The sequence below is a fragment of the Mucilaginibacter boryungensis genome (assembly GCF_015221995.1).
Taxonomy (GTDB): domain Bacteria; phylum Bacteroidota; class Bacteroidia; order Sphingobacteriales; family Sphingobacteriaceae; genus Mucilaginibacter; species Mucilaginibacter boryungensis.
In genome coordinates, this window is sequence record NZ_JADFFM010000001.1 from 2652889 (window position 1) to 2768231 (window position 115343).

Here is a 115343-nt window from a genome sequence, read left to right on the forward strand (position 1 = left end):
GTGTCTCCAGCGGGTCGATGATCCCATCAACCCAAAGCCTTGCGGCAGCATAATATGGCGTGGTTTGGCTGTTATAACGCTCGGTAGTTTGCTGTAACAGTTCATCTTCTTTCTGCTGGTCTATAGCTTCACCTTTGGCTTTTAACCCTGCCGATTGCATTTGCACCAAAACCTTAGCTGCCTGCGCGCCGCCCATCACTGCTATTTTAGCCGATGGCCAGGCGTAGATCAGCCGTGGGTCGTAAGCTTTACCGCACATGGCATAGTTGCCCGCACCATATGAATTGCCTACCACTATAGTAAATTTAGGCACTACCGAGTTGGCTACGGCATTCACCATTTTAGCGCCGTCCTTTATAATGCCGCCCTGTTCGCTACGGCTGCCCACCATAAAACCGGTGACATCCTGCAAAAACACCAGCGGGATTTTTTTCTGGTTACAATTCATAATAAAGCGCGTAGCCTTATCAGCCGAGTCAGAATAGATGACCCCGCCAAACTGCATCTCACCTTTTTTAGACTTCAGCACTTTCCGCTGATTGGCCACTATCCCCACAGCCCAGCCATCAACACGGCCTAAACCGCAAATAATTGACTGGCCGTAACCAGCCTTATATTCCTCAAATTCGGAATTATCAACCAGGCGGTCAATAATTTCCATCATGTCATATTGCTTCTCTCGGTTATCGGGCAGTATCCCGTAAATGTCCTGCGGGTTCTTTTTAGGATCGGCAGGCTTAATGCGGTCGAAACCGGCTTTGGTGTAGTCGCCGGTCATGCTCATAATATTGCGAATGGAATCCAGGCAGGCCTGGTCGTTTGGTTGTTTGTAATCTGTTACTCCTGATATTTCGCAATGGGTAGTAGCGCCGCCCAGGGTTTCATTATCCACATCCTCCCCAATGGCCGATTTCACCAGATATGAACCGGCAAGGAAAACCGAACCTGTACCTTCAACTATCATGGCTTCATCGCTCATGATGGGTAAATAGGCGCCACCAGCCACACACGAGCCCATAATAGCCGAGATCTGGATGATGCCCATGCTGCTCATTTGCGCGTTATTGCGAAAGATGCGGCCAAAGTGTTCTTTATCGGGGAATATCTCATCCTGCAGGGGCAGGTATACACCCGCTGAATCAACAAGGTAAATAATAGGCAAACGGTTTTCTATGGCTATTTCCTGGGCACGCAGGTTCTTTTTAGCCGTAATAGGGAACCAGGCACCGGCCTTCACAGTAGCATCGTTAGCCACAATAACACATTGCCTACCCGATACATACCCAATGCCGCAAACCACCCCACCCGAAGGACAGCCGCCATGTTCGGCATACATGCCATCGGCAACAAACGCTCCTACTTCCAGCCAGGGCTTACCTTTATCAATAAGGTAGGCAATGCGCTCGCGGGCCAGCATTTTGCCTTTCTCTTTTTGCTTAGCCGCTGCTTTGTCGCCACCGCCTTTATATATCTGTTTAAGGCGCGTGGTTACATCAAACGCAAGGTGCTTATTAAAGTCTTCGTTCTTGTTAAATTCAATATCCATAATTGGTTTTTGGAGTAATGCAATGTTAATCAAAATAAGGCAAATAACAGTAGCTAACTGGCTTATAAGGTATCTTAAACACCGGAAAACATGGTTTACATGGTTTACAAAATTCGGTTACTTTTATCAATTAACTAACTTATAATAAGTAAGTTATGATTTCAAAACACAAAAATGTGTAAACCATAAAAACGGTACCCGCGCCTGTTTAAACACACCTGAATATTGCTTATTGTTTTCTTTGATCAGATATAAAATAAATTTGATAATTGTATAAAACTTGTTACATTTGTATATCTCCTGCCTGATAACAGTAATCAAATTTTTATTGAATAATTAACGAATGGCAACTTAAACCATTTGCTAATAACTATTTAAAATTATTTGCGTACAAAGAACTAATTGATTAAACTTTAAACGAAGAATGCGATGATTATTATGACGGTGATATATTTGTGCAAGCGTTTTAACCTACTAAGGTTCTTCAAGAAAAACCCTGTTGTCGCAGGTGCTTAGTATTAAGTTAGAAGTAATAAGTCAAAAGTAGTATCTCATACGCTCTTCTGACTTAAGACTTCAAACTCAAGACTTTAAACTCAAATTTAAGTCAAATTCCTGTCCCTGAACCAAACCTCATCGGGTTTGACGGTAAAATTACTCATTAGCGTTACTAGCTCTATCGGGTCGGCTGAGGTGATCACCAGCTCACGGTTTGTCGGTTTCAGGAACCGCTGTTCTACCATTACATCCATTTGCTTTAGCAGGAAATCGTAAAAACCATTTACATTTAATATCCCTACCGGGTGATGGTGCAAGCCTAATTGCAGCCAGGTCAGTACCTCAAAAAATTCTTCCAGCGTACCAAAGCCACCGGGCAGCATAATAATGCCATCGCACAGGTCGTTCATCATTTGCTTGCGCTGATGCATGTTCTCTACAATGTGTAGTTCGGTTAAACCAGTATGGCCAACTTCCTTATCCATTAAAAACTGCGGGATAACGCCAATAGTTTTACCGCCGTTAGCTATCATAGCATCGGCCATCAGGCCCATTACCCCTACCTTGCCGCCGCCAAATACCAGCGAGATATTGCGCATAGCCATTACCTGTGCCAGTTGTTCAACCGCTTGTTTTAGTATAGGGTCGCCATTAAAATTGGCACCGCAGAAAACGCAGATGGATTTCATATCAATTATTTTAGCAAGTATAACCAAACGGTATTTATTATTGGGTAATAGTTGTAGATTTAAGAAAACAACCCACACCAATCTTAAACATGAAAAAAATATTAATATGTGCTTTCTGCGTAACTGTTGGTTATGCATCCCACGCCCAAAGCAAAGGTTCTTCAAAGCCTGAAAAAACAATAATCAAAGAGGTTACTTTAACATCTCCGCCGCAAACTGATGACATGATAAAAGATGGCAGTGCTATGGCCGGCATGATGAATAATTTCGGGCCAATGATGGGTAACATGGTAAAATCAATGATGGATGCGCAACTCGACTATTTTAAGCAACCGGGAAAAATGGAAGAAATAGCAAGTTGCAAAAGCAATACTTTGATGCATTGATAAAGGAAGGTTTTAATACAGACCAGGCGTTAAAAATAATTACCTCGGATAGTATCCTACCTAAAAGCAACGGTAAATAACAAGTGTCCGTGCTTAAAACAGAATAGCAATGGGCAAAAAAAGCGAAGGGGTAAATCCTTCGCTTTTTTACAAATCTCTAATTAACCAATCACTAACGCGTGTAATTCGGCGCTTCTTTAGTAATGGTAATATCATGCGGGTGGCTTTCGCGGATACCTGATGCGGTAATGCGTACAAACTGCGCCTGTTGCAAGGCTTCAATATCCTTAGCGCCGCAATAACCCATACTGGCACGCAAACCGCCAACATACTGGTATATTACCTCGGTAAGGGTACCTTTATACGGTACGCGGCCTACAATACCTTCAGGGACCAGTTTTTTAATATCATCCTCTACATCCTGGAAATAGCGGTCTTTTGAACCTTGCTCCATCGCCTCTATCGAACCCATACCGCGGTACGATTTAAACCGGCGGCCTTCATATATAATGCTTTCGCCCGGTGATTCTTCAACACCTGCAAATAGCGAACCTGCCATAATAGTACTGGCGCCGGCAGCAATTGCTTTGGCAATGTCGCCGGTATGTTTAATACCACCATCCGCAATTACGGGGATGCCGGTACCTTTCAGCGCTTGCGCACATTCATAAACGGCATATAACTGCGGCACCCCTACACCGGCAATAATACGGGTAGTACAGATAGAGCCGGGGCCTATGCCCACTTTAACCGCGTCGGCGCCGGCCTGGGCCAGCGCACGGGCAGCTTCGCCGGTAGCTATATTACCTGCAATTACCTGCAAGTTTGGATATTTCGCTTTTACTTCTTTTAGTTTATCTATTACCCCTTTAGAGTGCCCGTGGGCGGTATCAATAGCAATTACATCCACACCGGCCTTTACCAAAGCATCCACCCTGTCTATCGTATCGGCTGTAACACCTACAGCAGCACCAACGCGCAGGCGGCCGTGTTCATCTTTACAGGCAGCAGGATAATTTTTTAGTTTTTGAATATCGCGGTAAGTGATCAGCCCAATCAGTTTGCCTGCATCATCCACAACCGGTAATTTTTCAATTTTGTGGCTTTGCAATATTTCCTGCGCCTGGGCCAAAGTTGTGCCTTTGGGGGCTGTGATCAGGTTGGTTTTGGTCATCACCTCGGTAACCGCTATGCTCATGTCTTTTTGAAAACGCAGGTCGCGGTTGGTGATAATGCCTTTCAGTATACCGCCGACGTCTACCACCGGGATACCGCCTATGCCATTATCCTTCATAATTTTGGCGGCCTCGCCTACCAATGCCCCTTCGTGCAGGGTAACCGGATCCTGTATCATGCCACTTTCAGACCGCTTTACCTTCCTCACCTCATCGGCCTGGGCGGCAATGCTCATGTTTTTATGCAGCATACCTAAGCCACCCATCTGGGCAATAGCAATAGCCATTTGCGCCTCGGTAACGGTATCCATTGCGGCAGATACGATGGGGATATTAAGTTTTATCTTTTTGGTGATGTAGCTTTGCGTATTTACCTCGCGTGGTAAAACTTCAGAATAGGCCGGTACAAGCAATACGTCGTCGTACGTTAAACCTTCGGCAATAAATTTTGAGGAATCTGGTGGGTGCATAGCAAATAATTTGTGAATGATTACTTGCCGGGCAAAGGTACGTTTTAATGTGTAGATGTGCAAATATGCAGATATGCAAATTGAATAATATACAAAAATGAAGTTTCCATTACAAACGGATAAACACAATCAAATCATGTGCACATCTGCATATTTGCACATCCGCACATCCCTTAATATTTCCCTGCCACTACTTTGTAAAAGTTATCATAATCAAGGTACTGGTTGGCCAGCTGCAATATCTTTTCGCTGGTGATGGATTTTATAGTCTCGATATAATAATCGTAGTAATCATACCCCAAGCCCGAGAAATAAATATTCTTGAACTTATCCGCATGCGACATTACATTTTCAAGACTGCCTAATAATGAACCTAACATAAAGTTTTTCACCAGCGCCAGTTCTTCTTCGGGTACCAACTCTGTTTTCAGCAGGTTCACTTCTTTTTCAATTTCTGTCAGCGCGGCACGGCAAACATCAGCTCCAACTTCGGTAGCTATGAAGATAGAGCCCGACTGTTTTAACGATGTCATAGCCGAACCGATACCATAAGTATAACCCTTATCTTCACGAATATTAGCCATCAACCGCGACCCGAAATAACCACCTAATACGGTATTTAATACCTGCACAGCCGGAAAATCGGGGTGGGTACGGTTAATGGTAGGCCTGCCCATGCGTATAGCCGATTGAAGCGCGTCTGCCTTTTCCACAAAATAAAACTTTTCGGTAGCCGGTTGTAATGGCGGTTGTGTGGTATCGGCTTTTGACTGGTTGTTTTTCCAATTAGCCTCAAACGTATCGCCCATCAGGTTAAGCATAGCAGCATCAACCCTGCCGGCTACCATAATGGTACAATTTGATGGCTGATACATTTGCTTAAAGTGCGCCTGCATATTAAGCTGGTTCAGTTTTTTATAATCCGCCAGCTCTGCGCCATAGCCATAAATCGTATCGCCATATAAGGCTTTGTTAAACTTGCGGCGTGCCTGTACATCGTTTTTTTGCAAGCCTATTTGCAGCTTTTGCTGCTGCGTCATTTTAAAGGTCTCTATTTCCTTTTCAGGGAATACGGAGTTGTTTAAAATATCGTGCAGCACAGGCAAGGTTTTATCCAGGTGCTTGTTTAGGCTGTATAGCGTAACCGTACTATTATCATAACCATAATCCACCTGCAAAAAAGCGCCGTAATAATCAATCCTGTCGGCAATTTCGGCAGCTGATAACGTTTCGGTGCCTTCCGTCAGCATGGCGTTTACCGCTATATTCAGTAGCGGGTTCGCAGGATCGAACCGCAAGTTGCCAAATATCCATTCAATCCGCACCAGTTCCTGGTCGCCCGAGTTGAAATGGAATAAATTGCAGCCATTATTAAATTGGATATGACCGGGTTTTATCAAACTGATACCTTCAACCTGTTTGAAACCCGGCGCTATAGTTCTGTTTAGCATGTTTTGTATGTCTTATTTATGCTGTCATTTCGAACGAGGAACGAGGAGAAATCTTCTACGATAAGCTTATCGCTCATATAAGGTTTCTTCCTTTCGGTCAAGAGAATAGTTCTCCCTGCTTCGAAATGACATAATTTTTAGTGTTGTAATTCTGCAACTTCTTTCTCCGCCAAATAAACCATGGTCGATGAATTCTCTTTTCTGAACAGCTTGTTGGCTTGTTGCTGCACCTGTTCAACCGTAACCTGCAAATATTTGTCGGGTTCGTGGTTCATCATAGCCGCATCCCCCAGTAATTCAAAGTAAGCCAGGTTCATAGCTTTATCCAGCAAACTCATTTCGCTGAATAGCAGGGTCGACTCCGTTTTATTCTTCACCTTGGTTAGTTCGTCAACAGGCACGGGAACGGTTTTTATCAGTTCCAGTTGCTGCCATATCGCAGCTTCAGCCTGCTCAATGCTCACCCCCTCGTTAGGCTTCCCTTCTACCACAAACATAGCTTTATCAATACTGCCTGATGAATACGCGTTAATATCGCTGAACAGCTGCTGGTCTTTAATCAGCGTACGGTGCAGCCTTGATGAGTTGCCCCGCGACAGGATATCCGATAGCAGGTCGGTTACGTAATAACTATCTGATGTACGTTCATCTGCCTGGAAAGCAATGTAAACCGAATTTTGCGGCACCTTACCGCTTACGGTGGCGCGGCGCGCCTCGGTTTGTTCAGGTTCCTGGGGCAGGTTGCGGTGATATTTTTCGCCGGCGGGTATCGGGCCAAACCATTTTTCGGCCAGCTGCATAGCTTGTTCGGTTTTAATATTGCCACCAACTACCATAATGGCGTTTTGCGGGTTATAATGTTTTTTAAAGAAGGCTTTAACGGCATCGATCTGCGCATGCTCTATATGTTCCAGCTTTTCGCCAATAGTAGCCCAGCGATACGGATGGGTTTTGTATACCAGCGGGCGCAGCTTCAGCCAAACATCGCCGTAAGGCTGGTTCAGGTAGCGTTGCTTAAATTCTTCCATCACCACATTACGCTGCACCTCCAAACTTTTCTCGCTAAAGGCAAGGCTTAGCATGCGGTCACTTTCCAGCCAGAAGGCGGTCTCCAGGTTTTCGGCAGGTAGTGTAATATAATAATTGGTGATATCGTTGCTGGTAAAGGCATTGTTTTCGCCGCCTACACGCTGCAGCGGCTCATCGTAATTAGGGATATTTACCGACCCGCCAAACATCAGGTGCTCAAATAAATGCGCGAAACCGGTTTGTTCGGGGTTTTCATCACGGGCGCCTACATCATACAATATATTCAGCACAGCCATTGGGGTGGTATCATCTTCGTGTACCAATACACGCAGGCCGTTAGCCAAAGTAAAACGGTTGAATTTAACCATGTATATTTATTAATTTAATGAGCAAATGTATAAGAAAGTACGGAAGTCCGAAAGGTTATGTGGCCGAAAGATTTCTGTGGCTATTGACTATATCATCAAAAGAATAAGGCGCTTGTTAAATTACCTGAACCCCAATGGTTACATAGCTAATTAACAAACGCCTTACATGGGCCTGCCCCACCTATTTTATTTTATGCAGATGGCCGGTCTGACCCGTGCAGGTTTTTACTTACCTGAAAATGATGCAGCTTAGCGTGTATGGCTGAATCGCTATCGTCGGCATAGGTACCATAAGCGTTAACCAACGCGCCCTTCAAATTATATTTAGATGATGATATAGCGTATAATATCGACATATCAGAAGGGTTGCTTGGCCCTTCAAAACGGTAAAATTCATCTATCTCAAAATCATCGGGGCCCATATGTATATCAGCAGATTTATCGTCGATGGTATTTCCTTCAAGGCTTAAGTTGGCGGTATATCCTCTTTTATTAAGGTCGTTCAGCGCGTCGACCATTGTTTCGTAGTTTTTCATGGTTTTTAGGTTTGATATGTATGATCACTGTTTATTAAACCATATAAATGCCTATGTTGTTTTAATAATTAGTCATTAGTCGGAATTTCAATTCCGGGGATGTTGTTTTAATTATTTATAATACTAATGACCAATGACTACTCGGAACGCAAACTTTTAACCGGGTTAGCAATAGCCGCTTTTACCGATTGGAAGCTGATGGTTACAAAAGCAATTATCAACGCTATTACACCTGCCATGGCAAATATCCACCAGCTTAAACTGATGCGAAAGGCAAAATCCAGCAACCATTTATTCATTGAATACCAGGCTATTGGCAAAGCAATTACGGCAGCTATTAATACCAGCATCAAAAAGTCTTTAGATAATTCAATTACTATTCGCGGCACACTGGCGCCCAATACCTTGCGCACGCCTATCTCCTTAACCCGTTGCGAAATTGTGAATGCTGATAAGCCAAACAGGCCCAGGCAGGCTATAAATATGGCAATGCACGAGAAGATGGTCACCAACCGGCCCTGCAATTGTTCGCTGCTGTATAAGCGTTCGAACTTTTTATCCAGGAACGTATAAGCAAAAGGCGATTCGGGCAGGTAATGACGCCACACGCTCTCCATAGTAGTTATGGCCGATTGCGCGTTGCGGCCATCAACTTTTACCGAAATATAGTTGTACTGATTGTTTTTTACCGGGGGCATAGCAAACAGTAGCGGAATGATCTTTTGGTGCAGCGATTCAAAATGAAAATCGTTAACTACGCCTATTACCTTCCCTTTTACATTTCCGTACATCATGTCCTTTCCAATGGCGTTTTGCGCGTTTTTCCATTGCAGCATTTGTACCGCGGCTTCGTTAATTATAAAGTTGGTGGTGTCGTTTACATAAGCACGCGAAAAGTTACGCCCCGCATCCAGTTTAATACCATAGGTGGGAATGAAACCATAGTCGGTGGTCACATATTTCAGATCGAGCTTAATAGGCTTCAGCGAATCGCCCTGCATTACCGACGCGTTCTGATCATCCAGCAAGCGCCCTGATGGTACGCGTGACGAACGGCCTACCTCCTTAATAGCCGGGTTCTTCAAAAGCTCCTCGCGGAATGAATCGAAAGTATTGTTCAGGTTTCCGTTGTAGAACATGTTCACCACATAATCTTTATTAAAACCCAACGACTTATTCTGTATAAAGCTTAGTTGCCTGAAAACTACCGTAGTGGCTACTATCAGGATAATAGAAATAGAGAACTGCAAAACTACCAGCACCTTGCGGAACGATATGCCGCCCGCGCCCGATTTTACCAGCCCTTTTAAAACCCGCACCGGTTTAAACGACGACATAAAGATAGCCGGGTAAATACCGCTGATAAGGCCAACAATAAATGGCAGCAGTACAATTAAAATTATCACCTTCCAGCTAAGCAAACTGGAAAGCGACAGCGTTAGCCCCGATACACTGTTTACATAAGGCAGTACCAAAGCGCTTATACCGATAGCCAATACTAAGGCTACCCAGGTAATCAGCACCGATTCACTTAAAAACTGACGGATAATTTCCTGCCGCTGCGCCCCTATTACCTTGCGGATACCGATCTCCTTAGCCCGCAAAGCTGAGCGGGCGGTAGAAAGGTTCATATAGTTGATACAGGCAATTAGTAATATAAACAGTGCGATAATTGAAAATATGTACACCCGGGTAATATTGCCATTGTTCTCTATCTCATCATCCAGGTGCGAACGCAGGTGGATGTCGGTCAATTTTTGTAAGGTAAGTTTAGTTACCTTGGATGTTTTCAATCCCGCAGGCATGCCTTTAAATTGAACGTATTTATCAAGGAAGGGGCTTAACTGCCCATTTATCCTTTCCGCATTGTAGCCTTTGGGCAATAACAGGTAAGTGTAGAATGAGTTATTACCATAATTGGTACGCAGTTGCTTTTCGCCGTACACGGTACTGTCTTTAAGTGTATTAAACGACATCAGCAATTCTGCGTGCATGTGCGAATTGTTTGGCAGCGGTTTAAATATCCCGGTAACTTTAAACCCATGCTTAAGGTTATCCAGCAAAACCACCTGGTTAATGGGGTCCTGGTCGCCAAAGTATTTACGGGCCATGGCTTCCGTCATCATTACGTTATAAGGTTCAGTCAGGCCGGTTTTGGGGTCGCCCCTGGTAACATCTAACTTAAAAATGTCCTGGAAGTTCTCATCAGCAAAAAAGGAGTTGGTTTCATTGAACATCTTCTCGTTATACCGTACGGCAATTGTCCCGTTCGGCAGCAGCCTCGATACTTTTTCAATATCAGGGAACGCTGTTTTAAGCAAAGGCCCAAAAGGCGGAGCAACCGCGCTTAAATGCAGGCTTTCTGTACCATCTTGGGTATAAAATGTGCGTGTAACACGGTAGGTACGGTCGGCATTGGGGTTAAACTTATCATAGCTTAATTCATTAAAAACATAGGTTAGGATAAGCAGGCAGCAAGTAATGCCCACCGTTAAACCAAATATGTTAACGAACGATATAAACTTGTGCCTTGCAATATTGCGCCAGGCGCTGCGGAGATAGTTTTTTATCATGGCTTTTCTTTTTAAGTCCGGTAGTCCGGTAGTAATTTATTTAAAAGTCTTTAGTCTAAAGTCGTAAGTCGGTATACTTTGATCTTAAGACTTTAGACTAATCACTTATCATTCGCTCCTTAAACTTTTAACAGGGTTGGCTAACGCCGCTTTTACCGATTGGAAACTGATGGTTGCAAAAGCGATCAGCGCGGTTAACAGGCCTGCAAGTACAAATACCCATGCACCGATATCAACCTTGTAGGCAAAGTTTTGCAGCCATTTATTCATGCAGTAATAGCCCAGGGGCATGGCAATAAGTGTGGCTATTAATACCGGCTTTAACAGGTCTTTTGATAACAACAGCAGGATATTTTGCACCGACGACCCCAATACCTTGCGCACGCCAATTTCTTTAGTGCGTTTACTGGCCGTAAAGGATGCCAGGCCGAATAAGCCCAAACAGGCAATAAATATGGCCAGACTTGAAAATATGGTGATAATGGTTTGCTGCCTGATATCGTTTTTATAAGTGGTATCAAACTTTTTATCAAGGAAAGTATATTCAAACGGGTAAACGGGTGCTACGTTACGATAGATATTCCGTACCGCATCAACCGAAGCCGTAAGGTTGCCTGGTTTTAGTTTAATTACCACTACCCTGCGATCGTCGCTTGGTGATATTACCAACGCGTCCATCTTTTCTTTCAGCGACAGGAAATTGAAGTCCTCAACTACCCCCACTATCCGGCGGCGTACACTATCACGAAACGAGTTTTTTATCCATTTACCCAATGACCCGTTTGGTGTAAAACCCAATTTAGCGGCGGCCGTGCGGTTAATTAAAACTGCTTGTGCGGTATCGGTAGCGTACTGGCCCGAAAAATCGCGGCCGGCAATAACTTTTAAGCCCAGGGTTTTCACATAGTCAAAATCGGCAAACTCGCTACGCGGCTTAAACATTTCCCGTTGACCTTCAACTTCAAACCCCTGGATATCGAAGAACCCACCTGGTTCGCCCGACATTAAGGATACCGAAGCCACGTTGCTGTTTTGCAGCAGCTGGTTTTTAAAGGCTATACGATGATTGTAGATATCGTTATTATCGATAGGTATCACTAAGGTTTGGGCGTTATCATACCCCAGTTGTTTACTTTTCACATAATTCATCTGGTTCATAATAACTATGGTGCCAATAATCAGCAGCACCGAGATACTAAACTGCACTACCACTAGCACTTGCCTGAAAAACGAACCGCCCTTGCCCAATTTCAGTTTGCCTTTAAGCGCTTCGACAGGTGAGAATGTTGAAAGGAAGAACGCGGGATAACTGCCTGCCAAAAAGCCAACAACCAGTATCACGCCTAACAGGAAAAGATATATAGGCGGTGTATTCCACGATACGGTTAAGTTATAGCCAAGTATGTGGTTATAAGAAGGCATTAGGAGTAATAGCAGGCCAATGGAAAGCACACACGAGATGAGTGTGAGTAAAATTGATTCGCCGATAAATTGCAGCACCAAATGATCGCGCAGGGCGCCCATAACTTTACGTAGGCCCACTTCTTTGGAACGCTCTACCGCCCTGATGGTAGCCAGGTTAGTAAAGTTGATGCAGGCAATAAGCATAATAAGCACCGCAATAGATATAAAGATGTAGACTACCGTTTTATCGCCATGTTTCACATTATCAAACGCCGAAGCCGGTTTGAAGTAAATATCTTTCATTGGGGTAAGCGATAATCCAAATTTAAAGCCGTACTTTTTCATGGCATCCCCCATATACTTCTGCATAAAGCCGTCAAATTTACTTTCCAGGCGGGCTTTGTCTGTATGCTCGTTCAATAGCGCGTATACAAATAGGCTGTTATTTATCCAGTTTTTAAAGCCATCGCCATTTGTATAGTTGGTTATTGGCACTACCATGTCAAAATCCAGGTGCGAATTTGAGGGGATATTTTTAGCAACGCCCGTAACTTTTAGCCGCAGGTTTTTATCAATTTGTACTACTTTACCCATCGCCGCATTTGCACTGCCAAAATATTTTTTAGCTGTTTTTTCCGTCAACACTATACTGTTGGGGTTTTTCAATACGTCTGCCGCATTACCTTTTAGCAGCGGAAAAGAAAACAATGTAAAAAAGCCGGGGTCAACGTCGTAGACATTCCGCTCAGAAAAGGCTTTGTCATCAAACGATACAAGGTAATTGGTGGGGCGCACCCGCACCGCCATTTTAATATCGCTGGGGAAATCGTTCAGCAAAGCCGGTGCATACGGGCCCGACAGGTAAGGAACATCCTGTTTTGTTTTATCAAACTTGCGCATTACCCTGTAAATATTCGCTTCGTTTTTATGGAAACTATCCACACTAAACTCGTTCATAATAAACAGGAAGATCATCAGGCAAACGGTAATGCCTATAGTTAATCCTAAAATGTGGATCAGCGAAAACACTTTACGTTTGTAAATATTGCGCCAGGCTATCTTAATATAATTCCTTATCATATTTCTATTTTTTTAGTCCGGAAGTCGGAAAGACCGAAAGTCCGGAAGATGATTACTAAATATATTTTTTCGGACTCCCGACTTTCGGACTAATTCTATTCGCTCCGTAAACTTTTAACCGGGTTAGCCAATGCTGCTTTAACTGATTGAAAACTAATTGTAATAAGCGCTATAACCATAGCCGATAACCCAGCCAATAGAAACAGCCACCATTGTATTTTTGCGTGGTAAGCAAAATCCTGCAGCCACTTATTCATGCCATACCAGGCCAGAGGCACAGCTATACCCACTGATAGTAATACTAACAATAAAAAATCCCATGATAGCATGCGGGTAATGCTGCCTACGCTGGCGCCCAGCACTTTGCGTATGCCTATTTCCTTTGTTTTTACCTGTGCCGTGTAAGTTGCTAAACCAAACAAGCCCAGACACGATACAATAATGGCTACCGCGGCAAAAACATTGAACAACGCCCCGGTACGCTGCTCTATTTTATACAGGCGACCAAAACTCTCATCTAAAAAAATGGAATTGAACGGCGTTTCCCGGTCAAATTGTTTCCAGACGCGCTCGGTAGCCTCCAATGCTGCGTGTGTGTTGGCTGCGGTGGTTTTTATATAGATCCGTCCGGCGATATTGGGATTATAGGCCAGTATTGCGGGCTCTATTTTTTTGTGCAGACTGTTAAAATGAAAATCCTTCACTATGCCAATAATTGTCCCTTTTACCTGGCCCATCCTGAACTTTTTGCCTACCGGGTCTTTTATGCCCATTTGCTCAACAGCGGTTTCGTTCAGGATATAATGCGATGAATCTGCCACCGCACCGGTAAAATTCTGGCCCGATAACAATTTCATTTTAAAGAATGGGATAAATGTTTTATCTACAAATACAGGATGAAAATACAGGTTGCCGTTCACCGGCATGCCTTCCCAATCAGCATCGCCGGTAAAAGAACCCACATCAACAATGTTTGAACTGGAGCGGCTAACCGATGTGATAGATGGGTTTTTCATCAGCTCGGCCTTAAAAGCGTCGTATTGTTTTCCTACGCCGCCCATAAAAAATGTTAGTACATGTTCTTTATCATAACCAAGGTTTTTATTACGGATATAACTAAGCTGCCTGCCAATTATCAATGTACCTATGATCAGGATGATAGAAACTGTAAATTGTACCACAACCAACATTTTACGGAACGTGCCACTGCCCATACCGGCGGATATTTTTCCCTTAAGGGCTTTCAATGGATCGAAAGACGATAAAAGCAACGCAGGATAAATACTGGATGCGGCCAAAGTAACTATAAGCGCTATAACTATAACCGTCCAAACCTGTACGTCGCTTAAACTAAATATCAACTGCTTGCCCGAAAACTGATTGTAAACCGGCATTAATGCGAACATTAACCCAAAAGCCAGTATGGTGGCAATAAGGTACAGCACAACGGTCTCTACAATAAACTGCGCAAATAATTGCGCTTTTGCAGCCCCTATAATCTTACGCATGCTCACCTCCCTTGCACGCAGCATGGAAAGCGCGGTTGACAGGTTGACATAGTTAATACAGGCAATTATCAGTATCAGTATAGCAATAATGGCAAATATCCGTACGGTAGCCATGCCGCCATCTGTACCGTCAGATTTATACAGGTGCATTCGGGTTAATGGCTCCATCAGGTAAGCCACATCGGTATCATCGGCTTTGTTACGGATATGTATATTACGCAGTTTGGTTTGAATTTGCTTAATATTTACCTGTACACCCGGCTTGGTTAGCAGGTATGTTTCATAACCCAGGTTATGCCAATCGGCATCCATAGTAGCAAGCTGCGATGAACCATGGTAGGTAACATTATTTTTAATATAGGCTACCTGATTAAGATAACCCATTGGAAAAAACAAGCCGTAGTTGATACTTGAATTGTGCGGAAAATCTTTTATCACACCAGTTACCCTAAAACTAACTTTGTTGTTATCAACAATTACTTTTCCTATTGGGTCGCTGTTGCCAAAATATTTAAGGGCTGTTTTCTGGGTAATAACAACCGAATTAATATCCGGAAAAGGGTTATGCTGGTCGCCTTTTATCAAAGGGAAATCAAAGATTGAAAATAACGAAGGGTCGGTAAACACCGATATATCGTCGCTGAAAGTTTTTTCGCCATACTTAAATAAACCCGCCAGGTAGTTTGGGGCAATACGAACGGCGTTGGCAATCTCTGGTATTTCTTTTTTTGCAAATGTGGCTATAGGGGCCATGTCTTCGTTAAATATCCGGCGACTTTGCCCCAGCCCTCCTACGGTTTCCAGCCGGTATATATTTGGCGCTTTGGTATTAAAGCGGTCAAAACTCAACTCGTCCTGCACCCAAAGCAAAATAAGCAGCCCTACCGATAAGCCTATGGTTAATCCAATAATATTGATAAGGGTATAAAACTTATTCTTAAGCATACCCCGCCAGGCCGTTTTGATATAGTTTTTGATCATGATATCAATTTTTTGAATTAATTATTCATTATATTTCTATTCGCTTCTTAAACTTTTAACCGGGTTAGCCAATGCTGCTTTAACTGATTGAAAACTTATAGTTATTAATGTTATAGTGACCGTTAGCCCTGCCGCTAATGCAAATACCCACCAGCTTATATTGGTACGATAGGCGTAATCCTGCAGCCATTTATTCATGGCGTACCAGGCTATTGGGAAAGCGATTATCGAGGCTATTAATAGCAGCAAAAGAAAATCTTTTGATAGCATGGCCACTACATTTTGAACAGAAGCCCCCAAAACTTTGCGGATACCTATTTCCTTGGTGCGGCGTTCGGCGGTAAACATGGCCAAACCAAGCAAACCTAAACAAGCCACAATTATTGAAAGCACGGTAAAGGTTGTCAGCACCTTACTTATTGTTTGATCAGAACGGTATAGTAAGTTAAATTCTGCATCCATAAAGCTGTAATCAAACGGTAGTTCGGGCGCAAACTGTTTCCATTTGTTTTGAATGGCGTTAAGTGTTGCATTATAATCTCCGGGCTTGATTCGTACAGTCAGGTAAGAAGACCTGATATTATATGTTTTTGAGGTGGTGTAAAACAGCGCGTATGGCACAATACTGGACCGGAACGAATCGGTATTAAAGTCCTTCACCACCCCTATCACTGTAAATTTTTGATTGTTGTTACCAGGATAAGTAATGGTTTTACCGATGGGATTTTCCCAGCCTATTTGTTTGGCGGCAAGTTCGTTTAATATCACAGACGACGAATCGGCAAAGTTTTTTGAAAAGGCCCTGCCGCTTATCACTTTAAGCTTTAATGTTGGTACAAAAGCCTCATCAACCATAAAAGATGAAAGGTCGATACCTGTTAACTCGGTGATATTAGCCGGATTAGTTTCGGGTACGTAATTGTCGCCAAATGAACTTTCGGCCGGCAGGCCCGATGATATACTGGCATTAATTACCCCGGGCTTCTTCAGTAATTCCTGCCGGAAGGTCTCTTCGCTTGCTCCAAGGTTTGCCGGGTTTGATATAATAACCACATTGTCCTTGTCAAAACCAAGGTCTTTTGTTTGGTTATACATTAATTGCTTGTACACTACAATAGTGCATATCAAAAGGATAGTTGATACGGTAAATTGAAAAACCACCAGGGCGTTGCGGGTAAAAAATGCACCGCCCGAGGCTTTAAACAAACTATTGCCTTTTAATACGCTAACGGGTTTAAACGAGGTAAGGAAAAATGCCGGGTAGCTGCCGGCAAGCAAGCCGGTAATAAGCACTAATGCCACAACCCCTATAAATGTCTTATAGTTAAGAAATACATCGGCCGAAATACTTTTATCGGCCAGTTGGTTAAATGCGGGTAAAACCACTATAGTTAATAGCAGGGCTATTATACCGGCGCAAATACTATACAATAAAGCTTCGACAAGAAATTGCCTGATGAGCTGCTTACGCAAAGAGCCCAAAACTTTCCTGATCCCCACCTCCTTGCTCCTTTTAGCCGATTGCGCGGTAGATAAATTCATGAAATTTACACAAGCCAGCAGCATAATAAAAAAGGCAATGGTCAGGAATATGTAGACATACTTAATATCGCTTTGCTGGAAATAGCGTGTGCCGATGTTTGCCGAATACAGATGTACATCAATTAGTGGCTGCAGTTTAAAAATGCCATACGGCTTACCAAATTGCATATTGCTGGTTAGCTGCGCTATAGTTTTTGGAAATTTCGCTTCTAATTGCGCAACCCTGGCGGGGTTACCGGCTATTTGGGGTTTAAGTTTAACATAGGTGCCCATTTGCAGCCATATCCAGCTCCAATCAAAATTTTTAATTACCCGGGCGCTTGCCGCTGGTCGCAAAACGTCGAATTGTAGTGATGATTGCTTGGGGAGATCTTTTAATACCGCAGTAACTGTATATGGCGTTCCGTTTCCGTTCAATACCAGCGTTTTGCCAAGGGGCGATGCATCACCAAAGTATTTTTTTGCCGCTTGTTGGGTAATAACCAATGAATGTACCCCATTCAGGCATGTTGAGGCATCGCCGGCAACTAATGGGTAGTTAAAGAATTTTACAAAATTGGCATCAACAACAAGCGTTTTTTTCTCGGTCACCGAGTTCTTCCGGCCATTTATTTCGTAATGGATGATCTCATCGCCCGGCATAAATATGCGTGTGTAACTTTCTACCTCGGGAAAGTTCTTTACCAGCGCGTTACCAACCGGCGGCGGCGTATGGCCAACAACATACCGGTCGTTTCCCCGCTTTACATCAATGTTTACGCGGTATATCCGTTTCGCATCTGTAAAAGAACGGTCATAACTTAACTCGTCCTTTATATACATCCCTATCAGTAACAAGCAAGTTAAGCCAATGGCTAACCCGCTTATATTAATAAAACTACTAACCTTATTACGTACAAGGTTGCGCCAGGCTATTTTAATGTAGTTGCGTATCATTTTGCTATCTGTTAAACGCTGTCAATATTTGTTGATAACTGTCATTATTCGTTACGTAAACTTTTAACCGGATTAGCTATCGCCGCTTTAATTGATTGGAAACTAATAGTAACCAGGGCTATAATAATTGCCGCTAAACCGGCCATGCCAAACACCCACCATTGCATATCAATGCGGTAACGATAACTGCTAAGCCAGTTATGCATCATATAATAAGCTACAGGGAAGGCCAGCACACACGATACGATAACGAGCTGTAAAAAATCTTTTGATAATAAGCCGGTTATGCCCGAAACGCTGGCGCCTAATACCTTACGTATGCCTATTTCTTTTGTACGCCGTTCGGCAGTGTAGGCCGCTAAACCAAACAAGCCTAAACACGATATAATGATAGCCAGCGTTGCGAACACACGCGATAGCTTGCTCACCAGCATTTCGCCTGTAAATAATTTATTGAACTCGGTATCTAAAAACCTGTAGTTGAACGGGAATGCGGGATTATCTTTTTTCATAACCGATTGAATAGAGGCGACAACCTTTTCCACATCGCTTCCTGGCTTAAAATGAATGTACATGTAGTTGGCATGATCAAGCGGCAGGCTAAGAAACACTACCGGGTCTGATTTGCCATACATGTTTCCATACACATAATCGTTTACCACACCAACAACGGTTGATGCTGTTTTATTACCTTCATGTCGTATCACTTTGCCTATAGCACTGCCTTTACCCATCAGCTTTTCCAAAGATTGTGTAATTACTATACCCGATTCATTTGTGGTATCGGCTATGGTAAGGTTGCGGCCTTCCAGTAGTTTCATATGCAGTGTTGACATGAATTCGGGGGTAACATACCTGCGCGATATTAAAACTACCGAACCAGCAGGTTTAGCTTCCCACGTATAGCTCGAAGTATTGTTGCCATCATATAGCGTTGGGTGGTCGGCTAAAGCTACGTGATCAACATAGCCTGTATTGAGCATATCCTGCTGTATGCGGGCGAAATCATTGGAAATATTGCCCTGGGCATCCATCTCTATCAGGTTATTCCGGTTAAAGCCCAGCTGCCTGCTTTTAACGTGCTGTATTTGCTGATATACAATTATGGTGCAGATGATAAGGACAATAGAAATGGTAAACTGTGTTACCACTAATCCTTTACGCACAAATGCTGCACTGCCATCTTTCAATTTGATCCCTTTTAATACCGAAACCGGGTTAAATGATGATAAGTAAAGGGAGGGGTAGCTGCCTGCTATCAACCCGCAAACAACCGCAACAAGCAAAACTGCTGTAATATGTAACGGGTTGTTAAACCCTGCGGTCAGTTGTTTTTCAACCAACAGATTGAACGCCGGGAGCAGTAACAGGACAATAAGCACGGCAATAGCGGCAGATAATAGCGCCATAAATAATGCTTCGCCAATAAACTGGGCAATAAGCATTTTTTTGCCCGCGCCTAAAACCTTGCGTACGCCAACCTCACGGGCGCGTTTTTCGCTGCGGGCTGTAGCCAGGTTCATGAAGTTGATACAGGCAATAAGCAATATTATCCAGGCGATGACAGAGAACAGCCGCACGTTTTGGATACGCCCTTCGCCTGTTTGTTTGCCATCTTTAAAAACATCGCGCAAATGCCAGTCTTTCATCCCAAAAAGGAAAACATGACTGATGGCGCCTGGCAATTTTTTAGGTAGAAAATTATACAGCTGTTTATTTACAGTTTCGGGGCTTACACCTGGTTTTAGCTCAACATAAGTATGTAATGAATTATTGCCCCAACCTTGCAGCCACGGACTGGCATCAAAAAAAGGTTGAAATGGCATAACCCATTCAAATTGAAATGTTGAATTAGCCGGGTTATCTTTCACCACTCCTTCTATCACATAATCCTGTTTGTTATCTACTTTAATGGTTTGCCCAACCACGTTTGCCTGGCTACCAAAAAACTTTTTAGCGGCCGACTCGGTAATTACCATCGAATGAGGTTGTGTTAACACCCTGCTGGCATTGCCTTGCACAAAAGGCATGGTAAACATGCTGAATAAAGATGTTTCCGCGTAGATGCCCGTAGCGTAAAATGCTTTATCCCCCTTTGAAAATAAAAAGCTTTGATCTTCAGATGTCCGGCAAACATTAGCTATGCCGGGGACCTCAGCTTTTATAGCCGGACCAAACAAACCGGGGGTTGATGAATGCGTGAAAACATGATCAACATACTGCTGGTTTTCTTTAGCAATAAACAGTCTGTCTTTCTTTTGATGTACCGAATCGAAGCTGACCTCGTTCTCCACCCACAAAAAAATAAAGGCCGCGCAAGCTATGCCTATAGCCAATCCAAAAATGTTCAGAAAACTGTAGGTCTTGTTTTTTAACAAGCTCCTGAACGCGGTTTTGATATAGTTCCTTAACATAATTGTTGATTGGTTGAATTATTGATTCCTTCTAATAACATATCACTCAATGATTAATAACAGCGTAGCCAATACCTATTCGCTCCGTAAACTTTTAACCGGGTTAGCTATGGACGCTTTAATTGATTGAAAACTAATAGTGATCAAAGCAATTACAATTGCCGTTAAACCGGCCATGGCAAACATCCACCATTGTATTTGTATATGATAGGCAAAATTTTGCAGCCATTTATTCATGATCCATAACGATACCGGCGCCGCAATGGCGAAGGCCAATATTTCCATCCAAACAAAATCGACCGAGAGCATCAGCCATAACTGGGTAACTGATGCCCCCAGCACTTTTCTGATGCCTATTTCTTTAGTACGCTGTAACGCTATCAACGATACTAAACCCAACAAACCCAGCGAACTTATGGCAATAGCTATAGAGGCCGAAACACAAATGAGTTTTTGCTGGATACTTTCTTTTTTATACAACTGTGCTATTTGTTCATCAACAAACTGATACGTGAATACCTGATCAGGCAGTACTTTCTGGTATACTTTATGCAGATCGTCCATCGTTGTTTCAATATTGCCTCTCCCCAACTTTACAGCCATTCCCGTTTGCAGGGTACTGTCTTCCTGTATTAGTGACGGCTCGATACGCCCCTGTAAAGAGTTCACATTAAAATCCTTCACCACTCCTACTATAACCCCTTTATTATCGCCTGCCGAGAGTTTTTCGCCTATAACATCTTCCTTATGTTTCGCGCGCAGCATATCCGCCATTGTTTTATTGATCAGGAATTCGTGGATTGGCTGCTGGTTACGGATATTACGGCCAGCTATAATCTGCATACCAAAAGTACGGCAGTATGCCGAATCGCCATAGGCAAAGCGTGCAGCCCAAGGCTCCCAATTATATGTTTTGAGCATTACCGTGCCCCCACGTGCACTGGTGCTGGCTGGTGAATTAAGGCAAAAACTAACAGATTGAACATTGGGAATATGTTTCAGGTATTCGGTTAGCTGATATTTTTGTGAAGCGGTAGTTTGGCCCGTAGGAATAGTGATTACCATTTTACGATCAAAGCCTATGTCTGTGTTTCTAAGAAAATATACCTGGGCAATAATAATGATGGTACAAATTATAAGCCCCTGGGTAATCGTATTTTGAAATACTATCAGCATTTTGCGCCCAATACCTGCCTGCAGATTTAGGAGATTATTTTTAAGTACACGGGCTAAGCTTATCCTGCTTAATAACCATGCCGGATAAATGCTGGTACTAATCCCTATTATTATTAGTAAAATGATAGCATATAGGCCAAGGCCGGTGTATGAAACAATATGGATAGGGGCGTCGGTGAACAACCATAAATTAGCTGTTGGTAAAAGCAATATCACCATTAAGATAGAAGCTATTACGGCTAACACCGATGTTACCAATGATTCGGTAACGAACTGCATAAAAATTTGGCTGACCGAGCCACCAAGCACTTTCCGTGTAGCTATCTCAACCGCACGCCTGGTTTGCTGGGCTAATACAATATTAATATAATTAATAACCGCTATGCTAATGATAAGTAATCCGATAGCTATCAGGTTCCATAGCAGGGCTTTTTGCACAGTACCGCCGTAGCGGGTATCAAAATGGGCTTCTTTCAGGGGTAGTAACTTAAAGTGAAAATACTTATACATATCTGCCCACTTCTGCGTTTTTTCCAACGCTAATAATTGCTTTTCTACCGCATCCTTTTGATTAGGATCATTCAATTTAACAAATGCGGTAAACGGGCTGCTTAAATATCCCCAATCGGTAAAAAAAGCCTTTTCAAATTTGGGCTGCGAAAAAAAAGTACTGAAGGAAAGATAGATATCCGCACGGTAATCCGTAGTGAAAGGGCCATCGGCTATAATACCAGAAACCTTTATTAAATGATCGTTTATAATTAAGGTCTTTCCTATCGGATCCGTATTACCAAAATATTTATTAGCAGTTTTTTGTCGAAGCACAGCATTAAACGGAGCATCAAGGCTGGTAACACTCCCACGCAGCCATTGATGGCTAAATAATTTAAACCAATCTGAGCCGGCAAAAGTGACTGTTTTATCTTCTTTAAAACGCTTGCCCCCCTCAACATTAACAATCATATCCTGGTTTACTATCGCAAATGCCCCCTGATTTACCTGTGGTATGTTTTTTAATGCTGCCTGGTATTCGGCATACGAGGCTCCCTTATCATATTCTATCTTATCAAGATGTAGTTCATAAACCAGCTTGAATATATTATCCGAATTATGATGATACCTGTCAAAGCTTAAATTATAGCTGGTATACAGGTAAATAAAAATGCAGCAGCTACCCGCCAGCGCCAGGCCGCCAATATTAAGCAAGGTATAAAACTTCCGTGCTACGATATTTCTCCAGGCTATTTTGATATAATTTCTAAGCATAGGTATTGCATTTATTCCATCATTTGGCCCCTTCCCACTAAAGAAGGGGCCGCAGAGGGCACATTGATTAACTGATATAAATTTTAGTTGGCAGCAGGTTATATCATAATATTTTCCATTACAGTTTGCCCATCCAGCAAGCGGATAATGCGGTGACTGTAGCGGGCATCATGTTCAGAGTGTGTTACCATAATTATGGTAGTACCCTGTTCGTTCAAATCGGTTAATAGTTCCATTACATCGTTACCGTTGCTGCTGTCCAGGTTACCGGTAGGCTCATCCGCAAGTATTAGTTTTGGGTTGTTCACAACCGCACGGGCTATGGCCACACGCTGCTGCTGACCGCCCGATAACTGCTGCGGGTAGTGGTTGCGGCGGTGCATTATCTGCATTTTATCCAGCACAGCCTCTACCTTGCCTACGCGTTCTGAGGCAGGTACGCCGGTATAGATCAGCGGCAGTTCAACGTTCTCAAAAACGGTCAGCTCATCAATAAGGTTAAAGCTTTGGAACACAAAACCTATGTTATGCTTACGCAGATCGGCACGCTTACGTTCATTAAAATTGGCTACCTCAATATCGTTGAACAGGTAACTGCCGGCATCGGGATCATCCAACAGGCCAAGTATATTCAACAAGGTTGATTTACCGCAGCCCGATGGGCCCATAATGGCCACAAACTCGCCCTTTTTAACTTCCATGGATAGTTTGTTCAAAGCAATTGTTTCTACTTCCTCAGTCCGGTAGAATTTTTCAAGATTTGTAATTTTTATCATTTAGCCTCCCAAAGCCTTAGCGGCTTGTTTATTTTAATTGTGATTATTTATTCGCTTTTATATGCTGCTTAACAATGTTTATTTCTTTATTACCAATTCCTGTATATCCCCGTAATTATCATAACTGCTGGTAATTACTTTATCGCCCGGTTTCAAGCCTTGCAGCACTTCGTAATAGTCGGGGTTTTGGCGGCCCAGTTGTATATCGGTACGATAAGCCGTTTTGCCATCAGGACTTAATTTAAATATCCAGTTACCCCCTGTTTGGTTGAAGAAGCCGCCGCGCGGCACCAGTACCGCCTGGGTTTCATCGCTCAATGCCAGCGTGATCTGCAAGGTTTGTCCGCGGCGGATGCCCTCGGGAACTTTGCCTACAAATTGCATATCAACCTGGAACTTGCCGGCGGTTATCTGCGCGTATACCTTTTTAACGGTTAGCTTATAAGTTTTGTCGCCAAGGATAAATGTTCCGGGGATACCCACGTATACCTGCTGCAGGTAGTGTTCATCAATATCAACCCGCACTTTGTAGCCGCTTATCACATCTATCTGGCCCAGGTTACCGCCTTTAGCCTTGTTTTGACCAATTTCCGCGTCAAGCGAAGTTAGCTGCCCATCCACAGGTGCACGGATAGTTAAATCTTCTACCTTTTTACGCATCAGTTGCAGCGTGTTTTTCATGTGGGCATATTGTTCTTTAGCCTGCTGTTCCTGCTGCCTGTTCATAGTAGTATCCTGCGATAGTATTTGGGTGGTCAGTTTTTTACGGCGCAGCTGATAGTTGTATTCATTCTCGGCTTTTTTAAACTCCTGCAAGCCTATCGCTTTTTGATCGTACATATGTTTATCAACCTTGTATATCCGCTCGGCTTCCTTAAAGGCATTATCCACATCGGCCATCTGGTTAAGTTTGCCAATACTGCTTTGCATAGCCGCGGTGTGCGATATCTGCATTTGGGTCAGTTCGGCAAACACGGCGGTTTCCTGGTTGGCCAGGCTTAGCTCCAGATCGGTGTTTGAAAGTTTTAATATCGGGTCGCCTTTTTTCATCATGGCGCCGTCTTCAACAAATTTCTTTTCTACGCGGCCACCTTCGGCAGCATCAATATAAATGGTAGTTAATGGCTGCACGGTACCATTTTCGGGTATAGTAACCTGGAACGGGCCTTTATGTACATCGCTAATGGTTATACGTTCGGCATCTTCATTCAATTTGCTTTTACCGGTGCCCGACCGTACCGCAAAAATTATTACTATCAATAGCACAACAACCCCGCAAATGGTAAGTATCCGTTTGCTGTTCCATGTCTTTTTTTCAATTTTTCTGTCCACGTATTTATAGATATTTTGGTATAGGCTAATACAAACGCATGCCACAAATTAAAACCTTGTTTTTCAGTATATTATCCAACATACGCCGCGATATGCCGTACGCTTATGTTACATCAGGTGTACGGTTATGATACAGTATATTTTACGCCTGATAAATAAAAATACTGTTTATCAGCACGTTGGCAATATGGGTATTAAATTGGTATGTAAAAGTACCTTAGTCTGCCTCTCGGGGAGAACGGTTATAAAAACCTTCTCTTTAAAGAGGCTTGGATGAGGCTCAGATTTTTTAATTACTTTAACCGTTCCAATCTATCGCATAAAAATGATACTAAAAAAAGCAACCGTTTTAATTGTTGATGATGATACCGATGTGCTTACCGCGGTGAAGCTTTTGCTGAAAACCGAAGCGCAGGAAGTGATCACCGAGAAAAACCCTGAGAACCTGAACTGGCTGATACAACGCAACCAGATTGACCTGATATTGCTGGATATGAACTTTAACAGCGCTATTAACACAGGCAACGAAGGTATTTACTGGCTGCGTAAAATTAAAGAATGGAAACCAAACGTATGCATTATTATGATTACGGCTTATGGCGATATCGATTTGGCCGTACGGTCGTTAAAAGAGGGCGCTAACGATTTTATTGTTAAACCCTGGCATAACGAAAAGCTTATTGAGACCATAAAAGATCTGCTGGACAAACAGGAAGGTACGAAAACCGTAAAGGCGCCGCAAAAAAGCACGGCTGGTTCTACTTCCATCCTGGGCGAATCGGAAGCGATGCAGGATATTTTCCATAAAGTGAATAAGATTGCCCCTACCGATGCTAATATTTTAATTCTTGGCGAAAACGGTACCGGTAAAGATTTGATGGCCAAGGCCATTCACGAACGGTCTATGCGGGCCAATAAGCCGTTTGTAAAAGTGGATGTGGGCGCACTTACCGATACTTTATTTGAAAGTGAATTATTTGGCCATAAAAAAGGGGCATTTACAGATGCCCGCGAAGACCGCCCCGGCCGCTTTGAGGATGCGCATGGCGGCACTTTGTTTTTAGATGAGATTGGCAACATCAGCCTGCAGCAGCAAGCTAAGTTATTAACCGTGCTGCAAAACAGACAGGTTACCCGCCTGGGCACTAATAAACCTATAGATATTGATATCCGGTTGATATGCGCCACCAATATGCCGCTGCAGGAACTGGCCAACGAGAATAAATTCCGTAAAGATTTGATTTACCGCATTAATACGGTTGAGATAACGATGCCGCCGCTGCGTAAGCGCAATAACGATATTGTGCTGCTGGCGCGCCATTTTGCCAAGCTGTATACCGGTAAATATGCCAAGCCTGCCATGGATTTTGAACCCGCAGCCTTAACCAAGCTAAAACAGTATAATTACCCGGGGAACGTACGTGAGTTGCAGTATTCTATAGAACGTGCCGTAATTATGGCCGACGACCATATCCTGAAGACCGACGACCTGATCTTCTCATCGCTGGAAACAGCTATTGAAACGGTGGAAGACGACAGCAATATCCCGCTGAGCGCCATGGAAAAAAACGCCATTTTACGCGTAATTGAAAAACACAACGGTAATATTACCCGCGCCGCAAAAGAATTGGGCCTTACCCGTACCGCACTATACCGCAGATTAAGCAAGTATGATATATAAAAAATATGAGTGGCGTTTTTTAGGCCGGGTGCTGGCGCTGTTTGTTACGCTTACTATAGCCGCGTTTATTGTTGTGCAAAGCGCGTTTATTTACCTGGTGTTTGTTGTGCCGGTAATTGCTTACCAGATGTACGAGTTGATCCGCTTTCAGAAAAAGGCGCAGGATGAAGTGAACCAGTTTGTTGAGTCTATCCACTACCGCGATTTTTCACGCCATTTTGATGAGCGCCGGGCACCTACCGAGCTTAAACCGCTGCGCAAGGGTTTTAACGAGATCAACACCACCTTCAAACTCATCAGCCGCGAACGGGAAACCCAATACCATTACCTGCAAAAAATACTGGAACTGGTGGATACCGGCATTGTATCATTCGATGCCGAAACCGGCGAAACCGGCTGGATAAACGAGGCCTTTAAAAACCTGCTCAGCATTCCTTATCTTAAAACCATCCACTCGCTTGAAAAACGGGAGCCTTCGCTTTACCAGGAGGTGATTGGCCTTAAACCCGGCGATAGCAAAGTAGTATCGCTTACCCGTAACCAGCAATTAATAAAAGTATTGGTTACCGCCAGTGTGTTGCGCAGCGATGACCGCCTTTATAAACTACTGGCGTTTCAGAATGTGAGCGAGGCATTGGATGAAACGGAATCAAAGGCGTGGCAAAAGCTGTTGAACGTTATGACGCACGAGATCATGAACTCGGTAGCGCCTATCTCATCGTTAGCGGATACTTTGAAAAACCGTTTGCAAAGCCCGGAGATTGCTAATAGCCCCGTAAGCAGCCAACTGGAAGATCTGGAACTGGGTATTGATACGATTAAACGACGTAGCGAGGGTTTGCTGAAATTCACGGAGAGCTACCGCAACCTGAACAAAATCACCAAGCTTGACCTTAAAAAGGTACTGGTACGCGACCTGTTCGAGAACCTGAGCAACCTGATGCAGCCCACGCTGGAGAAAAAGCATATTGAGCTGGAGATTATCCTGCGCGACCCTACCCTGGCGATTGAGGCGGACATTAACCTGGTTGAACAAGTGATCATCAATCTGCTGGTAAATGCTATAGAAGCTGTTAAAGACCGTGACGAACCACGCATTATATTATCCGGCGAATTGCAGCCCAATAATAAAACCATTGTAAAAATTGCAGATAATGGCGTTGGCATGCCCCCCGAATTATTGGATAAGATATTTATTCCGTTTTTTAGTACCCGTAAAACCGGTAGCGGTATTGGCTTAAGCCTGTGCAAGCAAATTATGCTGCTGCATAAAGGCAATATCCAGGTACAATCGGCAGAAGGTAAAGGTTCGGCGTTTTTGCTGCAATTTGTGCCTTAAGTTTAACCACTACTGTCATTTCGAACGAGGTACGAGGAGAAATCTTATAAAAGCGGTAAGCGGGTATAGGATTCCTCCTTGGGTTCAGCATGACGCATGATAATTACTATGAACAAAACCATCTTAGCCATATCCGGCAGCTTGCGCGAAGGCTCGTCAAACACGCAGCTACTGACTTTATTAGGTACCTGGGCGCCCGCCGCTATTAATTACCAAATTTATACCGGCATGGGCGGGTTGCCGCATTTTATTCCAATGGCCGAGGGTAAAGCCTACCCTGCTGCTGTGCAAAACCTGCACCAGCAATTAAACGCGGCCGATGCGGTGATCATTTGCACACCCGAATACGCTTTTGGGGTACCCGGCTCGCTCAAAAACCTGCTAGACTGGACGGTGGCTGCCGGGAACTTTGTAGATAAGCCTGTGGCCGTTATTACCGCATCGTCGCAAGGCAACTATGCGCATCCATCCTTATTGACTACGCTTGGGGCTATAAACGCCCATATTATTGAAGGTGCCACGCTGCTTATCCCATTTATCCGCGCCAAAATGGATACAGGCGGCCATGTTATTGATGCCGCTACCGAAAAGGAATTACGTTTGGTGTTTGATAACCTGTTAAAAGCAATTAAAGGTTGATTTCGGAATTAAAATAGCTTTGTGCCTTAGCTTTATTAAATTTACCACATGCCCGAACAACCCAATAACCCGCTGCATGGCAAAACGCTGGAGGCTATCCTCACCCACCTGGTAGCGCATTATGGCTGGCCTGAGTTAGGCTATCGTATCCGCATCAACTGTTTTTTGGATAACCCCAGCATTAAATCCAGTCTGAAGTTTTTAAGAAAGACGGATTGGGCCAGGAAGAAGGTGGAAGAATTGTATTTGGAAAGTATTAAACCAAGGGTTTAGCCAGCTTTTTTTTAATAGTAGATCGTCTGACGATCAGTTCAGTTTTAAGTATCTTTTTTATGTACTTACTACCCGGCCTGGCTATTTGCTTCAAACAAATCTCTGCTGCTGCCGCGCCAATTTCAAAAGCGGGCTGTATAACCGTTGTTAACGGCGGATCGATAACCGTAGCCGTTGGGTCATCATTAAAACCTGCAACCGCGATATCATCAGGTATGTTTATTCCCTTTTGCTTTAAAGTAAGCATTATACCTATAGCAACCGGGTCACAAACCGCAAATATCGCGTCGGGAGAAATACCGTCGGCCAGCATCTTTTCTGTCGATGCTATCGCCTGCGATCTTTCAAAGCCGCATTCATAGATCAGTGCGTCGTCTATCGCAATATCATACTTGCTTAGGGCATCTTTATACCCCTGCAACCTGTTTTGCGATAAAGCGATATTTAATGGACCGGTAAAATGCGCTATTTTTTTACACCCTTGCCGAATAAGGTGTTCAACCATTTTAAAAGCGCCATCATAATCATCTACCGATACCATATTGGTTTTAATGCCCGCAGGTAAACGGTCAAAAAACACCAGGGGGATATTCTTGCTTATAAAAGTGCTAAAATGATCCATATTGATAGTTTCTTTCGAAACCGACACGATCAATCCGTCTACCTTGGCCGATAGCAGTGTTTTTGATACGATCACCTCCCGCTCGTACGATTCATTTGATTGGCATATAATCACCTTATAACCTGCGTTGTAGGCAACTTCTTCTATTCCCGCAATTGCGGTCGAGAAAAAGTAATGAGACAATATCGGAACAATGACACCAATGGTTTTAGTGGATTTTTTAAACAAGCTGGCAGCAATAGCATTTGGCTGGTAATGATATTTTTCGGCAAGCTTACGCACAGCGTCTTTAGTAGCGCCACTAATAGAATGATGATCCTGAAGCGCGCGGGATACTGTGCTTTTGGATACATTCAATTCCTTTGCTATATCAATAAGTGTGATCTCTTTATTTTTATTATAGCTGTCTTCTATGCTCATTGTTTGTTAAGCTTTATTCAAGCATCATAAACATGTTTGAACTGTAATTGCAATATTAAGGCTTTATGATAATAAGCTACTGAATGTCATCTTATTATTACCATACACAATTGTAACCCTTAAAACTGATAATTAAATAAAAAATTTTGTTTTAAATAAAAGTTTAATACATTTACGCAACCGGTTGCGCAACCAATTATTAACCATTTAAAAACTAACTAATGAAAAAGATCAATCTTATTGTGACTATGCTTGCTATGGGCTGCGGGCTTATGTTATCCCAATGCAAAAAAGACGTAAAGAACGTTGATGCAAATGAACCTGTTGAAAGTGCCCCAACACTCAAAACACTATCTGTATTGTTTAATGGCGATGCTTCCCGGGGGTCGGCCAACGTGTGGAAGGATGTAAACATTGAAGGGACGGGCACTTTAACCACCGTAAATGATGAAACAGGGACATTATGCTGGAAATTTTTAAAACCTGTTGACAGCCATCGTACCGAAGGGCATGGGGCTAAAAACTACCAGGCGCTGAACGGCGACGAAATTTATATTGGCTGGACCAGCAAGTTGTATATGCCAACTTCATTAAAAACCGAGGCCGTATTTCAATGGAAATCATACCCAACCGATACAATGGCCAACCATCCTTTAATGCTGCATACCGTAAACGGAAACTTAGAATTGCAAAATTTTGATATTAATCATGTCGCTACGGTTCCGTGGTCTATCCCCCTATCCGTTAGCACGTGGCAATCGTTTGTTTTAAGAATTAAATTATCAACAAGCGCTACCACCGGGTATATCGAATTATGGTATAATGGCACAAAGCAAACATTTACCAACGGCAGCCAAAGGTACTATTGCCGTACTTTCGATAGCTTATCCTGCGATCCGAAATGGGGCGTATATGGCGGTGATGCATCACAAGTTACCAATATTGTGAAAAAGATACGCATTGGCACCAGCTATGCAGATGTAGCACAATAAACCTTTCCAGACAGTTATTGCTGTCATTTAGTAAACAGATATATAAAAAAACCCGGCTAATTAATTAGCCGGGTTTTTTATTACCTTATACCTTTATCTTTTTTCGTCCATCGGTATAAACCTGAATTTACTTTTCTTAAAGTTGATAGGTGTTGCAGGGTCAAAGTAAGTGCGGCCCAGGTAAGTCATCATTCTGCCCGAGCCCATGATCAATGTATCCCCTTTGTGCAGCAGTGCAATGGGGTTGCTGTAAATGGTTTTATACTTACCGCTGGTGAAATTATAATCGGCAAATAGCGTATCGCCCCTAAATTCGCCGGTAATATCCCCTTTGTTAATTTCAACGGTATCGCCGCCCTTCGTAAATCTGATCGTCAAATCGCCGGTGACCCTGCCGCCCGTAGCTATGTTAAGAGTGAGCGCGGCACTATCTTTTTGAAACATGGCGCGGTATAAATGTTTGCCCGGTTTTAACCCGCTTAAATTTACTATGCCATTATTTTTCTTTTGGCTGCAACCGATAAGCAATGCCAAACCGGTAATAACAGAAAGATATTTCAAAGCGCTCATTTCATAAAACTAATATTTTAGTTTGACAATCCAAAATGTTTGTTTTAAAATTTCGGGTAGCGATTAATCCAAACAAGCCGGCCCATTACTCCCACCATTCCTTGTTTTCTTCTTTTTGCGCCCGGGCAGAATTTCTTCCGTTTTGATAAGCATCGTGCACGGTTTGCCAGCCCATGGGCAAATATTTATCTGCCGGAGAAAACTCCCCTGCGCCGGTGTCCAGGTCGCCCGAATTGGGTGCGCGATAATCGCCCCAGTTACAGGTCTTAGTTATTTTACCATCATAACTGGTCCAGGTGCCTACAAAGTTGTTGTTGGTATAACTATCAGAAACCTGTTCTATATCATCGTAATGAATTTTGTTGTCCCTGGTTAAATAAAAGTCGGTTTTAAATGTACCGCGGAAGGTGCCTATCGGTAATTGCGTAAGCTGTTCCACAAAAGTGTAATCGCCCAGCATAGTGTACTCGCCGGTGATACCTTTCCTTTTATACTCTTTATCAAGCCCTTCGCTAATATGTTTATACTTGCGGATATGGGTAATTTTTAGTGTCCCTTTAAAATCGAATAGTTTGTTTTTAACCATCGATTTGCCATATACCCTATAATTGCCCGCGCTATCTTTTGTCACCTTTAAAAATTTTATGCGGATACGCTGGTAATTATCGCCAATAAACCCGTACACAAACTTATTTTCGGTCTTTATCCATAATGGCGAGAAATCGTACCGGGTGAAATTCTTTTTCGCTTCAACGGTGGTAAGCTGCGGGTTCTTTAATTCAGTTGCTTTAAAAACTTTAGCATTAGTTTGGCTAAATACGGTTTGGGAACATAAAATGCAGCATAATAATTGCAATACCCTGTTCATAAGTAATCAATTAATAGAAGTAAACAATACCCGTTAAACATAAAACCAATGTTTAGGTTTGGAAATTGTCCGCTACTCCGTTTTCATCGCCTTCTCGGCCGATTTTTTATACTCATATTCGCCGCCCAGCAGGAAGCCCCAGGGTTTCAGGCTTTCAATCCTGTCGAATACAATTTTAAGGATAGCGATGGTTGGGATGGAAAGGAACATACCGGATAACCCCCAAAGCATTTCGCCCAGGATAATGCCTAAAAAGGTGATCAGGGCGTTTAGCCTCACCTTTGAACCTACCACCATAGGCAGCAGGAAGTTGGAATCGATAATATGGATACCTAATACAGATACCGCCACTATTATGGTATTACCTACATCGCCGGTGGCAAAGGTGATTAAGCTGCTAAGTAACAGCGCGGTAAAGATGCCGATATAAGGGATAATATTGAACAAACCTGTTATAATCCCTAACAAAGCAAAGTATTTAACCCCTAAAAAGTAAAATATAGTGCAGGCAGCAACAGAAACTATCAGCATTTCGAGCAGCAGGCCAATAATATATTTCCTGATAATGCTTTGTACGTTCTCCACAATATCAAACACCACATCCGAATTTTTTTCGCCAAAAACCGATAGCAGAAACCGGAACAATAAACGCCGGTAAAATAAAATGAAAAAGGTAAATATGTTTATAAAAGCATAAAACAGCAGCAACGATGAAACGGCCCCGAAAGTAGTACCAAGTACCGAAGTACCATCGGCTACTATTTTATTAGCGGTATTGTTAACGTAAGCAATTTGTTTATTTGATGATACGTGAAATTTAGCCCTTATCCAATGCCTGATGTCTGTACATGTTTCAATTACCTGTTGTTTTAATTTGGGGTAATCTTCGCTCAATACCGCAATTTGCGAACCTATAAGGTACACAATACTTGTAATAAATAATATCAGCAGCACAATGGACAGGAACGATGCCATGCTGCGCGGCAAACGTAACCTGCGTTCAAAAAAATTGCATACCGGCAGTAATAGTATGGCAAACAAAAACCCAAACATCATAGGGTCAAGCACCTCTTTACCGGCGTTTATAAGGAACCCGAGTGACAGGATACCGATAAGTACCAGCGAAAGGCGTTCGTAAAATGGAGCAAGTAGTTTTCTTGTCATACTTAATTATTTAGGGGTTAACGCTAAGTTAGGCTATTAGTTTTTACATCTTAACTATCCGCTGCAGTATCTGCCCGATAAATTTATCCATCACACCGGATGGGTCTGTACTGAATACATGGTTGGCCCTGTTGGCCAGTATTACATTAAAAGAAAGGGCCTGGTGCCCAAGGCTGTTAGCCAGTCCGTATATGCCTGCTGTCTCCATTTCCAGGTTGGTAATGCGTTGCCCGTTATGGCCAAACTGCTGTATACTATCCATTAAGCTGGGCGTTAACGATTTGGCCCTCACCTGCCTGCCCTGGGGGGCATAGAAACCGGGCGCGGTAATGGTAATGCCCTGTGGCAAATCATGTGCTAAGCTTTGCAATAAGTTCTTACCCGCAGGGGCAAAATACGGGTTAAGTTTGTATCCGGCAGGGAGCGCTTTTTCAAATGCGGAAAGCAGTTGCTGTTCCTCGTTGTTCAATTCCTGGTGGTAGTAATGCATTAAGGCATCCAGCCCAAAAGCCGAAGCTGATACCAACAATTCATCAACCGGGATATCGGCTTGTATCCCACCCGAAGTACCAATGCGGATAATATTAAGACTGCGCAGCTTATCGTTCACCAGGCGGGTTTTAAAATCAATGTTCACCAGGGCATCCAGCTCGTTAAATACAATATCAATATTATCGGTACCTATGCCCGTAGATAGTACCGTGATGCGTTTACCACCCAGGCTGCCGGTATGGGTAATAAACTCGCGTTTGCCTTTTTTAAGTTCAATGGTATCAAAATGTTTGCTTACCTCGCCTACCCGGTCGGGGTCGCCAACGGTGATAACGGTATCAGCTACGTCTTCGGGTAACAGGTTAAGGTGATAGATGCTGCCGTCGGCGTTTAATATCAGGTCGGTTTCAGAAATTCTTTGCATAGTTTTTAATACCAATAAAATCAAATATAGGTTTTTTAAAATCCGTACATTTATTAAAATAAAACTGTTGATGATGCCCTACGGCCCCGATCCGAAAGCGCTGTACCCTATGAAGGATTACCGCAAGCTTATCTTCCTGAAAAACATTATTACCCGTAAAAACATTGAGGTGGGCGATTATACTTATTACGATGATGTGGACGACCCGTTGGCGTTTGAGAATAACGTGCTGTACCACTTTGATATGCTGGGCGATAAGCTGATCATCGGTAAGTTTTGCGCGCTGGCATCGGGGGTCAAGTTTATTATGAATGGCGCTAACCACCAGATAGACCCCATTTCCACCTTCCCCTTTGCCATATTTGAGAACGGGTGGGAAAAGATAAATGAGGGCGTTAACCTGGCGAAGAAGTACCCCCACAAAGGTGACACGATAATTGGCAATGACGTATGGATAGGCTTTGAATCGACCCTGATGCCGGGCATTAAAGTAGGTAATGGCGCGGTAATAGCCAGCAAATCGGTAGTGACTAAGGATGTGCCCGATTATGCTATTGTTGGCGGCAACCCGGCAAAGGTTATCCGCATGCGGTTTGATGAAGCCACCATTGCCCGCCTGCTCCACATTGCCTGGTGGGACTGGCCTGCTGATAAAATAACCGAGCATCTCAGCATTATTAATTCCGTTGATGTGGATGCGCTGGAGAGAGTGGTATAAAGCAAAAAGTCTTCGAGGAGCGTAGCGACGCGGCAATCTCGTAGTATGATTTGCGTACTACGAGATTGCCACGCTATCGCTCGCAATGACAAAATCCCCCAAACAAGAAAGCCGCTTTAAGCGGCTTTCTTGTTTATCTTTTCATTATTATGTTCCTTACTTCACATCAAACGCTACCATAGCATCGCCCCATACAAATGAAACTTTGCCCGATTTAGCTATCGAGAATTTCATCCTTTCGGCAAACTTTGGTGCTTTTTGTGTTTTAACGGTAAAACGGCACAAGTCGGCAGCCACATCATGGTCTGTACCCCAATTGGTGGTGTTTTTGTTGATGATGATCACCCACTCCTTTTCGCCCGGGATCGACCAGATGCTGTATTTACCTGCGGGTACTTTGTTGCCTTCGATAGTAACATCTTTACTGAATGTAATAGCCGTTTGTTCGTTAGCACCGGTACGCCATTCTTTACCATAAGTGGCAATTTCTTTACCCAGGGTACGGCCCTTTATGCCCGGTTGACTGTAGGCAATGGTAATATCCACACCTTTTGAAGTAGTAGCCCTAACAGTATCAGGCGGGCTTGGCCTTTCTTTCTTTTGTGCTGATACATTAAAAGCCGTTAGCATAAAGCCGGTAATTAATGTAAGAAAAAATAGTTTTTTCATTGTTTGTAGTTTTTAATTTTCCACTAAGATATTAAGAATTCTATTTAATTGTGTGTGCAAAAAGCGTCCATTATGTCCATCAGCACAATCGCTTCTTCAATAGAACAGGGATTAGACTGCCCACCATTAAAATATGACACAATATTGGTAATATGCGGCTGTTGTATATGCTGCGGGTGTTCAAATGTAATGGTCTGATTATCGGTATTGTTATACCAGCTAACTGTTTTCCCAAAAAACGGGAAGGTAATTTTTCCTTTGCTGCCTACTATTTCGCAGCTGTCTACAATTTCTTTTTCGGTCACATTAAAACACCACGAGCCATTTACCACAACCTTGTTTTTGAATACAATTTGCCCGCAAACATGGTCGTCGGCTTTGTTCTGCTGAGATTGGTTTAACGCATAGCCATGGTAGGCCTGCGGCTCGCCAAAGTAGTATAGCATCAAATCTAACTGGTGCGGTGCCAGGTCATGAAAGTAACCACCACCCGATAGGTCGGGATCTAAACGCCATTGATGCCTTACATCCGCAATTAACTCAGGCCTGCTGCTTTGCCACATCCTTATCTGCACAGTGCGGATATCCCCTATCACCTGCCTGTTCAGCAAATCTTTCACATATAAAAACATAGGTACCGCCCGGCGATAGTGGGCCACTGTTAATTTGGCCCCGCTTTGTTTTACGGCGTCGGCAATTGCACGCGCTTCGGCGGCAGTACGGGTTACGGGTTTTTCTACATACACATTCAAACCTCGCCGAAGGGCATCAATAGCATATGGGGCATGGCTGGCCGGTGGTGTGGCAATATACACCGCGTTAATCTCCTCATCGTCCATTAATTTACCGGCATCGTTATACCATTTGCCTACTTTGTGGCGTACGGCATAGTCGGCGGCTTTTTCAGCATCACGACGCATTACTGCCACCAGTTTACTGCTCGCTATTTTGTTAAAGGCGGGGCCGCTTTTCAGTTCGGTCACATCGCCGCAGCCTATTATTCCCCAATTAATACCGGCCATTATTATTTCAGTATAGTTTCAATTTCAGTCAATTCATCTGCCCCGAACGCGATATTGTCCAGGCATTTCAGCGAGTCGGCCAGTTGTTCTGGTTTGCTGGCGCCGATCAGCACCGATGTTACCCGTTCATCCTTCAGCAGCCAGGCCAGCGCCATTTGCGCTAAACTTTGACCGCGCTTTTGGGCTATAGCGTTTAGCTTTTTTATCTGGTCTAAACGCTGGTCGGTTAATTGCGATTTTTGCAGGAACCCGGTCGATTTTGCCGCGCGGGAATCATCAGGGATACCATGCAGGTATTTGTCCGTCAGCATGCCCTGGGCCAATGGCGAGAACGGTATACAGCCTACCCCTTCCTGCCCTAACACATCCAGCAAGCCGCCTTCCACCCAACGCTCGAACATGGAATATTTGGGCTGATGAATTAAACATGGCGTACCCAATTCTTTTAAAATGGCAATTGCCTGCGCGGCTTTGTCGGCCGGGTAGTTGGATATGCCCACATATAAAGCCTTCCCCTGGCGAACGATCAGGTCGAGCGCCGACATGGTTTCTTCCAGCGGGGTTTCCGGGTCGGGACGGTGATGGTAAAAGATATCCACGTAATCCAGGCCCATACGCTTCAAGCTTTGGTCGAGACTGGCTACCAGGTATTTTTTAGAACCCCAGTCGCCATAAGGGCCGTCCCACATGGTATAGCCTGCCTTGCTGCTAATGATCAGCTCATCGCGGTAAGCGCTAAGATCTTCTTTAAGTATCTTACCAAAATTAGTTTCGGCCGATCCGGGGGGCGGACCATAATTGTTAGCCAAATCAAAATGGGTAATGCCGCTGTCAAAAGCCAGGTGCAGTATACTGCGGAAGTTCTCTTCCACATCTACGCCCCCAAAGTTGTGCCACAGGCCCAGGGATATAGCCGGAAGCCTAATGCCACTGCGACCGCACCGGCGGTATTGCATGGTTTTGTATCGATCTTTAGAAGGCAGGTAAATCATATATATTTTGTAAGGTTGTGCTATTCAATGGCTAAAATAGGTTTTTAATTTACACTGTCACAAAAACATTAATGATTGATGGGATTGAAATTTTTAGTTATAAATTTACTGGGGCTAAACCTTAGCGCAATATTGATGAGGAAAATACTTACGCTGTTTTTATTTTGCTTTATGGCTACCGGCCTGTTTGGGCAAAGCTTTTATGTAGTCACCTCAAACAGCCAGTTGTATAAAGTTACTGTTAATGGTTCTGTAATTTCTCAGCAAAATATTAGCAGTTGTAGTAGTGCTATAGGGTCAATAGCAGTATATAAAAGTACCCTGTACTATTGCATTGGTTCAAGTGTTTATAAGGCCACCATCAGCGGCAATAGCATTATTAACTGCACATTAGTTGGTACAGCAGTCGGCAGCAGCGCGCTCACTGTTGATGCTAACGGTTTACTTTATTTAGTAAGTGGTTTTGATCTTTACCGCTTAGACCCCAATACAGGAATAGTTACAGATTTAGGCACCATGCCCTATACGTCCAGCGGCGACCTTGTTTTTTATAAAGGCGAGCTATATATGGCTTCGCTGCAAGGCATTGTAAAAATACAGATGAATAACCCATCAGCAAGCACATTGGTAATATCAAGCAGCAGCACCATTTATGGATTAACATCCATTAGTTTAAATAGCACTACCAATAAAGTTTACGCTTTATCCCTTAACGGTAACACCACAAATATTATCGAACTTGACCTGGACAACAACGTAATGGGGCAATCAATAGGCAACCTGCCATACCTGGTTTTTGATGCGGGAAGCCCGGTTGAGGACGGTTCTTTACAGGATGTGAAGATAGATGATGTAAAGATTATTACCGATTGCCCCTTTAACGGAAAAGGGACTATCCAAATCATCAGTAATGATGCTACCAGCGATTTTAAGTATACCCTAAACAATACTACGAACAGCACCGGCATATTTTCAGGGCTATCTCCCGGAACGTATAACCTCTCTGTTACTTTGGGCAACCAAACGGTTCAGTATGCCAATAACCCGGTGGTGATAGCGGCATTTGGTTTAACCAAGCCAACCGTCACCATCACTAAACAAAACCCGGCGTGTTTGGATAAGGGTATAATTACGCTTGGTGCAGGTACCGAGGGCAGTTTATATGATATTAAATACAACAACGTGCTGTATAGCTTCGATCATTCGTTCACCAACCTGGCTGCCGGTACTTACCATTTTGATATTATGAATAAAAATGGCTGCGTGGTAGATAATATGGATATTGTATTACCGCAGGATGCCTGCAACATCAACGTTAACGGTATACAGGTCACTGAAAAATGCACCGACCCCAACAAAGGCTCAATTGCTGTAATTACAAGCCCCGGCACAGATGTTTATACGTATCATTTAGGCAATGCAACCAACACCACCGGCGTATTTAACGATCTCGATCCCGGCAATTACACCATCAATATCACATCGGCAGGCGGCGGGAATATGGATGTACCCGCTACCGTGCCCGATTACAAGGTGATAAACCCTACAGTTACTTATGCCAAACACGATGCCGTTTGTACGGTTAAAGGAAATATTGCATTTGCCTTACCTGTTAACAGCGCTCAGTATACCATAACCTATAATTCAGTTAACTACCCTTTCAGCCATCACTTTACCGAACTGGATGAAGGCACATATGCTTTTACCATTTTAAAACCCGATGGCTGCGTGCTGGATAATATTAGTGTTAACATTGGCAAAGAAGGCTGCGAAATAGTGGCATTCCCCAATACCTTTTCGCCTAATAATGATGGGGTGAACGATATCTTCCGCCCTACCCAAACCAGTAAAGCCGACGATTTTAAATTTAAGATATATAGCCGTTTTGGCGTATTAGTGTTCACTTCCGATAATTCGCACAACGGTTGGGATGGAAATCACAACGGTATGCCTGTGCCTGTCGGCGTTTACTATTGGATGGCAAGTTACATTAATAACGAAGGCAAGCCGTTTACCAAAAGCGGGTATATTACTTTGATAAGGTAATACTGTTCTTCAACGGTCATTATGAATTTGTCTCCGGATCAGGCGTTTTTCAGCTCCTTATCCTTTTTCATTGAGAACAACAGGACTAATACCAGTAGCCCGGCCGTAATTAAAGCAGCAATGCCCCTGCTAAAGTTTAAACCTCCATCGGCTACAGGCTTTGTTAAAAAGTCGCCGAAGGTGGCCCCAAACGGCCGTGTAAACACAAAGGCTATCCAGAAAAGCAGGATATCGTTTAATTTGGTGAAATAATGTAGCAGCATAACAATACCAATAATGCCCGCGGTTATGGCGGCGCCTGCTAAATAACTCAGTCCTATATTATCACTTAAGTAATCGCCGAAAGCGGTACCTAAGCTATTGGAGATCAGTATGGCCGTCCAATAAAAGGCTTCTGTACTTCGCTTGGTCACCGGGTAAACCCTGATACCTTTTTCTTGTTTATGCCATAAAAATAAAGTCAGCATCAAACAGACGAATAACAACAACGAGCCCGCTATATAGCCCAGTCCAAGGGTCCTGTCCATTAGATCGGAAATCTCCATGCCCAGCGTGGTTGTACTTACAATAACCAGCCAAAAAAGCGGCGGATAATACTTAGCGGCTTTTAATTGAAATGCTAGCACAACTAAAAACAACACGACAGTAATTACCAGGCCAATCACATATCCCAGGTTTAAACTCATGGACAAAAAATCGCCTAAAATTTCACCTAATGTGGTAGATAGCACCTTCATTATCCAGAAATACAAGGTGATCCTGGCCACTTTGTTTAACACCGTTGCTTTACTTTCCATTCTGATGCTACAATTTGCGCGTTATTTTGTTCTCAGGCTGTGGTTGGTTTGTCTCCCACAACCCGGGCGGAGCTATTAGGAATTGTTGGTGACAATACATTATCCGGAGATTAAACTAAACGTTCCGATGGAACGTAATAAATACTGGCTTACATTTCTACCAACCAATCGTTCCTAATGGCACGGTTCTTATTTTTCATCCCCTTAGGGATGTTTGGTGGGTAGAAAAAAGAAGAAATTGTAACGTTCCATCGGAACGATTGGTAAATTGACCAATATGCCTTTTTGTGAGCTTACCACCCAGAGGGAATCACACAATCTCACGCCTTCTAATCTTCCGAATGTTTGTTGGTGCCGTTGTTGGAGTTGTCTCCAACAACCTGCGCGGGGGGCTTTAGAAATTGTTGGTGACAACACCAACAATGGCAATAATCTTCCCGTCATCCTGAACTTGTTTCAGGATCTCACTTGCTGAGTGGACATTTGCATTAACAAGCATATGGGATGCCGAAACAAGTTCGGCATGACGTATAATAGATTAAATATTACGCTTTCACCAGTCGTGCTTCATGCCGTTGTTGGAGTTGTCTCCAACAACCTGCGTGACTGCTCTTCCTATCGGGGATAGTTCGCTACCGCTCACTATGACGTGCCGATAGTTATTTCAACAGCCGCGCGGCAAACATGGTATCGGCTTTACGGCCGTAGCCTTTAAGTACGGTTTGCTCTTCTACTTTAAGGCCAAGTTCATTAACTATGTAATCTACCACATCTTCGTTCTCGGCTTTAAAAACCGAGCAGGTAATGTAAATGAGCGGTTTGCCTGGCTTCAGATATTTTACCACGTTGCTTACAATGGCTTTTTGCAGGCCGTTAAAAAAATCGATACGCGGGTGGCTAAACTGACTGATCATTTCGGGGGTACGCCCCCAGGTGCCCGAGCCACTGCAGGGCGCATCCAGGATAATACCGTCAAAGGCATAATCGTGCAGTTCGGGGTCGACGTTTTGGGTAAGGTCAATAATTTTTTTCTGGTACTTATGCAGGCCCGAGCGCTGAAAGCGCTCGTCCAGGTTGGCCAGTACTGATTCACGGATATCGGATACCACCAGCTTCAGGTTAGGTTCCTGTTCGTGCAGCAGCAGTGATTTACCGCCCGATGCCGCGCAGGCATCCCACCAGCTTTCCCACTTAGCAGGCTTAAAAAAATTAGCCGTTTGCTGCGATGAATAGTCCTGCACCTCAAACCAGTGCTGGGCCGGGAAAATGGTTTCCAGGCGTATGCCGTTGGGCATACTGATGCAGTTATTGCCTTCATCTTTAAAATTCACCCCCGCCCTGTTCAACTCGGCTTTTACCTGCGTTTCAAAACCCTTGCGTACGCGGATAAACAGATCAGGCTGGGTAAAATACGATTTCAGGAAAGCTTGCTTATCTATTCCCGGCGATAACCGGTCGGCCCAGGGAAAAACATCTTCCAGTTTAAAGCCGGGGTAAACATCCTTCACCATTTGCAGCTTCTTATCTATCGGCATTTCCGCGCATAAAGCCCATTCGGGCCTAAAATGCTGCAGGAACGAGTTTACCTGCGCATTGCATAAAAACTCGGCAACAACCAAACGCTCATCGGCAGGCAGATCGGCCAGGGCCTTACCCAAACGGAAATAGTTATAAACCAACCTGCCGGCAACCCGCCTGTCGGTTGAACCCATTTGCTTATTTTGCCTGTAGAAGCCCGGCAGGAACTTACCCAGCGGCGTATCGGCCGGATATTCATCCAATATACGCTGAAAAGTTTTAAGCTGGTTCAGAGCTTTCATTCCACAGGTTTTAAATCGAAGTTGGTGTATTTATACAGCGTTACATGGGTGTTTACATAGCCAACGCCCGGCAAAGCCACAAAGTGAAAAGTATTATGTAAGCCTTCAAAATCCTGGTAACCCAAAACCGTATTGGCCGTCATAAAATTAAGGGCCACATCCAGATTATTGCTAAAATATCGTCCCTTAGATAACTTGCTGGCTATATCGCCAAAATACATGGCCTCATCAAAACCCTTTATCGCATATTCTCCCGGTTCGGCGCGGTAGGCTTTGCGGTAGGCCTTTAAAAATTTCATCACCCGCGGCGATTTATAATTCACCTTATCGGCGGCTGTAATGTAGGTATGCAGGCGTTCCAGCAGTTCGAGTTTCAGGTAATCGGCATCTTCCCAGTTAGGGTGCCCAAATATGGTTACCGGGTAATGTTGTTTCTGCAGCAGATCAAGCGAGTGCAGCGTTACCTGTAAAAACTGCTGGTTGGTAGCAGGGATAACGAATACATTATCCCCCGTGGTAGATAACTGGGGCAACAGGGCGCTTAAATTTCCACGCACCACGGTTAGTTCCACCACCTTTATCCGTTTTTTACCAAGACTGTCTATCGCCTTTTTAAACGGGATAATGTATTTATTATCTTCGGTGTACCCGGATTTAAGGATGAACACCTTTTTCGCCTTCAGCTGGTTGTTTATATAAGCCGCCACGTGCCAGCAATGATATTGCAATGGCGGCACCATGGTAACCAAATTGGGGTTTTTATAATCTGTTGGGGTGGATGGCGATAGCGGCGATACGATGATACGCTTTAAACTTGGCGAAGCCAGCGTAAAGCTTTTTACCTCTTCGGGGTAAACCGGGCCTACTATTACATTACTGGTGCGCACTTTGGTATTAAGCGCCAGGTTATGGGCTTGCGCGGCAGCATCGTTAGTATCAAAAACCTGCAGTTTAAAACTTTCGCCCGCGACGGTCAACGAATCGAGCCCGAGTTTAAAACCCTGGTAATATTCCATGGCCAGATTAGCTTTTGCCAGCCCATCACGCGAAGCGCCGCGACTCAAATCAAGTTCGTTTAAGTGGAACGGCAGCAATAACGAAATGACCGGCACAGGCGGCGGTAAGCGTTTAGCTTCCACCGGTTTTTTAACAACAACTGCGGGTGTATCAGCGGGCTTTACAGGTGTAGCCACCGGGCGCACTTTTGGCGAACACGCTGCCAGCAGCACGGTTATGGCTACAAATATTAACCGCTTATTCCCACTCAATGGTTGCAGGCGGTTTTGAACTAATGTCATATACTACCCTGTTTATTCCCTTAACGTTGTTAATGATCTCGTTACTGATCTTGGCCAGCAAATCGTACGGCAGGTGGCACCAGTCGGCGGTCATTCCGTCTAACGATTCCACTGCACGCAGGCAAACTACATTCTCGTAAGTGCGCTCATCGCCCATTACGCCTACGCTTTGTACAGGCAAATAGATAGCGCCTGCCTGCCAAACTTTATCATAAACACCGGCACTACGCAAATTGTTGATATAAATTGCATCTGCCTCCTGTAATATCGCTACTTTCTCGGGGGTGATCTCGCCTAATATCCTGATAGCCAGTCCGGGGCCCGGGAATGGGTGACGGCCTAAAATATTATCATCTATTTGCAGGGCTTTACCTACGCGGCGTACTTCGTCTTTAAACAGGGTGTTCAGCGGCTCAACCACTTTCAGTTTCATAAAATCGGGCAAGCCACCCACGTTATGGTGCGATTTAATGGTAGCCGATGGCCCTTTCACCGAAACAGACTCGATCACATCCGGGTAAATAGTGCCCTGGCCCAGCCATTTCACATCCTGTACCTGGTGCGCCTCGTCATCAAACACCTCAATAAACACGCGACCGATGGCCTTACGTTTTTTCTCAGGATCAGATAGTCCGCTTAAGGCATCGTAAAACCGTTGTTTGGCATCAACCCCTTTAACGTTCAGGCCCATGTGTTTGTACGATTCCAAGACCGACTCGAACTCGTTTTTACGCAGCAGGCCATTATCAACAAAAATGCAATATAGATTTTTGCCGATAGCGTGGTGCAGCAATACCGCCGCTACCGATGAATCGACCCCGCCTGAGAGGCCTAATACTACTTTATCATCGCCCAGTTTTTCTTTCAGGGCGGCAATGGTGGTTTCTACAAAGCTGTCGGGCGTCCAGTCCTGGTGGCAGCCGCAAATATCAACCAAAAAGTTTTGCAGCAATTGCTTGCCGTCAATACTGTGTGTAACCTCGGGGTGGAACTGTATGCCGTAGGTTTGCGTTCCTTTAATTTGATAGGCCGCTACTTTTACCGTCTCGGTACTGGCAATCACTTCATAATCATCCGCTATCCGGGCTATGGTATCCGCATGCGACATCCATACCTGCGAATTTTCAGGGATGAGTTTGAACAGCGGGTTATCTTTTTTAATATAATCTAAATTGGCACGACCGTATTCGCGTGTGCTTGAGGCCATTACCTCGCCGCCGCCAAAATGAGCCATGTATTGCGCGCCATAACAAACGCCCAATAAAGGCAGCTTGCCATGTACATTCTTATAATCGTAATGCAGTGCATCTTCCTGCCTAACCGAATATGGGCTACCCGAAAGGATAACGCCTTTTACGCTATCATCAATGGCAGGCGGATTGTTAAATGGATGTATTTCGCAGTAGATGTTTAGTTCCCTGACACGGCGTGCGATAAGCTGGGTGAACTGAGAGCCGAAGTCAAGAATGAGGATTTTTTCTTGCATGGGCGAAGATAGGCATTAGCTTTGAATTTCGGAATGCGGAATTTCAATTTCAGATTCCGCTGTCTCGTCATTGCCAGAAACGAAGCAATGTCTACGTTAGCATTTCATTAGGCCTGGTAAATCAGTTAATGAGCGTCAGTGGATGTTCTTTTTCTTTTTCCGCAAAAGAAAAAGAACCAAAAAGAAAACTCCCGGCTGGCGCAATCACCTGTTCGTGGGTCTGTGCTTGCGCAGGTGCAGTAGCAACCGGCGATTCCGATGCCGGGTTTAGGACGGTTATTAAGGGTTTATCACGTCAGCGCCTCACCTAAATCCTCTCCTATGGAGAGGGCAGGGTGAGGCTCAAAAGAGCGTTGGCCTGGCGAAAAAAGCGGGCCGGCGCTGGCGGGAATGCCGTTTCAAATCCACTCCGTGGATAAATTTGAAACGCAGGGCGGGCTGAAGCTTTTTTTTCGCCTTGGTTTTTGGATACTTTTGGGCTTAAGCCAAAAGTATCTAGGCCCCTGCGGCTATGAGCAGACTATCCTAAAAAAAGCAATGACTTTTCCCAACAGAGAAACCCGTAGCATTATCAGAAAAATTCCTATTTTACACCCACTATGCACTTCCGCCTGGCTACATTTGAAGATATTCCCGAACTACAAGACCTGATCGCTTTATCCGTTCGCGGGTTAAGCGCGGGGTATTACACGCCCCGGCAAATTGAAAGCGCGATTGAATATGTTTTTGGGGTGGATAGTCAGCTTATAGCCGATGGCACTTATTACCTGCTGGAGCTTGACGATACCATTGCAGCCTGCGGCGGCTGGAGTAAACGCAATACGCTTTACGGCGGTAATCAATATAAAGAGCAGGAAGACCCGCTGCTTAACCCGGCTATAGACGCCGCCCGCATCCGCGCTTTTTTTGTACATCCTGATTATGCGCGCCGTGGTATAGGCCGGCAGTTAATAAACCATTGCGAACAGGCCGCCCAAAACGCAGGCTTTAAAACTTTTGAATTAGGCGCTACCCTGCCGGGCGTACCGTTATATGAAGCGATGGGCTATAACGTTGTCGAACGTGTCGACGTTCCCATGCCTGACGGCGAAACGCTGGGGATTGTGAAGATGCGGAAGGCGGTGTAAGCTTCGTAAATTATTGTAGAATCTGTCCAAAAGTACCTTTTCTAAAAATCGCTAAAAAAGCATAAGTCGGGCTAACCCGATATCAATAAAAGCTAAAAAAGCGCAAAAATCGCTAAAAACAGGTCTTGGTTTTCACCGGTAGATTTCGTATATTATGGTAAAGTTCTTTGATGCTGGGGCGATGTTAAAAACGCTCCTCAATGCCCAATCCGAACAGGGCGAAGTCATATTTCACCGGATCGGCAGGATCGAACTCGCGCAAACGCCCGGTTAATTCTACCGCAGTTTGCCAGTCTGTTTGCTTTCTTTGGATAAGATTTAATTTGCGGGCCACACGGTCGACATGTAGATCGCAGGGGATGATAAGATCGTACATTTTTATCTGGTCCCAAATACCAAAATCGACACCATTACCATCCTTGCGCACCATCCACCGAAGGAACATATTCAGCCGCTTACAGGTTGATTTTTGCGAAGGCGAGGAAACATGCTTTTTAGTACGGTGCGGATAATCGGGTAAGGAGAAGAAGTAGTTGCGAAAGTGATTTAAGCAATCTTCTACCCCCCGGCCCCCTAAAGGGGGAGTTTGATTTGCTTGCTCCCGCTTTAGGGGGCCGGGGGGCTTTGGTACAAACGCATCTTGCAGCGATTGATGGTTTTCATAATGATACCTGAAGAACGCGATAAAGTACAGCGTATCGATATCGTTAAAAGTGCGGTGTTTGAATTTTAGCAGCTTTTTAAGATCGGGCTCCTGGTGGTTCATGATGAAATCATACGGCGCACCATCCATCAGGGCAATCAGTTCTTTACACTTATTGATGATAGTTACCCGCTGCCCCCAGGCCAGTGTAGCCGCCCAAAATCCCATGATCTCGATATCCTGCTTTTTAGTAAACATATGCGGGATAGAGATGGGATCGTTAGCGATAAACCCGGGCTGGTTGTATTGGGCTACTTTGGCGTCGAGGAAGGCTTTGAGGTTTTCTATCATGATATATCAAAAACGTCATTGCGAGGAACGAAGCAATCTCCCAATAAGCATATCTGCTTAGCAAAGCTTTGAGATTGCTTCGTTCCTCGCAATGACGCGTGTGTATGTTTAAGCCAGCGCTTGTTTCAAATCAGCCAGCAGGTCTTCCACATCCTCTACCCCAACGCTCAGGCGCAGCAGGTTATCAGTTACACCAACGGCTTCGCGTACCTCTTTGGGGATAGAACCGTGGGTCATGCTAACCGGGTGGTTCATCAGCGATTCAACCCCGCCTAATGATTCGGCCAGGGTAAATACTTTGAATGAACCGGCTATGCGGAAGGTTTCAGCAAGGTCGGCGCCTTTCAGGGTAATAGAGATCATACCGCCGAAATCGCGCATTTGCTTTTTGGCGATCTCGTGGTTAGGATGATCCGTAAAACCGGGCCAGTATATTTTATCTACTTTGGGGTGGTTACGCAGGTATTCGGCTATAACGCGCCCGTTTTCGCAATGGGCCTTCATACGCAGGTGCAGGGTTTTAATACCCCGCAGCACCAGAAAGCTATCCATCGGGCCGGGTGTAGCACCGCAGGCATTATAAATGAACCACAGGCGTTTGTATAGTTCCTCGTCGTTCAGCATCAGCGCGCCCATTACCACATCGCTATGGCCGCCAATATATTTGGTAACCGAATGCATTACAATGGTAGCGCCCAAGTCCATCGGGTTTTGCAGGTATGGTGAAGCAAAGGTGTTATCAACCACCAGCATCAGGTTTTTCTCTTTAGTGATCTTCCCGATGGCTTCAATATCTACTATCTGCATAGTAGGATTGGTAGGCGTTTCTATCCAAACCAGTTTCGTCTTTTCGTTAGTATACTGGCGGATGATCTCCGGATCGGAAAGATCCAAAAAATGGAACTTGATACCGTAGTTAGCAAAGATCTTGGTGAAGATACGGTACGAGCCGCCATACAAATCGTTACCGGTAATTACTTCATCACCCGGGGCCAACAGTTTCATCACCGCATCGGTAGCGCCCATACCGCTTGAAAAAGCCAGTCCGTATTTAGCGTTCTCTAAAGCGGCCAAGCAATCTTCAAGCGCCTTGCGGGTGGGGTTGGTACCGCGCGAATATTCAAAACCCTTATTATCCCCCGGCGATTTTTGCCAATAGGTTGATGTTTGGTATATCGGTGTCATCACCGCCCCGGTTGAGGGGTCGGGCTCCTGCCCTGCGTGGATTGCTTTAGTTGCGAATTTCATAGTTAGTTGATTGGGTTAAAAAAACAAGCCGTCATTGCGAGGAGCTTCTATCAGCGACAAAGCAATCTCTACACCCAAAGATTTGATCTGTATAGCTTAGAGATTGCTTCGTTACTCGCAATGACGTAATGGTATAATATCAATACGCCCGTGCAAACAACACCCGCTGCGTTGAAGGTTTCCCCGTAAGGATACATTTGCCTGCTTCCTGTTTATTGTTCAAAGGTATACAACGAATTGTCGCCTTAGTTTCATCTTTTATTTTTTGCTCGGTTTCAGGCGTGCCATCCCAGTGGGCGGCAATAAAGCCCGGTTTTTCATCAAGCAGACGTTTAAATTCCTCGTAAGTATCAACCGATGTAGTATTTTCTTCACGGAAGCCTAAAGCTTTTTTATAGATGCTCTGTTGAATTTCTTCCAACAGGCTTTCAATTGTACCGGCAAGGCCATCCTGGTTAACTGTTTCTTTTGTCTTAGTATCGCGGCGCGCCAGTTCCACAGTTCCGTTTTGCATGTCGCGACTGCCAATGGCTACACGTAAAGGCACGCCCTTCAATTCATATTCGGCAAATTTAGCACCAGGGCGGTGGGTGTCGCGGTTATCAAACTTAACCGAAATGCCTTTCGCCTTCAGTTCTTTAATTAAACCTTTTACGTATTCGCTGATGCTGTCCAGTTCTTCCTGGTGTTTGTAGATCGGCACGATCACTACCTGTATAGGCGCCAGTTTTGGAGGCAATACCAAACCCGCATCATCAGAGTGGGCCATAATCAGCGCGCCAATTAAACGGGTTGATACCCCCCATGATGTTGCCCAAACAAAATCCTGCACATTATCTTTTGTAGTGAATTTCACATCAAAAGCTTTAGCAAAATTTTGCCCTAAAAAGTGCGATGTACCGGCCTGCAGGGCCTTACCATCCTGCATTAACGCCTCAATACAATAAGTATCCAGTGCACCCGCAAAACGCTCGTTTGGTGTTTTACGGCCTTTTACAACCGGTAGGGCAAGAAAGTTTTCAGCAAAGTCGGCATATACACCCAGCATTTGCTCGGTTTCGGCAATAGCTTCTTCGGCGGTAGCGTGGGCGGTATGGCCTTCCTGCCACAAAAACTCGGTGGTGCGCAAAAACATACGGGTACGCATTTCCCAGCGCACAACGTTGGCCCATTGGTTACACAGGATAGGCAAATCGCGGTAGGATTGTATCCAGCCGCGGTAAGTGTTCCAGATAATGGTTTCAGATGTTGGACGAACGATCAGTTCTTCTTCCAGTTTCGCGTCCTCATCTACAATAATATTTCCATTGCCATCGTTCTTTAGGCGATAATGCGTAACAACAGCACATTCTTTAGCGAAACCATCCACATGGCTGGCTTCTTTACTAAAAAATGATTTGGGTATAAATAAGGGAAAATAAGCATTTACGTGCCCGGTTTCTTTAAACATTCCGTCAAGGACGGCCTGCATTTTTTCCCAGATGGAATAACCATAGGGCTTAATGATCATACAACCTTTTACGGGTGCGTATTCGGCCAAATCGGCCTTTACTACCAGGTCATTATACCATTGTGAATAGTCTTCGTCTTTACTTACAATACCTTTGCTCATTTCGCCTAATTATATATTTAACTTTTTTATAATGATATTAAACCTTTGTAAATATTATGTGTCTTTACGATAATACCCCACCAATTCAACCTAACTAATTTTTACTTTTGTATTACGTATTATTGCGGCCAAATTTATAAATTTAAAGATTATTTACCTTACAATTTCAAACAACTCCAAATGAAACGGAACATTATAGGTGGAATTATTCTGATCGGCGCATTGGCGCTGGGTTCCTGCTCTACTACCAAACTCGCATCAAATCAGTCAAACGATGGCGACGATGTTTATTATTCAAATGCTAAAGCCGGCGACCAGATAGAGTATGTTGCATCAACGCAACCATCTAATCAGCAAAGCCGCTATAATAATTATAATGATGATGATTATTATTTTTATAATAGCTATGCATCGCGTATAAACCGTTTTGGCTACTTCTCGCCATTTGGTTACTACGATGATATTTATAATGGATATTATCCTTATTATGGCCGATATAGTGCAGGCATAGGCTTTGGGTTAGGGTTTGGCTATGGCTATGGGGGTTATTATGGGTATTCTCCATTTTATGATCCATTTTATTCTGGCTATTACGGTTATGGTTATCCAGGCTACTATGGTTACAACTACTTCGGTACCGGCTATGGGTATGGCCCAGGTGGCGGTTATTGGGGTGGTTATTCTGCCTATCGTAATTCCGGCACACCAAGGCCATATCGCGGCTCAGGTGCGCCAAGCAATGCTATAGTAAGCCGCTCAACCCGTCCTATTGGCTATAATGGTAACTATCCGGTAAACAGTGCGTATCCGGGCCGTCCTACTGTTAACAGCAATGGCCGTCAGGCTACAAACAGCACAGGAAACACTTATAACAATGGTGTAAGGCCTGTTCGTGGCGATAATAGCGGCCAGGCAGCACGTCCGGTTTATCAGCCGCAACAAACACAGTCTTATAGCCCTCCGCCTTCTTCAAATTCCGGTAGCTCTTCATCAAGCAGCGGTAGTTCATCAAGTGGCGGCAGTCGCCCGGTTAGACCTTAATTTTAATTTTCTAAAACATCTAACATTTCAATCCTATGAAACCTAAATATTTACTAACTGTAGCTGCTATAGTAGCAGTTACCCAAGCTTCCTTTGCTCAATACTCGCAGGATGCTTTAAGGTTTTCAACCTTTCAAAGCGGCTCTACTGCACGCATTAAAGGTGTTGGCAACGCCCAAACCGCATTAGGGGGCGATTTAAGTTCTATTAGCGGCAACCCGGCAGGTATCGGCTTTTTTACTCATTCAGAAATGAGCATTACACCCGAATTTGACGGTTCAAAGGTTAAATCGACCTACTATGGTCAGGGCAATAATACTTCTAAAAGTAACCTTAACTTAAATAACATTGCGGCAGTGTTCTATTCGCAATTGAATACGCCAAAAGGTGCCGATAAAACTAAGGGCTGGCTGAGCCTTAACTTTGGCGTAGCGTATGACCGTACCAACAACTACTACGAAGACATCCGCTATAGCGGTACAAACAAATCGAACAGTATTACAGATTATTATGCTAATGATGCCAACGCTAATCAATTAGCTAATGGCAGTTTGGGTGCATGGGCATACGATCAAAACTTGATAGATCAATATGGCAGCGCTGGTAATCAATACCGGTCAAACGCAACCTACCCCCCTCCAGGCGTCAATCCTAATGGAGTAACCCAGTTAAGTAATGCTATTCGTACAGGCGGGCAATCTGAATTAAGTTTATCAATGGGGGCCAATTATAGTAACCAATTTTATTTGGGCTTTAGCGTTGGTATTACCAACTTACGTTATAATACCACCAATACCTTTACTGAAAGTGGCTTAGCATCAGTTATTACAGCCATTGGACCTCCAATTGTTACGGCCAATCAAAATTACACTAACGTTTACACACAGGATCAGGAAACAAAAGGTACAGGTTTTAATTTGAAAGCCGGCTTTATATATAAGCCTACCGAAGCTGTTCGCCTGGGTGCTACCATAACCACCCCAACATGGTATAACATTGATGACAATTACAATGAAGGCATGACTACGAAACTTAACGGTAGCAATCTTGTGGGTGGCCCTGCTAATTATCCATTCAGCTATAAATTGCAAACCCCTACCCGTGTATCTGGTGGTATAGCCGTATTCTTTAAACAGTTTGGCTTTATTAGCGGCGATGTAGAATATCTTGACTACTCAGCTTCGCACTTAAGTGGTGATTATAATTCAAATGCAGATAATAACGATATTAAAACGCTATACCAATCGGCAGTTAACGCGCATGTTGGCGCTGAAGCCCGTTTAGCCAGTTCGTTATTTTTACGTGGTGGTTATGGGGTGCAAGGCAACGCGCTAAAAGAAAATGGCAGCAATATCAACACTGTTAGCGGCGGCTTAGGCTTCCGTTCGGGTACTTACTATATAGATGCTACTTATAGCCATATTACCGGCTCGCAAACTGTATTTCCTTACGAAATTGGCACTAACAGCCCTGCGGCATTACTAAACAGAACCAACGATAATGTTTATTTAACCGTTGGATTTAGATTTTAATAAACACGATTTTAGAGGTTATAAACCTTAAAAACAACAAAGGCGTTGGTACTCCAACGCCTTTGTTAATATCACCGTGCTGGGCTACTAATTTCAGTTTCTAGCTTCAATCCTCATCAATAAAAGAGCGCAGCATCCAGGTATTTTTCTCTTTAAACTGCATAAACCGGTTTATCATATCGTTGGTACCATCATCCCCGGCTTCAGCTGTTATTTCAAGTATCTCGCGTTCCATCCCAATCAGGGTGGCCATGTCAGTAATCAGTGCTTTTACCATATCAGTATCTTTCATACCAATGGTATTTACTTCTTTAATATCAGCGGTTTTAATATAATCGTCAAACGTACTATAAGGTGGTTTTCCTAAAGTAAGGATGCGTTCAGCCAGCTCATCAATGGTAGTTAGTGCTTCGGTATACAGCTCTTCGAATTTAACATGCAGTGTAAAAAAGCTTTTGCCTTTTACATTCCAATGGCAGCCCCGTAGTTTTTGATAATGAATGTGATAGTTAGCTAACAGATCGTTTAGGTGATCTACTACAGGTTTTACCTGTTTTTCCTCGAGGCTTATTTCTTTTGCGTCCATATAAAATTTAGTTGATTTACTTGTTAACCAGTATAACTATGCAATGTTTTAAACCGAAGCATCATATTTCCGTCTAAATAAATGATATTTACCCCCTGATTATATGGCGTTATCATCCTACATCAAACACCAGTTCAACGGCATTGTATGGCGTATGGAGATAGATCCCGTAAACGCCATGCTGTTTGTGGAAATACGCAATGAACAGGAAAAGCAGGTAAGTTTTGCATCTATAAGCCTCCCAGATGGGCAGATTAATTTTAATCAATTATATACAGACGAACGCTGGCTTACCGGTATTGAGGCGGCTTATAATAATGTTTTATTATTACATAATTATGAATCGCCGGGTAGCCCAACACACAAAGGGATTATTGCCATTGATGGTTTATCCGGCAAAATATTATGGAGTGATTATAACCGTACATTTAACCATTTAAGTAAAAATGGCCCGGTGATATTCGATAACCGGATACAGCCACGAAAGCTATTTACAGTTAGCATTAAAAGAGGTGAAACTATCGGGCCATATAACCCGATAATTGATGAAGATATTGAGACTGCGATTATATTACCCGATGTTGTAAATGCCGATAATTTAGAACTTCATAACCTGCCAGAGCAACCTTTTGGAAATATAGTACATAACCTTTACCACAACGATTTTAGAATTGTATCTTTGCACGCGCTAAAAAGCGACCAGCTAAACCAGGTTTTGTATATTTTTAAAAATGACCGGCTGGTATTTAATGATTTGTTAAATACCGGCATACAAAAATTACAACCCGAGGCGTTTGTATTGCATCATCATTATTTAATTTACCTTAAAAACAAGGTTGAATTAAATGTAATTAACTTGAAAACTGAATAAGTAAACGATATGAGGTTTAAGATTTTATTGACCATTTGTCCCCTGTTGCTGTTGACCAGCACCCTTTTTGCAAAAACTGGTTTCGATTCGGTTGGCGTAGAAAACCAGAACGGAAAGAAAGTTATACTGCATAAAGTTGAGCCTAAAGAGACTTACTTCGCGCTTAGCCGCAGGTACAATGTAAAGCCCAATTTAATTATACAATTTAATAACAATATTATATTGCAGCCCGGCGCTATAGTAAAAGTACCTACCGAGCTGCCTTTTGCCGAATCTGCCAAAACCGTTGTTAAACATACCGAAGCATCTAAACCTGAAGTAAAGCAAACGGTACAGGAGTTTAAGGTATCGCCTCATGAAACGCTATATTCTATAGCCAAAAGGTTTGGCACTACGGTTGATGATATTAAGGAATCTAACGGACTTAAATCGGACGTGGTTACCCCTGGGCAAATATTGCAGATCCGCACTGCGGGGGGTAGTCAGTCAAAACCCGCCGAAAAAGAAGCCGTTGTTGAGAACAAACCTGTACCACAGCAGGTAGTGCAACAACCTAAGCAACAGGCGCAAGCCCCGGTTACCCAGCCGCAAAGCCAACCTGCGCAAAACACCCCGGTAAATACGCAAAATACACAGCAATATAAAGTATCCAATGGTGAAACGTTGTTTACCATTGCTAAAAGGTTCAACACATCGGTTGACGATATCATAGCACTAAATAAGTTACCTGGTAATACTATTACTCCAGGGCAAATATTAGTGGTACGTGCGGGCATGCCACCTGCACCGGTTGTTCCTAAATCGCAGCAAATTATTGCTAAACGCGATACTACAAGCGTAGCCGACAGTCTTGACCGCCATATCCCAGCCAACCGTTACGGTTTATTCCTGAAGGATGAAAAAGGCCCGGCTATTTGGATGGACGACCCAAGCTTTGATCCGAAAAAACAATTGGTACTGCACCGTACTGCCCCTATTGGCACCGTAATGAAAATTACCAATCCCATGACCAATCGAAGTGTTTTTGCTAAAGTTGTAGGTCGTTTTGCCGATAATGAAGCTAATAAAGATGTAATTGTAGTGGTTACAAAAAATGTAGCCGATATGATTGGTGCAATGGATAAACGTTTCCGTGTTAACATTACCTACGGCGTGCCAAGCAATGAGCAATAAACCTTATATTATAGGTGTAGCCGGTGGCAGTGGTTCCGGTAAAACTTTTTTTTTAAAGTGTTTTCTTGCCCATTTTACACAGGAAGAAGTATGCCTGGTGTCGCAGGATGATTATTATATCCCGGTAGCACACAATATGACACCGGAAGAAAATAAGTTATATAACTTCGATTTGCCGGTTACTATCGATCGTCAGCATTTTTTTGAAGATATTACCAGTCTCATTAATGGCGAAACGGTTATCAAACACGAATACACTTTTAATAATCCAAACGCTGTTCCAAAAGTACTGGAAATAAAGCCTGCGCCTATTATCATTGTAGAAGGCTTATTTATAATGCACTTTACAGAAATTGCCGACCTGCTGGATATGAAGATTTTCATTGATACAGAAGAGGATATTGCCCTGCAACGCCGCTTAAAACGCGACTTGATAGAGCGCGGCTACTCGCACGATGATGTAATGTACAAATGGCATAACCACGTAGTACCGGCTTATAAGGAATATCTGCTGCCTTACCGGGAAATAAGTCATAAAGTAATTACGAACAACACCCATATAGCTGATGATATGGTCTCTATTACCGACGAAATATCGAAAGAATTACGAGAAAAAGTGCTGGGTGATAAATAACAGCCTGCATATATTCTCCAAATTGTCAATTCTTTCATAAACACATCCATCGCATTTAAATAGTATGTATTTTTGTTGATATGAATACGGCAGACCTGTTACAGCGTGCTTTACAATTTGATTTTCTGAATATCGAAGAAGGTGTGCATTTATATCACCATGCATCTACTCCGGAATTGATGTACGTAGCTAACGAACTACGGAAAATACAAGTGCCGCATGGCAAGGTAACCTGGCAAATAGACCGGAACGTAAATACGACTAACGTATGTATTGCCAATTGCAAATTCTGCAATTTTTTCCGTCGCCCCGGTCACGAGGAAAGTTATATCACCGATATAGAGACCTACAAAAAAAAGATCGAAGAAACCTTCCGTTTTGGCGGCGATCAATTATTATTACAAGGCGGGCACCACCCCGATCTGGGACTGAAATTTTATACCGACTTATTTAAAGAATTAAAAGAACTATACCCCACGCTTAAGCTACACTCATTAGGCCCGCCAGAAATTGCTCACGTAGCCAAGCTGGAAGGCATGAGCCACTACGATGTACTCAAAGCCATGAAAGAAGCCGGGCTGGATTCATTACCCGGTGCTGGTGCCGAAATATTGAATGATCGGGTACGCCGCCTGATATCAAAAGGTAAATGCGGTGGAAAAGAATGGCTGGACGTAATGCGTGCCGCTCATCAGCTTAACCTGCCATCATCGGCCACCATGATGTTTGGCCACGTGGAAACTATTGAAGAACGTTTTGAGCACCTGGTATGGATACGTGAAGTACAATCTGAAAAACCCGAAGGCCATTATGGTTTTATCGCGTTTATTCCATGGCCTTTCCAGGACGATGGCACACTGTTAAGAAAAGTGCGCGGTATCACCAACAATGTAACCGGCGATGAATACATCCGTATGATTGCCTTAAGCCGTATCATGCTGCCAAATATTAAAAATATACAGGCATCGTGGCTTACAGTGGGCAAACAAGTAGCGCAAACCTGCCTGCATGCTGGCGCTAATGATTTTGGTTCGATAATGATTGAAGAAAATGTGGTATCGGCCGCCGGTGCTCCACACCGCTTTACTGCGCAAGGCATACAAAATGCAATTAAAGAAGCCGGGTTTGAACCGCAATTACGTACCCAGAAATATATTTGGCGTGATATGCCTGCGCAATTGGAAGAGCAGGTGATCAATTATTGAGGGAAGTACAGAAATGGAAGAAGACCGGGAGTTTAAGTTCCTGGTAATAACGTCGTGGTTATTTTTCTTTCGGACTATCAGCATTTATTTCCTTCCACAACAAATCCTTCAACTCGGTAATCCCTTTTTGTGCAACTGATGATATAAACACCGATGGGATACCTTTAGGCAGTTCAGCCATCATTTCCTGTTGAAGTTCATCATCCAGCAGATCGCCTTTAGTTACAGCTAATACACGCGGCTTGTGGATCAGTTCAGGGTTGTACTCTTCCAGTTCGCGCAGCAGGATATCATACTCTTCCTTAATGGTACGGTTGGTATCGGCAGGCACCATGAACAATAGTACCGAGTTACGCTCGATATGACGCAGGAAACGGAAACCAAGGCCTTTGCCTTGGGATGCGCCTTCGATGATTCCCGGTATATCGGCCATTACGAAGGATTTATTATCGCGATAAGCGACAATACCCAAATTAGGCACAATGGTAGTAAACGCATAATCCGCAATCTCGGGCTTGGCTGCTGATACTACCGATAGCAGGGTTGATTTACCCGCATTTGGGAAACCTACCAAGCCAACATCGGCCAATAATTTTAGTTCCAGCACATTCCACACTTCCTGTCCCGGTTCGCCGGGTTGGGCAAAACGCGGGGTTTGCAGGGTCGGGGTTTTAAAGTGCCAATTGCCCTGGCCGCCACGGCCGCCGGGTGTTATAATTTTGGTTTCACCATCTTTGGTGATCTCAAACAGTATCTCATCAGTTTCAGCATTTTTGGCAATAGTACCCAGCGGCACTTCTAATATTTCATCGCGGCCTGTTTTGCCCGAACGCAGTGAACTGCCACCGCCTTCGCCATCGCCGGCAATTACGTGTTTACGATATTTAAGGTGCAACAATGTCCAAAGCTGGGCATTGCCTTTAATAATAACATGCCCGCCACGACCGCCGTCGCCGCCATCAGGGCCGCCGGTTGCCGTGAATTTATCGCGGTGCAAATGCGTTGAGCCTGCACCGCCTTTACCGGAGCGGCAGCATATTTTTACGTAATCAACAAAATTTGAACCTTGGGACATATATATTTAGTTAAGTCGGGAAGTCTGAAAGACGGAAAGTCCGAAAGAACAGAAACAATGCTTCTAACTTTCGGACTTCCGGCCTTGCCGACTTTCGGACTAATATTAATAAGCAGCAATAACGTTGGTTATCGCATCAAATATTTCGTTGATGGAACCTATACCATTAATGCTTTTAAACTTGTTTTGTTTTTTATAAAAATCAGCAACAGGTGCTGTTTTGTTATTGTATTCAACTATGCGCTTGCGGATAACCTCGGGGTTAGCATCATCCGGGCGGCCAGATTCTTTGCCACGCAGTAGTAACCGATGTTCCAATTCGTCATCATTTACTTCTAACGCTATCATACCCGAAATGGCTGACCCTTTACTGGTTAATAAGCTATCCAGCGCTTCAGCCTGTGCAACAGTACGCGGGAAACCGTCAAAAATAAAGCCTTTGGCGCCTTTGTTAGTATCCAGTTTATTACTGATCATGCCAATAACAACCTCATCGGGCACCAGTTTGCCTTCATCCATCAGCTTTTTAGCTTCTAAACCTAAAGCAGTGCCCTGGGAAATCTCACCACGCAACAAATCGCCTGTTGATAGATGAATCAACCCATATTTTTCAATAAGTTTTTGAGATTGAGTACCCTTACCGGCCCCGGGTGGACCAAACAATACTAAGTTCAGCATCCTTTGATTTAAAGTTAAAAGCCTTTCAATATAATACTGAAAGGCTTAGCGTTGAGTGCACTTGTAGGGATTCGAACCCCAAACCTTCTCATCCGTAGTGAGATGCTCTATCCAGTTGAGCTACAAGTGCATTGGTTGTTTTATAAAAAAGAACCTTTCCGTTATTGGCACCAATGCCTTTTTTAACGGACTGCAAAAATAGAATAATTTTGCAATCAGTTGAAATATTTTTTGAAATTTACTTAACCTTTTCGGCAATAGCTTCAAAATCAGGTAAATCTTCTGATAATTTAATGAAACTGCAGGTTGTCTTCGGCCTTAAAATAGTCTGCGCAAGCTCATCAGCTATTTATCAGGACTTATCATTATTCATGCCCCCTCTCTCATTTTAGCAATACTGTTTTATAATAATACTGTTTAGGATCAATCACAGGCACTGTTTTGCTTTTGATGTTAAAACGTGTAGCAAAAGGTATCTTAGTATGTATTATACCCGTATCAGTAGCTATATCCAACGGCAATTCCATAGGGCTATTCTTAATAGTTAAATAATAATTACCCGGCGCAGCTTGGGCAAGTTCAAAATCCATTGTTCTGGTAGTTTTCAAATAAAAATCGAATAATGGTTTTAAGCTTTTACCATAGTAACCTGAATAATATCGTTCCACTTCATCGGTAGTAAAATATTTATCATATGGGTATTGTACATCTTCTACAAATTTTTTAATCGCGGGGAAAAACACATTATCGCCCAACACAAAACGTAAAGTATGCAGTAAGAAAGCACCCTTTGTATACATATCGGTATTATAATGTGAGTTTAAATATGCGCTGCTATCAGATATTACCGGTTTAAGTGCTCTGATACCCGCACGTTTGCGGATCATTACCGAATCGTAACCTTGTTCGCCAAGTTTATCCCTGAAAAATAAAGCCTCGGCATAGGTGGCCGACCCCTCCTGTATCCACATGTGCGACCAATCCCAATTAGTGATTTTATTGGCCCACCATTCGTGCGCAAATTCATGAAACATCTCGGAGGAAAATTTAACTCCGCCGCGATACTGATCATATTTGAACGTACCACTGTAAGTAACCATAGTTTGGTGCTCCATTCCTGAATTCGGCACCTCCGCGATGCCTATCTTTTCCTTATACCAGGGATATTCGCCAAAATACTTCTCCATCATCCGGGTATCGCGCACGCGCATGTCCAATACTTCGTTGGCATGGATACTGTCCTCTTCCAACACATAAAATTGTATAGGCACTGTATGCCCCTTGCTGGTGGTGTATGGACGAGTGTAAACTTTATATTTACCTATATTGAATACAACGGTGTAATTACTAATTGTATAATTAGTTTTCCAATGCCAGGTAGCCTTATTGTTAGCTGCTGTTTTTACGCCTTGCAATAAGCCTGGACCGGCAACCGATAAACCTTTGGGTATAGTGATGAACAAGTCCACACCTTCATTGGGCTCATCACTGGGGTGATCTTTACATGGATAATACATTTTAGCTCCCTGCAACTGTACATTGATGGATACCCAGGGATTACCATGTTTGTCTGTTTTCCAAGTGAAACCGCCTTCCCAGGGTGGTCGCTTGCCTATGGGTGGCATGCCTCCGTAATATATCCTAATCGTGTGTTTGCCAGGTTTATACCCATTTTTATTAATAATATAGATCAGGTCATTTTTTTGCGAAAAAGATTGATTTGTGTTGTTAACCACTGTTTTATGCACGGTTAGCAAATGCACCAGGTCAAACAATAAAGTGTCCGTGGGTTTCGATAGCACCAGGTCAATTTCGGCATAACCTTCAATAGTTTGTTTATTAATATTAACATCAAGCGCCAGCGTATTATGTCGAATATCCATAATGGCTTGTAAAGGCTTCAAAGGCCCGCCAGAACTTACATAGCTTACATCGCGGTCTTGCGCATATAACAACCTGGAAGCGGCACAAAAAAGAATTAAAATGGTAAAGCTTTTCTTCATAATAAATGTTAGCTTAAAGTTGGAAATGTTAAGATACACACAAAACCACAGATTGTACCATCACACAGCATAGTTATGATAAAAGCCATCATTATTACTCAGCCTGGCGGCCCCGAAGTTTTAGAATTGACAGAGAGACCTAAGCCCATGCCCGGCAATGGCGAGGTATTAATAAAGGTACATGCCGCAGGTATTAACCGGCCCGATGTTGCCCAACGCAAAGGCAATTATCCCCCACCACCTGGTGCACCACAGGATATTCCCGGATTGGAGGTAGCCGGAACTATAGAAGCCGTTGGTAGTAACGTTACCCGCTGGAAGGTTGGCGACAAAGTTTGTGCCTTAGTTATTGGTGGCGGTTATGCCGAATACTGTAGTGCCCCTGAAGGCCAGTGCCTCCCCGTTCCTGATAATTTAAGTTTTGTGGAAGCCGCCTCACTCCCGGAAACATTCTTTACAGTATGGAGCAATGTCTTTGATCGGGCCCGCATACAACCCGGCGAAAGTTTGCTGGCGCATGGTGGTAGCAGTGGCATTGGCGTAACAGCTATTCAAATGGCGAAAGCATTGGGCAATAAAGTTTATGTAACTGCCGGCAGTGATGAAAAATGCAAATTCTGCGATGACCTGGGTGCCTATAAAGCCATAAATTATAAAACACAAAATTTTAGGGATGAAATAAACCGCCTGACCGATGGCAAAGGCGTGGATGTAATATTAGATATGATTGGCGGCGATTATACACCAAATAACCTGCAATGCCTGGCCAATGACGGTCGATTAGTGATAATAAATACCATGAATGGGAAAGATGTGCAGGTTGACTTATCCTTAGTAATGCGCAAGCGCTTAACCATAACAGGTTCTACCTTGCGCAACCGCGACGTGGAATTTAAAAGCGCAATTGCCAAAGAATTGGAAAAACATATCTGGCCATTACTCCAATCGGAGAAAATAAAGCCTGTTATATATAAGGTATTCCCGGCTAACGAAGCCGCTGATGCGCACCGACTAATGGAAAGCAGCGAACACATTGGGAAGATTGTACTGGAGTTTTAAAAAGCCATTGCTTATAAACCCGATAGCAACGGAAAGCCCGGAACATAGCGCAGCGAAGTGAGGACTTGCAGTGGATAGCGGGGCGACAGCAGCCATGAAAACATAACCAATCATTTTCTAAAGAATATTATAATACTTAAATATAAACTTTAAAAAAATAGCTCAAGTTTTCCTCTTTTTCCTTTTCCAAAAGATAGCCCCCTCACATGCTTAGTCAGTAAAACAGGGGTATCTATAGCAACACATGCCTTAGCTTGCACTCTATTAAAACTTCTTACAAAAATTTTTAAACAGGTATTTTTTTATCGGCATAAAAGCATAACTTTGCACCACTTAAATAGCACCCTGTTTACAGGGCGCCAATAGTTTAACAAAATACTTTAAATACCAGGTTATTTATGCCCAATATTGGAAAAATATCTCAGATCATCGGTCCGGTAGTTGACGTTAGCTTTGCTGACGACGCGCACCTGCCACGTATCTTTGACGCTTTGGAAATCACCAAAGACAACGGACAAAAAATTATTCTTGAAGTTCAGCAGCACTTAGGTGAAGACCGTGTACGTGCTGTAGCGATGGATTCGACCGATGGTTTGCTGCGCGGTATGCCCGTAGTTGACTTAGAAGCTGCTATTACCATGCCAATTGGTGATAACATTAAAGGCCGTGTATTTAACGTCGTTGGCGATCCGATTGACGGACTTGCAACCCTTGATAAAACTGGTGGCCGCCCTATCCACAACCAACCTCCGCGTTTTGAGGACCTTTCAACCGAATCTGAAGTACTTTTTACAGGTATTAAGGTTATCGACTTGTTAGAGCCCTATGCAAAAGGTGGTAAAATTGGTTTGTTTGGTGGTGCGGGTGTAGGTAAAACTGTATTGATCCAGGAACTGATCAACAACATCGCTAAAGCATATTCTGGTTTATCAGTATTTGCAGGTGTTGGCGAGCGTACACGTGAAGGTAACGACTTATTGCGTGAGATGCTGGAATCGGGCATTATAAAATACGGCGAAGAGTTTATGCACTCCATGGAAGAGGGTGGCTGGGATCTGAGCAAAGTTGATATGAACGAAATGAAGGAATCTAAAGCGACCTTCGTATTCGGCCAGATGAACGAGCCCCCAGGTGCACGTGCACGTGTGGCTTTATCAGGCTTAACCCTTGCGGAATATTTCCGTGATGGTGATGCTGAAGGTAAAGGCCGCGATATCCTTTTCTTTATCGATAACATTTTCCGTTTCACCCAGGCAGGTTCTGAAGTATCAGCGTTGTTAGGCCGTATGCCTTCAGCGGTAGGTTACCAGCCAACCCTTGCTACTGAAATGGGTATGATGCAGGAACGTATCACGTCGACAAAACGTGGTTCAATCACATCTGTACAGGCCGTTTATGTACCTGCGGATGACTTGACCGACCCTGCACCGGCAACAACATTTGCCCACTTAGATGCTACTACCGTACTTTCACGTAAAATTGCCGAGTTGGGTATTTACCCTGCGGTGGATCCCCTGGATTCAACCTCACGTATCCTTAGCGCTGCTATTTTAGGTGACGAGCACTACAATACTGCACAACGCGTAAAAGAAATTCTGCAACGCTACAAAGAGTTACAGGATATCATCGCGATTTTGGGTATGGACGAGCTTTCCGAAGAAGATAAGTTAACCGTATCGCGCGCACGCCGTGTACAACGTTTCCTTTCACAGCCATTCCACGTGGCCGAGCAATTCACTGGTTTAAAAGGTGTATTGGTTGACATTAAAGAAACCATCAAAGGTTTCAACATGATTATGGATGGTGAAGTTGACGAGTATCCGGAAGCAGCCTTTAACTTAGTAGGCAGCATTGAAGATGCCATTGAAAAAGGTAAAAAACTGTTAGCGGAAGCTAATTCATAAATATGCAAATATGCGGATATGCAGATGTGCGAATTAAGCATCTGCATATTTGCATATTTGCACATATGCACATTAAAGAATGATTTTAGAAATCCTAACTCCCGATAAAAAAGTATTCGAAGGCGAAGTAAATTCTATCACCTTGCCGGGTACCATGGGATCATTTGAAATACTGAACCACCACGCCCCTATCATCTCTACTTTAGAAGATGGTAAATTAACTGTACGCAGCGCTGGTAAAACAGAAGATATTTTTTTTATACAAGGCGGCGTTGTGGAAGCTTCTAACAACAAAGTGATTGTATTAGCCGAGGGTATTACCCACCGCTAATAAACAGCTTTAATAGATTATGAAAGCCCTTTCGATTATTCGGAAGGGCTTTTTTGGTGTTCGAAAACCAGGATTACGTATTAGTTAATATTGCTTAAGATTAAACCAAAATAGGGCACTATTTGATGATAATAATTTAATTACTTGGTGTTACTAACCAAATGATCTGCCATCATGAAAAATCTATTTATTGTTGTATGCATTATTTTGTGTTTTTTATCCTGTAAGAAGAAAAAGGCTGAGCCAACGCTGACCGGCGAAACACCGGTGGTTACAACGCCTGAAGTACCGGGTAAACTGCTTTGGGATGGTGATGCATCTAAAGGTACTTCCATATGGAAGGTTGCATCAAACATAGAGGGCGAAGGGACTATTACCACAGTAAACGACCCAACTTACGGAACCGTATGGAAATTCACCAAACCACTGGGCAGCCACCGCACCGAATCGCACGCTGCCAATGGGTTTCAGGCACAGGAAGGTGATGATATTTACATCGGCTGGCGCTGCAAAGTCAGCATGCCGCCTAATATCAATACCAATGCTGTATTTCAATGGAAAGCTTACGGCAGCGATATGCAACAAAACTTCCCCATTATTATCAGTACAACTACCGGCGGCGATATTCATCTGATGCATTACGCACCCGGACAAGTGGGTACCGAGCTTTGGAAAACCCCACTAAAAATAAATGCCTGGAACCGCTTTGTACTCAGATTAAAGATATCTCGCGACGGCACTATCGGTTTTATTGAATTTTGGTATAATGATGAAAAGCAGACACTTAAAGGCGGCACGCAGCGCTATTATGGCAGGACACTTGATGCGGAATACTGCGACCCAAAATGGGGCGTTTATGGCGGCGATGCACAGCTGATTACTAATTACGTAGGCCGGCCGCGCATTGCCACTACTTACGACCTGGTAAAACCTGAAAAGCTGAATGAACCAACACCCGATCCGGCACCTGCACCCGCCACAGTACCTGTAGATCCGGAAAGTATTACTCTGTTTAAAACCATTACCGCCAGCAGCGAACTAAGTGGCAATAAAGGATCGGCTGCGGTGGATGACGACCTGGATACTTACTGGCAACCGGCAGCCAGCGATCGTACCGACCTAAACATATGGCTAAGCGCCGACCTTGGCACAGCAAAAGATTTCAACGCAATGCGCATATTTTGGAACCGGGCCGATGTAATTGCCAAATATCAGCTACTATATTCGGATGATGGCACCACCTGGCAATTGGCATATGAAAAAACCAAAAGTTTCAGCACTATTGAAAAAAGCACATTCCCCAAGGTAACCGCCCGTTTTGTTAAGCTCAATATCATTTTAACAGAGGATGGCTCTAATTTGACCACTGCTGAATGGCGGATTTTCCAGGAATAATAAAGAAAATTTGAAAAGCCCTTCCGATAATCGGAAGGGCTTTTTTGTCATTGATTAGAAACAGCACGCCATTGCGGGGAACGCAGCAAAACGTTTCATGGACTCATTGTGTAAATCCCATTCCTTCTGTATCAAAACAAAAAAGAATTCCAGAACATTCCCTACTACATTTCCCATTTCACGCCGAAATTTGACCCCTATGCTATGCATGCATAAAAACTATACCGAATACCAATTTTAACTTTGGTATAAATTGATAAATTTTATATATTGATATTTTTAATTTTTAAAGAATATAATTCTATTAAATTTCCTTATTCGATATAATATTCTTATTTAAAAAAATCACTTTGCGCTATTGTCTCCGCAATCACATCTGCCTACCTTACAGATATACAAAATGTCATAAAACCTGATCTGCCAAAGCGTACAACTAAATAGTTTAAAACTCATTTAATGTACAGTTAAAATAACAGGTCAACCGAATAATATATATATACAAATACCGCATGAATCCGAAAACAACCGGCGAAGCCATAGAACTAAATAAGTATAGCAAAACCTTCACACAGGACCCTACCCAACCTGCCGCGCAAGCCATGTTATACGGTATTGGCTTAACGGATGATGACATGAAAAAAGCGCAGGTGGGCGTAGCCAGTATGGGTTACGATGGGAACACCTGTAATATGCACCTGAATGACCTGGCCAAGATTGTTAAAGAAGGCATCTGGGCCGAAGACCTGGTTGGTTTGATATTCCACACCATTGGTGTAAGCGACGGTATGAGCAACGGTACCGAGGGTATGCGTTACTCGCTTGTGAGCCGCGATATTATTGCCGATTCTATAGAAGCCGTAACCGGTGCGCAATATTATGATGGTTTAATTACCCTGCCGGGCTGCGATAAAAACATGCCCGGTTCTATTATGGCTATGGGCAGGTTAAACCGTCCCTCTATCATGGTATACGGTGGTACTATCAAGCCTGGCCATTATAAAGGTGAAGACCTGAACATCGTATCGGCTTTCGAGGCCCTTGGTAAGAAAATAGCCGGGCAAATTTCTCCTGAGGATTTTATGGGCGTAATTAAAAACGCTTGTCCAAGCGCTGGCGCTTGTGGCGGTATATATACAGCTAATACCATGGCTGCCGCTATCGAGGCTTTGGGCATGAGCTTACCTTACTCCTCTTCTAACCCGGCATTAAGCGCTGAGAAAAAAGCGGAATGCTTAGCTGCCGGCAAAGCTATTAAAATTCTGTTAGAGAAGGATATTAAACCAAGCGATATCATGACCCGCGAAGCATTTGAAAATGCTATTGTGGTAATTATGGTATTGGGCGGCAGCACCAACGCGGTATTGCACATGATAGCTATGGCTAAAAGCGTTGGCGTTAAATTAACCCAGGACGATTTCCAGGCGGTAAGTAACCGCATACCTGTATTAGCCGATATGAAGCCAAGCGGTAAATATATGATGGAAGACCTGCACAATATTGGCGGCGTGCCCGCGGTAATGAAATATTGCCTTGCGCAAGGCTGGTTACATGGCGATTGCCTGACCGTTACCGGCAAAACTATTGCCGAAAACCTGGCTGATGTACCTGAACTGGAGTTTAACGATCAAAAAATCATATGGCCGGTTGAAAAGCCGGTTAAAGCCACCGGCCACCTGCAAATACTTTACGGCAATATTGCTGAAGGTGGCAGCGTAGCCAAAATTAGCGGTAAAGAGGGAACCCATTTTGAAGGCCCTGCCCGCGTGTTTGATGGCGAATTTGAACTAATAGCTGGTATACAAAGCGGCCGAGTCAAAAAAGGTGATGTGGTGGTTATCCGCAACGTGGGCCCTAAAGGCGCGCCGGGTATGCCCGAAATGCTTAAACCAACATCGGCCATTTTTGGCGCGGGTTTGGGCAGTTCGGTAGCGTTAATTACCGATGGGCGTTTCAGTGGCGGCACACATGGTTTTGTGGTAGGCCACATCACCCCCGAAGCTTTTGATGGCGGTGCCATAGGGTTAATTAACGATGATGATAAGATCATTATTGACGCAACAACCAATAAGATCAATGTGATCTTATCCGACGAGGAGTTAGCCGCACGTAAAGCAGCCTGGCAACAACCGGCCCTTAAAGTAAGCAAAGGCCTGTTATACCGCTATGCAAAAACTGTAACATCGGCCGCGGAAGGCTGTGTGACGGATGAGATGTAAACCCCTAACCCCTGAAGGGGAATAGGATAACAAATTTAATAACTCGCTCTCCCCTTTAGGGGTCGGGGGGCAAAAAATATAATAACATGGATATAGCACAGCAGGAAATCGGTGAGATCACACAAACATCTGTGAAATCCCCGGCAATTGAACTATCAGGATCGGCGGCTTTATTAGAAGCGCTGATTGTCGAGGGTGTGGATACCATTTTTGGCTACCCCGGTGGTGCCATTATGCCTATATACGATGCCTTGTTCGATTACAAGGACAAATTAAACCACATACTGGTCCGCCACGAACAAGGCGGCATACACGCCGGTCAGGGTTATGCCCGCACATCAGGCAAGGTAGGTGTAGTATTTGCTACCAGCGGCCCCGGCGCAACCAACCTGGTTACCGGTTTAGCCGATGCGCAGATTGACAGCACTCCTTTGGTATGTATCACCGGCCAGGTATTCGCACACCTTTTAGGTACCGATGCCTTCCAGGAAACCGATGTGATTAACATTACTACCCCGGTTACCAAATGGAATTACCAGGTGACCGATGCCAACGAAATACCCGAGGTTATTGCTAAGGCATTTTATATTGCACGCAGCGGTCGCCCGGGGCCAGTGCTGATCGACATTACCAAGAATGCGCAGATACAGAAATTCAATTTTGAAGGCTATACCCCCTGCAATCATATCCGCAGCTACAGGCCAAAACCTATAGTACGCCCGGAATACATAAAGCAGGCAGCCGATCTGATCAACAGCGCTAAAAAACCATTTATCCTGTTTGGTCAGGGTGTGATTTTGGGCAGTGCCGAACAGGAATTCAAAGCCTTTGTAGAGAAAAGCGGTATTCCTGCCGCCTGGACGGTTTTAGGCGCTGGCGCTATCCCAACAGGTCACCCATTAAACGTTGGTATGCTGGGTATGCACGGCAACTATGGCCCGAACGTATTGACTAACGAATGTGATGTATTGATTGCTATAGGGATGCGCTTTGACGACCGTGTAACAGGCCGTTTAGATAAATATGCCAAGCAGGCTAAGGTTGTTCATTTGGATATTGACCCGGCGGAAATTGATAAAAACGTAAAATCGACTGTACCGGTTTGGGGAGACTGCAAGGAAACCCTACCGATGCTGACTGAACTAATCAAATCAAACGATCACTCAGCCTGGTTAGCAAAATTTAAGGAATACGAGCAGGAAGAAATTAACCAGGTGATCAATGCTGAGCTGAACCCGCAAAGCGGCGAAATGACCATGGGCGAAGTCATCAAACAACTAAACGACCTAACCCACGGCGAGGCTGTTATTGTGACCGATGTTGGTCAGCACCAAATGGTGGCTTGCCGTTATGCCCAGTTAAATAAAACGCGCAGCAACGTAACCAGTGGTGGTTTAGGCACTATGGGGTTTGCTTTGCCAGCGGCCATAGGCGCAAAATTTGGCGCGCAGGAACGCACTGTAGTAGCCGTAATTGGTGATGGCGGTTTCCAGATGACACTACAGGAAATGGGTACCATTATGCAATCAGGTATTGATGTGAAGATATTAATCCTGAACAATCGTTTCCTGGGTATGGTGCGCCAATGGCAGGAATTGTTTAACGAGCGCCGCTATTCTTTTGTAGATATCCAAAGTCCTGATTTTGTAATGGTGGCCAAAGGTTACGGTATTGATGGTAAATCAATCTCTGACCGTGCAGACCTGTCAGGCGCGCTGAAAGAAATGCTGGAACACAAAGGATCGTATCTGCTGGAAGTTATGGTAACTAAAGAGAATAATGTATTCCCAATGGTGCCGCAAGGTTGCAGCGTAAGCGAAATAAGGTTAAAGTAATCACACCCTAAATTAAAACAATGAGCGACCAAGATATCAAACAGGAATTTAACATTACGGTGTATACAGAAAACCAGATAGGCTTACTGAACCGTATTGCTATCATATTTACCCGCCGTAAGATCAATATCGACAGCCTGAATACTTCTCCATCGGAGATAGATAAGATCCACCGTTTCAATATTGTAATTACGGAATCGGAAGAAGTGGTACGCAAAATATCGCGCCAGATTGAAAAACAAGTGGAGGTGTTAAAAGTGTACTATCACACTAACGAGGATGTGATATGGCAGGAACTGGCCCTTTACAAAGTGGCGACAGATGTAATTGCGGAACAAGTAAGCGTTGAACGTTTATTGCGCGAGAATGGCGCCCGCGCGGTAGTGATCCGCAAGGATTACACAGTATTTGAAACCACAGGCCATCGTGAAGAAACTGACGCGTTAATTAAAATACTGCAACCTTACGGCCTAATTGAGTTTGTACGCAGCGCGCGTGTAGCCATTATTAAAGACAGCGAAGGCTTCAATTCTAAACTGCGTGAATTTGAGCGTTTGGAACCTGGTGAAGACGTAATAGAGAATGAATACCTGAACCAGGGACAAAAGGTGTTCAGTATGTAAGGCATCAGAGATTGGAGATTAGTTAATTAGAGATTAGTTGAAAATCTGTGGATCAAAAAAGTAATCAGAGTAATCAAAAAATAAAACAATAAAAATCATCGGTGAAATCAATCAAGCATCGGTGAAATCACAAATCAAAAAATCATGGCAAAACTAAATTTCGGCGGCACTGAAGAGAACGTAGTAACCCGCGAAGAGTTCCCGTTATCAAAAGCACAGGAAGTATTAAAAGATGAAGTTGTAGCGGTAATTGGCTACGGTGTTCAGGGTCCTGGCCAGGCGCTTAACCAAAAAGACAATGGTATTAACGTAATTGTTGGTCAGCGTAAAAATTCAAAAACATGGGACAAAGCAATCAGCGATGGCTTTGTTCCGGGCGAAACCCTTTTTGAAATTGAAGAAGCTTTAGAGCGTGGCACCATTATTTGCTACCTGCTAAGCGACGCGGCACAAATTGAACTTTGGCCAACTGTTAAAAAGCACCTTACCCCTGGTAAAGCCCTATATTTTTCTCACGGTTTTGGTATCACGTTTAAAGAGCAGACAGGCATTGTTCCCCCTGCCGATGTAGACGTGTTCCTGGTAGCGCCAAAAGGCTCAGGTACTTCACTGCGCCGTATGTTCCTGCAGGGTCGTGGCTTAAATTCAAGCTATGCTATCTTCCAGGATGCGACCGGAAAAGCTAAAGACCGTGTAATTGCTTTAGGCATTGCGGTAGGCAGCGGTTACCTGTTTGAAACTGATTTCCGTAAAGAAGTTTACAGCGATTTAACCGGCGAACGTGGTACCCTGATGGGTTGTGTGCAAGGTATTTTCGCTGCACAGTATGAAGTTTTGCGCAGCAAAGGCCACTCGCCTTCTGAAGCTTTCAACGAGACTGTTGAAGAGTTAACCCAGTCGTTAATGCCACTGGTAGCTGAAAACGGCATGGATTGGATGTACGCCAACTGCTCAACCACTGCACAGCGTGGCGCTTTGGATTGGTGGAAAAAATTCCGTGACGCTACCAAACCAGTATTTGAGGAATTATACGATAGTGTTGCTACAGGTAAAGAATCACAAAAATCTATCGATAGCAACAGCAAGCCAGATTATCGCGAGAAACTGGATGCAGAATTAAAAGAACTGCGCGATAGCGAAATGTGGCAAGCCGGTAAAACTGTACGTAGCTTACGCCCTGAGAACCAAGCTGTAGAAGCGTAATAGAGCCTCATCTAAATCCTCTCCAGAGGAGAGGATTTAAAAAATACTCGTCTCACTATTAGCCCCTCTCCTCTGGAGAGGGGTTGGGGTGAGGCTTAAAAAGCAAATAAACAATGGGACAAACATTATTTGATAAGATCTGGGATGCACATGTCGTCAGTAGCGCTGAAGGCTTTCCAGATATATTATATATCGATACACATTTCATCCACGAGGTTACCAGTCCGCAGGCATTTGATGGGCTACGTAAGCGTGGATTGCCTGTTTTCAGGCCAAAGCAAACTGTGGCAACAGCCGATCATAACGTGCCTACCTGGGACCAGCATCTGCCGATAAAGGAAGAGCTTTCGCGTTACCAGGTAGATATGCTGACCAAGAACTGTGCTGAGTTTGGTATTGAGCTTTATGGCTTAGGCCATCCCTTCCAGGGTATTGTGCACGTAATAGGGCCCGAATTAGGCATTACCCGCCCCGGTTGCACTTACGTTTGCGGCGACAGCCATACCTCAACCCATGGCGCCTTTGGCGCTATCGCGTTTGGTATAGGCACATCGCAGGTTGAACAGGTTTTGGCAACGCAATGCTTGCTGCAATCGCGCCCAAAACGCATGAAAATTGAAGTTAACGGCCAGCTGCAAAAAGGCGTTGGCGCTAAGGATATTATCCTATATATCATCTCTAAAATATCAGCCGCGGGCGGTACAGGCTACGCGGTTGAGTACGCTGGTGATACCATCCGCTCGTTAAGCATGGAAGGCCGTATGACCATCTGCAACATGAGTATTGAAATGGGCGCACGTTGCGGTTTGATAGCACCAGATGAAACAACCATTAACTACGTAAAAGGCCGCGAATTTGCCCCTAAAGGCGAGGCTTGGGATAAAGCGGTAGCTTACTGGCAAACACTTTACAGTGATGAAGACGCCGACTTTGATAAAGTATTAAGCTTTGACGCGGCGGATATTGAACCGATGATCACCTATGGTACTAACCCGGGCATGGGTATTGGCGTTACACAAAATGTACCAGCCACTACCGATGTGGAGAAAGCCGAGCAACCGTCTTACACCAAAGCCCTGAATTATATGGGTATCCACGATGCTGAGCCATTATTGGGCAAGCCTGTAGATTATGTATTTATTGGCAGCTGTACCAATTCGCGCATTGAAGATCTGCGCCAGGTGGCCGAGTTTGTTAAAGGTAAACACAAGGCCGATAACGTAACAGTTTGGGTAGTTCCCGGTTCAAAACAAGTACAGGAACAAGCCATACGCGAAGGGTTAGACAAAATATTTGAAGCCGCCGGCTTCCCTTTGCGTGAACCAGGTTGCAGCGCTTGTTTAGGCATGAACGAAGACAAGATACCTGCAGGTAAATACTGCGTATCTACATCAAACAGGAACTTTGAAGGCCGTCAGGGGCCAAACTCCCGCACGTTTTTAGCCAGTCCGCTTACTGCGGCCGCATCAGCAATAACTGGTGTGGTGACTGATATCCGTCAGTTTTTGAAAGAGGAGGAATTAGTATGAGTACCAAGATATTCAAACATATACAAAGCACGGTAGTTCCGGTTAATATCGAGAACATCGATACCGACCAGATCATCCCGGCCAGGTTCCTAAAAGCAACCACCCGCGATGGCTTTGGCAATAATCTGTTTCGCGATTGGCGCTTTGACGAGAATGATAATCCTAAACGGGATTTCATACTGAACGACCCACTTTACTCGGGCAAGATATTACTGGCTGCCAAAAACTTTGGTTGCGGCAGCAGCCGTGAGCACGCCGCCTGGGCCATTGCCGATTATGGTTTTGACGCCGTAGTGAGCAGCTTTTTCGCCGATATTTTTAAAGGCAATGCTTTGAATAACGGCCTACTACCCGTACAGGTAAGCGACGGGTTTTTAGCTAAACTATTTGCTGCCGTGGAAGCCGACCCGCATGCGCAAGTGGAGATTGACCTGGTAGATCAATTCATTAAAATATCTGCAACCGGCGAAATGGAAAACTTCGAGATCAATCCATACAAAAAAGCCTGCATGACCAATGGTTATGATGATATTGATTATGTGCTGAGCAAGAAGGAATTGATTGAAGAATTTGAAAGTAACAGGTAAATATTAACAAAGTACGTCATGTCGAACTCGTTTCGGCATGACGATATAAAATAACATGGCACTTAAAAAAAACATATTAGTAATACCCGGCGATGGCATAGGCCCCGAAGTTACCACCTGGGGTAAAGCCGTACTGGAAAAGATAGCCGAAAAGTTCGGTCACGAGTTTACTTATGGCGAGGCGTTAATGGGTCATGCAGGCATCGAGGCTACCGGCAACCCACTGCCTGATGAAACGTTGGCAAAAGCCAAAGCCAGCGATGCTATTCTGTTTGGCGCCATCGGTCACATTAAGTATGATAACGACCCATCGGCTAAAGTACGCCCTGAGCAGGGTTTATTAAAGATACGTAAGGAGCTTGGTTTATACGCCAACCTGCGCCCTATAATGCTGTTTGATGAACTGCTGGACGCATCGAGCCTGAAACCCGAGGTTTTGCGTGGCACCGATATCCTGTTCTTCCGCGAACTGACCGGCGACGTTTATTTCGGCGAAAAGAAACGCAGCGAAGACAGGAATACCGCATCCGACCTGATGATCTATCACCGTTATGAAGTAGAACGTATTGCCCGCAAGGCTTACGAGGCTGCCCGCGTGCGTAGCAAAAGGTTATGTTCGGTAGATAAGGCTAACGTATTGGAGGCATCACGCCTATGGCGCGAGGTGGTACAGGAACTGGCGCCACAATATCCTGATGTAGAAACAGAGCACATGTTTATCGATAACGCCGCCATGCAGCTGGTAAAAAACCCAAAGAAGTTTGATGTGGTACTTACTGCAAATCTTTTCGGCGATATCCTGACTGACGAAGCATCGCAAATTGCAGGTTCAATGGGGATGCTGGCTTCAGCTTCGGTTGGCGATGGTACAGGTTTCTTTGAACCTATCCATGGTTCGGCACATGATATTGCCGGGCAGGACAAAGCCAATCCGCTGGCCTCCATCCTATCGGTTGCCCTGATGCTGGAGATCAGCTTCGGCTTGAAAGAGGAAGCCAAACAGGTAACCGCAGCCATAGACAAGGTACTAAAAGACGGCTACCGCACCGGCGACATTGCCGATGCCAATACCGATAAAACAAAAATATTAGGCACCAAAGCCATGGGGCAAAAGGTGTTGGAGTTTTTATAATGTGCAGATGTGCGAATATGCAGATATGCAAATGAAAATGCCCCAATGACTAATGACTGCGAAGCAAATGACCAATGACTGAACAGATGAAATGGAACGCAGATTTATATGATTCAAAACATTCTTTCGTATTTCAATACGGCGAGAATGTGCTGGAATTACTTAATGTAAAACCGGGCGAGCATGTGCTTGATCTGGGTTGCGGTACAGGTTACCTGGCCAGTCAGATAAAAGCGCAGGGTGGCATAGTTATCGGTGCCGATGCGTCGCCGGAAATGATAGTGAAAGCAAAAACTGAATACCCTGATGTGGATTTTGTGGTAGTGGATGGTAAGTCATTCCATTTCGATGATCCGTTTGACGCTGTTTTTAGCAACGCCACATTACATTGGATAAAAGATGCTGATGCTGTTATAAAAAATGTTTACAACAGCCTTAAGCCAGGTGGCCGGTTTGTAGCCGAGATGGGTGGTAAAGGAAATATGGCGCAGATTATTGCAGCCACTACAACTGTGCTTGATAAGTATGGTTATGGCGCTAATAAAGCGAATAACCCCTGGTATTTCCCATCAACTGCGGAATACACTGCCAAACTTGAGGCCGCGGGCTTCAGGGTAACCTTTACCGCACATTTTGACAGGCCTACCCTATTGCAGGGCGGTCGCCAGGGTGTAGCCAAATGGCTGAATATGTTTGGCCCCTCGTTCTTTAAAAACATCCCGGAAACGGAACTAAAACAAATACTGGAAGAAATTACCGACATACTTGAACCTGATTATAATAAAGACGGCGAATGGTATGCGGATTATAAAAGATTGCGATTCATCGCTGTGAAGGAATAATAGGTTATACGTTGGACGTAATACGTTTTACGTCCAGCAATATTTAAACTAATAACGTAAAACGTACTACGTATCACGTACAACAAAAAAAGAAGACTATGTTACACGACCCCAACCGCGTTTATGTATTTGACACCACGCTGCGCGATGGCGAGCAAGTACCGGGCTGCCAATTGACAACCCCAGAAAAAATTGAAATTGCCCGCGAGCTGGAAGCGCTGGGCGTAGATATTATTGAAGCAGGCTTCCCTGTATCCAGCCCGGGTGATTTTTTAAGCGTAGTAGAAATATCGAAAGCTGTAAAAAACCCAACTGTTTGCGCGCTTACCCGTGCTAACAAAACGGACATTGATGTAGCAATAGAGGCGTTAAAATACGCTAAACATCCGCGTATACATACCGGCATCGGATCGTCAGACCAGCATATTAAACACAAATTTAACAGCACCCGCGAGGAGATTTTGGCCCGTGGCGTAGAAGCTGTTAAGTATGCCAAAAAATCTGTAGAAGATATTGAGTTTTATGCCGAGGATGCCGGTCGTGCCGATATCGCCTTCCTTGCACAAATGGTTGAAGCTGTTATTGCCGCTGGCGCTACAGTGGTTAACATCCCCGATACCAATGGCTATTGCCTTCCCGATCAGTATGGGAGCAAAATAGCTTACCTGAAAGAGCATGTGAAGAATATTGATAAAGCGATCATCTCTGTGCATTGCCATAACGATTTAGGTTTAGCCACCGCTAACTCTATAGCCGGCCTGCAAAACGGTGCCCGTCAAATTGAAGGCACTATTAACGGCATTGGCGAACGTGCAGGTAATACTTCTATTGAGGAAGTAGTGATGATCCTGAAAACGCATCATTCGCTTGGATTACATACCAACATTAACGCAAAGAATTTTTACGAAATGAGCCGTATGGTAAGCCAGCAAATGCGTATGCCGGTACAGCCAAACAAGGCCATTGTGGGCAGCAATGCCTTTGCACATAGTTCGGGCATACACCAGGATGGCTTCCTGAAAAACCGCGAGAACTACGAAATTCTGCGCCCTGAAGATGTGGGCTTCCCAAGCGCCAGCATAGTGCTAACCGCACGTAGTGGTCGCCATGCTTTAAAATTCCATTTAGAGCGTTTGGGCTTTAAGCTGGATAAGGACGAACTGAACGAGACATACAAAAACTTTTTAACATTGGCCGACAATAAGCTTGATATAGATGATAACGATCTGCAAAGCTTAATGGCACACCGCATGGTGAAACAAGCATAATGGAAACTGAAACTAAACATCAGCTGGATTTTGAATCGGCCTACGCGCGATTGAAGGATGTGGTAAAACGCACGCCTTTAGAATTTAACCAGCGATTATCTGACCGATACAATTGCGAAATATATTTGAAGCGCGAGGACCTTCAAATTGTGCGTTCGTACAAGTTGCGCGGCGCTTATAATATGATTAGTCAGTTGGGCGCTGATAAGCTGGTGAATGGTGTGGTTTGCGCCAGCGCGGGCAACCATGCACAGGGCGTAGCTTATTCCTGCAAAAAGCTGGGAATTAAAGGCGTAATTTTTATGCCTGAAATAACGCCTAAGCAAAAGGTAAAACAAACCGAAATGTTTGGCAACGGTAATATTGAGATTGTTTTAACCGGTGATACTTTTGACGATTGCCTGCACGAGGCGCTGGCTTATACTGAAGCGCACGAAATGACCTTTATCCCTCCATTTGATGATTACCGGGTGATAGAAGGACAAGGAACCGTAGGTGTGGAGATATTACAGGATCTGCCCGATGTTGAAGCTGTAATTATGCCCGTTGGCGGTGGCGGTTTATCTGCAGGCACGGGCAGTTACCTGAAGCAGCAAAACCCCAATATCCTTTTACTGGGTGTTGAACCCGAAGGTGCGCCATCAATGGTGGAAGCTATGCGCCAGGGGCAACCGGTTACTTTAGATAAGATAAACCGCTTTGTAGATGGTGCGGCAGTAAAACGTATTGGCCAGCTTACTTACGAGATTGGAAGCCGGATATTGGACGATATGCAGCTGGTACCCGAAGGCAAAGTATGTACATCCATTCTGAAATTATATAACGAAGATGCCATTGTGGTTGAACCTGCGGGCGCACTATCAGTAGCTGCGCTTGATGTTTACAAAGAACAGATAAAAGGCAAAAAGGTAGTTTGTATCGTCAGTGGCGGTAATAATGATATAGACCGTATGCAGGAGATCAAAGAAAAATCGTTGTTGTATGAAGGTTTGAAACATTACTTCATCATCACCTTCCCGCAACGCCCGGGAGCATTGAAGCTATTTGTAAATAGTGTACTTAGCCCTACCGATGATATTACCCGCTTTGAATTTATCAAAAAAACCGAACGTGAAAGTGGCCCTGCCCTGGTAGGCATCGAACTAAAATCGGCTGATGATTATGATGGACTGTTGCAACGTATGTATGCCCATCGCTTCGGTGTTAAGGTATTGAACGAGGACCCAACCTTGTTTGAGTATTTGGTGTAACCCGGTTTTATCATCGTAAGCGTAGCGTAGCAATCTCGTAGTAAGCGACTCAAATCACGGGATTGCCGCGCCGCTCTACCCCACAGTCTTTGGCTTTTACAATGACAAGGAAAATACTAAATATTTTAGTATTTTCCTTGTATATTCAAATTCATCTGCTTACTTTTCGGCATTATTCAAAAACATTGCATTAATGTCGGTAACAATTACCTTAAATAAAGAACAAACGCTGGCATTTAAGGCTATTAAAAAGTTTTTGGAACATCCGTCGGCCGATACTTTTGTACTGAAAGGTTACGCAGGCACGGGCAAAACCTTCCTGATGCAGCACCTGGGTAAATGGCTGGAGGAAGAAAAACTAAGTTTCCGTATGCTGGCGGCTACCGGAAGGGCAGCATCGGTACTGCGGGGTAAAACCGGCTTCGATACAAAGACCGTACACAGCGAAATATATAACTTTAGCAAAGTAGAAGGGCTGGAAAGCGCAGCGGTTAAAGGCAACGACCCAGCTAACAACGCACAAATGAGTATGCAATTTCTTTTGCGTATACCCGATGAGGGCAAGATACTTTACATTGTAGACGAAGCCTCAATGATGTCGGGTGAACAAAGCGGGCGCGATGATCACTTTGCCAGCTTCGGTTCAGGCGTATTATTAGACGATCTGTTTGAAGTGGCTGGTAAAAATAAGATCATCTTTGTAGGCGATCCGTGTCAGTTGCCCCCTGTTGGCCAAAAATTAAGTCCGGCGCTGGATATGGATTGGCTGGCTAAAAAGAACCGGACAGCTATTTCCTTCACCCTGCAAAAAATAGAACGTACTGATGCAGGGAATGATGTATTGAAATTGGCCAGTGCCGTTCGGGCCATGGGCAGCGAATACTCGGCTAACCGGTTTATTAAAATACCTGCCGCAGGATTAAATAATGTAAAACTGCATCAATCTACCCAAAGTATGTTTAGGGTGTATTCCGAACTATACCGCAAAACCGGGCCAAATCAAACACTGGCTATTGCCCGCAGCAATAAGCTGGTGCAAAACATTAACAAAGCTATGCGCCGCGATTTGCATGGCAGTCAGCATATTCCTTTAAAAACCGGCGATGTGTTGCTGGTAACCCAAAACAACTACAAAATACCGCTCACCAATGGCGATTTTGTGACCGTGCTTGCACTGGGCGAATATAAAAGCCGCATGGAGCTACGTTTTCAAAAAGTAAGAATAAAAGCTCATGCGTCGGACATTGAGTATGATACACTCCTATCACTTGATGCATTGGATAGTGAAAAAGGAACATTGGATACAGAACAGCAAAAATTGCTGATGATTGATTTTAATAACCGGATGAATATTAAAGACATTAAATCTAATAGTGCCGAATATAAAAAGAACTGGAAAGACGATGAATATTTGAACTGTATCCGGGCCAGTTATGGTTACGGGGTAACCTGCCATAAATCGCAGGGCGGCGAATGGAACGAGGTATTTTTGTTTCTTGATAAAAGCATGTATGGCATGGATGTGCCCGAACTTTGCAAATGGTGGTACACCGCTATTACCCGTGCCAAAACACAATTAAATTTGGTAAAAGATTGGTGGGTGGTATAGTACATTAATCCTTTCGGGAATCTTCTCTTGGTAAGCCTGCCAATTTGACAACCTTACAGTCTTTGGAACGGGCATTGATAGTGTGCTTGTATTAATCGTACAAACACATAAACAATAATATTATGCAAGAAAAAGGCACCATTTCGATTCACACCGAAAACATCTTCCCTATCATTAAAAAATTCCTGTATTCTGATAATGAGATATTTCTGCGCGAACTGGTATCAAACGCTGTTGATGCTACCCAAAAGGTAAAGCGCCTGGCTTCGTTAGGTCAATACAGCGGCGAACTGGGTAACTTACAGGTAGAGGTATCCTTTGATGAAAAGGCAAAAACTATTACCATATCCGATAACGGTTTGGGTATGACTGCCGACGAGATCAAAAAATATATTAATCAGATCGCGTTCTCGGGCGCTACCGAGTTTATGGAGAAATTCAAAGAGGCTAAAGATGCAAATGAGATCATCGGGCGCTTTGGTTTAGGTTTCTACTCGGCATTTATGGTAGCCGATGAGGTAGAGATCGACACCTTATCGTACCAGGAAGGCGCCGAGCCAGCGCATTGGACTTGCGATGGCAGTACCGAATTTGAAATAAGCACAGGCAAACGCACAACCCGCGGTACCGATATTATCCTGCATATTAACGCCGAATCAGAAGAGTTCCTAAGCAAATACAAACTACAGGAGATACTGGATAAATACGCCAAATTCCTTCCGGTGCCAATTAAGTTTGGTACTAATACCGAGCAGGAACCGGATGGCGAAGATGCTGACGGCAAACCAAAAACAAAGGATGTTGAGGTTGATAACATTATCAACGATACCAACCCTATCTGGACGAAGCAACCGTCTGAATTGAAAGACGAAGATTACCTGAACTTTTATAAAGAATTATATCCATTTAGCGAAGAGCCTTTATTTTGGATACATCTAAATGTTGATTATCCGTTTAACCTTACCGGCGTGTTATACTTCCCTAAGGTGAAGAATGACTTTGAGTTCCAGAAAAACAAGATCAAATTGTTCTCGCGCCAGGTATTTATCACCGATGAGGTTAAAGATATCGTCCCTGAATTCCTAATGCTGTTACACGGAGTTATCGATTCACCTGATATCCCGCTGAATGTATCGCGCAGCTTCCTGCAGGCAGATAGCAACGTAAAAAAGATCAACAGCTATATCACCAAAAAAGTAGCTGACAAACTTTCAGACTTGTTTAAAGCCGACCGCGCCGGTTATGAAGAAAAATGGAGCGACATTGGCCTGTTTGTTAAATACGGTATTATTAGCGAAGATAAGTTTTACGATAAAGCTAAAGACTTTGTATTGCTGACCAGCACCCAGGATAAAAAGAACTACACGCTTGATGAGTACAAAGACAAGGTAAAAGATGCGCAAACCGACAAAGACGGGCAATTGGTTTACATTTACACTAATGACCCGGCCAAGCAGGACGCCTTTATCCAGTCGGCTAATAAAAAGGGCTATGATGTATTGTTGATGAACTCGCCTATCGATAACCATTTCATTAGCCATTTAGAGCAGAAGCTGGAAAAAACTTCGTTGAAGCGTGTGGATGCTGATGTTGCTGATAAACTGATTAAGAAAGATGATGCTCCGGCACATGTTTTAACTGAAGAACAAAGCACCCAGGTAAAAACCATTTTCGATACGGCTATAAACAAACCAGCTTACAAAGTTGAGTTGGAAAGCCTTAACCCTGATGAGTTACCGGTAACCGTTACTATGGACGAGTTTATGCGCCGCATGAAAGATATGGCAGCCATGGGCGGCGGTATGGGCTTTTATGGTAATATGCCCGATAATTATAAAGTTGTAGTGAACGGTAACCACAAACTGATTACCCGCATCCTGCAAACTGAAGACACCGAAGAGCAGTCGCGCCTGGCTAAACAAGCGTTTGACCTGGCCCTGCTATCACAAGGTTTATTAACCGGCGCTGAGTTGACCGAGTTTGTGAACCGCAGTGTAAGTATGATATAAGTACGGTAATAAGTCTCCATACCTAATGTCATTTCGAACGAGGTACGGGGAGAAATTTTATACTTTCGATTTTAACATCGTATAAGATTTCTCCCTTCGTTCGAAATGACATTTATTGTTTTAAGGCTGCTTTTTTCTTTAAACTCTTCTACCTAAATTTAATCTAACAGGTTAACACAAAATATTTCACTGCATGTTATGGAAAGCAACGCCTTACTGCATCCTAACGTAAACTATATAACCATGAAAGTATTAAAAACAATTTTAATTGTGCTGGCTTTATTTATGGTTTGCGCAATTGACCATCAAAGCGTGGCGCAAACTACCCGTCAGGACAAGAGGGCCGCAAAAGAATCTGAAATGAAGAAAGTGCTGGAAAGCAAAAACTTTACGTTCACGGCGCAATCAGTAAACCCAATGCGTGGTGCCACGCGCACATTAACATCCGAGTACGACTTGAGGATCACACCGGATACAGTGATAGCTTACCTTCCATTTTTTGGCCGCGCTTATACAGCGCCAATTGATCCGAATGAAGGGGGAATAAAGTTTACATCAACCAAATTTAGCTATAGCGCGCAGCTTAAAAAGAATGGCTATCAGATAATTATTAAACCTGCCGATACAAAAGATGTGAGGCAAATGGTATTGGATGTGTCTTTTAGTGGTTATGGCACGCTAAGCATTACTAACCTTAACCGCGACCCTATTTCGTTTTACGGAACTGTGGATGCTAATAAAAAGCCTAAAAAGTGATTGTATGATATTCATAACCGCAAAAACAAAAAATGTAATTGCATTATACTATTTGTTTTATCTTGTGGTGGTATGAAAAAGTTGTTATTCATTTTAATGTTGCTTAGTGCAACAACCTTCGCGCAGGAAAAAGTAAAGCAAACCTATCAGTTCAGTATTACGGGTAAGGTAAAAAAGGAATCGGTTATCACCATGGACTCTTTAAAGCAGTACCCCATTAAAAATTTGGGCGATATTAAAGTGACCGACCACCTGGGCAACTTTAAACACCAGGATGAACAATTAAAAGGCATATTGCTGAAAGATATACTTAGCCATACCACCTACGCTGTAGCGAGCCCTAAGCTGCTTAGCACCGTATACTTTGTATGCTCGGGATCTGACGGCTACAGGGTGGTATATTCCTGGAACGAATTGTACAATACCTCTGTGGGTGATAACGTATTCATTATTATGGAGAAGAATGGTGTTAAAATTGATAAAATGCCGGAAAGCATCCAAATGACGTCATATACAGATTATAAAACCGGCCGCAGGTATTTGCATAATTTAAACAAGATCGTGATCAGCGTGGCAGAGTGATCATTGCGCCTCAATATAAAGTTCTTGTGTAGCAATCCCTTCCAATTCCTGTGGATTGTGGCTTACAATAATCACCGTTGTATTAAGCTCTTTCCATAAAACTTTCAACTCGGCTAATAAACTTGTTTTGGTTTTTTGGTCTAACGCACTGAAGGGCTCGTCCATTAATAGCAAGGCGGGTTTAATGGTTAGCGCACGCAAAATAGCCAGTCGTTGCTGCTGTCCGCCTGAAAGGTATTCGGGTTTACGGTCGGCCAGGCCATCCAGCCCTCCTATTTTTAATAACTGGTTTATCCATTGAGTATCGTTAGTAGCATATTCCAAATGCTGCCTCACCGTCATATTGGGGAACAAGGCATAATGTTGAAAAACAAAGCCTAACCGACGTTTTTGTGTCGATAAAAATATCCCTGCAGATGTATCCAGCCATATCCTGTTGTTCACCGCGATCCTGCCTTCTTCCGTAGACATTAACCCTGCTAATATTTTTAAAAATGTAGATTTACCTGCCCCGGAAGGCCCATGGATAATAACAACACTACCCGTAGATGCCTGTAATTTTACCCGCAGACTAACCTGGCCACTGCCCGACCGCAATTTTTTATGGATGTTAGCGGCTATCATTCCAACGGGCTTTTGGTGCGGTTACGGTTAAGAACAAAAACAACTGTTACAATTATAAAGGTAAAAGCAAACATCAGCAATGAATAATTATTGGCGTTACGATAATCCATGCTCTCCACAGCATCGTATACGGCAATGGATGCCACCTTGGTAACGCCGGGGATATTGCCACCTATCATTAGCACTACGCCAAATTCGCCCATAGTATGTGCAAACGTCATTACCATGGCAGTTAATACCGACGATTTGATATTGGGCAATAATATTCTTAAAACCGTTTCCCGTTCTGATTTACCTAAGGTATACGATGCCTGGGCCAACGATGCTGGTATTTGCTGCAAGGCGGATTTAATTGGCCCTATCATAAACGGCATACTATAAATTACCGATGACAACACCAGGCCCTGGAAAGAAAAAACAAACTGGATATTAAAAGTATGATGCAACCATTTGCTTATACCATGCTGCGGACTGAATGCTAACAATAAATAAAAACCCAGTACCGATGGTGGTAAAACAAGGGGCATAGTGATCAGCGATTCCAGAATAACCCTGAGTAGGGAACGGCCCTTACTTAGCCAGTAGGCCAGCGGTAAACCAATTAGTAATAATATCAGGGTTGTTATTGTTGCCAGTTTTATTGACAACCATATTGGTGACCAATCCATTAACGCTAATGTACAATATAACCGTATTGTTTTAGGATTTTTTTCGCCGGCCCGGTAGTTATATAGGTGTAGAATTTTTTGGCTGCCTCTTTGTTTTCAGATCTTTTTAATAATACCATGCCTTGCTGTATCGGATCATATAATTTTGGATCAACCAATCGCCAGGCCATCTTGGCGGGGTTAGCAGGATCGAGCACCATTGCCTGGGCTGTAAAGCCGAATGTAACCACGCCGGTTGTGATATAAGTATTTACCTGCGATATACTTTCGCCGTAAACCAGGTCGGGTTTGGCTTTGTCTAATAAATTCAACTTTTTCAGTACTTGCTCTGCGGCACGTCCGTAAGGGGCTATAGAGGCGTTCGCTATGGCAATTTTATCAAATTTATTCTTTTCGATTATTTTTTTCCAGTTACCCAACATCAGGTCTTCATGCACGGTGCAAACTATCAAGCTCCCCAGCGCATATACAACCGGTGGATATTCTGTTAGTCCCTCATGAGATAATTGCAATGGATATTCAACATCGGCCGACATGAAAACATCATAAGGCGCACCATTGATAATTTGCGCTACCAACTTGCCCGATGAACCTACTATAGGTTCAATTACAATCCCTGTTCTTAATTTAAAATCGGATTGCAGCGCTTTTATAACCGACTGAAGGTTTGCCGCAGCAGCAACTTTAATAGTTTGCGGAAAAGCCGGTGCACTAAATAATAGCGCAAAAATTGAAGTAAAAAGTAACTTTTTAAATTTCATTAGGGAATCAGATGCCGAAACTAAGGTAAGATTAAAATATTAAAATCAAAATATATTAGTTTATAAATAACTGATTATAAATAATTTAATATTATAAAATTCTGCTATTCCAACCATTCTGGTAGCCTTTATAATTTAACTATTACTATAGCATTATATTTATTGGTGTGGCTTTATTTTAACATACACCAGCTTACTGGTTGGCGTATTACTTTTATCGGCAACACTATCAATGGGGACCAACACATTAGTCTCGGGATAATAGGTTGCCGTGTTGCGTTCTGGAATATTATAAGGTACAATTACAAACAGCCGGGCTATGCGTTCTTTCCCTTTGTAGTAACAATAAATATCAACCTTATCCCCTGCTTTAAAGCCAGCTTTGGCAATATCCTTAGCGTTCATAAATATTACCCGTCGTTCCTGGTGTATACCCCTGTACCTGTCATCTAAACCGTAAATTGTAGTATTAAACTGGTCGTGACTGCGAATAGTGGTCATATAATATTCATCATCAGCAATATGATGCGAGGGTAAACCGGTTACGCTAAATTCGGCCTTATCGCCATATTTGCTTGTTTTGAATTTACCATCGCGCACAATGTTTGGAAGGTAAAACCCGCCTGGTTCACGGATACGTTTGTTATAGTCTTTAAATCCAGGGATAACTTTTTCAATATCATCGCGGATAAAGTCGTAATTCGAAGCATACCTATCCCAATTTATTACAGATCTGTTGGCCAGGGTAGCTTTAGCCATCCGGCAGACGATCTCGGGTTCACTTAAATACTGATCAGAAACAGGTTCTAAATTACCAACCGACTGCTGCACCACCCCCATTGAGTTTTCACAACTAACAATTTGTGCAATACCGTTTGTCATATCTTTATCACTGCGGGCAAAAGTTGGCAGTATGATTGATTCATCGCCGCTTACCAAATGCGCACGGTTTAGTTTGGTAGAAACATGCACCGTCAACTTTAAATTTGACATTGCTTCGGCAGTATAAGTAGTATCTGGCGTGGCTTGCAAAAAATTGCCACCCATACTAAAAAACACTTTCAATTTCCCCTCGTGCATGGCTTTTATCGCTTCCACCACATCATAACCTTTTTCGCGCGGCGGTTCAAAATCAAATACTTCTTTCAGTTTATCCAGCGATTCGGGCTTCGGGTTGTCCCATATCAGCATGGTACGGTTACCCTGCACATTACTGTGCCCGCGTACAGGGCAAAGCCCTGCGCCAGGTTTACCAATGCTGCCTTTCAGCAATGCCAGGTTTACAATTTCTTTAATGGTATCCACTCCATTGGTATGCTGTGTAATGCCCATGGCCCAGCAAATGATGATCTTGTTGGTATGCTTCAATAAGTCGGCGGCCTGTTGCATTTGTTCTAATGGCACACCAGCCTCGGCAGCCATTGTTGCAGCATCATATTTTTGCAGGTTGTGAATAAAATCAAGATAGCCACCGGTACTGCTTTGAATAAATTCATGATCGAATACTGTTCCTGGGTTTTCCTGCTCGTGCTGGTAAAGCAATACTTCCAACGCTTTCAGCAAAGCCATATCCCCATTTATTTTTACCTGTAGGTATACATCGGCCAATTGGGTGCTTATTCCTAATAACCCTTTGGTAGTTTGCGGGTTTTTAAAGGCGGTCAGTCCCGCTTCATGCAAAGGGTTTATGGCAATTATCTTACTTCCGTTTTGCTTAGCCTTTTCTAATGCGGTTAACATCCGCGGATGATTAGTACCTGGGTTTTGCCCCATAATAACTATTACATCCGTATCGTAAAAATCATTTAGTGTAACTGTCCCTTTGCCAATCCCTATTACTTCTGCCAACGCCACACTGGTAGATTCGTGGCACATGTTCGAGCAATCGGGCATATTATTAGTGCCAAACTCCCTTACAAAAAGCTGATATACAAATGATGCTTCGTTACTGGTACGGCCAGAGGTATAAAACGCGGCCTCGTTAGGCGATTCCAGGCTATTCAGATGTTCGGCTATCCTTTTAAAAGCATCACCCCAACTGATAGGTTGATAATGCGTAGCGCCTTTAGCTAGAAAAACAGGCTGAGCTATACGCCCCTTTTTACCTATTTCAAAATCATTCAGTTTAGCCAGGTCGTATACCGAATTACTGGTAAAAAATTCGGGGGTTAATTTTTTAGTGGTTGCTTCCCAGGCCAGCGCTTTAGCTCCATTCTCGCAATATTCCGCAATAGGCGACCGGTCGTCATCAGGGTCGGGCCAGGCACAGCTCGAACAATCGAACCCTTTCTTTTGATTCATGTGCAGTAAGGCGCGCATGCCACGCATAGGGTTTTCTTCTTCCAGCACATCTTTAAAGGCGGCCCATACTGCAGGTATTCCTGCTGCCCATTCTTTGGGCTCTGTTATTTTCAAACCGGATAGTTCCTCCGGGTTTTCAGGATTTGGATGTTCCTTTATCGTGCTCATGGCGTTGTACCGCTAAGGGGTTGGGGTAATTATCACTCTGGTCTTCTGCTACATTATCCAGGCATTTGAAATCCTTTTCAATATACAGGTTTAATTTACCCGATGCATTTTCAAAACCTACGCGTTCAGTTTTTGTCCATTCATTTGCCATAGCGTCCGGCATATAAAGGGTAATTGTATCCAAATTATACGCAGCAGTAATAACATTATCATCGGTGCGCTGCAATACATAGGTAAATACCCGGTTATTAAAATGGGTTACTTCTTTTATAACACCTTCATTTGCAAAACGCTCTACTTCTGGTTTGGTTAATCTATAACGTACACTGTCTCCTTTAATGCGTATTTTCATAAGTTTACGTTAATATAATGCGCCGGGGCGATGTATATATATTAAAACGCTGCCCACGTAAAAATCCGCATAGCGTTATATTAAACTCGTTGGCCAGTTGCACTGCTAGTGTTGATGGGGCACCTACCGCGGCAATTATATTGATCCCCGCCATCGCTGCTTTCTGTACTAATTCGAAACTGGCACGCCCGCTTAAAATCAGCACCTTATCATTAAGGGGCAACATTTCTTCATTCAATGCGGCGCCTATCAGTTTATCCAATGCGTTATGCCGCCCCACATCCTCGCGCACTAATAATAATTCACCGTATGATGAGAACAAAGCCGAAGCATGTAAACCACCGGTTTGTTCAAATATTTCCTGCTGTTCGCATAATAATCCGGGCAGTGTATACATTAAAGTGGCACTGATGGAATTGTCGTCGGTAAGCTGGTTAAACTGGTTTGCAGTACGGATAGAACCTATAGATGATTTGCCACACACCCCGCAACTTGAAGTAGTATAAAAATTACGATCGGCCGAATTCAAGTTAGGGATAAAGTTACTTTTCAGCGATACCTGTATTACGTTCTGCCGGTTTTCGGTACAATCAAAGTTATGCCGCGCAAACATCACCTCGTCAACAGACCGTATAATACCCTCAGTAAACAGGAAGCCTACGGCTAATTCGGCATCATTACCAGGCGTACGCATCGTTACCGAAATATTCTTTACTTCCCGATGAAAATCGGGGCCATATTCCAAACGGATCTCTAACGGTTCTTCAGCTGCAAGTTCGTCTGTAGTATCGGCATATTCCAGTGCACGTACCTTAATAACTGGTATTTCATCTATCATGGATAAAGGCATATTAATTATACAAACGAGGGTTGCGTTTGTTTAGATGCCTCGATCGAAATTTTATTTACAAAAAAGGCGGGATAATTGCTTATCCCGCCCATTATATTTAAAAATACTTTAATTATTAATGGTGATGATGACCATCCGGCCCATGGGCATGGCCATGTGATAATTCTTCGGGGGTTGCAGGGCGTACATTTACAATATTCCCTTTAAAATGCAGCGCCTGGCCAGCCATTGGGTGGTTCAAATCAACTATCACGCTATCTTCGGCTATAGACACTACCTGGCCCTGGAAATGGTTACCCTGATTATCCTGTAAAGGTAGTACACTGCCAATCTCGGGCAGGTCCTGTCCCTGAAACATCTCTTTTGGCAGGTTAGCTACAGCTTCGTCATTGTACTCGCCATAAGCATCTTCGGCAGAAAGACGAAAATCATACGCATCGCCGGTCGATAAAGCATCCAGGTTTTCTTCAAATTTTGGCAACATCTGGCCTGCGCCAAATAAAAAGGTAAGCGGTTGTTCAAGCGTGGCGCTTTCTACCAGGTCTTCGGTACCCTGCTCATTATTAACGTACAGATCGTAGGTTAATGACACTACGTGTTGTGGTTCAATCTTCATTACTTAATATCTTGATTTATTTTATATACTTATTTATTGCGCTATTTGTTTTAAGGCATCTTCCACATTTTCAACAGGTAGCCCGCAGGTTTTATCCTTACAAATAAAGATGCGGTTTTGCCCGTTTATTCTGTTTTGCAGCAAAGGTAAATTTTCCTGTGTACCTCCCAACATTATTTTATTAGGAATATATTTTTGTTCTATTTCTTTACGCAATGCTGATGCATTTGGCCCGGTAAAAGCAATTTCGTATAGTCCCAATATCTCCTCCTGCAACAAAGTAGCCCAGTTTGAATATGATGAGCCATACTTAGCTATCAGTGGGAAGATATTACGCAGCAATTGGGCTGATATCTCCGAATAGCTATGATCATCGAATAATAAGCCCAACTTTTTCAGGTTACGTGCCATTACCGAATTTGATGCCGGTATCACCCCATCCATAATTTCCGACTTACGGGCTATCAGTTCTTCGTCGCCATCGCCGGTGTAAAAGAATATGCCGTTGGCGAGATCATAATAATGTTTGATAGTGATATTGGCTAATTGTTTAGCACGATTAAGCCAGTTGATATCAAAAGTAACCTCGTAAAGTGCAATGAATGCATCTATAATATTGGCGTAGTCATCCAGGAAAGCGATAGGGGCCTCACCCAAATCTTCTCCAGTTAGAGAGGGTTTAAAAATCCTGATGAGTTTCCCACTCATGGCAATCAAATTTTCTAATATAAACTCCGCATTCTTTAAAGCCAACTCCAGGTATTCGGCTTTATCAAAGGCACGATACGCATCGCAAAGTCCTTTTAGCATCAGCCCGTTCCATGATGCCAGTATCTTATTATCCAAACCCGGGCGGATACGTTTTGCCCGGTAATTCAGCAACTTCTCTTTAGATCGTTGTATAACAGCTAATAACTCATCTACCGGGATCCCTATCTGTTCAGCTAATAATTCATCCTCCTCCCAACGGAATAGTACATTGGTTTCTTCCTCCTGCCAGTTACCTTCAGTGGTGATGTTATAATAAATACAGAACAGCTGTGCATCATCACCCAATAACTCATCTATCTCGGCTTTGCTAAAACTGTAAAATTTACCCTCTACCCCTTCGCTATCCGCATCCAGCGCTGAATAAAAACCGTATTTCGGTGACATAAGTTCGCGATTAACGAAGGTGATAGTTTCATCAACCACGTTTTTATATAATGTATTTGGCTGCCAGGTGTAGGCTTCGGCGTAAAGGCTAACCAGTTGGGCGTTATCATACAGCATTTTCTCAAAATGTGGGATATGCCAAACCCGGTCTACTGAGTAGCGGGCAAAACCACCGCCTACATGGTCGTAGATACCGCCGTAGGCCATTTTCTTCAGCGTAAGCTTTACAATGTTGGCTATATTTTCGTCCTTCATCAAGTAAGCATACCGCATCAAAAACTGCCAGTTATTAGGCATCGGGAATTTTGGAGATTCGCCCATGCCGCCTTCCTGATTATCAAAATAGCGTGTCCAGTTGCTAACTATCTTTTCCAGGTCCAGTTTATTGTAATCTGCCTGATCTTTAACAAACGTAACCGATTCATATTGCTTAATACCGGCGGTTAGCTTGTCTGCATATTCAACAGCTTCATTAGGTTTTTGCCTATAAAAATCGGCCAGGTTAAATAGCAGGCTTGTCCAATCGTTTTTGCGAAAGTAAGTGCCGCCATAAATGGGCCGCTGGTCGGGCAGGCAAATACAATTTAGCGGCCAGCCACCGCGACCCGTCATTAACTGCAGGGCGCTCATATATATCTGGTCAACATCCGGGCGCTCTTCCCTATCTACTTTTATGCAAACAAAATATTCATTCATTACCGCGGCCACCGCTTCATCTTCAAAACTTTCATGTTCCATTACGTGGCACCAATGACATGCTGAATAGCCTATACTTACCAGTATCAGCTTGTTTTCGTTCTTAGCTTTCTGCAAAGCTTCGGCGCCCCAGGGATACCAGTTTACCGGGTTATTGGCATGCTGCAATAAATATGGTGATGATGAATTGGCCAGACGGTTCATAATAAATTTAACATTTAACAAAAAACGAGTGCACAAAAGCTCATAATGTGCGATAATCAACAATTAACAAAGCATAGTGATTATCAAAATGATAATTTTATTTAAATTGCGTGTCAAATTAACTGATCATGCAATTTAAAAAATTACACACCTTAATTGGTGCCTGTTGTTTGCTGCTATCGGCAACAAATATACAAGCCCAAACCCAACCCGACTCAATTAAATACGAACACAAGGATCTTTTCGCGCCAATTACCTGGCCTATAACAGGTTCTGAAATGCGTTCGGCCAGCGGCAAGCCAGGGCCAAAATACTGGCAAAACCGCGCAGATTATAATATCCATGTTACTCTTAACGAATTAGCTAAGGATACTACCATTAGCGGACAGGTAAGCATTAACTATACCAACAATAGCCCGGACAATATGGATTATTTGTGGCTGCAGTTAGATCAGAACCTGTTTAAACCCGGTTCACGCGGCTCGGCTACTACCCCAATAAGCGGCGATCGCTTTGACGTGCAGGGGTTTGATCGTGGCGGTTATCATATTGGCTCGGTAACGGTTACCTATAAAAACAAAAGCTACACAGTAGTGCCGGTTATTAGTGACGCCCGTATGCAGGTGCGCTTAAACACCCCGCTTGGCGCCAAAGGTGATAAGATACAGATAAAAGTTAACTACGATTTTTCGATCCCCTTTTATGGCGCCGACCGTATGGGCCGGAAGAAGTTTAAACAAGGCGTGGTATATGAAATTGCACAGTGGTACCCCCGTATGTGCGTTTACGACGATGTGGAAGGCTGGAACACGCTGCCATACATGGGCTTAGGCGAATTTTACTGCGAATATGGCGACTTTGATTATTATATCACAGCACCGGGTAACATGACCGTGGTTGGCTCAGGCGATCTGCAAAACCCACTTGAAGTATTGACCACCACACAGCAAAAACGTATGGCTGCCATGCGGGCAAGCGATAAAACAGTAAATATCATCACTCCCGAAGAAGTTGGTACTGCTACAGCACATGTAGGTAAAAGCACACTAACCTGGCATTTTAAAATGCTGAACACGCGCGATGTATCGTGGGCTGCGTCAAAAGCATTTATTTGGGATGGCGCTAAGGTAAATTTCCCTTCAGGCCGCAAAGGTATCGCTATGTCGGCTTACCCGGCTGAAAGTGCCGGCAACGACCGTTATGGCAGGTCTACCGAGTACCTGAAAAACAGCATGGAGATCTATTCAAAGCTATATTTTGAATATCCATGGAATTCGGCGGTTAACGTTGCCGGTGTAGCTTTGGGTATGGAATATCCGGGGATTATATTTTGTCAGGATGGCTTAACCAAAGCAGGATTATGGAATGATGTAACTCACGAGATCGGTCACAACTGGTTCCCAATGATCGTAGGTTCAAACGAACGTAAATACATGTGGCAGGATGAAGGTTTTAACACCTTTATTAATCAATATTCGACCAAATTATTTAACCATGGCGAATATTATGATAGCAGCGCGCGCCCTGCATTGGGCTTGGCACGCGCCATGGGCAACATGAAAGACCCGTTAATGACGCCATCTGAAGCCATGGGACTTAACGATTACGGTTTTTATTATTTTAAAACATCATTGGGTTTGGATATACTGCGCAACGTAGTACTGGGTCACGACCGTTTTGATTACGCCTTTCACGAATACATTAAAAACTGGGCAATGAAACATCCTACCCCTTATGATTTCTTCCGTTCGATGAATGATGCTGCGGGCGAAGACCTGAACTGGTTCTTTAATGAATGGTTCTTCACTACCTGGAAGCTGGATCAAACTATACAAGGTGTTGAGCACAACAAAAAAGACCCGGACAATGTGTACCGCATTACCCTGGTCAACAAAGAGAAAATGGCTATGCCGGTAGATATGAAAGTTACCCAAACTAACGGCAAAACCGAAGTTGTGCATTTACCGGTTAATATTTGGCAGCGTGGTGGCGGTGTTTGGACATTCAAATACACAGCCGATTCGACCATACAAACTATTGAACTGGACCCTGATCATCAGTTACCTGATGTAAACCGGACTAATAATATTTGGAAGAAATAATTTAGTTATTAATCAAAATTTCAAGAGGTGATGAGTGTCTGCTCGTCACCTCTTTTTTATTATTATTTTAGCTATATGCAAAAACCATTAAAACAAAAGGTTGCCGAAACCATTATGTTGCTTGCTGCAATTTATAACCTTTGCCTGGGCATAATTATATCCATATATCCACAGTTGCTTTTATTCGGTAATCCGCCAACAAACTTCCTGCTTATTATACTGCGCTGTGTTGGGATGCTGGTGGGGGTATATGGAATAGCTTATTGGTTTGCATCGCGTAATCCGCAACGCTACTGGCCTTTAATACTGGTTGGCTTTATCGGCAAATTCCTGGGGCCTGTTGGTGCGGTTTATTATGTTTATCTTGGGCAGCTGCAACCTAATTTTTTATGGGTTAATGTATGGAACGATCTGATATGGCTGCTGCCGTTTGCCTGGGTAATATATCAGGCCACAACCCATAAGTTGCCCGAAGGTACCCGTTAATAATTTTCAAACTGTGCAAAACCTTTAGCCTTTCCCCTTTTACCTTTCGCCCCAAAAAGATTAATTTCGTAGCCACAGAAAAAGAGGAAAGCAGCATTGGATTATTTAGAAGGATTAAACCCTGAACAACGCGGAGCGGTACAGCAAATAAAAGGGCCGGTAATGATTATTGCCGGTGCCGGATCGGGCAAAACACGGGTTATTACTTACCGCGTGGCACACCTGATACGCAGCGGCGTAGATTCGTTTAACATATTGGTTTTAACATTTACCAACAAGGCCGCCAAGGAAATGCGCGAGCGTATTACGCACGTAGTTGGCACCGAGGCTAAAAATATATGGATGGGTACCTTTCACTCGGTATTTGCCAAAATACTGCGTGTAGAAGCCGACAAACTGGGTTACCCTAACAACTTTACTATTTACGATACTGACGATAGCAAAAGTGTGCTAAGGGCCATCTTAAAAGAAATGAACCTTGACGACAAGTTATATAGTGCCAACTTTGTATACAACCGTATTTCGGCGGCTAAAAATAACCTGATCAGTCCGGCGGAATATGCGCAGAACGAACAAATACAAGCCGATGATTTTAGCAGCGGCCGCCAGCATTTGGGTAAAATATATGAAACTTATGCCCAGCGTTGCTTTAAAGCCGGCGCTATGGATTTTGACGACTTGCTGTTTAAAACCAACGAACTGTTGAAACGCTACCCCGATGTACTGAACAAATACCAGCATAAGTTTAAATATATTATGGTGGATGAGTATCAGGACACCAACTTCTCCCAATATCTTATTGTTAAAAAACTAGCTGCCGTTACCGAGAATATTTGTGTGGTGGGTGACGACGCGCAGAGTATTTACGCCTTCCGTGGTGCAAACATCCAAAACATCCTAAATTTTGAAAAGGACTATCCGGATGTAAAGGTGTTCAAACTGGAGCAAAATTATCGCAGCACCCAAAATATTGTAAACATAGCCAATAGCATAATTGCCAACAATAAAGAACAGCTGAAAAAGAACGTTTTCAGCGAGAATGAAGTTGGCGACCGGATAAAGGTAATGCGGGCCTTTAGCGATAACGAAGAAGGAAAGATAGTGGCGGAAGCCATAATGCAGGAACGCAGTACCAAAGGCTTGAAATGGAACGATTTTGCCATTCTATATCGTACCAACGCACAATCCCGTGCCATGGAAGAAGCGTTGCGCAAAATGGGGACGCCTTATAAAATTTATGGTGGCCTCTCTTTCTATCAGCGTAAGGAAATTAAAGATCTGATAGCTTATTTCAGGCTCACCTTTAACCCTAATGATGAAGTGGCCATGAAGCGCGTGATCAATTATCCAAAACGTGGCATTGGCGATACTACGGTAGACAGGATCATTATCAGTGCCGACCAACATCAGTTAACGCAATGGGAAATAATAACCAACGCGCAAATGTATTTGGATGGGCGCAGTTCGGGGCAGGTTTCGTCGTTTGGTACATTGATACAAAGCTTCCAGGTTATCGGTAAAAATATGAACGCCTATGACGCCGCTTTACACATTGCGCAGCATTCGGGGCTACTAAAAGACCTTTACGAGGACAAATCTATTGAAGGCCTTAACCGTTATGAAAACATACAAGAGTTACTGAATGGTATCAAGGAGTTTAGCGAGCGCGAAGATATTGAAGAAAAGGGGTTGGATGTTTTTATGCAGGATATTGCCTTGCTCACTAACGACGATAATGACAAAGACCCTAATGCCGATACTGTATCGTTAATGACTATCCATTCCTCAAAAGGGCTAGAATTTCCGCAGGTATATGTAGTTGGATTAGAAGAGAACTTGTTCCCTTCACAAATGTCGCTTAATTCGCGCAGCGACCTGGAAGAAGAACGCCGCTTGTTTTATGTAGCGGTTACCCGTGCCAAAAGTAAGTTAACCATTAGTTACGCAACCTCTAGGTTTAAATTTGGTACGCTCATAAGTTGCGAACCAAGCCGCTTTTTGGATGAAATAGATGCTAAATATTTAGAGCTTGATTTTACCGCAAAACCTGCCGCTTCATCGTTTTTTGATGATGAGCGCACTGCCTGGAGCCGCAAGGCAGACACCTTTTCTAAACCTAAAAGCCCAGCTCCATCAACGCCGCCAAAAACTACTTCCATATTAGCTAAAGCACATGTGCCGACACCAGGTTTTGCGCCATCGGATACATCAAAATTACAAACAGGTATGGAGGTAGAACACGAGCGTTTTGGATTTGGAAAAGTATTACAATTGGAAGGCAATAAACCAGATATAAAAGCTACTATCTTTTTTAAAGAAATTGGACAAAAACAATTGCTTTTAAAATTTGCCAAGCTTCGGATTGTTAATTAACTGGCTTAATTTGTACGTAATATTTCATGCTTAATGACGAGTATTAATTAACTATACGCATATATTTACCCAACAATTGGGGATATAATTCCCCAATTATAAACCTTCAATTTAAATATATTTGTTTTTGAACTATTTACAGTCATTAATTTCATGGCATAGCATTTGGTTTGTATAGTTAACCCTAATAATTAAATTATAGAGATTAACATGAACCAAGTTTTCAAAACTCAATCAAATAAGTCCGCGGGTCGTAATATCCGCGCCATCAGGCATAAAAATAACTGGAGCCAGGAAGATGTTGCTAACAAACTGGGCATTTCTATCCCTGCTTTTTCGAAAATTGAAACTGGTATTACCGATGTCAACCTATCAAGGCTTCAGCAGATTGCTGATATTTTTGAAATGAGCCTGGTTCAGGTTTTAGTATTTGAGGAGATACAGGAAGAATTTCAATCGACCCATTTGCAAGAGGCCAAGAAAAAACTGGAGCAATGCGAAATCGAAATTGTAGACCTGCAACGCAAGGTGATTGGATTATACGAAGAATTGCGTAACAAAACAGCTGTAGCTGTTTAATACAGGTAATTTTTAGAAACCTGCCCTATCAGGGTCATGCAGCATATCGCTCATGTCAATGATCTTATCATCAATTTCAGATACACATTTATTCATCATTTTTATACATTCCTGTTTATCAACAAGGCCTTCTTTTTCAAGGTTCATCAACCCTTTTAACGTGGCAATTGGGCCCCGTATTTGATGAGACAGATACGAAGAATACTCTGATAATTTTTTGTTCTTGATCTGCAGGTCTTTGGTACGCTCGTCAATAATCTCTTCCAGGTGATGGTTAATACGGTCGAGATTATCCTTTTGGCGGGATACCTCTGCATTAAGCTCGGTTAAACGTTGATTGGTTTCAGCTTTTCTTTTTACGTTAAATACTAATAAACCAATAACACCGATAGATAATGCAGCTACCAGCAAAGCTCCCCAAAACATGTAATTACTGTTTTTTCGTTGTTCTTCAAGCAAGGCCTTTTCCTTATTGATTACGTCCCGTTCGTTCTTATCTTTTAATATAGTTATCTGGTTGGATACATAGTTATGATAATCAACGCTGTCCAACTGATAAAGGTTTGTAAGGTATGATAATGCTTTCTCATAATTCTTACGTTTATATTCCAGTTGATAAGTGGTATATTTATAGTCATAATCTACCTTTTTGTTAAGGGAATAGGAAGACCCCTCACGTATAATCTTCTCCGCATCCTCAAACTTTCTTTGTGCTATATAAACATCAGCCAATGCTAAATCTATACTGGAAATAGTTGCATTCATTTCAAATTTCTTCGCACCCTCATTGGCCTTCAAAAGCATCTCTTTAGCTTTGTCATATTGCCCCATACTGTAATAAGTAACCCCGGTATTTTGCAGGCAGCTTATCAGGTTAGCATCATCATGCACCTGTTCAAACATTTTTCGGGCCATAGCAAACTGGGCTATAGCATCAAAATATTGCTTTTTACGATAGAAAACGTTTCCAATATTTAAATTAAGAGATGCCAATAAAGCCGTATCTTTGAGGCTTACTGCTAAACTTTTACCGGTTTTGAAATAACTAAGCGCAGTTTCATAATCGTTATCGCGGTATAAATTGCCTATATTATTATAAACTTTTGCTGTGCCATTTTTATTACCAACAGATTTAAAATATGATAATGCTTCATTGTAACAATCAAATGCCTTTACCTGATCGTACAAGTAGCCTAAACCAATACCTTTTATACGATAAGCCTCGGCAATACCATTTGGATAATTTATTTTACGGGCAAGCTTAATAGCCTTGTCCGCAATCCTCACGGTTTGCGTTGCTTCCGATAAACGGGCTTTATAGGCCTCTTTATTCAGTCTTATCACTTCATTAGTGTCAGCACTGGTAACATTTTGATAACCAAATACGTATACTGGTGCAAGTAAGATGAATATTAAAGAAAAACCTAAGTAAAAAATTTTCATCTGCAATAATAAAAAGATAAACTTGTATTGAATTTATAAATTATAAATTATAATAAACTCTTAATACGTAATAAATGTAAAAAAAGATATGTAATTAAATTTTTTTCAACATTTTTTTTTAATTAAAAAAAACATTCTATATTTGTATCGTTAGTTTAAATAAAGCTTATAACAAACTAATGTACAGTAAATTATGATGTTTATTTTAACGGATTATTTATGCTTAAATTTTAAATTATAACAACGCTCAATATTAAACCCATTATGAAAAAATTAACCCTTGCCGCAATTGCATTAGCCTTCACAGTAATGACATCTTGCACAAAAGAAAACGTGGAACCAACCAGCCACAAATTAACAAAACTTGATTTATCAGGCGATAAAGGAACATTATCCCAGGCCGACGCCGCATTAGTATCGGGTGATAAAGGCACATTGTCTCAAGCCGACGCTGCCCTGTTATCAGGTGATAAAGGCACGCTTTCACAAGCTGATGCAAGTATATATACAAGCACAAAAAAGAAATAAACAGTTAAACTAATTAATAATTAAACAGATAAATACAAACAAAATGAAAAAATTGATCCTTGCATTAGCAGTTATATTCGGAGTTATCGCATTCTCTTCTTGCACAAAAGAAAATGTACAGCCTACAGCATCTTTAAAAGCTAAAACCTTAGCATCTGGTGACATTGGTGTGCTTTCTCAAGCTGATTTCAATACCGACCCTACTACTACAATTGCATCTGGCGACAAAGGCACTCTTTCTCAGGCTGACGGTAGCGGTAACTAATTAACAATAACCAAACAAATAATTAAACACGACAACAATATTTAATATATATAAAAATGAAAAAATTGATCCTTGCATTAGCAGTTATATTCGGAGTTATCGCATTCTCTTCTTGCACAAAAGAAAATGTACAGCCTACAGCATCTTTAAAAGCTAAAACTTTAGCATCTGGCGATAAAGGCACTCTTTCTCAAGCTGATTTTACTACCGACGACTCTAGTACTACAATTGCATCTGGCGACAAAGGCACTCTTTCTCAGGCTGATGGCAGTGGCAACTAATTAAGACCCATATATATTCAATAGAAAAAATATAGCAACTAATTTAAACTAAACATCATGAAAAAGATCATCATCATTTTAGGCATCATTTTAACTTCAGGTATTACCGCTTTAGCGTTATCAATTAAGAACAATGAGGTTAAAACCACAGCAGAAGTTAAAGCTGAAAGAAATGAATTGGTAAAAGCCAGCGGGCAGGAATTCAATAGCGTTAAAAGTACTATTACCAACGCCGACTAATTGAAGGGAACACTTGCTTATTTAATAAGTAAAAGCTTTTTGCTAAGCTGTTGACCGCCAACTTGCATTACATAAATGTATACGCCTGCGCTTAAGTCGCTAAGATTAGCAGAAATCTCATGATAACCAGATCCCTGATATTCGTCATCAAGGGTGCGTACAGCTTTACCAAGCATATTATAAAGCTTAATTTGTACTTTACCAGCTTGCGATAAGCTGAAGCCTATTTTAGTAACATCGTGCACAGGGTTAGGATAGTTTTGATTGATCCCTATAACCAGCAACTTTTCTTCAATTGCTTCGTTAATAGCATCAAATAAAACAAAGCTAATTAATTTATAACCCTTAGCATTAGGGTGGATCAGGTCCTGATAAAGGCCGAAATCACGTCCGATAGATTGATTAACATCGGCAACATAAACGTGGTAGCTTGCCGCCATTTTTTTATAAGCAGCATTAATTTGCTTTACTACCAAATTGCAATTCTTTAAAAACTGATTGTTCTTATCGTTATAAAACTGAATAGTAGCAATAATTGGTATTAGCTTATGTTTTAACGATTCTTCTATATAATACCGCATATTCTTTTCGGTATCAGCAATCTTCATCTTTTTATTAACAATATACTGTGCATCATTGGCACCCATATCAATTACTATAAATCCTGTTCTGCCTTCAATAGCTTTTGAAAAACGGGTTAGCCCTTGTGTAGTAGTTTCGCCAGGGATACCGTTATTGGTAATACTTACTGTTTTACCTACATAACAGCTTTCAAAATTCTTTTGTAAATCGGGTTGGAAAGAAAAACCACCCATACCTGCAACCGTGCTGGCCCCAAATGTGGTTATGTTAATACTGTCTTTACTATAAAATTTGGAGGCTGAACTACAATTTGGCGTTTGTGCAAATGCCAAATAAGAAGCAGAGTGTATAATTATACCAGTAATACAAATTATCAGCAGATAATTTTTTCTATTCTTTTTCAACGCCTAACCAATAGTGGATTTAACAAATATACAAATAAGCCTAATATTTTAATAGCCTAACTATCAACAAACTATTTTTTATATACAAATAAAATACCATATCCTATTTATTTAAACCCGATAGCGGTTACACATAAAAGTTATCTAAATGTGGCCTCCGGTGGCTAAGCAAAAACTTGTGGGCAATATTAAAGGGGAATAAAAAGGAAATATATCCCCAATCTTAATTCTAAAAAACATACTTTATATTTGCTCCAAACTAAAAAATATGCAACATATTAAACAGTATATTGAAACTAACAAACAGCGCATGCTGGATGAACTGCTTGAGCTTTTACGCTTCCCATCGGTAAGTGCCGACCCTAAATATAAAGCTGACGTACTAAAGACGGCCGGTTATGTTGCAAAAAAGCTAACAGATAGCGGCGCTGATAATGTAGAAGTTTGTAATACGGCTGGCTATCCTATTGTATATGGTGAAAAGATCATCGACCCGGCTAAACCGACCGTATTGGTGTATGGCCATTATGATGTACAACCTCCCGATCCGTTGGAATTATGGCATACCCCGCCTTTTGAGCCTACCATACGCGATGGTAAAATATTTGCCCGCGGTGCGTGTGATGATAAGGGCCAGTTTTATATGCATGTAAAAGCTTTCGAACTGATGATGCAAACCAACACACTTCCATGCAATATTAAGTTTATGATTGAAGGCGAAGAGGAGGTGGGATCGAACAACCTGGGCATTTATGTAAAAGCGAATAAAGAGCGCCTGAAGGCGGATGTCGTGTTAATATCCGATACGTCCATGATCAGTATGGAAAACCCATCACTTGAAACCGGGCTGCGCGGCTTATCATATTTAGAAGTGGAAGTTGTTGGCCCCAACCGCGACCTTCATTCGGGGGTGTATGGGGGCGCTGTAGCTAACCCCGCCACTATCCTGGCAAAAATGATTGCGTCGTTGCATGATGAAAACAACCATATCGCCATTCCGGGTTTTTATGATGATGTTTTAGAACTGACTGATACAGAACGCAAGGAATTGAACTCGGCTCCATATAACGAGGAAGAATATAAGCACGACCTGGGTGTAGATGAGCTATGGGGCGAAAAAGGATATTCTACCTTTGAACGCACAGGCACCCGCCCTACTTTAGAAGTTAACGGCATTTGGGGTGGTTATATAGGCGAAGGGGCAAAAACAGTACTGCCATCAAAAGCTAACGCTAAAATATCTATGCGTTTAGTCCCTAACCAAAGTTCTGATAAAATAACCCAGCTGTTTACCGATCACTTTCTTCAAATTGCACCGCCTTATGTTAAAGTAACCGTTACCCCACACCATGGGGGCGAACCGGTAGTTACCCCTACCGATAGCATAGCTTACCGTGCCGCTCAAAAAGCCATTACCGAATCATTCGACAAGGCGCCTATTCCAACCCGCGGTGGTGGCAGTATACCAATTGTGGCCTTATTTGAAGCTGAATTGGGTATTAAAACGGTATTGATGGGTTTTGGCCTTGATAGCGATAACCTGCATTCGCCAAACGAAAAATATGATATTTATAACTATTACAAGGGTATTGAAACACTGCCGCTGTTCCATAAATACTTTGCTGAACTTTCGGCTGAGTAAACAACCCTTACCAACAAAAAAAGCGATGGTTTCATCGCTTTTTTTGTTAAATTAACTTGAAACAGTATTATAAATTATCACTGCCTATAACAGTCCAGTCGCTAGTAGCAAATCCTTTTGATATCCAATTATCCATTACTGCCGCTATTGCGGATAGTGCCGCTAAATGAACATTGGCTTCAGCGGCAGCAGCAAGCATTAAACCGGCATCTTTACGGGCCATTTGTAATTCCCACGATGGCTGGTCGAAATTCCCCCCACTTATTTTCTTCAGCCTCGCAGGCATCATAGCCCCGGGGTTCCAATTGGCAAACAATTCGTTAACGTCGTCGGTAGATACACCTAATGATTTGGCTACGCCCAGCATATCAATAATACCCGTAGTCATGGCAATAAGAAAGCTATTACCTATCAGTTTTATACTGGCTGCCTTGCCCTCTGTAGCGCCCAGGTTAATCAGCTTGCCAGTCATTTTATTTAATTCAGGACTTACTTTTTCTATAATGGCCTGATCTCCCGACACCAGCATACTGCCGCTGCCCTCCAATGCATTTGGAGGCCCCATAAAAACAGGCGCGTGCAGGTAGATAATCCCGCGTGCCTTCCAGTTTTGGGTACGTTCAATAGCTCCATGGGTAGATGTTGTAGTATGATCTATAATTATGGCGCCGGGCTTAAAGCCGGTACTGGCCAATTCTAGCACTTCGTTAACTGTAGCATCATCTTTTAATGTAATGTGTATCAAATCGGCGCCTTTCACAGCATCAGCAGCATTTTCAAATGCTTTCGCGCCGAATGCTTCAAGTGCATCGGCCCGACTTTTAGTGCGGTTCCAAACGTTTACTTCCTCTCCTCTTTGGCGCATGGCCTTAACAAAATTGCTGCCTAACAGGCCCATTCCTAAAAATGCTTTCATATATAAATGGTATAAAATGTAGTGTAAAGTTAACGAGTAAAAATTTATTCCAGGTGATTTTTTGCCCAGCATATGATCAATTCATTCCGATCGGAGTTCCAGGCCTTTTTGTACAACTCGCGTACTACTTCAAGCCATTTAAGCTTACGGTTGTTAGCATCGCCTACATCTTCGGTACCGCCGCAGGCCTTATAATCCTCGCGCGTGGTACTGGCTATGCGGGCATAGCGGCCGGTGCGTGGTTTCAGGTCTTTATTGGTTATATGCAGGTACATTTCAATTTGCCCTGGCGTACAGGTTTTATCCTGCGCCCATTTGGTACTATCCTGCAGGTAAACGGTTACACCATCTTTAAACAGATAAGGTTCCTGGAAATTCCGCGTATACTGATCTTCATAAACAATACCAAGCACTGGGAACTGGCCGCCCGATTGCCCCCTGATAGATTGGAACAACGCGTTAGTATACTTACTATCTACACTATGTTTAGCTTCCCAGCAGGCGGTAATTATCCACATGGCCAGCTTTTGGGGCGATGGATTGAGCAGGTATACCTTCGCTGTTTTAGGTTTGCCGGTATACAGATCGTTGCTGGTACTGTATTGGTAAAGCTTTACTGGGTAACCTTCCCAGCCAGGCAGTGTATCAACTGTGGCTAATAATGTTTGCGCCATATAAGCTCTGTCCAACAGCCCTTTTGCTTTTTCAATCAGCGCCGGCAAACTATCTTTCAGATACGATGCGGGGATACCGGTTGCCTGTGCGCGGGCAATAACCGGGCATATGATGATGAACAATGCGATCAGCTTTCTTTTCATCGAAGCAACTGGTTAACTTTTACAAATTGATATCCCCGACTTTTCAGTTCCTTTATAAGCTTAGGCAGGTAGTAGTAAAATTTATCCTTACGGCGTGCATCGGTACCGATGTGTACCAGCAGCATAAAGCCATTTAGGCCGTTTGCGTTATGCTGATCGTAATTAAGGATAGATTGGTAAATTGTTTCGCTATCTACATATTTGCTGCCCATTTCGGGATAGGTGTAATCAGCATTGCTGCGGGTACCTGGTGTAAAATTGACCAGCTGTAATCCTAATTGTTTTGTCCAGTCAGCAATTTCTTTGTTATACCATTCGTATGGCGGCAAAAAATATGGCGCCTGCTTTTTGCCGATGTTTAGTTTTTTTAGTTCAGTGTAGGCATTCTCCATATCGGCAGTAAACTGCTTATGTGTTACCAGCAAGCTATCCCGCTTTAACCAATCGCAATATAGCAGGTGCTTATCTGAGTGGCTGCCTAAATAATTGCCGTTAGCCTTTAACTGATGAATAACCTGCTTAAATTTTTTATTGCGGTAGAAATTCCCCGTAAGGAAAAACGAACCATTAGCATGTTGTTCTTTCAGTGTTTTAGCAATATACATCCCGCCATCAGCAAATTCATCGCCTGTAAATACTAAGGCTATCTTTTTTGCCGATCGGTCTCCCCTGGTAATACCGCCCTGCTCCCATTGTACTTTTTTGTTTTCACGCGCCTCATTTTCTTTAGCCGCCATTAAGTATATCAGCGATGCTGTCCCATCCATGGTAGGTTCGTTGGTGCTATAATCGCCAACATCATCATGGTAAACCACTAAGTCCGATTGAAAATCGGCATACTTATCGGGCATCAACAGCGTCAGTCCCTTTAGTTTTTTATAAATGCTGCCATAAACAGGGCCGTCAACCAGTGCGCCGTTTAACGGGTATTGATAAAGATAATTTAAAGATGAATGCGGATGCAGTGGCGTATCGCCGCCAGCCGGTAAGCCGTATACCATACTTTTACCCCATGGGTTGCAGCCAAAAAGCCAATCTATGCAAGCCTGTTCCAATTCGGCATATTGGTTATCATGACTTAGCGTGCGGTACAAATAGCATTGTATAGCAAAAGATGTGGTTAGGTTATTAGAGCACCATATAAAAGGCACACCGCGCAAAAAGCCATTTTTACTGGCTTTGCGCCATACCTTATCTATACCTTGTTTATAATAGCTAATAAGTTGGGCTTTAGTTTTAGCACCTGTTTGTTTAGCCAATTCGTAGTGCCCAAAGTTGTGGAACGGGTACCATTGATAATGCCGGGCGGTATCGGCACCCATCCACGGCGTCACCTTTTCGGCCTTGCTATAGGTTAATGCTTGCTGCAGATATTTTCTATCGCCGGTTAATTCATATAAACCGGCGGCGCCCAGTTCCATATCATCTGTCCAGTTGCTTTCTTCGTAATAATAAGGCTCGCGGTTGGGGGCCGTTTGCGCTACGCCTGGCTTAGCCAAACCCAATTGGTAGGCTGACACGGACCGACTGCCCAGCAAGCCGGCATACGCGGCATCGTTATGTGCATAAAGCGTTGCGCCCAGGGCAAAAGCGCTGGTAAACTTACCGGCAACCGATGCTACCCCTGTAGTTTGATTTTTATACTTACCCAAGCCTTGTGGTTTACCGGTGGCAAAATATACCGGCCTGCCCTTACCTGGCCCTACGCCATAATCTACCATATCCTTATTGGGTAGCCTGAAGCCAAAATGATCGCGGTCATCGGCCAGTTGGGCAAACATCCAATCTTTACGGGGATGCATCTTCAACAACCAATCCAATCCCCAGCGGGCTTCATCCAGTATATCAGCCGTGCCATTAGCGCCATCAATGCCATTGGCCAGGCATTTATCGGTAAACACCGCGGGGAAATCGCGATACGCAGCCAGCAAATGGTAAGTGGCATTGGCTGATGTTGTTACATATTGCAGGTAATCGGTTGCATCGTGCCAGCCGCCCCAAACATTAATACGGGAGCTATCGGGCATAGGGCCATACATGGTATACCCATCGGTAGTATGGCACGAATCTTTTAAAAAAGGGTTAAAACCGCTGCGCTGCTGCCGCATATAATTCAGTCCAAAATCGGCCGTACCGGCGTAAACGTCATCATTGATCCGAAATACCCGCGACCTGGCATCGCCACAGTTAAGGTAATAGCTCCCGGCCGTTTTTATCACACTAAAATTTAAGCGCAGCGTTTGCTTAAACGGACCATAGCTACCGTACGGCTTCCCGGTGTTAGCTGTAAATATTACTTTATTGGTTTTGGCATCAACTAATTGAAAAGTGGTTGGGATATTATCACCCATACTTGCCCAAACCGCCACTTTAACACTTTTAATAGGATAACCTAACTGATTAATGCGTATCCACGCCGTGGGGTTAGCGCCTGGTTTAAATGCCGTTAAAAGCAAGGCAAGGCAGCAGGTAATAGCTGCAATACTATTTGTAAATGGTATTCTTTTTTCGATCATATGTAAAGTACCACTGTGCCCATGTTATAAAACTAAAAATTAAAGATCAGGTCTCAAATAAAAAACCTTATCTTTAAGAAAAATCACCCGCACTTTCCTATTTGCTTAGGCGCTGCCTGTTTCTGATCCGGCAGTTTTTAAGATATCGTTACACTACATCAGGACAAAAATCAACAGGCAATGGATAGCATAAATTTATTGGCATTATCCCTTGCAGTAACCTGTTCCTAACGCCATGCACTACTATAAATAAATTGAATTAAATCTAACATACCATGAGTAAAGACAAAGGCAACCGCGACAACAAAAAGAAATTACCAAACCCGGTAGGCAAAGGCGCACCATCCGACTATCAGGCCAGTAAAAATCGTTCGTCATCAATAGACGTTATACCCAACAAAAAGAAATAAAATGGCCATAAACGAAGCAATTGAAATGCAAGCGTCCGTATATGTTTACGATTTAAACAATACTGCCCGCGAGTTTGGTTTTAAATCAGATGAGGGCTGGGAGCTAAACGTAGCCACGCAAGACGAAAAGGTATTACTTGAAAAAAGGTATCACCCTACCATTACCGCCAAAGTATTGCCTGAAACATTATCCGAAATGTTTGGCCTGGTAAAAGACAAACTAATACAGGTAAAATCGGAAATACGTAATAACCTGCAAACCGGGGGTACCAATAATACCGAATTACAATACCTGATTGCATTTAATCCGAAAAGGCCGAGGCATTAAGGTTATTGATTAGAATTTAGTTGATTAGAGGAATGGGCATATATATTTAGCCCTACCTAATCAACTAATTACTAAACGCTAAAGTGTTCACATTTTGATAGGAATGCTTCATCCGCATCGGCGCCTATGCCACTGCTTTCGGGCATATTAAGGAAATAACCATTATAAGTTACTCCTCCAACGCACGGATCCTCCAAATGGCCCAGTTTACAGGTATCCATATCAAAAAATTGAATATTGGGGCTGGCATAAACTAAATGCAATTTGGCGCTAAGGGCTATACGGCTTTCCAGCATGCCACCCATCATACAGGGCACGCTCCGCTCAGCGGCTACATCATGAATCTTGATAGCTTCATTTATCCCGCCCGACTTTGCCAGTTTAATATTAATATAATGGCATGATTTTGTTTTTATCTGCGTACGTGCATCGTAATGGTTATATACGCTTTCATCGGCCATAATTTTAACGGGCGATAACTGCATCAATTCGGGCAACCTGTCATCAAACCAGGTACGCATAGGCTGTTCGCAGAACTCTATATCGTATCGGCCAATAGCTTGCAGCGCATACACAGCATCATCAAAACTCCAGCCCTGGTTAGCGTCGATCCGAATATGCATTTCCGGCCCCACGGCTGCCCTTATCTGCTTGATGCGTTCAATATCTTCAGTGGCGTTTTTACCTAATTTTACTTTTAAATAGTTTGCCCCGTCCTTACGAAATGCCAGCGCCCGCTCGGCCATTACCTCAGGCTTGGCTATGCCCACAGTAATATCGCTTTCAATTACGCGCGGTTGCCCACCTAAAAATTGCCACAGGGGTAAGCCCGCATTTTTTGCGGCAATATCATACAAGGCCATATCAAAGGCGCTTTTAATAGTGGTGTTGCCGGCCGTAAAATCGTGCAGTTGCTGTAAGCGTGCGGGGATATCTAAAGGGTTTTGTCCTTTCCACAGCCGGGCAAACTCGCGGGCCATTACCAGGCATGTATCCTGCGTTTCGCCAACTATCATGGGAAAAGCCGAACACTCGCCTACTCCGTAAAAGCCCGCATCGGTATGTACACGAATAAAAGTGTTCTGGGCATAGTCCATGGTTCCGGTAGCAATGGTAAACGGTTCCATGGGGATACTAAAACGGTAGATATCTATTTTGGTAATGATCATTGTTGGCAAATTTGCGGGGCTAATATCCATAATATACGGTTAACATTCAACCCGAATTTGTATTGTAAAAACAAATAGGATATATTTGTAGTTCTTCAAGTATTCAACTTTAGCCGCTTGCGGGTATTTTTATCTCCCCGCATGATCTGCGCTAATTTTAGACTTCATTTTTATTTATTATTATTCATTATTATTTAATTTATATATGGCATTACAAAACGTGCCTGAGTTTGATTATAATTCGACCAGGAAAAAATTATTACTGTCTGAATACGGTCGCAACGTTCAGAACATGGTAAAATATATTTGCGACCTTCCATCAAAAGAAGAAAGAAATAAATACGCCCAGGTTGTGATAGACCTGATGGGTTTCCTAAACCCGCACCTGCGCGATGTGGCCGATTTTAAACATAAGCTTTGGGACCACCTGCATATTATATCTGATTTTAAAATAGATGTGGATTCGCCCTATCCTATCCCATCGGTTGAAGCTATCCATTTGAAACCTGAACCTTTACGTTATCCGCATCAGCGTATCAGGTATAAGCATTATGGCAAAACCATTGAGTTGATGATTGAGAAAGCCAAAAGCATTGATGAACCAGCACGCAAACAGCATATGGTACAGGCTATTGCCAACTTCATGAAGATGGCCTATGTGCAATGGAATAAAGATTCAGTAGCCGATGAAAGCATCCTGGCCGATTTGCGCGAACTATCTAAGGGTGAACTGAAACTGGAAGAGAACATCAATCTGAACAAAGTAGAATACCGGACGGCGCCAACCAACAACCCGCGGAACAATAATCCACGAAATAACAATCAACGAAATAACAACCAACGAAATAACAACAATCAAAATAACCGTAATAACAACAATCAAAACAACCGTAACCGTAACCCCGGCGGCGGCAGGAAATATTAATTGTTGATAGTACGCACTTTAATGGTTCATGGTAAGTAAAAGATATTTATAACCTTTGCAGCGTCATGAACCATTTGCTATTTATATAGTAATTTGGCTATCAACCATGAACGATCAACTATACAACTATTTATGACCAACGCATTTGAAATTATAGGCGGCAAGCCATTAAAAGGTGAAATTATACCACAAGGTGCCAAGAACGAGGCCTTGCAAATACTCTCTGCCGTATTATTGACCGGCGAGAAAATGACCATTAGTAACATACCTGATATTAAGGATGTTAATAAACTGATAGAGCTTTTAGGTGATATGGGCGTTGTGGTAAACCGCCTTAATGAAGACACTTACACTTTTGAAGCTAACAATATTGATCTTAACTTTTTTGAATCAGATATATTCAGGCAAAAAGGGGGCAGTTTACGTGGGTCGGTAATGATAGTAGGGCCTTTGCTGGCACGCTTTGGCCGGGCATCAATACCCAAACCAGGCGGCGATAAAATCGGCCGCAGACGTTTGGATACCCACTTCCTGGGGTTTGAAAAACTGGGGGCACGTTTTGACTATAATGCCGAAACAGGTTTTTACAATGTAGATGCTTCGAACTTACAGGGTACTTATATCCTGTTAGATGAAGCATCGGTAACCGGTACGGCCAATATTGTAATGGCTGCTGTGCTGGCCAATGGCACAACCACCATTTATAATGCCGCTTGCGAACCTTACCTACAACAGCTTTGCAAAATGCTGAACCGTATGGGGGCGAAAATTACAGGTATAGGTTCAAACCTGCTGACTATTGAAGGTGTAACCGAATTAGGCGGCACCGAGCATCGTATGCTACCGGATATGATCGAGATAGGATCGTTTATTGGCTTGGCTGCTATGACGGGTTCCGAGATCACTATTAAAGATGTCCATTACAAGGAATTGGGGATCATTCCGGATACTTTCAGACGCTTAGGCATTAAATTAGAACTGCGCGGCGACGATATCTTTATCCCGGCACAAGACCATTACGAAATAGAAAGCTTTATTGATGGCTCAATTATGACCATTGCCGATGCGCCATGGCCCGGTTTTACCCCAGACTTAATCAGTATTGTACTGGTGGTAGCCATACAGGCGAAGGGATCGGTACTTATACATCAGAAGATGTTCGAGAGCCGTTTATTCTTTGTAGATAAACTGCTGGATATGGGCGCCCAGATCATCCTTTGCGACCCACACCGTGCTACGGTTATTGGTTTAGATAAACAAGTACAGTTAAGAGGTATATCCATGACATCGCCTGATATACGTGCGGGGGTCGCATTGCTTATTGCTGCTTTATCAGCCAATGGTAAATCGACCATTTATAACATTGAGCAAATTGAGCGCGGCTATCAGCATATTGATAAACGCCTGCAAGCATTGGGTGCAAACATTAAACGTATTTAAGTTAACCCATATAAACAAAGAAAGCCGCACAATTTGTGCGGCTTTCTTTGTTTAAATCCTCTTCTTTGGAGAGGCATCGGTGTGAGCGTTTAAAATAATGTAAACTCTACACGGCGATTTTGCTGACGACCTGCAGCAGTTTTATTAGTAGCTATTGGCTGTGATTCACCATAACCGGTAGCTTCTATGCGTGACGCGTTAGCGCCTTTGCTCACCAGGTATGATTTTACAGACTCGGCCCTATCTTTAGATAATTTCAGGTTAGCAGCATCAGAACCTACATTATCCGTGTGTCCGGCTAACTTTAAGCTAAAATTCTTATCAATCAATAGCTGGGCAACCCTGTTCAAACTTGGGAATGAGTGTGGACGAATGGTGGCTTTGCCAAAATCAAACTCTAGGTTACGGATAGCTTCTTTAACAATTTTCCTGTCTTCTTCAGTTACGTATACCTTAACGTCTGGCTTTGCGGCCGGAAGCGGGCAACCAGCACCATCAACTTTAACACCTGCTGGTGTACCAGGGCATTTGTCAAAGAAATCAGGTACCCCGTCACCATCGGTGTCGGCGGTAAACTTGGCATTAAGTGCCGCTAAGCTGGCATTTGTTGCATCTACCTGACTACGCAGGCTGGCATTCGCAGCCCTGTCGGCATCAATTTGGTTTTGTAAAGCAATTTCCTTCATAGTATACTCGGTACGCATTGATGCTACAGGATTATGTGTAGCTAACTGTGGTTTGGATTTTTTGCCTAAAGCAAATTCCAGACCCAGGTGACCGTATGAGAACTGGTCGTAATTGTTGCCTGTAGTATAACCATCAATATTATCGCTGTGCATAAAATTAACGGTATAACCCAAATCTATATTAATACCTGGGCTTACATTGAATTTTAAACCAACACCAAGCGGTACATAAAACTCTTTGATATTTTCTCCGTTACGAAAACCGGGAGTCCCCACAGACCCTTTATAAAGCATCGGCTTATAGCCAGATAAGCCACCACCCGCCAGTACATACGGCTGCATTCCGCCTTGTTGATTGCTCCAGCTTATATTGGCTAAAGTTATTACGCCTGTTAAATCTATTGCGTAATTGATGTCTGTTTTAAAATTGTCGTAAGCCGTCCCCAGGGCAGGGTCTTTACCCTTCATTTGGCCCCTGAAAAAATTAGCCTGTATGCCAAATGAATGCCATATCTGTTTTTTAATATAAGCACCATAACCAAAGGTTATATTTTGGGTATGCCAGTCTTCTTTCCCTTGAAAAGGTGTATAGGCAGATACCGACCCAGCGTAAATGCCAATTGACCAGGTGCGAAACGAACTTATTGGTGAGAATGGTTTAACATACGTTGCCGTGGCCGCAGAATCGGGCGATTGGGCAAAAAGTTTAGTCCCCATTATTAGACCAGACACTAACAAGGAGGTTTTTTTTAACTGTAATTTCATGGTTTTATTAGTTTTAATACTGTAAACAGTATTTAGGTTATCATAATATGCCTTTAATAGCATACTGCGCATGGTTCAATATCAATGCCAGTACTGGGATAATGCCGTTATTAACTGATAGTTGACAATAACAGACCTGCTTGGACAAATTGAAAAAAATTTTAATTGCCATTAAACAAGTAGGTTACATCATAACCAAAAGGTTATACTGATAAATAACTACCTACATATTTACTATGAAGAAAGCAATGAATTTTAAATGTTTTAGTCCTAAAAAAACTACAATCTGATGCCTATTGAGGCACTATCTGATAAAACCGCCACGAATACCTGTAAGTACCCAGGTTAAAAGTAAATGTTATTTTAATTTTTGACTTAATAGGTTTTCCATCGGCGGTTGCTGGCTGGACAGCGGGCAACCTTCTTAATTGGCTTATAAGTTCCTGCGCTATATTTTCATTAAATTCTGAGGTATTACGCAAGCTGTTTATAATTCCCGACTCACTTACAGTACCCTCCAGTACTAAATCGACATTATTATACATGCTTATATTTATTTTAGCTAAAAATGGCCGCACTAACGCGCTTATTTCTTCACCAAATGCGGTAGAGCCCAATGGGTACTGTGCATTTACCATATGTTTTTGCTTAACGCCTCCACAGGCAACCGGGGACACCCGCATTTTTTCGGTATTTACATAAGGCAATACATCCTGGTTAATAAGTATGATACGTGATGCATCCGTATAATCAGACATAGGAGTAGTACCTTTTTGAAACACCCCTTTTTTGAAGGACTCTTTTACAATAGTTGTCTGGGTGGCGTCATCTGTTTTGTAAGCTTTCCAGGTACCTTCTGGTTTTCCGCCATCTAATTTACCATTCCATGTTATGCTACCTAAATTAACGGTGTAATTACCCTTACCATTATCAATAATTTTATTGCCTTTTTCATTCCAGGCGTCTATTATTTTAATATCGCCCTCACTAGCTTCAAAAGTGATCCTTGGTTTACCATTATCATAATAAACCTCCCATTTACCATCGTATTTATTGTTTTTATAACTTCCCCTCGATTGCAAATTACCGTTAGTGAATCGCGATACAAATTCACCGTCTTTTAACCCTGCATCAGTATAATTACCTTCGGATAAAACTAACGAGGGGTTTGCTTTGCTTACATCAACAAACCTTCCTTTATAGATGCGGTTACGGCTATCATAATGCGCATGGCGGATGATGGTTGCACAACTGTCTTCTATCATCTGGTAATCTTCGTTCAAAGCAAGGTTTATACTATCCTTACCAATTATGCGAAACCCAACCCTGCGCGGCGCGGTTTGTGCACAGGCATAAATACTGAATAAACAAAATAAAAAGATAAATATAGGTTTCATGAGATGTATGGTTTAAGCAGACCCAATATACAAAAAATTGTTAAAGTTGAACCTAAAACAAAAAAGGATCAACCTGCCGGCTGATCCTTTTTTGTTTATTGACTATTTTACTATGGATGAACAAATACCTTCCACTTAATATCTGCACCACCTTTTTGTAGCGTGGCCGATACCGAGCAATATTTATTTAAAGATAGTTCAACAGCGCGCTTAGCTTTGTCTTCATCAATATTACCGTATAAGTGAAACTCTATATCTACATCTTTCCATAATGATGGTTCAACCCCTGCCTCACGGTCGCCATTGATCACCATTTTATAATCACGCACATCCTGTCGTTGTTTTTTTAGTATACTGATCACATCAATGGCCGAACATCCGCCCAAACCCATTAATAACATTTGCATAGGGCGCACGCCATAGTTTTTGCCGCCGCTTTCCGGGCTGGTATCCATTTTAACTGTATGGCCATTCTGATCTGTGGCTTCGAAGCCAAAATCATCGTTAACACGCGAAAGATTGATGGTAGCTGACATGTGTAAAATTATTGTTGTAAATATAATATTTTAATTTTTTTTACTATTGATTAAATCATTTAATCCCTGTAACTTTAATACATCTAATTCGCAAACGTATGAAAACATTAATTTTATTTATGTCATTTTTTTGCGTTTCCTTCATCAGCTACGCGCAAAAACAAATTATCAGCTACGAAGACCTTAAATACTTATTAGAAAACAACCAGGGGAAAGCAGATACCTTTTTAACGGCAAAAGGTTATAAACTGGTTAAGGTAAATAAAAGAACGAAAAACCGTACATATCTGGCATGTATGGCTGATGGCACAAAGTCGGCCATTTCATTAAGGGCAGATGGCAAACGCAATTACGTGGAAATTGATACCGATGATATCTCGCAGTTTAATATGATACATAATTCGGTTGAGCAATTTTTGATCACCAACGGAAACTTCGCAGATGTACAAACATATGAGGTAAAGGATTTGGGTACTATTTATATATCCATAAATGATACGGTGCCTTATAGCCCCATCCGCAAAGATTACGACATACATTTAGTAGCCAACAGAAGCATAACCAGTTTAAATTAAACCCGGTCTTTTAAACGGATTACCAGCTTTAATCCCGACCATATTTCATCAACGGCGCAAACTTTTACGTCGACAAGGCCATTTTGTATTGCTTCGTTACGGATGATATCTTCAGTGATATCTGTTGCGATCTTAGATGCTTTTTTGGGCCATGATACCCATACC

The 115343-nt window shown here is 43.1% G+C and carries 98 protein-coding genes and 1 tRNA gene (2 of these 99 only partly in view); 47 read left to right on the forward strand and 52 right to left on the reverse strand.

The annotated features are described in order from the left end of the window. Nucleotides 1-1546, reverse strand: partial view of an acyl-CoA carboxylase subunit beta gene (locus IRJ18_RS11200; protein ID WP_194106288.1) — the 5' portion only. Its footprint begins 83 nt before the window's first position; only the first 1546 of its 1629 coding nucleotides appear in the window; the start codon lies at nucleotides 1544-1546; its stop codon lies beyond the left edge, outside the window. 602 nt (nucleotides 1547-2148) lie between these two features. Further along, nucleotides 2149-2733: an LOG family protein gene (locus IRJ18_RS11205; protein WP_194106289.1), complete on the reverse strand. Its 585-nt coding sequence runs from the start codon at nucleotides 2731-2733 to the stop codon at nucleotides 2149-2151. Between the two features lie 89 nt (nucleotides 2734-2822). Between IRJ18_RS11205 and IRJ18_RS11210 the strand changes: the two genes are divergently transcribed. Then, nucleotides 2823-3119 (forward strand): hypothetical protein, encoded by a 297-nt coding sequence (locus IRJ18_RS11210; RefSeq protein ID WP_194106290.1) that lies wholly within the window; start codon nucleotides 2823-2825, stop codon nucleotides 3117-3119. Nucleotides 3120-3291: 172 nt separating this feature from the next. Here IRJ18_RS11210 and guaB read toward each other — a convergent pair whose 3' ends face one another. The 12 genes from guaB to IRJ18_RS21215 all read right to left on the reverse strand — a co-directional run bounded on the left by guaB (nucleotide 3292) and on the right by IRJ18_RS21215 (nucleotide 25136). Further along, nucleotides 3292-4764: an IMP dehydrogenase gene (guaB, locus tag IRJ18_RS11215; RefSeq protein ID WP_194106291.1), complete on the reverse strand. Its 1473-nt coding sequence runs from the start codon at nucleotides 4762-4764 to the stop codon at nucleotides 3292-3294. A 173-nt stretch (nucleotides 4765-4937) separates the two neighbouring features. Beyond that, entirely contained in the window at nucleotides 4938-6215 is a 1278-nt protein-coding gene (locus IRJ18_RS11220; RefSeq protein ID WP_194106292.1) for a M16 family metallopeptidase, read from the reverse strand. 137 nt (nucleotides 6216-6352) lie between these two features. Then, nucleotides 6353-7612 carry a M16 family metallopeptidase gene (locus IRJ18_RS11225; RefSeq protein WP_194106293.1) on the reverse strand — a complete coding sequence of 420 codons (1260 nt, stop codon included), beginning with the start codon at nucleotides 7610-7612 and terminating at the stop codon, nucleotides 6353-6355. A gap of 191 nt (nucleotides 7613-7803) precedes the next feature. Continuing rightward, on the reverse strand, nucleotides 7804-8148 hold the full coding sequence (locus IRJ18_RS11230; RefSeq protein WP_194106294.1) for a phosphoribosylpyrophosphate synthetase: 345 nt from the start codon (nucleotides 8146-8148) through the stop codon (nucleotides 7804-7806). 137 nt (nucleotides 8149-8285) lie between these two features. Then, a complete protein-coding gene (locus tag IRJ18_RS11235; RefSeq protein WP_194106295.1) occupies nucleotides 8286-10721 on the reverse strand; it encodes an ABC transporter permease in 2436 nt (811 codons plus the stop codon). Between the two features lie 108 nt (nucleotides 10722-10829). Further along, nucleotides 10830-13205 (reverse strand): ABC transporter permease, encoded by a 2376-nt coding sequence (locus IRJ18_RS11240; protein ID WP_194106296.1) that lies wholly within the window; start codon nucleotides 13203-13205, stop codon nucleotides 10830-10832. A 95-nt stretch (nucleotides 13206-13300) separates the two neighbouring features. Further along, nucleotides 13301-15694, reverse strand: a complete 2394-nt coding sequence (locus tag IRJ18_RS11245) for an ABC transporter permease (protein ID WP_194106297.1) — start codon at nucleotides 15692-15694, stop codon at nucleotides 13301-13303. A gap of 36 nt (nucleotides 15695-15730) precedes the next feature. Further along, nucleotides 15731-18172 carry an ABC transporter permease gene (locus IRJ18_RS11250; RefSeq protein ID WP_194106298.1) on the reverse strand — a complete coding sequence of 814 codons (2442 nt, stop codon included), beginning with the start codon at nucleotides 18170-18172 and terminating at the stop codon, nucleotides 15731-15733. Nucleotides 18173-18216: 44 nt separating this feature from the next. Beyond that, the gene (locus tag IRJ18_RS11255) at nucleotides 18217-20586 is read right to left on the reverse strand and encodes an ABC transporter permease (protein ID WP_194106299.1); all 2370 of its coding nucleotides are present in this window, start codon (nucleotides 20584-20586) and stop codon (nucleotides 18217-18219) included. Between the two features lie 75 nt (nucleotides 20587-20661). Continuing rightward, nucleotides 20662-23028 (reverse strand): ABC transporter permease, encoded by a 2367-nt coding sequence (locus IRJ18_RS11260; protein ID WP_194106300.1) that lies wholly within the window; start codon nucleotides 23026-23028, stop codon nucleotides 20662-20664. 98 nt (nucleotides 23029-23126) lie between these two features. Beyond that, complete coding sequence (locus IRJ18_RS11265; protein ID WP_194106301.1) at nucleotides 23127-23804, reverse strand: ABC transporter ATP-binding protein; 678 nt, start codon at nucleotides 23802-23804, stop codon at nucleotides 23127-23129. Between the two features lie 78 nt (nucleotides 23805-23882). Further along, complete coding sequence (locus IRJ18_RS21215) at nucleotides 23883-25136, reverse strand: efflux RND transporter periplasmic adaptor subunit (RefSeq protein ID WP_194106302.1); 1254 nt, start codon at nucleotides 25134-25136, stop codon at nucleotides 23883-23885. Nucleotides 25137-25461: 325 nt separating this feature from the next. On the opposite strand from IRJ18_RS21215, the gene IRJ18_RS11275 reads away from it, so the two are divergent. The 4 genes from IRJ18_RS11275 (at nucleotide 25462) to IRJ18_RS11290 (ending at nucleotide 29068) form a co-directional block, all read left to right on the forward strand. Beyond that, nucleotides 25462-26817, forward strand: coding sequence for a sigma-54-dependent transcriptional regulator (locus IRJ18_RS11275; RefSeq protein ID WP_194106303.1), 1356 nt, complete (start codon nucleotides 25462-25464; stop codon nucleotides 26815-26817). Then, complete coding sequence (locus IRJ18_RS11280; RefSeq protein ID WP_194106304.1) at nucleotides 26807-28156, forward strand: sensor histidine kinase; 1350 nt, start codon at nucleotides 26807-26809, stop codon at nucleotides 28154-28156. Before IRJ18_RS11275 ends, IRJ18_RS11280 begins: the two co-directional genes overlap by 11 nt. Before the next feature lie 108 nt (nucleotides 28157-28264). Then, nucleotides 28265-28795: an NADPH-dependent FMN reductase gene (locus tag IRJ18_RS11285; RefSeq protein ID WP_228072702.1), complete on the forward strand. Its 531-nt coding sequence runs from the start codon at nucleotides 28265-28267 to the stop codon at nucleotides 28793-28795. 48 nt (nucleotides 28796-28843) lie between these two features. After that, on the forward strand, nucleotides 28844-29068 hold the full coding sequence (locus tag IRJ18_RS11290; protein WP_194106306.1) for a VF530 family protein: 225 nt from the start codon (nucleotides 28844-28846) through the stop codon (nucleotides 29066-29068). On the opposite strand, the gene IRJ18_RS11295 is transcribed toward IRJ18_RS11290, so the two are convergent. Beyond that, nucleotides 29052-30110, reverse strand: a complete 1059-nt coding sequence (locus IRJ18_RS11295) for a LacI family DNA-binding transcriptional regulator (protein WP_194106307.1) — start codon at nucleotides 30108-30110, stop codon at nucleotides 29052-29054. The two genes, IRJ18_RS11290 and IRJ18_RS11295, sit on opposite strands and share 17 nt — an antisense overlap. A gap of 221 nt (nucleotides 30111-30331) precedes the next feature. On the opposite strand from IRJ18_RS11295, the gene IRJ18_RS11300 reads away from it, so the two are divergent. Further along, complete coding sequence (locus tag IRJ18_RS11300) at nucleotides 30332-31102, forward strand: heparin lyase I family protein (protein WP_194106308.1); 771 nt, start codon at nucleotides 30332-30334, stop codon at nucleotides 31100-31102. A 93-nt stretch (nucleotides 31103-31195) separates the two neighbouring features. On the opposite strand, the gene IRJ18_RS11305 is transcribed toward IRJ18_RS11300, so the two are convergent. From IRJ18_RS11305 to IRJ18_RS11320, 4 genes are all read right to left on the reverse strand, one after another. Then, nucleotides 31196-31672, reverse strand: a complete 477-nt coding sequence (locus IRJ18_RS11305; protein ID WP_194106309.1) for a hypothetical protein — start codon at nucleotides 31670-31672, stop codon at nucleotides 31196-31198. Nucleotides 31673-31757: 85 nt separating this feature from the next. Further along, nucleotides 31758-32540 (reverse strand): hypothetical protein, encoded by a 783-nt coding sequence (locus IRJ18_RS11310; protein ID WP_194106310.1) that lies wholly within the window; start codon nucleotides 32538-32540, stop codon nucleotides 31758-31760. 72 nt (nucleotides 32541-32612) lie between these two features. Then, nucleotides 32613-33704, reverse strand: a complete 1092-nt coding sequence (locus IRJ18_RS11315) for an AI-2E family transporter (RefSeq protein ID WP_194106311.1) — start codon at nucleotides 33702-33704, stop codon at nucleotides 32613-32615. Nucleotides 33705-33747: 43 nt separating this feature from the next. Beyond that, nucleotides 33748-34620, reverse strand: a complete 873-nt coding sequence (locus tag IRJ18_RS11320) for a nucleoside phosphorylase (RefSeq protein WP_194106312.1) — start codon at nucleotides 34618-34620, stop codon at nucleotides 33748-33750. Nucleotides 34621-34693: 73 nt separating this feature from the next. On the opposite strand from IRJ18_RS11320, the gene IRJ18_RS21220 reads away from it, so the two are divergent. Next, the gene (locus IRJ18_RS21220) at nucleotides 34694-35338 is read left to right on the forward strand and encodes a CatB-related O-acetyltransferase (protein ID WP_194106710.1); all 645 of its coding nucleotides are present in this window, start codon (nucleotides 34694-34696) and stop codon (nucleotides 35336-35338) included. 156 nt (nucleotides 35339-35494) lie between these two features. Here IRJ18_RS21220 and IRJ18_RS11330 read toward each other — a convergent pair whose 3' ends face one another. From IRJ18_RS11330 to mgrA, 3 genes are read right to left on the reverse strand one after another with little or no spacing between them, the layout of a single operon-like run. Then, nucleotides 35495-36007 (reverse strand): DUF2911 domain-containing protein, encoded by a 513-nt coding sequence (locus IRJ18_RS11330; RefSeq protein ID WP_194106313.1) that lies wholly within the window; start codon nucleotides 36005-36007, stop codon nucleotides 35495-35497. Between the two features lie 44 nt (nucleotides 36008-36051). After that, entirely contained in the window at nucleotides 36052-37029 is a 978-nt protein-coding gene (locus IRJ18_RS11335) for a Gfo/Idh/MocA family protein (protein ID WP_194106314.1), read from the reverse strand. 2 nt (nucleotides 37030-37031) lie between these two features. After that, nucleotides 37032-38021 (reverse strand): L-glyceraldehyde 3-phosphate reductase, encoded by a 990-nt coding sequence (gene mgrA / locus IRJ18_RS11340; protein ID WP_194106315.1) that lies wholly within the window; start codon nucleotides 38019-38021, stop codon nucleotides 37032-37034. A 135-nt stretch (nucleotides 38022-38156) separates the two neighbouring features. On the opposite strand from mgrA, the gene IRJ18_RS11345 reads away from it, so the two are divergent. Beyond that, nucleotides 38157-40067: a gliding motility-associated C-terminal domain-containing protein gene (locus tag IRJ18_RS11345; protein ID WP_194106316.1), complete on the forward strand. Its 1911-nt coding sequence runs from the start codon at nucleotides 38157-38159 to the stop codon at nucleotides 40065-40067. A gap of 38 nt (nucleotides 40068-40105) precedes the next feature. Here the strand turns inward: IRJ18_RS11345 and IRJ18_RS11350 are convergent, their stop codons facing one another. From IRJ18_RS11350 to guaA, 4 genes are all read right to left on the reverse strand, one after another. Then, nucleotides 40106-40864: a COG4705 family protein gene (locus IRJ18_RS11350; protein ID WP_194106317.1), complete on the reverse strand. Its 759-nt coding sequence runs from the start codon at nucleotides 40862-40864 to the stop codon at nucleotides 40106-40108. A gap of 659 nt (nucleotides 40865-41523) precedes the next feature. After that, entirely contained in the window at nucleotides 41524-42684 is a 1161-nt protein-coding gene (locus IRJ18_RS11355) for an RsmB/NOP family class I SAM-dependent RNA methyltransferase (protein ID WP_194106318.1), read from the reverse strand. Next, nucleotides 42681-43982 (reverse strand): ABC transporter substrate-binding protein, encoded by a 1302-nt coding sequence (locus tag IRJ18_RS11360; protein ID WP_194106319.1) that lies wholly within the window; start codon nucleotides 43980-43982, stop codon nucleotides 42681-42683. The genes IRJ18_RS11355 and IRJ18_RS11360 overlap by 4 nt, the downstream gene beginning before the upstream one ends. Continuing rightward, nucleotides 43939-45468, reverse strand: a complete 1530-nt coding sequence (guaA, locus tag IRJ18_RS11365) for a glutamine-hydrolyzing GMP synthase (RefSeq protein WP_194106320.1) — start codon at nucleotides 45466-45468, stop codon at nucleotides 43939-43941. Before guaA ends, IRJ18_RS11360 begins: the two co-directional genes overlap by 44 nt. Before the next feature lie 599 nt (nucleotides 45469-46067). Here guaA and IRJ18_RS11370 point away from each other — a divergent pair. Continuing rightward, the gene (locus tag IRJ18_RS11370; protein WP_194106321.1) at nucleotides 46068-46595 is read left to right on the forward strand and encodes a GNAT family N-acetyltransferase; all 528 of its coding nucleotides are present in this window, start codon (nucleotides 46068-46070) and stop codon (nucleotides 46593-46595) included. Between the two features lie 184 nt (nucleotides 46596-46779). On the opposite strand, the gene IRJ18_RS11375 is transcribed toward IRJ18_RS11370, so the two are convergent. From IRJ18_RS11375 to proS, 3 genes are all read right to left on the reverse strand, one after another. Further along, nucleotides 46780-47589 (reverse strand): TIGR02757 family protein, encoded by an 810-nt coding sequence (locus IRJ18_RS11375; protein ID WP_194106322.1) that lies wholly within the window; start codon nucleotides 47587-47589, stop codon nucleotides 46780-46782. A 108-nt stretch (nucleotides 47590-47697) separates the two neighbouring features. Next, nucleotides 47698-48837, reverse strand: coding sequence for a cystathionine gamma-synthase (locus IRJ18_RS11380; RefSeq protein ID WP_194106323.1), 1140 nt, complete (start codon nucleotides 48835-48837; stop codon nucleotides 47698-47700). Nucleotides 48838-48976: 139 nt separating this feature from the next. Continuing rightward, nucleotides 48977-50449 (reverse strand): proline--tRNA ligase, encoded by a 1473-nt coding sequence (gene proS, locus IRJ18_RS11385; RefSeq protein ID WP_194106324.1) that lies wholly within the window; start codon nucleotides 50447-50449, stop codon nucleotides 48977-48979. A gap of 180 nt (nucleotides 50450-50629) precedes the next feature. Between proS and IRJ18_RS11390 the strand changes: the two genes are divergently transcribed. Further along, nucleotides 50630-51490: a hypothetical protein gene (locus IRJ18_RS11390; RefSeq protein ID WP_194106325.1), complete on the forward strand. Its 861-nt coding sequence runs from the start codon at nucleotides 50630-50632 to the stop codon at nucleotides 51488-51490. A 35-nt stretch (nucleotides 51491-51525) separates the two neighbouring features. Then, complete coding sequence (locus tag IRJ18_RS11395; protein ID WP_194106326.1) at nucleotides 51526-53022, forward strand: OmpP1/FadL family transporter; 1497 nt, start codon at nucleotides 51526-51528, stop codon at nucleotides 53020-53022. Between the two features lie 106 nt (nucleotides 53023-53128). Here the strand turns inward: IRJ18_RS11395 and IRJ18_RS11400 are convergent, their stop codons facing one another. Continuing rightward, nucleotides 53129-53608 carry a Dps family protein gene (locus IRJ18_RS11400; RefSeq protein WP_194106327.1) on the reverse strand — a complete coding sequence of 160 codons (480 nt, stop codon included), beginning with the start codon at nucleotides 53606-53608 and terminating at the stop codon, nucleotides 53129-53131. A 103-nt stretch (nucleotides 53609-53711) separates the two neighbouring features. On the opposite strand from IRJ18_RS11400, the gene IRJ18_RS11405 reads away from it, so the two are divergent. The 4 genes from IRJ18_RS11405 to IRJ18_RS11420 all read left to right on the forward strand — a co-directional run bounded on the left by IRJ18_RS11405 (nucleotide 53712) and on the right by IRJ18_RS11420 (nucleotide 57491). Then, entirely contained in the window at nucleotides 53712-54479 is a 768-nt protein-coding gene (locus IRJ18_RS11405) for a DUF4905 domain-containing protein (RefSeq protein ID WP_194106328.1), read from the forward strand. A 9-nt stretch (nucleotides 54480-54488) separates the two neighbouring features. Continuing rightward, complete coding sequence (locus IRJ18_RS11410) at nucleotides 54489-55652, forward strand: LysM peptidoglycan-binding domain-containing protein (protein ID WP_194106329.1); 1164 nt, start codon at nucleotides 54489-54491, stop codon at nucleotides 55650-55652. Continuing rightward, nucleotides 55642-56286, forward strand: a complete 645-nt coding sequence (locus IRJ18_RS11415) for a uridine kinase family protein (RefSeq protein ID WP_194106330.1) — start codon at nucleotides 55642-55644, stop codon at nucleotides 56284-56286. The genes IRJ18_RS11410 and IRJ18_RS11415 overlap by 11 nt, the downstream gene beginning before the upstream one ends. Before the next feature lie 80 nt (nucleotides 56287-56366). Continuing rightward, the gene (locus tag IRJ18_RS11420; RefSeq protein WP_194106331.1) at nucleotides 56367-57491 is read left to right on the forward strand and encodes a CofH family radical SAM protein; all 1125 of its coding nucleotides are present in this window, start codon (nucleotides 56367-56369) and stop codon (nucleotides 57489-57491) included. A gap of 58 nt (nucleotides 57492-57549) precedes the next feature. On the opposite strand, the gene obgE is transcribed toward IRJ18_RS11420, so the two are convergent. From obgE to IRJ18_RS11440, 4 genes are all read right to left on the reverse strand, one after another. Further along, nucleotides 57550-58566 (reverse strand): GTPase ObgE, encoded by a 1017-nt coding sequence (obgE, locus tag IRJ18_RS11425; RefSeq protein WP_194106332.1) that lies wholly within the window; start codon nucleotides 58564-58566, stop codon nucleotides 57550-57552. Nucleotides 58567-58671: 105 nt separating this feature from the next. Beyond that, nucleotides 58672-59244 carry an adenylate kinase gene (locus IRJ18_RS11430; protein ID WP_194106333.1) on the reverse strand — a complete coding sequence of 191 codons (573 nt, stop codon included), beginning with the start codon at nucleotides 59242-59244 and terminating at the stop codon, nucleotides 58672-58674. Nucleotides 59245-59300: 56 nt separating this feature from the next. Next, nucleotides 59301-59374: transfer RNA gene (locus tag IRJ18_RS11435), tRNA-Arg, on the reverse strand. 253 nt (nucleotides 59375-59627) lie between these two features. Continuing rightward, nucleotides 59628-61247, reverse strand: a complete 1620-nt coding sequence (locus IRJ18_RS11440; protein WP_194106334.1) for a M1 family metallopeptidase — start codon at nucleotides 61245-61247, stop codon at nucleotides 59628-59630. 75 nt (nucleotides 61248-61322) lie between these two features. Here IRJ18_RS11440 and IRJ18_RS11445 point away from each other — a divergent pair, with 75 nt between their 5' ends. The 18 genes from IRJ18_RS11445 to IRJ18_RS11530 all read left to right on the forward strand — a co-directional run bounded on the left by IRJ18_RS11445 (nucleotide 61323) and on the right by IRJ18_RS11530 (nucleotide 83377). Next, on the forward strand, nucleotides 61323-62306 hold the full coding sequence (locus IRJ18_RS11445) for an NAD(P)H-quinone oxidoreductase (protein WP_228072709.1): 984 nt from the start codon (nucleotides 61323-61325) through the stop codon (nucleotides 62304-62306). A gap of 398 nt (nucleotides 62307-62704) precedes the next feature. After that, nucleotides 62705-64210: a F0F1 ATP synthase subunit beta gene (gene atpD, locus IRJ18_RS11450; protein WP_194106335.1), complete on the forward strand. Its 1506-nt coding sequence runs from the start codon at nucleotides 62705-62707 to the stop codon at nucleotides 64208-64210. Nucleotides 64211-64289: 79 nt separating this feature from the next. Further along, on the forward strand, nucleotides 64290-64541 hold the full coding sequence (gene atpC, locus IRJ18_RS11455; RefSeq protein ID WP_194106336.1) for an ATP synthase F1 subunit epsilon: 252 nt from the start codon (nucleotides 64290-64292) through the stop codon (nucleotides 64539-64541). Between the two features lie 174 nt (nucleotides 64542-64715). After that, entirely contained in the window at nucleotides 64716-65936 is a 1221-nt protein-coding gene (locus tag IRJ18_RS11460) for a discoidin domain-containing protein (RefSeq protein ID WP_194106337.1), read from the forward strand. Nucleotides 65937-66445: 509 nt separating this feature from the next. Beyond that, nucleotides 66446-68152: a dihydroxy-acid dehydratase gene (ilvD, locus tag IRJ18_RS11465; protein ID WP_194106338.1), complete on the forward strand. Its 1707-nt coding sequence runs from the start codon at nucleotides 66446-66448 to the stop codon at nucleotides 68150-68152. A gap of 86 nt (nucleotides 68153-68238) precedes the next feature. Next, entirely contained in the window at nucleotides 68239-69987 is a 1749-nt protein-coding gene (gene ilvB / locus IRJ18_RS11470) for a biosynthetic-type acetolactate synthase large subunit (protein WP_194106339.1), read from the forward strand. Nucleotides 69988-70007: 20 nt separating this feature from the next. Then, a complete protein-coding gene (gene ilvN, locus IRJ18_RS11475; RefSeq protein ID WP_194106340.1) occupies nucleotides 70008-70610 on the forward strand; it encodes an acetolactate synthase small subunit in 603 nt (200 codons plus the stop codon). 144 nt (nucleotides 70611-70754) lie between these two features. Then, nucleotides 70755-71813, forward strand: a complete 1059-nt coding sequence (ilvC, locus tag IRJ18_RS11480; protein ID WP_194106341.1) for a ketol-acid reductoisomerase — start codon at nucleotides 70755-70757, stop codon at nucleotides 71811-71813. Nucleotides 71814-71926: 113 nt separating this feature from the next. Beyond that, nucleotides 71927-73342 carry a 3-isopropylmalate dehydratase large subunit gene (gene leuC, locus IRJ18_RS11485; RefSeq protein WP_194106342.1) on the forward strand — a complete coding sequence of 472 codons (1416 nt, stop codon included), beginning with the start codon at nucleotides 71927-71929 and terminating at the stop codon, nucleotides 73340-73342. Continuing rightward, nucleotides 73339-73929, forward strand: a complete 591-nt coding sequence (gene leuD / locus IRJ18_RS11490) for a 3-isopropylmalate dehydratase small subunit (RefSeq protein ID WP_194106343.1) — start codon at nucleotides 73339-73341, stop codon at nucleotides 73927-73929. Before leuC ends, leuD begins: the two co-directional genes overlap by 4 nt. A gap of 55 nt (nucleotides 73930-73984) precedes the next feature. Beyond that, entirely contained in the window at nucleotides 73985-75061 is a 1077-nt protein-coding gene (gene leuB / locus IRJ18_RS11495) for a 3-isopropylmalate dehydrogenase (RefSeq protein WP_194106344.1), read from the forward strand. A gap of 86 nt (nucleotides 75062-75147) precedes the next feature. Continuing rightward, nucleotides 75148-75903 carry a class I SAM-dependent methyltransferase gene (locus IRJ18_RS11500; RefSeq protein WP_194106345.1) on the forward strand — a complete coding sequence of 252 codons (756 nt, stop codon included), beginning with the start codon at nucleotides 75148-75150 and terminating at the stop codon, nucleotides 75901-75903. Between the two features lie 98 nt (nucleotides 75904-76001). Further along, nucleotides 76002-77171, forward strand: coding sequence for a 2-isopropylmalate synthase (locus IRJ18_RS11505; protein WP_194106346.1), 1170 nt, complete (start codon nucleotides 76002-76004; stop codon nucleotides 77169-77171). Beyond that, nucleotides 77171-78421 (forward strand): threonine ammonia-lyase IlvA, encoded by a 1251-nt coding sequence (gene ilvA / locus IRJ18_RS11510; RefSeq protein ID WP_194106347.1) that lies wholly within the window; start codon nucleotides 77171-77173, stop codon nucleotides 78419-78421. The genes IRJ18_RS11505 and ilvA overlap by 1 nt, the downstream gene beginning before the upstream one ends. Before the next feature lie 193 nt (nucleotides 78422-78614). After that, a complete protein-coding gene (locus IRJ18_RS11515) occupies nucleotides 78615-80030 on the forward strand; it encodes an ATP-dependent DNA helicase (RefSeq protein WP_194106348.1) in 1416 nt (471 codons plus the stop codon). 122 nt (nucleotides 80031-80152) lie between these two features. Then, complete coding sequence (gene htpG / locus IRJ18_RS11520) at nucleotides 80153-82039, forward strand: molecular chaperone HtpG (RefSeq protein ID WP_194106349.1); 1887 nt, start codon at nucleotides 80153-80155, stop codon at nucleotides 82037-82039. Nucleotides 82040-82282: 243 nt separating this feature from the next. Beyond that, the gene (locus tag IRJ18_RS11525) at nucleotides 82283-82795 is read left to right on the forward strand and encodes a DUF4251 domain-containing protein (RefSeq protein WP_194106350.1); all 513 of its coding nucleotides are present in this window, start codon (nucleotides 82283-82285) and stop codon (nucleotides 82793-82795) included. Between the two features lie 72 nt (nucleotides 82796-82867). Beyond that, the gene (locus IRJ18_RS11530; RefSeq protein ID WP_194106351.1) at nucleotides 82868-83377 is read left to right on the forward strand and encodes a molybdopterin-binding protein; all 510 of its coding nucleotides are present in this window, start codon (nucleotides 82868-82870) and stop codon (nucleotides 83375-83377) included. Here the strand turns inward: IRJ18_RS11530 and IRJ18_RS11535 are convergent, their stop codons facing one another. The 8 genes from IRJ18_RS11535 to IRJ18_RS11570 form a co-directional block, all read right to left on the reverse strand. After that, nucleotides 83378-84001, reverse strand: a complete 624-nt coding sequence (locus tag IRJ18_RS11535; RefSeq protein WP_194106352.1) for an ATP-binding cassette domain-containing protein — start codon at nucleotides 83999-84001, stop codon at nucleotides 83378-83380. After that, a complete protein-coding gene (gene modB, locus IRJ18_RS11540) occupies nucleotides 83998-84669 on the reverse strand; it encodes a molybdate ABC transporter permease subunit (protein WP_194106353.1) in 672 nt (223 codons plus the stop codon). The genes IRJ18_RS11535 and modB overlap by 4 nt, the downstream gene beginning before the upstream one ends. A 5-nt stretch (nucleotides 84670-84674) precedes the next feature. Further along, nucleotides 84675-85430, reverse strand: a complete 756-nt coding sequence (gene modA, locus IRJ18_RS11545; RefSeq protein ID WP_194106354.1) for a molybdate ABC transporter substrate-binding protein — start codon at nucleotides 85428-85430, stop codon at nucleotides 84675-84677. Between the two features lie 159 nt (nucleotides 85431-85589). Beyond that, the gene (locus IRJ18_RS11550) at nucleotides 85590-87899 is read right to left on the reverse strand and encodes an FdhF/YdeP family oxidoreductase (RefSeq protein WP_194106355.1); all 2310 of its coding nucleotides are present in this window, start codon (nucleotides 87897-87899) and stop codon (nucleotides 85590-85592) included. Then, a complete protein-coding gene (locus IRJ18_RS11555; RefSeq protein ID WP_194106356.1) occupies nucleotides 87868-88251 on the reverse strand; it encodes a DUF7009 family protein in 384 nt (127 codons plus the stop codon). Before IRJ18_RS11555 ends, IRJ18_RS11550 begins: the two co-directional genes overlap by 32 nt. A gap of 4 nt (nucleotides 88252-88255) precedes the next feature. Beyond that, entirely contained in the window at nucleotides 88256-89089 is an 834-nt protein-coding gene (gene fdhD / locus IRJ18_RS11560) for a formate dehydrogenase accessory sulfurtransferase FdhD (RefSeq protein WP_228072711.1), read from the reverse strand. Between the two features lie 127 nt (nucleotides 89090-89216). Then, complete coding sequence (locus IRJ18_RS11565) at nucleotides 89217-89717, reverse strand: FKBP-type peptidyl-prolyl cis-trans isomerase (protein WP_194106358.1); 501 nt, start codon at nucleotides 89715-89717, stop codon at nucleotides 89217-89219. Between the two features lie 33 nt (nucleotides 89718-89750). Next, the gene (locus IRJ18_RS11570) at nucleotides 89751-91772 is read right to left on the reverse strand and encodes a thioredoxin domain-containing protein (RefSeq protein ID WP_194106359.1); all 2022 of its coding nucleotides are present in this window, start codon (nucleotides 91770-91772) and stop codon (nucleotides 89751-89753) included. A gap of 128 nt (nucleotides 91773-91900) precedes the next feature. On the opposite strand from IRJ18_RS11570, the gene IRJ18_RS11575 reads away from it, so the two are divergent. The 4 genes from IRJ18_RS11575 to IRJ18_RS11590 all read left to right on the forward strand — a co-directional run bounded on the left by IRJ18_RS11575 (nucleotide 91901) and on the right by IRJ18_RS11590 (nucleotide 97312). Next, complete coding sequence (locus IRJ18_RS11575; RefSeq protein WP_194106360.1) at nucleotides 91901-93874, forward strand: M1 family metallopeptidase; 1974 nt, start codon at nucleotides 91901-91903, stop codon at nucleotides 93872-93874. A 75-nt stretch (nucleotides 93875-93949) separates the two neighbouring features. Continuing rightward, nucleotides 93950-94360 (forward strand): hypothetical protein, encoded by a 411-nt coding sequence (locus IRJ18_RS11580; protein WP_228072713.1) that lies wholly within the window; start codon nucleotides 93950-93952, stop codon nucleotides 94358-94360. A gap of 96 nt (nucleotides 94361-94456) precedes the next feature. Beyond that, nucleotides 94457-96733 (forward strand): ATP-dependent helicase, encoded by a 2277-nt coding sequence (locus IRJ18_RS11585; RefSeq protein ID WP_194106361.1) that lies wholly within the window; start codon nucleotides 94457-94459, stop codon nucleotides 96731-96733. A 210-nt stretch (nucleotides 96734-96943) separates the two neighbouring features. Then, entirely contained in the window at nucleotides 96944-97312 is a 369-nt protein-coding gene (locus tag IRJ18_RS11590) for a helix-turn-helix domain-containing protein (RefSeq protein ID WP_194106362.1), read from the forward strand. A gap of 12 nt (nucleotides 97313-97324) precedes the next feature. Here IRJ18_RS11590 and IRJ18_RS11595 read toward each other — a convergent pair whose 3' ends face one another. Continuing rightward, on the reverse strand, nucleotides 97325-98755 hold the full coding sequence (locus IRJ18_RS11595) for a tetratricopeptide repeat protein (RefSeq protein WP_194106363.1): 1431 nt from the start codon (nucleotides 98753-98755) through the stop codon (nucleotides 97325-97327). Between the two features lie 264 nt (nucleotides 98756-99019). Between IRJ18_RS11595 and IRJ18_RS11600 the strand changes: the two genes are divergently transcribed. Genes IRJ18_RS11600 through IRJ18_RS11615 form a run of 4 tightly spaced genes read left to right on the forward strand, consistent with a single transcriptional unit; the run spans nucleotide 99020 to nucleotide 100069 of the window. Next, nucleotides 99020-99283 carry a hypothetical protein gene (locus tag IRJ18_RS11600; RefSeq protein WP_194106364.1) on the forward strand — a complete coding sequence of 88 codons (264 nt, stop codon included), beginning with the start codon at nucleotides 99020-99022 and terminating at the stop codon, nucleotides 99281-99283. Nucleotides 99284-99326: 43 nt separating this feature from the next. Then, a complete protein-coding gene (locus tag IRJ18_RS11605; RefSeq protein WP_194106365.1) occupies nucleotides 99327-99548 on the forward strand; it encodes a hypothetical protein in 222 nt (73 codons plus the stop codon). 56 nt (nucleotides 99549-99604) lie between these two features. After that, nucleotides 99605-99829 (forward strand): hypothetical protein, encoded by a 225-nt coding sequence (locus IRJ18_RS11610; RefSeq protein ID WP_194106366.1) that lies wholly within the window; start codon nucleotides 99605-99607, stop codon nucleotides 99827-99829. 57 nt (nucleotides 99830-99886) lie between these two features. After that, nucleotides 99887-100069, forward strand: coding sequence for a hypothetical protein (locus IRJ18_RS11615; protein WP_194106367.1), 183 nt, complete (start codon nucleotides 99887-99889; stop codon nucleotides 100067-100069). Between the two features lie 17 nt (nucleotides 100070-100086). On the opposite strand, the gene IRJ18_RS11620 is transcribed toward IRJ18_RS11615, so the two are convergent. After that, a complete protein-coding gene (locus IRJ18_RS11620) occupies nucleotides 100087-100983 on the reverse strand; it encodes a GDSL-type esterase/lipase family protein (RefSeq protein ID WP_194106368.1) in 897 nt (298 codons plus the stop codon). Nucleotides 100984-101323: 340 nt separating this feature from the next. Between IRJ18_RS11620 and IRJ18_RS11625 the strand changes: the two genes are divergently transcribed. Continuing rightward, a complete protein-coding gene (locus IRJ18_RS11625; RefSeq protein ID WP_194106369.1) occupies nucleotides 101324-102697 on the forward strand; it encodes a dipeptidase in 1374 nt (457 codons plus the stop codon). A 67-nt stretch (nucleotides 102698-102764) separates the two neighbouring features. Here the strand turns inward: IRJ18_RS11625 and IRJ18_RS11630 are convergent, their stop codons facing one another. From IRJ18_RS11630 to IRJ18_RS11640, 3 genes are read right to left on the reverse strand one after another with little or no spacing between them, the layout of a single operon-like run. Then, the gene (locus tag IRJ18_RS11630) at nucleotides 102765-103613 is read right to left on the reverse strand and encodes an NAD(P)-dependent oxidoreductase (protein WP_194106370.1); all 849 of its coding nucleotides are present in this window, start codon (nucleotides 103611-103613) and stop codon (nucleotides 102765-102767) included. A gap of 44 nt (nucleotides 103614-103657) precedes the next feature. Next, a complete protein-coding gene (locus tag IRJ18_RS11635; RefSeq protein WP_194106371.1) occupies nucleotides 103658-104431 on the reverse strand; it encodes a cellulase in 774 nt (257 codons plus the stop codon). Continuing rightward, entirely contained in the window at nucleotides 104428-106947 is a 2520-nt protein-coding gene (locus tag IRJ18_RS11640) for a glycoside hydrolase family 9 protein (protein WP_194106372.1), read from the reverse strand. Before IRJ18_RS11640 ends, IRJ18_RS11635 begins: the two co-directional genes overlap by 4 nt. Before the next feature lie 275 nt (nucleotides 106948-107222). On the opposite strand from IRJ18_RS11640, the gene IRJ18_RS21145 reads away from it, so the two are divergent. Together IRJ18_RS21145 and IRJ18_RS11645 are read left to right on the forward strand one after the other, a co-directional pair. After that, complete coding sequence (locus IRJ18_RS21145; protein ID WP_262893272.1) at nucleotides 107223-107357, forward strand: hypothetical protein; 135 nt, start codon at nucleotides 107223-107225, stop codon at nucleotides 107355-107357. Between the two features lies 1 nt (nucleotide 107358). Beyond that, complete coding sequence (locus IRJ18_RS11645) at nucleotides 107359-107685, forward strand: hypothetical protein (protein WP_194106373.1); 327 nt, start codon at nucleotides 107359-107361, stop codon at nucleotides 107683-107685. A gap of 71 nt (nucleotides 107686-107756) precedes the next feature. On the opposite strand, the gene IRJ18_RS11650 is transcribed toward IRJ18_RS11645, so the two are convergent. Beyond that, nucleotides 107757-108854: a mandelate racemase/muconate lactonizing enzyme family protein gene (locus tag IRJ18_RS11650; RefSeq protein WP_194106713.1), complete on the reverse strand. Its 1098-nt coding sequence runs from the start codon at nucleotides 108852-108854 to the stop codon at nucleotides 107757-107759. A 205-nt stretch (nucleotides 108855-109059) separates the two neighbouring features. On the opposite strand from IRJ18_RS11650, the gene IRJ18_RS11655 reads away from it, so the two are divergent. Then, a complete protein-coding gene (locus tag IRJ18_RS11655; protein WP_194106374.1) occupies nucleotides 109060-109779 on the forward strand; it encodes a DUF4290 domain-containing protein in 720 nt (239 codons plus the stop codon). Between the two features lie 132 nt (nucleotides 109780-109911). Beyond that, on the forward strand, nucleotides 109912-111219 hold the full coding sequence (murA, locus tag IRJ18_RS11660; RefSeq protein ID WP_194106375.1) for a UDP-N-acetylglucosamine 1-carboxyvinyltransferase: 1308 nt from the start codon (nucleotides 109912-109914) through the stop codon (nucleotides 111217-111219). 89 nt (nucleotides 111220-111308) lie between these two features. On the opposite strand, the gene IRJ18_RS11665 is transcribed toward murA, so the two are convergent. The 3 genes from IRJ18_RS11665 to IRJ18_RS11675 form a co-directional block, all read right to left on the reverse strand. Continuing rightward, on the reverse strand, nucleotides 111309-112670 hold the full coding sequence (locus IRJ18_RS11665) for an OmpA family protein (protein ID WP_194106376.1): 1362 nt from the start codon (nucleotides 112668-112670) through the stop codon (nucleotides 111309-111311). 293 nt (nucleotides 112671-112963) lie between these two features. Further along, complete coding sequence (locus IRJ18_RS11670) at nucleotides 112964-114067, reverse strand: hypothetical protein (RefSeq protein WP_194106377.1); 1104 nt, start codon at nucleotides 114065-114067, stop codon at nucleotides 112964-112966. Nucleotides 114068-114177: 110 nt separating this feature from the next. Beyond that, entirely contained in the window at nucleotides 114178-114603 is a 426-nt protein-coding gene (locus tag IRJ18_RS11675) for an OsmC family protein (protein WP_194106378.1), read from the reverse strand. 98 nt (nucleotides 114604-114701) lie between these two features. On the opposite strand from IRJ18_RS11675, the gene IRJ18_RS11680 reads away from it, so the two are divergent. Continuing rightward, on the forward strand, nucleotides 114702-115178 hold the full coding sequence (locus tag IRJ18_RS11680) for a hypothetical protein (RefSeq protein ID WP_194106379.1): 477 nt from the start codon (nucleotides 114702-114704) through the stop codon (nucleotides 115176-115178). Here the strand turns inward: IRJ18_RS11680 and IRJ18_RS11685 are convergent. After that, nucleotides 115175-115343: the final stretch of a DUF3052 family protein gene (locus tag IRJ18_RS11685; protein ID WP_194106380.1), read on the reverse strand. The gene runs 245 nt beyond the window's last position; the window shows 169 of its 414 coding nt (coding positions 246-414); the start codon falls outside the window, past its right edge; its stop codon occupies nucleotides 115175-115177. The two genes, IRJ18_RS11680 and IRJ18_RS11685, sit on opposite strands and share 4 nt — an antisense overlap.

Excerpts from the sequence above, each read along its gene's own strand:
- IRJ18_RS11535 (WP_194106352.1), bottom strand. The coding sequence starts at position 84,001 with ATGATAGCCGCTAACATCCATAAAAAATTGCGGTCGGGCAGTGGCCAG.
- IRJ18_RS11380 (WP_194106323.1), bottom strand. The coding sequence starts at position 48,837 with ATGAAATTCGCAACTAAAGCAATCCACGCAGGGCAGGAGCCCGACCCC.
- IRJ18_RS11500 (WP_194106345.1), top strand. The coding sequence starts at position 75,148 with ATGAAATGGAACGCAGATTTATATGATTCAAAACATTCTTTCGTATTT.
- IRJ18_RS11225 (WP_194106293.1), bottom strand. The coding sequence starts at position 7,612 with ATGGTTAAATTCAACCGTTTTACTTTGGCTAACGGCCTGCGTGTATTG.
- atpC (WP_194106336.1), top strand. The coding sequence starts at position 64,290 with ATGATTTTAGAAATCCTAACTCCCGATAAAAAAGTATTCGAAGGCGAA.
- IRJ18_RS11590 (WP_194106362.1), top strand. The coding sequence starts at position 96,944 with ATGAACCAAGTTTTCAAAACTCAATCAAATAAGTCCGCGGGTCGTAAT.
- IRJ18_RS21220 (WP_194106710.1), top strand. The coding sequence starts at position 34,694 with ATGCCCTACGGCCCCGATCCGAAAGCGCTGTACCCTATGAAGGATTAC.
- IRJ18_RS11550 (WP_194106355.1), bottom strand. The coding sequence starts at position 87,899 with ATGAGCACGATAAAGGAACATCCAAATCCTGAAAACCCGGAGGAACTA.
- IRJ18_RS11580 (WP_228072713.1), top strand. The coding sequence starts at position 93,950 with ATGCAAAAACCATTAAAACAAAAGGTTGCCGAAACCATTATGTTGCTT.
- IRJ18_RS11210 (WP_194106290.1), top strand. The coding sequence starts at position 2,823 with ATGAAAAAAATATTAATATGTGCTTTCTGCGTAACTGTTGGTTATGCA.
- leuB (WP_194106344.1), top strand. The coding sequence starts at position 73,985 with ATGGCACTTAAAAAAAACATATTAGTAATACCCGGCGATGGCATAGGC.
- proS (WP_194106324.1), bottom strand. The coding sequence starts at position 50,449 with ATGAGCAAAGGTATTGTAAGTAAAGACGAAGACTATTCACAATGGTAT.
- guaA (WP_194106320.1), bottom strand. The coding sequence starts at position 45,468 with ATGCAAGAAAAAATCCTCATTCTTGACTTCGGCTCTCAGTTCACCCAG.
- IRJ18_RS11460 (WP_194106337.1), top strand. The coding sequence starts at position 64,716 with ATGAAAAATCTATTTATTGTTGTATGCATTATTTTGTGTTTTTTATCC.
- IRJ18_RS11530 (WP_194106351.1), top strand. The coding sequence starts at position 82,868 with ATGAAAAAGTTGTTATTCATTTTAATGTTGCTTAGTGCAACAACCTTC.
- IRJ18_RS11410 (WP_194106329.1), top strand. The coding sequence starts at position 54,489 with ATGAGGTTTAAGATTTTATTGACCATTTGTCCCCTGTTGCTGTTGACC.
- IRJ18_RS11445 (WP_228072709.1), top strand. The coding sequence starts at position 61,323 with ATGATAAAAGCCATCATTATTACTCAGCCTGGCGGCCCCGAAGTTTTA.
- IRJ18_RS11575 (WP_194106360.1), top strand. The coding sequence starts at position 91,901 with ATGCAATTTAAAAAATTACACACCTTAATTGGTGCCTGTTGTTTGCTG.
- IRJ18_RS11205 (WP_194106289.1), bottom strand. The coding sequence starts at position 2,733 with ATGAAATCCATCTGCGTTTTCTGCGGTGCCAATTTTAATGGCGACCCT.
- IRJ18_RS11430 (WP_194106333.1), bottom strand. The coding sequence starts at position 59,244 with ATGCTGAACTTAGTATTGTTTGGTCCACCCGGGGCCGGTAAGGGTACT.
- IRJ18_RS11375 (WP_194106322.1), bottom strand. The coding sequence starts at position 47,589 with ATGATAGAAAACCTCAAAGCCTTCCTCGACGCCAAAGTAGCCCAATAC.
- IRJ18_RS11655 (WP_194106374.1), top strand. The coding sequence starts at position 109,060 with ATGGCATTACAAAACGTGCCTGAGTTTGATTATAATTCGACCAGGAAA.
- ilvC (WP_194106341.1), top strand. The coding sequence starts at position 70,755 with ATGGCAAAACTAAATTTCGGCGGCACTGAAGAGAACGTAGTAACCCGC.
- IRJ18_RS11350 (WP_194106317.1), bottom strand. The coding sequence starts at position 40,864 with ATGGAAAGTAAAGCAACGGTGTTAAACAAAGTGGCCAGGATCACCTTG.
- IRJ18_RS11650 (WP_194106713.1), bottom strand. The coding sequence starts at position 108,854 with ATGATCATTACCAAAATAGATATCTACCGTTTTAGTATCCCCATGGAA.
- IRJ18_RS11565 (WP_194106358.1), bottom strand. The coding sequence starts at position 89,717 with ATGAAGATTGAACCACAACACGTAGTGTCATTAACCTACGATCTGTAC.
- IRJ18_RS21145 (WP_262893272.1), top strand. The coding sequence starts at position 107,223 with ATGAGTAAAGACAAAGGCAACCGCGACAACAAAAAGAAATTACCAAAC.
- IRJ18_RS11640 (WP_194106372.1), bottom strand. The coding sequence starts at position 106,947 with ATGATCGAAAAAAGAATACCATTTACAAATAGTATTGCAGCTATTACC.
- IRJ18_RS11315 (WP_194106311.1), bottom strand. The coding sequence starts at position 33,704 with ATGACAAGAAAACTACTTGCTCCATTTTACGAACGCCTTTCGCTGGTA.
- IRJ18_RS11230 (WP_194106294.1), bottom strand. The coding sequence starts at position 8,148 with ATGAAAAACTACGAAACAATGGTCGACGCGCTGAACGACCTTAATAAA.
- IRJ18_RS11390 (WP_194106325.1), top strand. The coding sequence starts at position 50,630 with ATGAAACGGAACATTATAGGTGGAATTATTCTGATCGGCGCATTGGCG.
- IRJ18_RS11595 (WP_194106363.1), bottom strand. The coding sequence starts at position 98,755 with ATGAAAATTTTTTACTTAGGTTTTTCTTTAATATTCATCTTACTTGCA.
- IRJ18_RS11665 (WP_194106376.1), bottom strand. The coding sequence starts at position 112,670 with ATGAAATTACAGTTAAAAAAAACCTCCTTGTTAGTGTCTGGTCTAATA.
- IRJ18_RS11675 (WP_194106378.1), bottom strand. The coding sequence starts at position 114,603 with ATGTCAGCTACCATCAATCTTTCGCGTGTTAACGATGATTTTGGCTTC.
- IRJ18_RS11570 (WP_194106359.1), bottom strand. The coding sequence starts at position 91,772 with ATGAACCGTCTGGCCAATTCATCATCACCATATTTATTGCAGCATGCC.
- ilvD (WP_194106338.1), top strand. The coding sequence starts at position 66,446 with ATGAATCCGAAAACAACCGGCGAAGCCATAGAACTAAATAAGTATAGC.
- murA (WP_194106375.1), top strand. The coding sequence starts at position 109,912 with ATGACCAACGCATTTGAAATTATAGGCGGCAAGCCATTAAAAGGTGAA.
- IRJ18_RS11525 (WP_194106350.1), top strand. The coding sequence starts at position 82,283 with ATGAAAGTATTAAAAACAATTTTAATTGTGCTGGCTTTATTTATGGTT.
- IRJ18_RS11285 (WP_228072702.1), top strand. The coding sequence starts at position 28,265 with ATGAACAAAACCATCTTAGCCATATCCGGCAGCTTGCGCGAAGGCTCG.
- IRJ18_RS11415 (WP_194106330.1), top strand. The coding sequence starts at position 55,642 with ATGAGCAATAAACCTTATATTATAGGTGTAGCCGGTGGCAGTGGTTCC.
- IRJ18_RS11395 (WP_194106326.1), top strand. The coding sequence starts at position 51,526 with ATGAAACCTAAATATTTACTAACTGTAGCTGCTATAGTAGCAGTTACC.
- IRJ18_RS11405 (WP_194106328.1), top strand. The coding sequence starts at position 53,712 with ATGGCGTTATCATCCTACATCAAACACCAGTTCAACGGCATTGTATGG.
- IRJ18_RS11235 (WP_194106295.1), bottom strand. The coding sequence starts at position 10,721 with ATGATAAAAAACTATCTCCGCAGCGCCTGGCGCAATATTGCAAGGCAC.
- IRJ18_RS11300 (WP_194106308.1), top strand. The coding sequence starts at position 30,332 with ATGAAAAAGATCAATCTTATTGTGACTATGCTTGCTATGGGCTGCGGG.
- IRJ18_RS11670 (WP_194106377.1), bottom strand. The coding sequence starts at position 114,067 with ATGAAACCTATATTTATCTTTTTATTTTGTTTATTCAGTATTTATGCC.
- IRJ18_RS11280 (WP_194106304.1), top strand. The coding sequence starts at position 26,807 with ATGATATATAAAAAATATGAGTGGCGTTTTTTAGGCCGGGTGCTGGCG.
- IRJ18_RS11515 (WP_194106348.1), top strand. The coding sequence starts at position 78,615 with ATGTCGGTAACAATTACCTTAAATAAAGAACAAACGCTGGCATTTAAG.
- modB (WP_194106353.1), bottom strand. The coding sequence starts at position 84,669 with ATGGATTGGTCACCAATATGGTTGTCAATAAAACTGGCAACAATAACA.
- IRJ18_RS11630 (WP_194106370.1), bottom strand. The coding sequence starts at position 103,613 with ATGAAAGCATTTTTAGGAATGGGCCTGTTAGGCAGCAATTTTGTTAAG.
- IRJ18_RS11260 (WP_194106300.1), bottom strand. The coding sequence starts at position 23,028 with ATGCTTAGAAATTATATCAAAATAGCCTGGAGAAATATCGTAGCACGG.
- htpG (WP_194106349.1), top strand. The coding sequence starts at position 80,153 with ATGCAAGAAAAAGGCACCATTTCGATTCACACCGAAAACATCTTCCCT.
- IRJ18_RS11335 (WP_194106314.1), bottom strand. The coding sequence starts at position 37,029 with ATGGCCGGTATTAATTGGGGAATAATAGGCTGCGGCGATGTGACCGAA.
- leuC (WP_194106342.1), top strand. The coding sequence starts at position 71,927 with ATGGGACAAACATTATTTGATAAGATCTGGGATGCACATGTCGTCAGT.
- IRJ18_RS11370 (WP_194106321.1), top strand. The coding sequence starts at position 46,068 with ATGCACTTCCGCCTGGCTACATTTGAAGATATTCCCGAACTACAAGAC.
- IRJ18_RS11420 (WP_194106331.1), top strand. The coding sequence starts at position 56,367 with ATGAATACGGCAGACCTGTTACAGCGTGCTTTACAATTTGATTTTCTG.
- IRJ18_RS11400 (WP_194106327.1), bottom strand. The coding sequence starts at position 53,608 with ATGGACGCAAAAGAAATAAGCCTCGAGGAAAAACAGGTAAAACCTGTA.
- IRJ18_RS11555 (WP_194106356.1), bottom strand. The coding sequence starts at position 88,251 with ATGAAAATACGCATTAAAGGAGACAGTGTACGTTATAGATTAACCAAA.
- leuD (WP_194106343.1), top strand. The coding sequence starts at position 73,339 with ATGAGTACCAAGATATTCAAACATATACAAAGCACGGTAGTTCCGGTT.
- IRJ18_RS11295 (WP_194106307.1), bottom strand. The coding sequence starts at position 30,110 with ATGAGCATAGAAGACAGCTATAATAAAAATAAAGAGATCACACTTATT.
- IRJ18_RS11610 (WP_194106366.1), top strand. The coding sequence starts at position 99,605 with ATGAAAAAATTGATCCTTGCATTAGCAGTTATATTCGGAGTTATCGCA.
- IRJ18_RS11355 (WP_194106318.1), bottom strand. The coding sequence starts at position 42,684 with ATGAAAGCTCTGAACCAGCTTAAAACTTTTCAGCGTATATTGGATGAA.
- atpD (WP_194106335.1), top strand. The coding sequence starts at position 62,705 with ATGCCCAATATTGGAAAAATATCTCAGATCATCGGTCCGGTAGTTGAC.
- IRJ18_RS11290 (WP_194106306.1), top strand. The coding sequence starts at position 28,844 with ATGCCCGAACAACCCAATAACCCGCTGCATGGCAAAACGCTGGAGGCT.
- guaB (WP_194106291.1), bottom strand. The coding sequence starts at position 4,764 with ATGCACCCACCAGATTCCTCAAAATTTATTGCCGAAGGTTTAACGTAC.
- modA (WP_194106354.1), bottom strand. The coding sequence starts at position 85,430 with ATGAAATTTAAAAAGTTACTTTTTACTTCAATTTTTGCGCTATTATTT.
- fdhD (WP_228072711.1), bottom strand. The coding sequence starts at position 89,089 with ATGATAGATGAAATACCAGTTATTAAGGTACGTGCACTGGAATATGCC.
- IRJ18_RS11635 (WP_194106371.1), bottom strand. The coding sequence starts at position 104,431 with ATGAAAAGAAAGCTGATCGCATTGTTCATCATCATATGCCCGGTTATT.
- IRJ18_RS11275 (WP_194106303.1), top strand. The coding sequence starts at position 25,462 with ATGATACTAAAAAAAGCAACCGTTTTAATTGTTGATGATGATACCGAT.
- IRJ18_RS11505 (WP_194106346.1), top strand. The coding sequence starts at position 76,002 with ATGTTACACGACCCCAACCGCGTTTATGTATTTGACACCACGCTGCGC.
- IRJ18_RS11615 (WP_194106367.1), top strand. The coding sequence starts at position 99,887 with ATGAAAAAGATCATCATCATTTTAGGCATCATTTTAACTTCAGGTATT.
- ilvA (WP_194106347.1), top strand. The coding sequence starts at position 77,171 with ATGGAAACTGAAACTAAACATCAGCTGGATTTTGAATCGGCCTACGCG.
- IRJ18_RS11305 (WP_194106309.1), bottom strand. The coding sequence starts at position 31,672 with ATGAGCGCTTTGAAATATCTTTCTGTTATTACCGGTTTGGCATTGCTT.
- IRJ18_RS11245 (WP_194106297.1), bottom strand. The coding sequence starts at position 15,694 with ATGATCAAAAACTATATCAAAACGGCCTGGCGGGGTATGCTTAAGAAT.
- IRJ18_RS11605 (WP_194106365.1), top strand. The coding sequence starts at position 99,327 with ATGAAAAAATTGATCCTTGCATTAGCAGTTATATTCGGAGTTATCGCA.
- ilvB (WP_194106339.1), top strand. The coding sequence starts at position 68,239 with ATGGATATAGCACAGCAGGAAATCGGTGAGATCACACAAACATCTGTG.
- IRJ18_RS11330 (WP_194106313.1), bottom strand. The coding sequence starts at position 36,007 with ATGAAAAAACTATTTTTTCTTACATTAATTACCGGCTTTATGCTAACG.
- IRJ18_RS11440 (WP_194106334.1), bottom strand. The coding sequence starts at position 61,247 with ATGAAGAAAAGCTTTACCATTTTAATTCTTTTTTGTGCCGCTTCCAGG.
- IRJ18_RS11265 (WP_194106301.1), bottom strand. The coding sequence starts at position 23,804 with ATGATAAAAATTACAAATCTTGAAAAATTCTACCGGACTGAGGAAGTA.
- mgrA (WP_194106315.1), bottom strand. The coding sequence starts at position 38,021 with ATGATTTACCTGCCTTCTAAAGATCGATACAAAACCATGCAATACCGC.
- IRJ18_RS11310 (WP_194106310.1), bottom strand. The coding sequence starts at position 32,540 with ATGAACAGGGTATTGCAATTATTATGCTGCATTTTATGTTCCCAAACC.
- IRJ18_RS11600 (WP_194106364.1), top strand. The coding sequence starts at position 99,020 with ATGAAAAAATTAACCCTTGCCGCAATTGCATTAGCCTTCACAGTAATG.
- IRJ18_RS11240 (WP_194106296.1), bottom strand. The coding sequence starts at position 13,205 with ATGATAAGGAATTATATTAAGATAGCCTGGCGCAATATTTACAAACGT.
- IRJ18_RS11645 (WP_194106373.1), top strand. The coding sequence starts at position 107,359 with ATGGCCATAAACGAAGCAATTGAAATGCAAGCGTCCGTATATGTTTAC.
- IRJ18_RS11250 (WP_194106298.1), bottom strand. The coding sequence starts at position 18,172 with ATGATACGCAACTACATTAAAATAGCCTGGCGCAACCTTGTACGTAAT.
- IRJ18_RS11220 (WP_194106292.1), bottom strand. The coding sequence starts at position 6,215 with ATGCTAAACAGAACTATAGCGCCGGGTTTCAAACAGGTTGAAGGTATC.
- IRJ18_RS11360 (WP_194106319.1), bottom strand. The coding sequence starts at position 43,982 with ATGACATTAGTTCAAAACCGCCTGCAACCATTGAGTGGGAATAAGCGG.
- IRJ18_RS11680 (WP_194106379.1), top strand. The coding sequence starts at position 114,702 with ATGAAAACATTAATTTTATTTATGTCATTTTTTTGCGTTTCCTTCATC.
- obgE (WP_194106332.1), bottom strand. The coding sequence starts at position 58,566 with ATGTCCCAAGGTTCAAATTTTGTTGATTACGTAAAAATATGCTGCCGC.
- ilvN (WP_194106340.1), top strand. The coding sequence starts at position 70,008 with ATGAGCGACCAAGATATCAAACAGGAATTTAACATTACGGTGTATACA.
- IRJ18_RS11255 (WP_194106299.1), bottom strand. The coding sequence starts at position 20,586 with ATGTTAAGGAACTATATCAAAACCGCGTTCAGGAGCTTGTTAAAAAAC.
- IRJ18_RS11625 (WP_194106369.1), top strand. The coding sequence starts at position 101,324 with ATGCAACATATTAAACAGTATATTGAAACTAACAAACAGCGCATGCTG.
- IRJ18_RS11320 (WP_194106312.1), bottom strand. The coding sequence starts at position 34,620 with ATGCAAAGAATTTCTGAAACCGACCTGATATTAAACGCCGACGGCAGC.
- IRJ18_RS11345 (WP_194106316.1), top strand. The coding sequence starts at position 38,157 with ATGAGGAAAATACTTACGCTGTTTTTATTTTGCTTTATGGCTACCGGC.